This window comes from Streptomyces sp. NPDC020917, from assembly GCF_044333795.1.
Classification (GTDB): Bacteria; Actinomycetota; Actinomycetes; order Streptomycetales; family Streptomycetaceae; genus Actinacidiphila.
Map to the genome: position 1 here is coordinate 286,656 of NZ_JBIRRR010000007.1, position 112,308 is coordinate 398,963.

Annotated in this window: 101 protein-coding genes and 1 pseudogene (2 of these 102 running past the window's edge); 42 read left to right on the forward strand and 60 right to left on the reverse strand. The window is 74.3% G+C overall.

The window, feature by feature from the left end:
- A protein-coding gene (locus ACH4TG_RS18080) for an FtsK/SpoIIIE domain-containing protein (RefSeq protein WP_398243296.1) crosses the window boundary here: on the reverse strand, positions 1-1,142 show its 5' portion. It extends 3,451 nt beyond the left edge of the window; the window shows 1,142 of its 4,593 coding nt (coding positions 1-1,142); the start codon lies at positions 1,140-1,142; its stop codon lies off the left edge, out of view.
- The gene (locus ACH4TG_RS18085) at positions 1,142-1,828 is read right to left on the reverse strand and encodes an SLATT domain-containing protein (RefSeq protein ID WP_398243297.1); all 687 of its coding nucleotides are present in this window, start codon (positions 1,826-1,828) and stop codon (positions 1,142-1,144) included. The genes ACH4TG_RS18080 and ACH4TG_RS18085 overlap by 1 nt, the downstream gene beginning before the upstream one ends.
- Positions 1,829-2,391: 563 nt before the next feature.
- Between ACH4TG_RS18085 and ACH4TG_RS18090 the strand changes: the two genes are divergently transcribed.
- Positions 2,392-3,123 (forward strand): class I SAM-dependent methyltransferase, encoded by a 732-nt coding sequence (locus ACH4TG_RS18090; protein ID WP_398243460.1) that lies wholly within the window; start codon positions 2,392-2,394, stop codon positions 3,121-3,123.
- An 85-nt stretch (positions 3,124-3,208) separates the two neighbouring features.
- Here ACH4TG_RS18090 and ACH4TG_RS18095 read toward each other — a convergent pair whose 3' ends face one another.
- Positions 3,209-3,958, reverse strand: a complete 750-nt coding sequence (locus tag ACH4TG_RS18095; RefSeq protein WP_398243298.1) for a Clp protease N-terminal domain-containing protein — start codon at positions 3,956-3,958, stop codon at positions 3,209-3,211.
- 98 nt (positions 3,959-4,056) lie between these two features.
- On the opposite strand from ACH4TG_RS18095, the gene ACH4TG_RS18100 reads away from it, so the two are divergent.
- Together ACH4TG_RS18100 and ACH4TG_RS18105 are read left to right on the forward strand one after the other, a co-directional pair.
- A complete protein-coding gene (locus ACH4TG_RS18100) occupies positions 4,057-4,662 on the forward strand; it encodes a TetR/AcrR family transcriptional regulator (protein ID WP_398243299.1) in 606 nt (201 codons plus the stop codon).
- Between the two features lie 144 nt (positions 4,663-4,806).
- Complete coding sequence (locus ACH4TG_RS18105) at positions 4,807-5,568, forward strand: SDR family NAD(P)-dependent oxidoreductase (protein ID WP_398243300.1); 762 nt, start codon at positions 4,807-4,809, stop codon at positions 5,566-5,568.
- Positions 5,569-6,017: 449 nt separating this feature from the next.
- On the opposite strand, the gene ACH4TG_RS18110 is transcribed toward ACH4TG_RS18105, so the two are convergent.
- Complete coding sequence (locus ACH4TG_RS18110; protein WP_398243301.1) at positions 6,018-8,120, reverse strand: phage holin family protein; 2,103 nt, start codon at positions 8,118-8,120, stop codon at positions 6,018-6,020.
- A gap of 209 nt (positions 8,121-8,329) precedes the next feature.
- Between ACH4TG_RS18110 and ACH4TG_RS18115 the strand changes: the two genes are divergently transcribed.
- Entirely contained in the window at positions 8,330-9,121 is a 792-nt protein-coding gene (locus ACH4TG_RS18115; RefSeq protein ID WP_398243302.1) for an MBL fold metallo-hydrolase, read from the forward strand.
- Positions 9,118-9,771: a DedA family protein gene (locus ACH4TG_RS18120; RefSeq protein WP_398243303.1), complete on the forward strand. Its 654-nt coding sequence runs from the start codon at positions 9,118-9,120 to the stop codon at positions 9,769-9,771. The genes ACH4TG_RS18115 and ACH4TG_RS18120 overlap by 4 nt, the downstream gene beginning before the upstream one ends.
- Before the next feature lie 107 nt (positions 9,772-9,878).
- On the opposite strand, the gene ACH4TG_RS18125 is transcribed toward ACH4TG_RS18120, so the two are convergent.
- The 3 genes from ACH4TG_RS18125 to ACH4TG_RS18135 form a co-directional block, all read right to left on the reverse strand.
- Positions 9,879-10,880 (reverse strand): MBL fold metallo-hydrolase, encoded by a 1,002-nt coding sequence (locus ACH4TG_RS18125; RefSeq protein WP_398243304.1) that lies wholly within the window; start codon positions 10,878-10,880, stop codon positions 9,879-9,881.
- A gap of 97 nt (positions 10,881-10,977) precedes the next feature.
- Positions 10,978-12,189, reverse strand: coding sequence for an aminotransferase class I/II-fold pyridoxal phosphate-dependent enzyme (locus ACH4TG_RS18130; protein ID WP_398243305.1), 1,212 nt, complete (start codon positions 12,187-12,189; stop codon positions 10,978-10,980).
- 606 nt (positions 12,190-12,795) lie between these two features.
- Positions 12,796-13,461: an HAD family hydrolase gene (locus ACH4TG_RS18135; protein WP_398243306.1), complete on the reverse strand. Its 666-nt coding sequence runs from the start codon at positions 13,459-13,461 to the stop codon at positions 12,796-12,798.
- Positions 13,462-13,515: 54 nt separating this feature from the next.
- Here ACH4TG_RS18135 and ACH4TG_RS18140 point away from each other — a divergent pair, with 54 nt between their 5' ends.
- A complete protein-coding gene (locus tag ACH4TG_RS18140; protein ID WP_398243307.1) occupies positions 13,516-15,111 on the forward strand; it encodes a phosphatase PAP2 family protein in 1,596 nt (531 codons plus the stop codon).
- A gap of 82 nt (positions 15,112-15,193) precedes the next feature.
- Here ACH4TG_RS18140 and ACH4TG_RS18145 read toward each other — a convergent pair whose 3' ends face one another.
- Entirely contained in the window at positions 15,194-15,628 is a 435-nt protein-coding gene (locus ACH4TG_RS18145) for an SseB family protein (RefSeq protein ID WP_398243308.1), read from the reverse strand.
- A gap of 163 nt (positions 15,629-15,791) precedes the next feature.
- On the opposite strand from ACH4TG_RS18145, the gene ACH4TG_RS18150 reads away from it, so the two are divergent.
- The gene (locus tag ACH4TG_RS18150) at positions 15,792-16,424 is read left to right on the forward strand and encodes a GNAT family N-acetyltransferase (protein WP_398243309.1); all 633 of its coding nucleotides are present in this window, start codon (positions 15,792-15,794) and stop codon (positions 16,422-16,424) included.
- A 155-nt stretch (positions 16,425-16,579) separates the two neighbouring features.
- On the opposite strand, the gene ACH4TG_RS18155 is transcribed toward ACH4TG_RS18150, so the two are convergent.
- Positions 16,580-17,647 (reverse strand): RNA ligase (ATP), encoded by a 1,068-nt coding sequence (locus ACH4TG_RS18155; protein WP_398243310.1) that lies wholly within the window; start codon positions 17,645-17,647, stop codon positions 16,580-16,582.
- Between the two features lie 148 nt (positions 17,648-17,795).
- Between ACH4TG_RS18155 and ACH4TG_RS18160 the strand changes: the two genes are divergently transcribed.
- Positions 17,796-18,779: a ketopantoate reductase family protein gene (locus tag ACH4TG_RS18160; protein ID WP_398243311.1), complete on the forward strand. Its 984-nt coding sequence runs from the start codon at positions 17,796-17,798 to the stop codon at positions 18,777-18,779.
- Positions 18,780-18,902: 123 nt separating this feature from the next.
- On the opposite strand, the gene ACH4TG_RS18165 is transcribed toward ACH4TG_RS18160, so the two are convergent.
- A complete protein-coding gene (locus ACH4TG_RS18165; protein WP_398243312.1) occupies positions 18,903-21,011 on the reverse strand; it encodes a DUF5107 domain-containing protein in 2,109 nt (702 codons plus the stop codon).
- A 234-nt stretch (positions 21,012-21,245) separates the two neighbouring features.
- On the opposite strand from ACH4TG_RS18165, the gene ACH4TG_RS18170 reads away from it, so the two are divergent.
- Genes ACH4TG_RS18170 through ACH4TG_RS18185 form a run of 4 tightly spaced genes read left to right on the forward strand, consistent with a single transcriptional unit; the run spans position 21,246 to position 24,435 of the window.
- The gene (locus ACH4TG_RS18170) at positions 21,246-22,025 is read left to right on the forward strand and encodes a maleylpyruvate isomerase N-terminal domain-containing protein (protein ID WP_398243313.1); all 780 of its coding nucleotides are present in this window, start codon (positions 21,246-21,248) and stop codon (positions 22,023-22,025) included.
- A 32-nt stretch (positions 22,026-22,057) separates the two neighbouring features.
- Positions 22,058-22,774 (forward strand): hypothetical protein, encoded by a 717-nt coding sequence (locus ACH4TG_RS18175; RefSeq protein WP_398243314.1) that lies wholly within the window; start codon positions 22,058-22,060, stop codon positions 22,772-22,774.
- Between the two features lie 9 nt (positions 22,775-22,783).
- Positions 22,784-23,221, forward strand: a complete 438-nt coding sequence (locus ACH4TG_RS18180) for an ankyrin repeat domain-containing protein (protein ID WP_398243315.1) — start codon at positions 22,784-22,786, stop codon at positions 23,219-23,221.
- Entirely contained in the window at positions 23,218-24,435 is a 1,218-nt protein-coding gene (locus tag ACH4TG_RS18185; protein WP_398243316.1) for a hypothetical protein, read from the forward strand. The genes ACH4TG_RS18180 and ACH4TG_RS18185 overlap by 4 nt, the downstream gene beginning before the upstream one ends.
- On the opposite strand, the gene alc is transcribed toward ACH4TG_RS18185, so the two are convergent.
- From alc to ACH4TG_RS18200, 3 genes are all read right to left on the reverse strand, one after another.
- Positions 24,428-25,681 (reverse strand): allantoicase, encoded by a 1,254-nt coding sequence (alc, locus tag ACH4TG_RS18190; protein ID WP_398243317.1) that lies wholly within the window; start codon positions 25,679-25,681, stop codon positions 24,428-24,430. The two genes, ACH4TG_RS18185 and alc, sit on opposite strands and share 8 nt — an antisense overlap.
- A 59-nt stretch (positions 25,682-25,740) precedes the next feature.
- Positions 25,741-26,664, reverse strand: coding sequence for a LysR substrate-binding domain-containing protein (locus ACH4TG_RS18195; RefSeq protein WP_398243318.1), 924 nt, complete (start codon positions 26,662-26,664; stop codon positions 25,741-25,743).
- 154 nt (positions 26,665-26,818) lie between these two features.
- Positions 26,819-27,835, reverse strand: a complete 1,017-nt coding sequence (locus ACH4TG_RS18200) for an AraC family transcriptional regulator (protein WP_398243319.1) — start codon at positions 27,833-27,835, stop codon at positions 26,819-26,821.
- A 337-nt stretch (positions 27,836-28,172) separates the two neighbouring features.
- On the opposite strand from ACH4TG_RS18200, the gene ACH4TG_RS18205 reads away from it, so the two are divergent.
- Positions 28,173-28,682 carry a DUF1772 domain-containing protein gene (locus ACH4TG_RS18205; RefSeq protein WP_398243320.1) on the forward strand — a complete coding sequence of 170 codons (510 nt, stop codon included), beginning with the start codon at positions 28,173-28,175 and terminating at the stop codon, positions 28,680-28,682.
- Positions 28,683-28,734: 52 nt separating this feature from the next.
- On the opposite strand, the gene ACH4TG_RS18210 is transcribed toward ACH4TG_RS18205, so the two are convergent.
- The 5 genes from ACH4TG_RS18210 to ACH4TG_RS18230 form a co-directional block, all read right to left on the reverse strand.
- Positions 28,735-29,250 carry an AAA family ATPase gene (locus ACH4TG_RS18210; protein ID WP_398243321.1) on the reverse strand — a complete coding sequence of 172 codons (516 nt, stop codon included), beginning with the start codon at positions 29,248-29,250 and terminating at the stop codon, positions 28,735-28,737.
- 69 nt (positions 29,251-29,319) lie between these two features.
- Entirely contained in the window at positions 29,320-30,162 is an 843-nt protein-coding gene (locus ACH4TG_RS18215; protein ID WP_398243322.1) for a helix-turn-helix transcriptional regulator, read from the reverse strand.
- Positions 30,163-30,344: 182 nt separating this feature from the next.
- On the reverse strand, positions 30,345-31,106 hold the full coding sequence (locus tag ACH4TG_RS18220) for an SDR family NAD(P)-dependent oxidoreductase (RefSeq protein WP_398243323.1): 762 nt from the start codon (positions 31,104-31,106) through the stop codon (positions 30,345-30,347).
- A 299-nt stretch (positions 31,107-31,405) separates the two neighbouring features.
- The gene (locus ACH4TG_RS18225; RefSeq protein ID WP_398243324.1) at positions 31,406-32,206 is read right to left on the reverse strand and encodes a crotonase/enoyl-CoA hydratase family protein; all 801 of its coding nucleotides are present in this window, start codon (positions 32,204-32,206) and stop codon (positions 31,406-31,408) included.
- A gap of 12 nt (positions 32,207-32,218) precedes the next feature.
- Positions 32,219-32,866, reverse strand: a complete 648-nt coding sequence (locus ACH4TG_RS18230) for a helix-turn-helix domain-containing protein (protein WP_398243325.1) — start codon at positions 32,864-32,866, stop codon at positions 32,219-32,221.
- Between the two features lie 81 nt (positions 32,867-32,947).
- Between ACH4TG_RS18230 and ACH4TG_RS18235 the strand changes: the two genes are divergently transcribed.
- From ACH4TG_RS18235 to ACH4TG_RS18245, 3 genes are all read left to right on the forward strand, one after another.
- Positions 32,948-33,610, forward strand: coding sequence for an AzlC family ABC transporter permease (locus ACH4TG_RS18235; RefSeq protein ID WP_398243326.1), 663 nt, complete (start codon positions 32,948-32,950; stop codon positions 33,608-33,610).
- Complete coding sequence (locus ACH4TG_RS18240; RefSeq protein ID WP_398243327.1) at positions 33,607-33,918, forward strand: AzlD domain-containing protein; 312 nt, start codon at positions 33,607-33,609, stop codon at positions 33,916-33,918. Before ACH4TG_RS18235 ends, ACH4TG_RS18240 begins: the two co-directional genes overlap by 4 nt.
- 504 nt (positions 33,919-34,422) lie before the next feature.
- Entirely contained in the window at positions 34,423-35,532 is a 1,110-nt protein-coding gene (locus ACH4TG_RS18245) for a phosphatidylinositol-specific phospholipase C domain-containing protein (RefSeq protein ID WP_398243328.1), read from the forward strand.
- Positions 35,533-35,615: 83 nt separating this feature from the next.
- Here ACH4TG_RS18245 and ACH4TG_RS18250 read toward each other — a convergent pair whose 3' ends face one another.
- The 3 genes from ACH4TG_RS18250 to ACH4TG_RS18260 form a co-directional block, all read right to left on the reverse strand.
- The gene (locus tag ACH4TG_RS18250; protein ID WP_398243329.1) at positions 35,616-35,993 is read right to left on the reverse strand and encodes a nuclear transport factor 2 family protein; all 378 of its coding nucleotides are present in this window, start codon (positions 35,991-35,993) and stop codon (positions 35,616-35,618) included.
- A 179-nt stretch (positions 35,994-36,172) separates the two neighbouring features.
- Positions 36,173-37,051 carry a L,D-transpeptidase family protein gene (locus ACH4TG_RS18255; RefSeq protein ID WP_398243330.1) on the reverse strand — a complete coding sequence of 293 codons (879 nt, stop codon included), beginning with the start codon at positions 37,049-37,051 and terminating at the stop codon, positions 36,173-36,175.
- 388 nt (positions 37,052-37,439) lie between these two features.
- Positions 37,440-38,216 carry a GNAT family N-acetyltransferase gene (locus ACH4TG_RS18260; RefSeq protein WP_398243331.1) on the reverse strand — a complete coding sequence of 259 codons (777 nt, stop codon included), beginning with the start codon at positions 38,214-38,216 and terminating at the stop codon, positions 37,440-37,442.
- A 135-nt stretch (positions 38,217-38,351) separates the two neighbouring features.
- On the opposite strand from ACH4TG_RS18260, the gene ACH4TG_RS18265 reads away from it, so the two are divergent.
- Positions 38,352-39,296, forward strand: coding sequence for a MerR family transcriptional regulator (locus tag ACH4TG_RS18265; protein ID WP_398243332.1), 945 nt, complete (start codon positions 38,352-38,354; stop codon positions 39,294-39,296).
- Between the two features lie 56 nt (positions 39,297-39,352).
- Here ACH4TG_RS18265 and ACH4TG_RS18270 read toward each other — a convergent pair whose 3' ends face one another.
- The 5 genes from ACH4TG_RS18270 to ACH4TG_RS18290 form a co-directional block, all read right to left on the reverse strand.
- Positions 39,353-40,066: an alpha/beta fold hydrolase gene (locus ACH4TG_RS18270; protein WP_398243333.1), complete on the reverse strand. Its 714-nt coding sequence runs from the start codon at positions 40,064-40,066 to the stop codon at positions 39,353-39,355.
- A gap of 155 nt (positions 40,067-40,221) precedes the next feature.
- Positions 40,222-40,995 carry an SRPBCC domain-containing protein gene (locus ACH4TG_RS18275; RefSeq protein WP_398243334.1) on the reverse strand — a complete coding sequence of 258 codons (774 nt, stop codon included), beginning with the start codon at positions 40,993-40,995 and terminating at the stop codon, positions 40,222-40,224.
- 3 nt (positions 40,996-40,998) lie between these two features.
- Positions 40,999-41,547, reverse strand: coding sequence for a dihydrofolate reductase family protein (locus ACH4TG_RS18280; RefSeq protein WP_398243335.1), 549 nt, complete (start codon positions 41,545-41,547; stop codon positions 40,999-41,001).
- Positions 41,544-42,164 (reverse strand): ArsR/SmtB family transcription factor, encoded by a 621-nt coding sequence (locus tag ACH4TG_RS18285; RefSeq protein WP_398243337.1) that lies wholly within the window; start codon positions 42,162-42,164, stop codon positions 41,544-41,546. The genes ACH4TG_RS18280 and ACH4TG_RS18285 overlap by 4 nt, the downstream gene beginning before the upstream one ends.
- 482 nt (positions 42,165-42,646) lie before the next feature.
- The gene (locus ACH4TG_RS18290) at positions 42,647-43,567 is read right to left on the reverse strand and encodes a hypothetical protein (RefSeq protein ID WP_398243338.1); all 921 of its coding nucleotides are present in this window, start codon (positions 43,565-43,567) and stop codon (positions 42,647-42,649) included.
- A 353-nt stretch (positions 43,568-43,920) separates the two neighbouring features.
- Here ACH4TG_RS18290 and ACH4TG_RS18295 point away from each other — a divergent pair, with 353 nt between their 5' ends.
- From ACH4TG_RS18295 to ACH4TG_RS18310, 4 genes are all read left to right on the forward strand, one after another.
- Positions 43,921-44,193 carry a hypothetical protein gene (locus tag ACH4TG_RS18295; protein ID WP_398243339.1) on the forward strand — a complete coding sequence of 91 codons (273 nt, stop codon included), beginning with the start codon at positions 43,921-43,923 and terminating at the stop codon, positions 44,191-44,193.
- 281 nt (positions 44,194-44,474) lie between these two features.
- Entirely contained in the window at positions 44,475-45,542 is a 1,068-nt protein-coding gene (locus tag ACH4TG_RS18300; protein ID WP_398243340.1) for a hypothetical protein, read from the forward strand.
- Positions 45,543-45,617: 75 nt separating this feature from the next.
- Positions 45,618-47,501, forward strand: coding sequence for an HSP90 family protein (locus ACH4TG_RS18305; protein WP_398243341.1), 1,884 nt, complete (start codon positions 45,618-45,620; stop codon positions 47,499-47,501).
- Complete coding sequence (locus ACH4TG_RS18310) at positions 47,498-50,416, forward strand: hypothetical protein (protein ID WP_398243342.1); 2,919 nt, start codon at positions 47,498-47,500, stop codon at positions 50,414-50,416. Before ACH4TG_RS18305 ends, ACH4TG_RS18310 begins: the two co-directional genes overlap by 4 nt.
- Before the next feature lie 355 nt (positions 50,417-50,771).
- Here ACH4TG_RS18310 and ACH4TG_RS18315 read toward each other — a convergent pair whose 3' ends face one another.
- The 3 genes from ACH4TG_RS18315 to ACH4TG_RS18325 form a co-directional block, all read right to left on the reverse strand.
- Complete coding sequence (locus ACH4TG_RS18315) at positions 50,772-51,512, reverse strand: Mut7-C RNAse domain-containing protein (RefSeq protein ID WP_398243343.1); 741 nt, start codon at positions 51,510-51,512, stop codon at positions 50,772-50,774.
- 82 nt (positions 51,513-51,594) lie between these two features.
- Positions 51,595-52,041 (reverse strand): tRNA (N6-threonylcarbamoyladenosine(37)-N6)-methyltransferase TrmO, encoded by a 447-nt coding sequence (gene tsaA / locus ACH4TG_RS18320; protein ID WP_398243344.1) that lies wholly within the window; start codon positions 52,039-52,041, stop codon positions 51,595-51,597.
- 122 nt (positions 52,042-52,163) lie between these two features.
- Positions 52,164-52,976, reverse strand: a complete 813-nt coding sequence (locus ACH4TG_RS18325) for an exodeoxyribonuclease III (RefSeq protein WP_398243345.1) — start codon at positions 52,974-52,976, stop codon at positions 52,164-52,166.
- A 132-nt stretch (positions 52,977-53,108) separates the two neighbouring features.
- Here ACH4TG_RS18325 and ACH4TG_RS18330 point away from each other — a divergent pair, with 132 nt between their 5' ends.
- The gene (locus ACH4TG_RS18330; protein ID WP_398243346.1) at positions 53,109-53,585 is read left to right on the forward strand and encodes a GNAT family N-acetyltransferase; all 477 of its coding nucleotides are present in this window, start codon (positions 53,109-53,111) and stop codon (positions 53,583-53,585) included.
- Between the two features lie 51 nt (positions 53,586-53,636).
- On the opposite strand, the gene ACH4TG_RS18335 is transcribed toward ACH4TG_RS18330, so the two are convergent.
- Positions 53,637-53,903 (reverse strand): lipopolysaccharide assembly protein LapA domain-containing protein, encoded by a 267-nt coding sequence (locus ACH4TG_RS18335; RefSeq protein WP_398243347.1) that lies wholly within the window; start codon positions 53,901-53,903, stop codon positions 53,637-53,639.
- 138 nt (positions 53,904-54,041) lie between these two features.
- Here ACH4TG_RS18335 and ACH4TG_RS18340 point away from each other — a divergent pair, with 138 nt between their 5' ends.
- Complete coding sequence (locus tag ACH4TG_RS18340; RefSeq protein ID WP_398243348.1) at positions 54,042-54,659, forward strand: GNAT family N-acetyltransferase; 618 nt, start codon at positions 54,042-54,044, stop codon at positions 54,657-54,659.
- Here the strand turns inward: ACH4TG_RS18340 and ACH4TG_RS18345 are convergent.
- On the reverse strand, positions 54,628-55,866 hold the full coding sequence (locus tag ACH4TG_RS18345; protein ID WP_398243350.1) for a M14 family zinc carboxypeptidase: 1,239 nt from the start codon (positions 55,864-55,866) through the stop codon (positions 54,628-54,630). The genes ACH4TG_RS18340 and ACH4TG_RS18345 overlap by 32 nt on opposite strands.
- 807 nt (positions 55,867-56,673) lie before the next feature.
- Between ACH4TG_RS18345 and ACH4TG_RS18350 the strand changes: the two genes are divergently transcribed.
- Both ACH4TG_RS18350 and ACH4TG_RS18355 read left to right on the forward strand, forming a co-directional pair.
- Positions 56,674-57,603: a response regulator transcription factor gene (locus tag ACH4TG_RS18350; RefSeq protein WP_398243351.1), complete on the forward strand. Its 930-nt coding sequence runs from the start codon at positions 56,674-56,676 to the stop codon at positions 57,601-57,603.
- Entirely contained in the window at positions 57,596-58,723 is a 1,128-nt protein-coding gene (locus tag ACH4TG_RS18355) for a sensor histidine kinase (RefSeq protein ID WP_398243352.1), read from the forward strand. Before ACH4TG_RS18350 ends, ACH4TG_RS18355 begins: the two co-directional genes overlap by 8 nt.
- 275 nt (positions 58,724-58,998) lie before the next feature.
- Here the strand turns inward: ACH4TG_RS18355 and ACH4TG_RS18360 are convergent, their stop codons facing one another.
- From ACH4TG_RS18360 to ACH4TG_RS18380, 5 genes and pseudogenes are all read right to left on the reverse strand, one after another.
- Positions 58,999-59,964 carry an LD-carboxypeptidase gene (locus ACH4TG_RS18360; protein ID WP_398243353.1) on the reverse strand — a complete coding sequence of 322 codons (966 nt, stop codon included), beginning with the start codon at positions 59,962-59,964 and terminating at the stop codon, positions 58,999-59,001.
- Complete coding sequence (locus ACH4TG_RS18365; protein ID WP_398243354.1) at positions 59,961-61,955, reverse strand: LpqB family beta-propeller domain-containing protein; 1,995 nt, start codon at positions 61,953-61,955, stop codon at positions 59,961-59,963. The genes ACH4TG_RS18360 and ACH4TG_RS18365 overlap by 4 nt, the downstream gene beginning before the upstream one ends.
- The gene (locus ACH4TG_RS18370) at positions 61,952-63,328 is read right to left on the reverse strand and encodes a M20/M25/M40 family metallo-hydrolase (protein WP_398243355.1); all 1,377 of its coding nucleotides are present in this window, start codon (positions 63,326-63,328) and stop codon (positions 61,952-61,954) included. The genes ACH4TG_RS18365 and ACH4TG_RS18370 overlap by 4 nt, the downstream gene beginning before the upstream one ends.
- A complete protein-coding gene (locus ACH4TG_RS18375; protein WP_398243356.1) occupies positions 63,321-64,154 on the reverse strand; it encodes a M55 family metallopeptidase in 834 nt (277 codons plus the stop codon). Before ACH4TG_RS18375 ends, ACH4TG_RS18370 begins: the two co-directional genes overlap by 8 nt.
- 86 nt (positions 64,155-64,240) lie before the next feature.
- Positions 64,241-64,519 (reverse strand): annotated as a pseudogene (locus ACH4TG_RS18380) (SAM-dependent methyltransferase); the annotation flags it as partial.
- Positions 64,520-64,817: 298 nt separating this feature from the next.
- Between ACH4TG_RS18380 and ACH4TG_RS18385 the strand changes: the two are divergent.
- Positions 64,818-66,527 carry an MFS transporter gene (locus ACH4TG_RS18385; RefSeq protein WP_398243357.1) on the forward strand — a complete coding sequence of 570 codons (1,710 nt, stop codon included), beginning with the start codon at positions 64,818-64,820 and terminating at the stop codon, positions 66,525-66,527.
- Between the two features lie 54 nt (positions 66,528-66,581).
- Here ACH4TG_RS18385 and ACH4TG_RS18390 read toward each other — a convergent pair whose 3' ends face one another.
- Both ACH4TG_RS18390 and ACH4TG_RS18395 read right to left on the reverse strand, forming a co-directional pair.
- On the reverse strand, positions 66,582-69,197 hold the full coding sequence (locus ACH4TG_RS18390; RefSeq protein ID WP_398243358.1) for an MFS transporter: 2,616 nt from the start codon (positions 69,195-69,197) through the stop codon (positions 66,582-66,584).
- Between the two features lie 158 nt (positions 69,198-69,355).
- Positions 69,356-69,799 carry an SRPBCC family protein gene (locus tag ACH4TG_RS18395; protein ID WP_398243359.1) on the reverse strand — a complete coding sequence of 148 codons (444 nt, stop codon included), beginning with the start codon at positions 69,797-69,799 and terminating at the stop codon, positions 69,356-69,358.
- A 134-nt stretch (positions 69,800-69,933) separates the two neighbouring features.
- Here ACH4TG_RS18395 and ACH4TG_RS18400 point away from each other — a divergent pair, with 134 nt between their 5' ends.
- The 10 genes from ACH4TG_RS18400 (at position 69,934) to pssA (ending at position 81,806) form a co-directional block, all read left to right on the forward strand.
- Positions 69,934-71,004, forward strand: a complete 1,071-nt coding sequence (locus tag ACH4TG_RS18400) for an Rv2578c family radical SAM protein (protein WP_398243361.1) — start codon at positions 69,934-69,936, stop codon at positions 71,002-71,004.
- 18 nt (positions 71,005-71,022) lie between these two features.
- Positions 71,023-71,550: a GNAT family N-acetyltransferase gene (locus ACH4TG_RS18405; protein WP_398243362.1), complete on the forward strand. Its 528-nt coding sequence runs from the start codon at positions 71,023-71,025 to the stop codon at positions 71,548-71,550.
- Positions 71,551-71,830: 280 nt separating this feature from the next.
- Positions 71,831-73,687: a 3-hydroxyacyl-CoA dehydrogenase family protein gene (locus ACH4TG_RS18410; protein ID WP_398243363.1), complete on the forward strand. Its 1,857-nt coding sequence runs from the start codon at positions 71,831-71,833 to the stop codon at positions 73,685-73,687.
- A gap of 79 nt (positions 73,688-73,766) precedes the next feature.
- Entirely contained in the window at positions 73,767-74,558 is a 792-nt protein-coding gene (locus ACH4TG_RS18415; RefSeq protein ID WP_398243364.1) for a TetR family transcriptional regulator, read from the forward strand.
- 443 nt (positions 74,559-75,001) lie between these two features.
- A complete protein-coding gene (gene ccrA, locus ACH4TG_RS18420; protein ID WP_398243365.1) occupies positions 75,002-76,339 on the forward strand; it encodes a crotonyl-CoA carboxylase/reductase in 1,338 nt (445 codons plus the stop codon).
- 98 nt (positions 76,340-76,437) lie between these two features.
- Positions 76,438-78,411 carry a protein meaA gene (locus tag ACH4TG_RS18425; RefSeq protein WP_398243461.1) on the forward strand — a complete coding sequence of 658 codons (1,974 nt, stop codon included), beginning with the start codon at positions 76,438-76,440 and terminating at the stop codon, positions 78,409-78,411.
- A gap of 2 nt (positions 78,412-78,413) precedes the next feature.
- Complete coding sequence (locus ACH4TG_RS18430; protein WP_398243462.1) at positions 78,414-78,920, forward strand: MaoC family dehydratase; 507 nt, start codon at positions 78,414-78,416, stop codon at positions 78,918-78,920.
- A gap of 1 nt (position 78,921) precedes the next feature.
- On the forward strand, positions 78,922-80,136 hold the full coding sequence (locus ACH4TG_RS18435) for an acyl-CoA dehydrogenase family protein (RefSeq protein ID WP_398243366.1): 1,215 nt from the start codon (positions 78,922-78,924) through the stop codon (positions 80,134-80,136).
- 181 nt (positions 80,137-80,317) lie between these two features.
- Complete coding sequence (locus ACH4TG_RS18440; RefSeq protein ID WP_398243367.1) at positions 80,318-80,974, forward strand: phosphatidylserine decarboxylase; 657 nt, start codon at positions 80,318-80,320, stop codon at positions 80,972-80,974.
- Positions 80,961-81,806: a CDP-diacylglycerol--serine O-phosphatidyltransferase gene (pssA, locus tag ACH4TG_RS18445; RefSeq protein ID WP_398243368.1), complete on the forward strand. Its 846-nt coding sequence runs from the start codon at positions 80,961-80,963 to the stop codon at positions 81,804-81,806. Before ACH4TG_RS18440 ends, pssA begins: the two co-directional genes overlap by 14 nt.
- Positions 81,807-81,900: 94 nt before the next feature.
- Here pssA and ACH4TG_RS18450 read toward each other — a convergent pair whose 3' ends face one another.
- Positions 81,901-83,007, reverse strand: coding sequence for a glycerate kinase (locus tag ACH4TG_RS18450; protein WP_398243463.1), 1,107 nt, complete (start codon positions 83,005-83,007; stop codon positions 81,901-81,903).
- A gap of 142 nt (positions 83,008-83,149) precedes the next feature.
- On the opposite strand from ACH4TG_RS18450, the gene ACH4TG_RS18455 reads away from it, so the two are divergent.
- Entirely contained in the window at positions 83,150-83,668 is a 519-nt protein-coding gene (locus tag ACH4TG_RS18455; protein WP_398243369.1) for an NUDIX domain-containing protein, read from the forward strand.
- Positions 83,669-83,711: 43 nt separating this feature from the next.
- Here the strand turns inward: ACH4TG_RS18455 and ACH4TG_RS18460 are convergent, their stop codons facing one another.
- The 13 genes from ACH4TG_RS18460 to ACH4TG_RS18520 form a co-directional block, all read right to left on the reverse strand.
- The gene (locus ACH4TG_RS18460) at positions 83,712-84,224 is read right to left on the reverse strand and encodes an NUDIX hydrolase (protein WP_398243370.1); all 513 of its coding nucleotides are present in this window, start codon (positions 84,222-84,224) and stop codon (positions 83,712-83,714) included.
- A 264-nt stretch (positions 84,225-84,488) separates the two neighbouring features.
- A complete protein-coding gene (locus ACH4TG_RS18465; RefSeq protein ID WP_398243371.1) occupies positions 84,489-86,006 on the reverse strand; it encodes a (Fe-S)-binding protein in 1,518 nt (505 codons plus the stop codon).
- Positions 86,006-87,289 (reverse strand): FAD-binding oxidoreductase, encoded by a 1,284-nt coding sequence (locus ACH4TG_RS18470; protein WP_398243372.1) that lies wholly within the window; start codon positions 87,287-87,289, stop codon positions 86,006-86,008. Before ACH4TG_RS18470 ends, ACH4TG_RS18465 begins: the two co-directional genes overlap by 1 nt.
- Positions 87,290-87,347: 58 nt before the next feature.
- On the reverse strand, positions 87,348-88,814 hold the full coding sequence (locus ACH4TG_RS18475) for an FAD-linked oxidase C-terminal domain-containing protein (protein WP_398243373.1): 1,467 nt from the start codon (positions 88,812-88,814) through the stop codon (positions 87,348-87,350).
- A 131-nt stretch (positions 88,815-88,945) separates the two neighbouring features.
- A complete protein-coding gene (locus ACH4TG_RS18480; RefSeq protein ID WP_398243465.1) occupies positions 88,946-89,413 on the reverse strand; it encodes an SCP2 sterol-binding domain-containing protein in 468 nt (155 codons plus the stop codon).
- Positions 89,414-89,561: 148 nt separating this feature from the next.
- Positions 89,562-90,980 carry a phytoene desaturase family protein gene (locus ACH4TG_RS18485; RefSeq protein ID WP_398243467.1) on the reverse strand — a complete coding sequence of 473 codons (1,419 nt, stop codon included), beginning with the start codon at positions 90,978-90,980 and terminating at the stop codon, positions 89,562-89,564.
- An 11-nt stretch (positions 90,981-90,991) separates the two neighbouring features.
- Positions 90,992-91,861, reverse strand: a complete 870-nt coding sequence (locus ACH4TG_RS18490) for an inositol monophosphatase family protein (protein ID WP_398243374.1) — start codon at positions 91,859-91,861, stop codon at positions 90,992-90,994.
- A gap of 12 nt (positions 91,862-91,873) precedes the next feature.
- The gene (locus ACH4TG_RS18495; protein WP_398243375.1) at positions 91,874-93,388 is read right to left on the reverse strand and encodes an NCS1 family nucleobase:cation symporter-1; all 1,515 of its coding nucleotides are present in this window, start codon (positions 93,386-93,388) and stop codon (positions 91,874-91,876) included.
- Between the two features lie 18 nt (positions 93,389-93,406).
- A complete protein-coding gene (locus tag ACH4TG_RS18500; RefSeq protein WP_398243376.1) occupies positions 93,407-94,420 on the reverse strand; it encodes a TIGR03842 family LLM class F420-dependent oxidoreductase in 1,014 nt (337 codons plus the stop codon).
- 20 nt (positions 94,421-94,440) lie between these two features.
- The gene (hydA, locus tag ACH4TG_RS18505; protein ID WP_398243377.1) at positions 94,441-95,847 is read right to left on the reverse strand and encodes a dihydropyrimidinase; all 1,407 of its coding nucleotides are present in this window, start codon (positions 95,845-95,847) and stop codon (positions 94,441-94,443) included.
- A complete protein-coding gene (locus ACH4TG_RS18510; RefSeq protein ID WP_398243378.1) occupies positions 95,844-97,178 on the reverse strand; it encodes an aspartate aminotransferase family protein in 1,335 nt (444 codons plus the stop codon). Before ACH4TG_RS18510 ends, hydA begins: the two co-directional genes overlap by 4 nt.
- 4 nt (positions 97,179-97,182) lie before the next feature.
- Positions 97,183-98,025 (reverse strand): nitrilase-related carbon-nitrogen hydrolase, encoded by an 843-nt coding sequence (locus tag ACH4TG_RS18515; protein ID WP_398243379.1) that lies wholly within the window; start codon positions 98,023-98,025, stop codon positions 97,183-97,185.
- Between the two features lie 307 nt (positions 98,026-98,332).
- Complete coding sequence (locus tag ACH4TG_RS18520; protein WP_398243380.1) at positions 98,333-100,027, reverse strand: hypothetical protein; 1,695 nt, start codon at positions 100,025-100,027, stop codon at positions 98,333-98,335.
- A 136-nt stretch (positions 100,028-100,163) separates the two neighbouring features.
- Here ACH4TG_RS18520 and ACH4TG_RS18525 point away from each other — a divergent pair, with 136 nt between their 5' ends.
- From ACH4TG_RS18525 to ACH4TG_RS18535, 3 genes are all read left to right on the forward strand, one after another.
- Positions 100,164-100,595: a MarR family winged helix-turn-helix transcriptional regulator gene (locus ACH4TG_RS18525; protein WP_398243381.1), complete on the forward strand. Its 432-nt coding sequence runs from the start codon at positions 100,164-100,166 to the stop codon at positions 100,593-100,595.
- Positions 100,592-102,055 carry an MFS transporter gene (locus tag ACH4TG_RS18530; protein ID WP_398243382.1) on the forward strand — a complete coding sequence of 488 codons (1,464 nt, stop codon included), beginning with the start codon at positions 100,592-100,594 and terminating at the stop codon, positions 102,053-102,055. The genes ACH4TG_RS18525 and ACH4TG_RS18530 overlap by 4 nt, the downstream gene beginning before the upstream one ends.
- 75 nt (positions 102,056-102,130) lie before the next feature.
- On the forward strand, positions 102,131-102,700 hold the full coding sequence (locus ACH4TG_RS18535; RefSeq protein ID WP_398243383.1) for an isochorismatase family protein: 570 nt from the start codon (positions 102,131-102,133) through the stop codon (positions 102,698-102,700).
- 133 nt (positions 102,701-102,833) lie between these two features.
- On the opposite strand, the gene ggt is transcribed toward ACH4TG_RS18535, so the two are convergent.
- Positions 102,834-104,831 (reverse strand): gamma-glutamyltransferase, encoded by a 1,998-nt coding sequence (gene ggt / locus ACH4TG_RS18540; RefSeq protein WP_398243384.1) that lies wholly within the window; start codon positions 104,829-104,831, stop codon positions 102,834-102,836.
- Positions 104,832-104,950: 119 nt separating this feature from the next.
- On the opposite strand from ggt, the gene ACH4TG_RS18545 reads away from it, so the two are divergent.
- The gene (locus ACH4TG_RS18545; RefSeq protein ID WP_398243385.1) at positions 104,951-105,712 is read left to right on the forward strand and encodes a hypothetical protein; all 762 of its coding nucleotides are present in this window, start codon (positions 104,951-104,953) and stop codon (positions 105,710-105,712) included.
- Here the strand turns inward: ACH4TG_RS18545 and ACH4TG_RS18550 are convergent.
- Both ACH4TG_RS18550 and ACH4TG_RS18555 read right to left on the reverse strand, forming a co-directional pair.
- Positions 105,678-106,433 (reverse strand): ZIP family metal transporter, encoded by a 756-nt coding sequence (locus tag ACH4TG_RS18550; protein ID WP_398243386.1) that lies wholly within the window; start codon positions 106,431-106,433, stop codon positions 105,678-105,680. The two genes, ACH4TG_RS18545 and ACH4TG_RS18550, sit on opposite strands and share 35 nt — an antisense overlap.
- Positions 106,434-106,495: 62 nt before the next feature.
- Positions 106,496-107,482, reverse strand: coding sequence for an SGNH/GDSL hydrolase family protein (locus tag ACH4TG_RS18555; protein WP_398243387.1), 987 nt, complete (start codon positions 107,480-107,482; stop codon positions 106,496-106,498).
- A 220-nt stretch (positions 107,483-107,702) separates the two neighbouring features.
- Between ACH4TG_RS18555 and ACH4TG_RS18560 the strand changes: the two genes are divergently transcribed.
- Positions 107,703-108,110, forward strand: coding sequence for a DUF6479 family protein (locus ACH4TG_RS18560; protein WP_398243388.1), 408 nt, complete (start codon positions 107,703-107,705; stop codon positions 108,108-108,110).
- Between the two features lie 165 nt (positions 108,111-108,275).
- Here the strand turns inward: ACH4TG_RS18560 and ACH4TG_RS18565 are convergent, their stop codons facing one another.
- From ACH4TG_RS18565 to ACH4TG_RS18585, 5 genes are all read right to left on the reverse strand, one after another.
- Entirely contained in the window at positions 108,276-110,165 is a 1,890-nt protein-coding gene (locus ACH4TG_RS18565) for a transketolase (protein WP_398243389.1), read from the reverse strand.
- Positions 110,166-110,324: 159 nt separating this feature from the next.
- Positions 110,325-111,080, reverse strand: coding sequence for an amino acid ABC transporter ATP-binding protein (locus tag ACH4TG_RS18570; RefSeq protein ID WP_398243390.1), 756 nt, complete (start codon positions 111,078-111,080; stop codon positions 110,325-110,327).
- A 14-nt stretch (positions 111,081-111,094) separates the two neighbouring features.
- Positions 111,095-111,346: a TfoX/Sxy family DNA transformation protein gene (locus ACH4TG_RS18575; RefSeq protein WP_398243391.1), complete on the reverse strand. Its 252-nt coding sequence runs from the start codon at positions 111,344-111,346 to the stop codon at positions 111,095-111,097.
- Positions 111,347-111,758: 412 nt separating this feature from the next.
- Entirely contained in the window at positions 111,759-112,202 is a 444-nt protein-coding gene (locus tag ACH4TG_RS18580; RefSeq protein ID WP_398243392.1) for a DUF6278 family protein, read from the reverse strand.
- A gap of 99 nt (positions 112,203-112,301) precedes the next feature.
- Positions 112,302-112,308, reverse strand: the 3' portion of a protein-coding gene (locus ACH4TG_RS18585) for an exodeoxyribonuclease III (protein ID WP_398243393.1). Its footprint extends 773 nt past the window's final position; 7 of the gene's 780 nt are visible here — the last part of the coding sequence; its start codon lies off the right edge, out of view; its stop codon occupies positions 112,302-112,304.

Sequence of the window (112,308 nt, forward strand, 5' to 3'; positions counted from 1 at the left end):
GCGGCGATCCGCCGCGGCAGCGCGCCCGGTCCGACCACGCCGACCGGCCCCGTGTCGCGCAGCGGCAGCTCGGCCACGGGCGTGGCGTCGCCGACCGGGGCGGGGGCCGCGCCGCCGTGCGAGGTCACCAGGCGGGCGGTGGCCTCCCAGCCCGGCGGCTGCACCGCGATGTCCAGCCCGCAGCGCAGCGTCAGGAAGTCGCGGGACCGCGGATCGCGCTCCCAGATGCGGTCGCTGCGGCGGGTGACCAGCGACAGCACCTCCGCCGCGTCCGGCAGTGCCTGCCGCGACTGCGCGGCGGCCTGGACCAGCGGGAAGCGCTCGGCCTTGCGGGCGCTCTCCTCGGCCACCCGCCGCCGGGTGGACGGACGGTTGTACCAGCGGACCGGGATACGGGCGGCGAGCGGGCGCGGCGCGGGCCGCTTCTCGTGCTGCGGCGACAGGTCGAAGACCGTGGTGCCGGCGGCACCGATCCCGGCCGGGCGCGTCCCGGCCTTCGGCACCGGGCAGAACTCCAGGCACACGTTGCCCATCGTCAGCAGCGTGTCCTTCGGCCACTCGCGGGCCCAGGCCGACATCTTGACGGGGCTGCCGTCGATCACCGCGTACCGCTTGCGGTCCGGCTGCAGTTCGGGCCGGGTGCTGGCGGCGAACATCAGCATGTCCCAGCCGGCGGTCTCCGATCGGCCGGGCAGCAGCGGGGCCTTCCGCATTTCCTTGCGCGTGTAGGTGTGGATGGTGCCGGCACCGGGTCCGGCCACGATCCGCAGCTCGTACTCGCCCCCGCCCGGCTCCTCGTCCGCCGGCTTCGTGCCGAACCCGACGCGTACGCCGTCGCGCAGCGGGGACTCCCCGAGCGTCATCGCCGCGGGCAGCTGACTGCCCGGCACGAACAGCCGGGACAGGGGCGGGACTTCCTCGGCAGGGGCCGAGTCGCCTGGCTCTTCCTCCCCGGCGCCGTCCTCCGCCGCCGGCACCGCGTCGGACTGCTCGGCGCCGTCCTCCCCGCCCGTTGCCGGCGGTTCGCCCCACCGCTCCGCGAAGTGCCCGGCCAGCTCCTCCATCGACGTGGACTCGGGCGCGTCGAGGTCGATGTCGTGCTCGGTGCCGTCGTGGAGCAGGACGGTCAGCAGCCTGCCCATCAGGCGCCGGGGGTGCGCTCGGCAGCCGGAAGCGCTCCCTGGTCGTGGAGTTGGCGGGTGGAGGCACTGAACTCCGCCTGCCAGTCCGCGGTCTCGTCCTCGATCTGCCGGCGCACCGCCCCGATCAGACGGGCGATGAGCGCCAACTGGCGTTCCACCTCGGCCGGTTCGAGGGGCACGTCGCGCGGGGCGGCCGCACCGGCCGGACCGGCGCGCAGCACGTCCGTCGCCCATTCCAGCCGCACCGCGTTGAGTTCACCGCGCAGCGCATGGGCGACGGCGATGTCCCGCATCCATGTCGAGGACAGTCCGAAGAAGTGGTCGAAGGCCTTGCAGCCGGCGGCGACCGCCAGCAGGACGTAGCCCCAGCCCTGGCCTGAGCCGCCCGCCGCGGCCGTGCCCAGCGGCACCGCGGTTCCGGCCACCGCGAAGGCGATGGCCAGCCCCTGCAGCAGCCGCGACCCGATGCGCTTGCGCCGCTTGTCGCGCAGATACCAGTCCATGGCGTCCTCGGCGCTCTGCTCGGCCCACTCCCGCAAGCGGGCGAGCGCCTCGCGCTGCGCGGCCGGACTGTCCGCGCTCACCTGGGGAAAAGGCCGCAACTCCAGGTCCCTGCGCGGCCGTCCGCCGCGCGGCCCACCGCCTCTGGTCCCGGTCGCCGCCACCCCGTCGTCCCGGCCTGCCATCGGACCTGCTCCCCTCGTGCCGAAACCGCAGCCGAGGCTATCGGCTCCACCGGACCCGGGCAGGCCGATTCCCAGATCACCCCCCAAGTTGCCGCCCCCGCCTCCAGGGTGCCCCCGCAGCATCCCCCTCGCGTCCCATAGCCCGCTTTCACCGTGACCCCGCTACGTCCCCCTCCCGCCCCACGCCCCGCTTTCAGGGTGACCCTGGACTAGCTGCTGTCCGGGGTGCCCCATGGGCCCGCACCCATGCTCCCGGGTACGCCGGTGTAGGCATCGAGCCAAAGGGCCCGCCGGTGTCTAGAGGGAGAACGCGCGCAGGCCCCGAGGAACGAGGGGCCGAGCACGATCGACCGGCAGACACCGGGTCTAAGGGCCCGGCGGCGAGAGGCCGGCAAAAAAGGGCCAGGACGTTCACTCTGCGGACTCGGGTAACCGATCACGTTCAGCCGATCCGTTCACCCTTCGAGCTACCCGCACCGATCACCTTCAGCCGATCCGTTCACTTAATGAGGCTTAACCCCCGGTGGAACTGCCGTTCACCCGGGAGCCCTAGCATGTCCCACATGCTGGACTACGACATCGAGGCGGCGCGCTATGACGCGACGCGCGGCGGGGTGCCGCGGGCACGGGCTGCCGCACGGGCGGTGCTCGCGCTGGTTCCTGAGAGGGCCGGCACGCTGCTGGATGTCGGGTGCGGCACCGGCCTGGTGACCGAGCGGTTGACCCGGCCGGGGCTGCGGACGTTCGGCGTCGACGCGTCGCTCGGCATGGCGTCGGTCGCGGCAGGGCGGGTCGGGTCGGGCGTGGTCCTCGGCGACAGCCGCCGGCTGCCGTTCGCCGACGCCTGCCTGGACGCGGTGAGCGCGGTGTGGCTGCTCCATCTGCTGCCGGACGCACCCGCGGTGATCGCCGAGTGCGCCCGCGTCCTGCGGCCCGGCGGGGTGTTCGTGACGACGGTCGACAAGGACGCGGGCCATGACGTGGAGAGCGACGTGGCCGCGCTGCTGGCGCCGTACCGGGTGACGCGCGCCCACGACGCCGCGCCGCGGGTGCTTGCGGTCGCCGCCGAGCACGGGCTGCGCCGCGCGGGCGAGGCCCGCTTCACCGGCCACGGGCAGGGTCTCGCGCCGGCGGATGCCGCGCAGCGCGTGGCCGGTGGCTACTTCGCGTCGGCCCTGGAGCTGACGGAGGACCAGTCTTCCGTGCTGGCAAGCGAGTTGAGCCTGCTCCAGGACCCCGAGGTACCGAGGGCCGACCCGGTGTACCGGCTGCTGGCGCTGCGCAAGGAGGCGTGAGGCCGCACGCCGCGTGCCGGCGGCCCGTTGCTGGACGCCGGCACCCGACTGCGGAGGGAACTCCCGGGGAGGGCCCGTGAGTTCGTCACTTCCCCGAGTTCTGCTGGCTGACGTACTCGGCCAGGGCCGCGACGAGCCACTGCTCGACGAGGTCGTGGGTGACGCCGATCCCGGCGAGCGCCTGCGCACTGGGGTCCTGGTCGTCGCTGAGGACGCCGAGCAGGATGTGCTCGGTGCCGATGTAGTTGTGGTCCAGACGCAGCGCCTCGCGCAGGACGAGTTGGAGCGTCTTCTTCGCGGCCGGGCTGACCGGGAGGTTGCCGGCCAGCGGCTCGCTCTCGGTGCCGGGCGTGGCGACCGCGGCGCGGATCGCGTCGGGGGTGACGCCGAGCGCGTCGAACGCCCGGGTCGCGAACGTCTCGGGCTGGTCGAGCAGTCCGAGCAGCAGGTGCTCGGGCTCGATCGCCGAGTGCAGGGACGTGCGGGCCTCCTCCTGGGCGTTGGTCACGGCCGTGCGGGCCCGCGGCGTGAAGCGGTTGAAGTTGGTGGTGTCGGAGAAGTCGACGTCTCCGGGGATCTTCGGGACGAAGCGCTTCTGGGCGGCCTGCTTGCTGACGCCCATGTGCTGCCCGATGTCGGTCCAGGATGCGCCGGCGCGGCGGGCCTGGTCGACGAAGTGGCCGATGAGGTGGTCGGCGACGTCATCGAGGTGGGTGGCGACGTAGACGGCGTGCTCCAGATCCTGGAGCGGGTCGCTTCCGGGGTGCTGCTCCTTCACGTAGTCGATGAGGTCGTCGAGACGGACGGGACGCGGTGACTGCGAGTTCTGGGTCATGTCGTCAACCTTAAGTTGACGATCAACGATCGTCAACCGAGTGTTGACGATTTCCTCTTTATTGACCGATCATTCTGCTTCACCATAAGCTCAGCACCATGGCGAGGACCAAGGAATTCGACCCCGCGGCCGCACTCCAGGCGGCTCTGGAGCTGTTCTGGCAGCGCGGATACGAGGCCACGTCGATGGCCGACCTCGTGGAGCACCTCGGCATCGCCCGCGCGAGCATCTACGCCACCTTCGGCAGCAAGCACGAGCTGTACCTGCGGGCGCTGCGGCACTACAGCGAGACGCGCGACCCGACACTGCTGGAGGAGCTCTCCCAGCCGGGCCCGGCGCTGCCCGCGGTCCGCGCGCTGGTGCGGCGGTTCGCCGCCGAGGCGGCCGGCGACGACGAGCGCCGCGGCTGCTTCGTCACCAACACGGCGGTGGAGCTGGCGCCGCTCGACCCCGACGCCGCCCGGCGGGTCGAGGCCAGCTGGGACCACCTCGAGGCCGGGCTGACCACGGCACTGCTGCGCGCCCGCGCGCAGGGCGAACTCCCGGACGGCCGCGACCCGCGGCAACTGGCCCGCATGCTGCTGGTGCTGCTCCAGGGGATCCGGGTCGTCGGCAAGGCCGGCGGCGACCAGGACCGCGCACGGGACGCCGCCGAGCAGGCGCTCGCCCTGCTGGACCGAGCCCCCGCCGGCCTGACGCCCTGAGCCGGCGCGGCCCGCCTTCCAGGCCGGGAGTGCCGGCGCCCACCCGCCACACCACGCGAACGCCCGGACCATGACCCCTGCACCCGCAATAACAGAACGATCGATCTCATTCACCGAGTTGACGACATACCGGAGGACGACGGCATGACGGACATCTTCGACGGCCAGGTGGCGCTGGTGACCGGCGGCGGCAGCGGCATCGGGCGGGCGACCGCTCGGGCCTTCGCCGCCGCGGGCGCGCGCGTGGCGGTCGCCGGCCGCACCGAGGCGACGCTGAAGGAGACGGTCGCCCTGATCGAGGCGGCCGGCGGCACGGCCGCGGCCTTCACCGCCGACATCACCAGCGGCCCCGAGGTCGAAGGGCTGGTGGCCGCCGTGGTGCAGCGCTGCGGCGGGCTGCACGTCGCCGTCAACAACGTCGGCGTCTTCACCCCGCCCGCCGCGGTCGCCGACATCGGCGAGGACGACTGGCGGTTCATGGTCGACACCAACCTCACCGGCCTGTGGCGGTCGATGAAGCACGAGATCCGGCACATGCGGGTGCACGGCGGCGGCGCGATCGTGAACGTCGCCTCCAACATCGGCGCCCACCGCCGCGCGCCGGGCCTCGGCGCGTACGCGGCCACCAAGGCCGCGGTGAGCGTGCTGACCCGCACCGCGGCCCTGGACCACGTCGCGGACGGCGTGCGGATCAACGCGGTCAGCCCGGGCCCGGTGGACACCCCGATGTCCGGCCGCCCCGGCGAGACGCCCGAGGACAAGGCGAGGCGGCTGCGGACCGCGCTGCCGGCCGGACGCGCCGCCACCACCGGCGAGATCGCCGCGGCGATCCTCCATCTCGCCTCCCCCGCCTCGGCGTTCACGATCGGCACGGACCTCGTCGTGGACGGCGGCGCCACCGCCTGAGCCCTCCGACCCCCGGGGACCTGGGATGGCCAGCGAGGCCGCTGGTGCCGACGGCCACCCCACCCGCGGCCCCCGACGAGCAGCGGCACCACCACCTGAGGACTCCGCCCGACTCCCGGCGCCCCTGGCACGCTCGGATCACCGACGCCCCGATGATGCCCGCGGCCACGCGGCCCCCAACGGACGACCGCGCCGCCCCCCAGGTCCTCCCGGCAACTCCCCCGGGCCTGGGCCGAGGTCAGATCACCGACGCCCCGCTGCTGCCCGCGGCCACGCGGCCCCCAACGGACGACCGCACCGCCCCCAGGTCCTCCCGGCAACTCCCCCGGGCCTGGGCCGAGGTCAGATCACGGTCGCGCCAGTGACGGGCACCGCCACCCCGCCGGGAGCCGGCAACGGACAGCCGCGCCGCCTGAGCCCCCCGCCCGACTCCCCGGATCCGGACGGACTCAGACCACGGTCGCCCCGGTGGTGTGCGAGGCCGCCTGGCCGGGGGTCGGGACGGGACGGCGGACGGCGCGCGGGTCGACGGGGGTCAGCCAGCGGCCGAAGAGGGTGTGCAGCGACTCCGCGCCCGTCAACGGCGCGTCGGGTACCGGGAGTTCGACCGGGTGGAGCAGAAAGGGGTGGGACTGGGGGCCGCCGAGGCCGCCGTGCGAGCCGACCTGTTCCTCGAAGGCGTGCACGGCGCCGGTCTCCGGGTCGCACGCGGAGTTGACCATCAGGTCGGCGGTGTGCGCGAAGGTGTCGGTGCGCAGCACGGCGGCCGCGGCGCCCGGCCCGAACGCGGCCAGCGGGTCCCGGCCCTTGATCCGGCCGGTGGCCAATTCGTGCTCGCCTCCGTCGGGGCCGAGCACCAGCGGCCCGCGCTCGGCGCTGCGCACGAGCACGAAGCCGATCCCGGGGTGGCCGGTGAGCACCGGCAGCAGATCCGGGCAGCGCCGCTCCAGCTCCTCCAGGGTGGCCCGGCCGGGGATGTCGGGGAACGCCACCAGGCCGAGGTTGCCCGAGGCCAGCACGATCGGCTCGGACGGCGGGCCCTCGCACTCCGCCTCCTCGGCACGCCGGCCGCGCTCGGGCCTGCGCAGGGCGCTGCGCGCCGCGGCCCGCGCCTCGGCTCCGCTCCTGCGCCGGGCGCCGCGCCCGCCGCCGTCCGCGAGACCGCAGCCGGTCCGCACCACCTCGCGCAGCGACACGCCGTACGCGCCCTCGAAGGTCTCGCCGCCGCTCTGCCCGTGGTCGGACAGCAGCACGATGCGGTACGGGCGCGGCGCGTAACGCGCGGCGTCGGCGATCAGCCGCACCGAGCGGTCCAGCCGGGCCAGCACCTTGCGCGCGTCGCGGCTGCGCGGCCCGGAGTGGTGGGCCACCTCGTCGTACGCGACGAGGTCGGCGTAGACGGCGCTGCGCCCGGCGAGCATGTCGCCGACGACGGCCGCGACGGCCACGTCCCGCTCCACGACCGTGGCGAACGCCCGCAGCATCGGGTAGAGCCCGCCGCGTTTGATCCGCGGCCGGTCCCGGCGCACCCGGGCCGCCGTGGACTCCATGATCTCCCGGACCACTTCGGCGCAGAACGACCAGGCGGTACGCACCGCGTTGGCGGGGTCGGAGAAGTAGGCGAAGTAGCCGGACCGCGGGCGGCTGAACGTGCCGGCGCGGACCGCGACCGACATGACCAGCGCCGACTGCTCGGCGCCGCCGCTGAACAGGTTGCCGCGGGAGGCGCCGTCGCACGCCAGCAGTCCGGCCGACCCGGTGCGGGCGACCGCCCGGCGTTCCAGCTCGGCGGCGCTCGACGGGCGGTTGCAGACCATCACCTGCCCGGTGTCCTTCTCGTACCAGCGAAAGGCCGGCACGTCGTGGTTGCTGCCGTGCAGGATCGCGATCTGGCTGGCGCCGGTCTGGCTGCTCCAGTCGGTGCGCCACGGGACGAGCCGGTGGGTGCTGCCGAGCCAGCCCGCGACGGTCGGCATCGCCGGCGGGGAGCAGGTGAGGGCCTCGCGCAGCACGTCGTGGCCGACGCCGTCGAGCTGGAGGAAGACCGTGCCGGGGCCGGCGGGCAGCGGCGGGTCGCCGGCCCGCTGCCGGCGGCGGCCGGCGAGCCGGGCCAGCCGGCGGCCGTACGCGGCGTCGTCGCGCACGGCCAGGGCGGTGCTGGTCGCCGAGGACGCCGCGGACATCACCGCGGCGATGACGACGGCGGTCGCCGGGGTCACCTCGCCGCGCCCGTCGGGCGTGAACCGCAGCGCGACGAGCAGCAGCGAGCCGTTGAGGAAGAACACCAGCGCGCCCAGCACGAGGGCGGGCACCAGCAGCAGCGCCCGGACCAGCAAGGGCCAGACCAGCGCGCTGAGCACGCCGAACGCCCCGGCGCCGATCGCCGCGGTGACGGCGATCTGGGTGGGGCTGTCGCCGTGCGGCGACTCGATCCTGAAGTCCGGCAGCACCCACGCGAGGAGGGCCAGCGTGGCGGAGGCGACCATCCACACGGCCAGCACGCGGCCGACGGCCCGCAGCGCACTCCTGCCCGCGGCCCGTCTCCGACTCAACCCCGGCTCGGACACCTCTCCACCCTGCCATACGGGTGACGGGTGCCCTGACCGGCGGAGGGCATACGCTCGACCTGGTGGACCGGGACCGGTCCGGCGCGGGACGTGCGCCGACGCGTTCCCGGACGGCATGGACGGGACGGCATGGGCCGGACGCGGGCCGGCGCGGACCGGGTGCGGCCGGCCCGGCCGGAGAAGGGACGTGCGCGGTGGCGGTGGAGATCACGTGGTGGGGGCATGCCACGGTGACCGTGCGCGACTCCGGGGTGCGGGTGCTCACCGACCCGCTGTTCGCCCGGCGGCTGGCCCACCTGCGGCGGCGCCGCGGCGCGCTGCCGCCGCCGTCCGCCGCGCGCGCGGACGTCGTCCTGGTCTCCCATCTGCACGCCGACCATCTGCACCTGGGGTCGCTGGCGCGGCTGGCCGACGCCACGACCGTGCTGCTCCCGCGGGGCACGCAGGCCGCGGTCCCCGCGCTGCGGCGGGTTGCCCGCCGGCTGCGGCTGGTCGAACTCGCGGCCGGGGAGGAGCGGTCGTTCGGCGAGGTGACGGTCCGGGCGGTGCCCGCCGCCCACGACGGCCGGCGGCTGCCCTACGGCCGGCAGCGCGTCGAGGCCCTGGGCTACGTGGTGGCGGGCGAGGCGCGCACCTACTTCGCCGGGGACACCGGCCTGTTCGACGCGATGGCCGACGAGGTCGGGCCGTGCGACATCGCGCTGCTGCCGGTCGGCGGCTGGGGACCGTTCCTCGGGCACGGCCACCTCGACGCCGGGCGCGCCGCGCAGGCGCTGGCCCGGCTGGCACCGCGCGCGGCGGTGCCGGTGCACTACGGCACGTACTGGCCGATCGGGATGGACGCGGTGCGCCCGCACGAGTTCCACACGCCGGGCGAGGAGTTCGTCCGGTTCGCGGCGCGGCTGGCGCCTGAGGTGGCGGTGCACCGGCTGGAGCACGGGCAGAGCGTGCTGGTCGAGGGTGCGGGACGGGAGAGCGCCGGGTGATCGGCTTCCTCGCGTCGGCCGCCGCGAACCCGCCGCCGTCGGAGGGCGCCCAGCAGGCGATCGGCTATCCGACGCTCTTCCTGCTGGTGGTCCTCGGCTCGCTGGTGCCGGTGGTGCCGACCGGCGCGCTGGTGTCCAGCGCGGCGGTGGTGGCGTTCCACCAGACCGAACCGGTGGCGCTGGCCGTGGTGTTCGGTGTGGCGGCCCTGGCGGCGTTCCTCGGTGACGTGGCGCTCTACTGGCTGGGGCTGCGCGGGGTGCGCTCGCGCGGCGGCTCCCGCGTGCTGCGCCGGCTGCAGGAGCGGGTGGACGCCGGCACGCTGGACCGTTCGCAGCGGCAGCTGGAGGAGCACGGCGCGGCGGTGCTGGTGCTGTCCCGGCTGGTCCCGGCGGGACGGCTGCCGGTGATGGTGGCCTGCCTGCTCGCCGAGATGCCGCTGCGCCGCTTCGTGCGGGGCGACATCGTGGCGTGCCTGGCTTGGGCGGCGTCCTACCAGCTGATCGGGATCCTCGGCGGGTCGCTGTTCCCCGAGCCGTGGCAGGGCGTGGCGCTGGCCGTGGGGCTGACGTTCGCGATCGCGGCGGGGCCGGGGGTGGTGCGGCGGCTGCGGCGTCCGCCCCAGGAGGTGTCGGGGCCGGGCCACTCCTGACGGCGCCCACGAGGGGGCGCGGCCGGATGCGCCCACGGTCCGAGGTCCAAGGCCCGGGGCCCGAACGGCCAAGGCTCAGGACGGCCAAGGCTCAGGACGGTCCGGGCTCAGGACGGTCCGGGGAGCACCCGGGAGCCTCCGACGGGCAGGTCCCACAGCGCCGAGCGCGGCAGCCCCGCCGCGTCCCAGGCGGACCGCAGCCGGGTCAGCGGTTCGAGCGGCGGCTCGCCCGACAGCAGGAACGTCGCCCAGTGCATGGGCGCCATCGCGGCGGCGCCCAGGTCCTGGAACGCCCTGACCGCCTCCTCGGGATCGGTGTGCACCGGCCCCAGCATCCAGCGCGGCGCGTAGGCGCCGATCGGCAGCAGCGCCAGGTCGATGCCCGGGTGGGCGCGGGCGATGTCCTTGAAGAAGCGGCCGTACCCGGTGTCGCCGGCGAAGTAGATGCGGTGGCCGGCGTCGTCCGACAGCACCCAGCCGCCCCACAGCGAGCGGCAGGTGTCGGTGAGGGTGCGCCGGCTCCAGTGGTGCGCGGGCACGAAGTCGAAGCGCACGCCGTCGAGTTCGGCGGCCTCCCACCAGTCCAGCTCGGTCACCCGGCTGAAGCCGCGGCGGCGGAACCACGCGGCGAGCCCGGCCGGCACGAAGCACGGCGTCTCCCGCGGCAGCCGCTTGACGGTGGGCGCGTCCAGATGGTCGTAGTGGTTGTGGCTGACGACGACGGCGTCGATCGTCGGCAGCAGCGACCAGGGGACGCCGACCGGGGTGATGCGGGCCGGAGTGCCGGGGATGCGCCGGGACCACACCGGGTCGGTCAGCACGGTCAGCCCGCCGATCCGCAGCACCCAGCTGGCGTGCCCGGCCCAGGTCACGGCCGCCCCGCCCGGTGCGGCGTGCGGCAGCGGGCCCGGCTCGACGGGCAGTTTCGCGACGTCCTTCATCGAGGAGGCGGGCGGCCGGACCGCGCACTCGCGGGCCAGGCGCACCAGGTCGCGCAGCCCCGGCATCGGCAGCGGGTCGGTGAGCCGGTCGGCGAAGGACCGCGGCCAGGTGCGGTGCTCGCCCTGCGGGCGGGGCGCGCCCACAGTGCGTTCGCTCTGGTCGGTCATCACGGCTCCCTTGCCACGCTCGCCCGGCGTCGTCCGGCCGAACACCCGGCACGATCCGGAGCGCCGGATTCCGGTGCCCTGCTGCTCCGAACCTAAGTCAGGCCCCGCGGCCCCGCGATCCCGAGCCGGCCGGTCCGGTCGCCGCCCCCGGGCCGCGCAGTTCGGCGAAGGCCGAGGTCAGCGCGGCGAGTCCGGCGGCGACATGCGGGACGGCCACCGGGTCGGCGGCGGTCAGCGCGGTACGCCGTTCGGTCTCGGTCGCGCCCAGCAGCACGCCGGTGTCGATCCTGACCCGGGGTTCGGTCGGGTCGTCGCCGAACCGGTGGCCGCCGAGCACGGGGCGGCCGAGCGCCGCGGTCAGCCGCTCCTCGGCCTGCCTGGCGTACAGGCCCGGGACGCCCAGGTCCGGATACAGCTGGAAGCCGGCCTTGGGCGGGCGGCACAGCGCGCCGCCGTCGGTGACGGCGCGGTACGCGGCCGCGCCGACGCGGGCGTGCAGCCGGTTCGCGGCGGCCGTGTGGTCGGTGACCTCGGCGGGTTCGGTCAGCACGTAGGAGGTCGCCGCGGCGACCGGCCCCGGCAGCACCGCGCGCATCGCGGCCAGTGCCGCGGCCGCGCGCTCGCGCCAGGCCGCGCCGTGCGCGGTCGCGGGGAAGCGGGCCAGGGCGGCGGGCACGGTGATCGGCACGAGCGTCGCGCCGAGGTCGGTGAGCACCACGGTGTGGTCCGGCAGCATCTCGGCGGGGCTGAGCAGCACGGTGTCGTGGTGGTGCAGGGTGTCGGAGTACGTCTCGTCCGAGACGATCATCAGCCCGGCCTCGGCGGCGGCCTCGCACGTCTCGTGCAGCAGCTCGGGCGGGCTGACGGTGCCGCTGGGGTCGTCCGCGGCGGACAGCACGAGCAGCCGCGGGGAACCGCCCTCGGCCCGCGCCCGCCGCACCGCCTCCAGCAGCGCGAACGGGTCGGGCACGCCGCCGCCCTCGGCGGGCGCGGGCACGGTGTGCACGGGGCGGCGCAGCAGCCGCACGAGCGGGGCCTGCCAGGCCGCCGCGGGCCTGGCCAGCACGGGATCGCCGTCGGTCGCGGCGAGCAGCGCGAGCAGCAGCGGCTCGGCGCCGGGCGCGGCCAGCGCGTGCGGCCTGTCCACGGGCAGCCCGCGCCGCGCCCAGTACGCGCCCGCCGCGCCGAGCAGCCGCTCCCCGCCACCGGGCGGTTCCGCGGCGGCGGACGGATCCAGATGTGCCTCCCAGTACGGGGGCACGGGCAGCCCGGGCTCTGGCCGCACGTCGAACGGCAGGGTGAGACGCATGGTGGTGCACCTCCGCGGGGCCGATGCCTCTGCGCCCACCTTCCCCCTTTTCCCCCACCCCCGCCTTCCGAGCCCCCTGGCCGCCGCCGGCACCCCCACCGGGACGCACCCCCACCCGACCTGTCAGCCGCCGGCGGCGGGGCACCTCCGGCACGGACCGGCAGCCGCCGACGATGGCGAACCCCCGCAGGGGCCCGCGCCCGGCACCGGAACCCGCACGGGTGGTGCGGGTGGGAACCCCTGCGCGCCGCAGGCGCGCGCACCCCGCACGGCCGGGCAGCCGACAACGACGGCGAACCCCTGCCGGGGGACGCGAACCCCGCACGCACCGCCAGCCGCCGGCGGCGAAGCACCCCCGCAGGGGCCACCCGCACCCACCGACGAAACCCGCACGGGTGGTGCGGGTGGGAACACCAGCGCGCCGCAGGCGCGCGCACCCCGCACGGCCGGGCAGCCGACAACGACGGCGAACCCCCGCCGGGGCACGCGAACCCCGCACGCACCGCCAGCCGCCAACGGCGCAACCCCGCGCGGGGGGACGGGACCCGTGTCCCGGAACGGACCGCCGGCCACCCGACAGCGCACCCCACGCGGAAGCGGGAAGCCCTACCCCCGAATGAGCCCGACAAGCTCGCGCATGTCGTCGAAGACGACCGTGTCCTCCCCGGCCAGCCACTCCCGCCGCGTCAACCCCCCGCAGTACCCGAACGCCCGCATCCCCGCGGCCCGCGCCGCCTCGACCCCGTACCGGCTGTCCTCCACCACCACGCACCGCCGCGGCTCCACGCCGAGCGTCCGCGCCGCGTGCAGGAAGAGGTCGGGCGCCGGCTTGCCCCGCGCCACCTCGGTCGCGCTGAAGATCCGGCCGGCGAACCGCTCGTACAGCCCGGTCAGCCCGAGCGTGTGCCGCAGCCCGCTGTGCGAGGTGCTGGAGGCCACGCACGACGGCAGGGTGAGCGCGTCCAGGGCGTCCACGATCCCGTCCACGGGCGTGAGTTCGCGGTCGAACGCCTCGCGGTACAGGCGCCGGTACGGCTCGTTCCAGTCCTCGGGCAGCGGCCGGCCCAGGTGCTCGGCGATGTCCCGCGCCATGTCGGCGTAGGACCGTCCGACGAAGCGCTCGACGACCTCCTCCTCGGCCATCGGCCAGCCGAGGTCGGCGAGCATCGTCACGTCGATCCGCACCGCGATCTTCTCGCTGTCGACGAGGACGCCGTCGCAGTCGAAGATGACGAGTTCGGGCTCGGGCCACCGGTCCTGGAGTGCGTTCACGCAGGTGAGCGTACCGCCGAGCGTGCGGCGCCCGGCCCGGGGTATCCGAGCCGCATGACGCAACCGATGCGGGCCGCACAGGCCTGGAGGCAGTGGGACCGCGCCCTGTTCGCGGAGGTCGCCGGGCGGCACTGGCCGGGCGCGGAGCCGGTGCTGCCGCGGCTGAGCCGGGCGGCGAACCACGGCCGGCTGTGGCTGGCGGCCGCGGGCACGATGGCGGCGCTCGGCGGCCGTGAGGGGCGGCGCGCCGCGGTGCGCGGCCTCGGCTCGCTGGCCCTGGCCTCGCTGGCGGTCAACACCGTGGGCAAGGGCGCGGTGGGCCGGGCCCGTCCGCTGCTGGACGCGGTCCCGGTGATCCGGCGCCTGCACCGGCAGCCGCTCACCTCGTCGTTCCCCTCGGGCCACTCCGCGTCGGCGGTCGCGTTCGCAACGGGCGCGGCGATGGAGTCACCCGCCTGGGGAACGGTGCTGGCCCCCGTCGCGGCGAGCGTGGCGTTCTCCCGCGTGTACACCGGCGTCCACTACCCCGGCGACGTGCTGGCCGGCTGTGCCTTGGGAGCGGGTGCCGCCCTGGTGGTGCGCGCGCTGCGCCCGCCGGCCCGGCCGCGCCCGCAGTCGGGCCGCGCCGTGCCGGTGCCGGCGCTCGCCGCGGGACGCGGGCTGCACGTCGTCGTCAACACCGCCTCGGGCCCGCCGCCGCTGCTGACGCCGGCCGCGGACCGGGTCCGCGCGGCCCTGCCGGAGGCCGTCGTCATCGAGCACACCGAGGACGACGACCTCGTCGACCTGCTGGAGACCGCGGCCGGTGCCGCGGCGGCCGCGGGCGGCGCCCTCGGCGTGTGCGGGGGCGACGGGACCGTGGCGCAGGCGGCCGGCGTCGCCCTGCGGCACGGCCTGCCGCTCGCGGTCTTCCCCGGCGGCAGCCGCAACCACTTCGCGCTGGACCTGGGCCTGGAGACGGTCGAGGCGACCGCGGCGGCCGTGCTCGCGGGCAGCGGAGCGCGGGTGGACGTGGCGCGGCGGACGGATCCGTCGGGCCGGTCGCCGTTCCTGAACACCTTCAGCATCGGCTCGTACCCGGATCTGGTCCGGGTGCGGGAGCGCTGGTCGCGCCGGGTCGGCAGCTGGCCGGCGAGCGTGCTGGCGGCCGTGCACGTGCTGCGCACCTGCGCACCGGTCGACGTCGAGGTGAACGGCCGGGCCCGCTCGGTGTGGCTGCTGTTCGCCGGCAACTGCCGCTACTCGAGCTGGGGGCCGGCCCCGGTACGGCGCCGCGACCTGACCGACGGCCTGCTGGACGTGCGGATCGTCGACGGCGGCCGGTTCGCCAGGACCCGGCTGGTGGCGGCGGCGCTGACCGGCGTGCTGACGTCGTCGCCGATCTACACCGAGGCGACGGTGCGGCGGCTGCGGATCCGGGTGCCGGACGCGGGCGGCGCCGGCGGTGCGGGCGCCGCCCGCGGCACCGGGGCGACGGGCAACCTGGGCGACGGGGGCGCGGGCGCGGTCACCGCCGCCATGGCCGCCGTCGCCGTCGCCGCGGCCGCCGGCCCGGGCGTGCGTCTCGCCTGCGACGGTGAGGTGGCGCCCGCGCCCGCCGAGCTGCTCCTGGACAAGGTGCCCGGCGGGCTGCGGGTCTACCGGGCCTGAACAGCGTCTTCCGGGCCCGGGAACAGCCGGAACCGGCCGGAGCGGGTGCTCCGGCCGGAGCGGCCGGTCCTCGCCGGGCGGGTCAGTTCCCGCCGACGAGTCCGGCCAGGGCCCGGACGCCCTCGCCGGAGATGCTCAGCGCGTCGTCGCTGCCGGTGTCGATCGACAGGATCAGCTCGTCGGAGGGCCAGGCCCCGCTCAGCGCGGCCAGCTGGATCAGCCGGTAGCGGCGGGTGGCGGGCAGCGCGTCGGCCATCCGCGACTCGGAGGTGAAGACCGGGACGAGCTGCCGGCCGTCGTCCTGCTCGTACACGGGCAGCTGGATCTCACGGGGCAGCTCCGCGCCGCCCGCGCCGTCCGGGTACTCGTCGACGCCCGGGACCGGCAGCAGCACCTCGCTGACCGCGAGGGTGCTGAGGGCCACGACGTTCTCGCTGCCGTGCGCGATCTCGTGCAGGGCGCGCTGGGCGGGCGGCAGGGCGCCGTCGGGGTTGGCGCCGGGGGTGGTGTCGGTCATCGCTGGGACTCCTCTCGCCGGCCGGCTGCTCCGCCGGGCATCGGGTTCGCCTGGTGTACCGGGGTGACTGAACTCCGCGCGTACCCCGCCCTCGGCCGGTCATGCCATCCACGGAGTGAAAAGGCGTTGACCAGGCAGGGTCCGGCCCGCATACGGTGCCCGCATGGTTGCCAAGAGCCCCGTGCCCGCCGTGCTGGACGGCCGCTTCGTCCGCCTCGAACCGCTCGATCCCGCCGCCCACACCGCGGATCTGTTCGCCGCCGGCGGGCGTGACGAGGAGGTGTGGCGCTGGCTGCCCACCGAAACGCCGCACACCGAGGAGGAGCTGCGGGCGATCGCCGGCCGGGTGGTCGCGTCCGCGCGGGACTCGGGCGGTCTGGCCTTCGCGGTGGTGGAGAAGGCCGGCGGCCGGGCGGTCGGCTGGACCACGTACCACGACGTGAGCACCGTCGACGAGCGCCTGGAGATCGGCTGGACCTGGTACGGCCGCGCCCACTGGGGCACCGCCGTCAACGCGGAGTCGAAGCTGCTGCTGATGACCCACGCCTTCGAGGAGCTGGGCATGGGCCGGATCTGCTGGAAGACCGACCATCTCAACACCCGCTCCCAGCAGGCCATCGGCCGGCTGGGAGCGGTCCGCGAGGGTGTGTGGCGCCGCCACCGCCTCCGCTCGGACGGCACCACGTGGCGCGACAGCGTCTTCTTCTCGATGCTGGCCGGCGAGTGGCCGGCGGCGAAGGCCGCACTGGAAGCCCGCGTCACGTCCGCCACCCGCCGCGCCACCCCGCCCGCCTGACCCACGCCCCCGGCCCGGAGGCCCGCCCTCGTCCCGGCTGCCGCTGTTCCGCCCGGAGGCGGGTCCGCGGCGGGACGGGGGCGGGTCGGAGGCGGACGGGGGCGGTCTGCGGCGGGACGGCGGCGGGACGTCGCGACAAGGGCGGGCGGCGCCGCTCACTCGTACTCGGTGCCGCCCTTGCGGGTCAGGTAGGCGTCGCTGACGACCTTGGCGATGGCGCGGCCGCCGAGGACCGGGCTGTAGGCGTCGGCGGCGGTGCGTACGACCACACCCTCGCGGATGTGCTCGCCGCGGCCGGTGACGGTCTCCCGTCCCTTCGCCAGCCCCAGGACGGTCTCCAGGTCGAAGGGCCCTTCGAACAGCCTTGGGACGAGGGGGAGTTCACCGACGGGCAGGCCCGCGGGGTCGAGCCAGCGCAGGCGGCCCCCGATGTCGGCGCACACGTCGAACGCGGCGAACCCGGGCAGTTCGCGGCCGGCGTCGACGCCGTACGCGAGGTCCTGCACGCCGCTGCCGTACACCTCGCCGTAGATGCCGATCCGGTCGGCGCCGAGCTTCCCGGCCAGCAGGGCCGCGATCTCCGGCAGCCCGTGGCCGCGCACCGCACGCCAGTAGAGGTTCCCCGGTGCTTCCTTCAGGGCCAGCCGCTGGCCGCCGAGGCCCTTGGACGTGACGTGCACGGTGCCCGACCCGGCGTAGTACGTCAGGCAGCACGCGGTGCCGTGCAGCTTCTCCGTGACGGTGACGGGGTCGCCGGCGGCGAAGACGTCCGGGTAGCGCTTGAGGTTCTCGATGTCGATCCACGGCAGCAGGTCCGGCGCGGCCTCGACGTCGCCGCTCATCGAGATCGGCACCGGCGGCACCCACTTGACGATGCCGAGCCGCTCGGCGAAGTCCTCGTCGCCGGCGGCCGCCCGCTCCAGGTCGACGCCGGAGAGCGCGCCCGGCCGGCAGACGATGCCCTGGGACAGCTCGCCGCGCAGCCGCACGGCCCTGACCCGGTTGGCCGCGGACCCGGCCAGCCGCCCGGTGAGGCCGAGTTCGGTGATGAGCGGCTCCGGCAGTACCGCCTGCTCGGGTATGTAGACGGCGAACTCACCCGTACGGTAAGCCCCTTTGGCGACGACCGCGCGGTACAGGCCCACCTGCGCCAGTTCCAGTGCGTCGGCGTTCGGGTGGTCCAGGATCGTGAGCCGCTCGGCGGTCACGCGCAGTGTGGACATGGCTGTGCCCTCCCCCATGGTTCCTCGTGGCTGCGCGGCCGCCATCTCCGCTCGGCCGACGCGCAGTTCACTGTGTCGGCCGGCCCGCGCCGCGGGCCAGTGGTTTTCCCGGCGGCGGGCGGCGCGGACGGTGTGACAGGCTGCGGTCATGCGATACCTCATCATCGGCGCCGGGGCGGTCGGCGGGACGATCGGCGGGCGGCTGTTCGAGGCGGGCCACGAGGTCGTCCTCGTGGCCCGCGGGTCGCACGCCGAGGCGCTGCGAGAGCGCGGTCTGCGGCTGGAACTCCCCGGCCGGGAGCTGGAGTTGGAGGTCCCGGTGGCCACCTCGCCGCAGGAGCTGACGCCGCGCCCCGACGACGTGCTGGTGCTGGCGGTGAAGACGCAGGACGCCGCCGCCGCGCTGGACACCTGGGCGGCGTACGGGGAGGACCTGCCGGTGGTGTGCGCGCAGAACGGTGTGGAGAACGAGCGGCTGGCGCTGCGCCGCTTCCGCGACGTCCACGGCATGTGCGTGTGGCTGCCGGCGGAGCATCTGGAGCCGGGCGTGGTGCGGGCGCCGTGCGCGCCGCTGACGGGCATGCTGCACGTGGGCCGGTTCCCCTCGGGCACGGACGAGGTGACCCGGCGGATCGCCGCCGACCTGGAGAAGTCGGGGTTCGCGGCGCCCGTCACCGACGAGGTGATGGCCTGGAAGTACGCCAAGCTGCTGGCCAATCTCGGCAACGCCGTCCAGGCGGTCTGCGGCCCCGCCGAGGACACCGCACCCGCCGCGCAACTCGCCGCCGCGGCGCGGGCGGAGGGCGAGGCGGTGCTGGACGCGGCGGGCATCCGCCACATCGACCAGCTGGAGCAGACCCGGGTGCGCGGGGACCGGATGCGGCCCCAGCCCCTCAAGGGAGCGGAACGCGGCGGCGGTTCGTCCTGGCAGAGCCTGGCGCGCGGCGCCGGGTCGATCGAGTCGGACTACCTCAACGGCGAGATCGTGCTGCTCGGCCGCACCACCGGCGTCCCCACCCCCGTCAACGAGGCCCTCCAGCGCACCGCCAACCGCTTCGCCCGCGCCCACCGCGAACCGGGCACCCTGACACCCCCCGAACTCGCCCACTTGACCGCGCTCCTCCCCGGCTGACGCCCCGCCCTCGTCCCGGCAGCCGGGCGGGCCAGGCGGTGGCCCGGGGCGTGGGGTGGCCGGGGCGCGCCTCAGGGGGTGAGGTGCACCCCGGGGGCGGCGGGGCGGACGGTGCCGGGCGGGTCAGCCGGCGGTGCCGGTCTCGTGGTGCTCCGGGCGCATCCGGAAATCGTAGGCGGCGGGGAGGGGGTGGGTGGTGCGGGCCCGGGCGCGGATCGCGTCGTCGACCGGGCCGTCCCCGGCCAGCAGCCGTTCGGCGATCGCGTACCAGGTGTCGCTGAGCGCCTCGTCGCCCTCGCGGAGGTTCTCCACGGTGAAGCCCTCGTCGAAGATCGCGCGGGCGCCGGCCGCGTCGCCGCCGGCCAGGGCGGCCTGGGCGCGCAGCAGTTGGATCCGCCCGCCGTCCAGGGGGGCGGTGCCGCCCGCGGCGGGCTCGTCGAGGAGGCGTTCGGCGTCGGCGGGGCGGCCGGCGTCGATCAGCGCGGGAACGGCCTCCAGCAGCAGGGCCCGCTGGACCGCGCGGGCCTCGTCCTGGGCCGGGCCCGGCTGCGCGGCGGCGGCCGGCTGCTGCTCGCGCAGGCACGCGTACGCCGCCAGATAGCGTTCCGCGGACTGCTGCGGCTGGCCCGCGGCGGCCTCGGCGACGGCCAGGGCGCGCAGCGCCCACGGCGACGGCCGGGCCCCGGCGGAGCGTTCCCAGCTGCGCACGGCCTGGGCTCGGTCGCCGGCCGCCCACTGGGAGATGCCGAGGTAGTAGTCCAGGAACCACTCGTTGCCGGGGTAGGTGCTCGCGGACTCCAGCAGGTCGCGCCACTGCGGGGCGACCAGCGCGGGGCCGGGCGGGGTGTCGGCGGCGGGCCGCGGGAAGACGCCGGCCAGCAGCAGTTCCAGCCACGGCTTCTGCGCGTCGCCGAGGGTTGCCGCGGGGAAGGGCGTCCCCGGCAGGTCGGCTCGGCTGCGCTCGGTCTCCAGCGCGCCCCAGCCGGATCCGGTGGCGAGCACGTCCTTCGGCTCGGTGTCGGCGTGCTCCAGCCAGGCCGCGTAGGCCGCGTCGACGGTGGCGCGCGGCAGCGCCGCCTCCAGGCGCTCCGCGGCCTCGGCGCGGGCGGCCGTCCAGTCGTCGCCGTGGACCCGCGCGGGGTCGGCGGCGAGCGGCCCGTACGCCTCCAGCCAGGAGAAGGCGGAGTCGGCGGGCATCGGGATGTGCTCCAGCTGGGTGCGGGCCAGGCCCGCCTGGATCTCCAGGTAGCCGCCGCTGCCGGGCTCGGTCAGCCACTCCTGCCAGCGCTGCCCGCCGCGGCCACTGCCCCACAGGAACAGCTTGCGGCCGCGCAGCACGTCGGTGGAGGTCTGCACCAGGCCGTGGCCGCCGGCGTCGAGCGCGGTGATCCAGCGCCGGTCGTCGCCCTCGATGTCGAAGAAGTAGTCGGCGGCGTGCAGCGAGCGCGTGGTGTAGGTGATGTCGGTGCTGCCCTCGCCGTGCGGCGCCGGCACGGGGACCCGGGACAGCGCCCGGGTGTAGTCGAAGTGGTAGGCGGCGTCGGCGGGGGCGAGCACCCGGGTGTGCTCGGTCTCGGGGACGGCCATGTTCGACCACCAGTAGGCGGGCACCGTGCGGTCGTGCGGGTTGCGGACCCGGATGCCGACGTACAGGAACTCCGACTCGGCCGGCAGCCACATGTCGATCTGGAACGGCAGGTCGCGCAGCCGCTCCCACTCCCACAGCCGGAGCATCTCGCCGCCGTCGGGGGCCGGGACGCGGGCGGCGTGCAGCGGCGCGCAGGTGTGGGCGCAGTGGCCGGTCGCGCCGAGGTTCCACTCGACGCCGCCGGAGAACCAGGCGTCGGCCAGCGCGAAGTTCGCCGGCTGGAACACCGGGTTGCGGTAGAGCAGTTCCCGCCCGGTGGGCTTGTGGACCAGGGAGTACAGGCGGCCGCCGAGACCGGGCAGGACGGTGGCGCGGACCAGGTCGTTCTCGATGGCGATCGCGTCGAGCGCGGCCGGGGCGCGGTCGCGCCCGTAGCCGTCCCGCAGCCGGACCGGCAGCATGGAGCGCAGCGGCGCGTACCCGATCTGCCGTGCCATGTCGGCCGGCAGCCGGTCCCGGTCGCCGGCGTCGACCTGGTGCACCTCGTCGAGAGGGCTCAGGGCGGGCAGCGGGTTCTCCGCGCCGAGGGGGACGGCGGGAAGCGTCACCGCGATGCGCCGCACGGTCGTTGCTGTCGTAGCCAAGGCCACCTCTTCTTGCCCGCGGCCGCTTCGGGTCGGTCGGCCGTCCGATGACCATGGAACATGGTCCGGCGCGTACTGACCAGGGCCCCCAGGGGTCAGGGTTGGGCAAAGGCCGGGAATCGGTCGTCTTTTGGGGGCGGCCGGCCGCCCCGGCGCCGCGGGTGGCGCGGTTTGCGGCGGCAGGCCGGCCCGGGCCGGCGGCCGTTGACAGCGGTCGCTGCTACAACGGACGCCATGACGACTTCGCGCTTCCCCGAGCCGTCCTTCGGGGACCGGCTGGAGCTGATCGAGGAACGGTCCGCGGCGCTGCGGGCGGCAGCCGGGAAGGCCGATCCGTCGGTGCGCGTCCCCGGTTGCCCCGACTGGTCCGTTCCGGATCTGGTCGCGCATGTGGCCCAGGTGCAGCGGTTCTGGGCGGCGACGGTCGCGGCCGGTCCGGCGCTCCGGCCACCCGCCGACGCCGAGGTGCCCGGCCGGGAGCCGTCCGGCGACCTGATGGAGTGGTCGGCGCAGTCCACCCGCGTGCTGCTGGACGCGCTCGACGCGGCCGGCCCCGACGCCGGTTGCTGGACCTGGTGGGCCGAGTCGGGCAACCCGGCGACGTCGGGGGCCGTGGCCCGCCACCAGGTGCAGGAGGCCGCCGTGCACGCGCGCGACGCCCAGGACGCGGCGGGCACGCCCGAACCCGTACCGGCCGTGGTGGCCGTGGACGCGGTCGACGAGTTCCTGCACGTCGGGTTCGGCTCCATGGACGGCTGGCCGCACGCGCCCGCCCGGGTGCGGCTGGTCAGCGACGAGGGCCCGGCCTGGATGCTGATCCTCGACGAGACCGGGGCGTCCGTGGTGCGCGGCGGGGCGGGCGGCGCCCCTCAGGTCGGCGCCACGCTGTCCGGCTCGGCGAGCGACCTGCTCCTCGGCCTGTACCGCCGCGCCCCGTGGGACGGCGATCCGCTTCGGCTGACCGGCGACGCCGAGCTCGTGCGGCAGTTGGCGGTCTGGCCCCCGCTCGGCTGAGGACGTACCGTCCTGACGAAGGGGTGATGCCCATGTCAGGTCGGGTACTGCTCACGACAGGCGCGGTGTGCGGAGCGCTGGCGTTGCTCGGCGCCTGCTCCTTCGGCACCGCATCGGACGATTCCGCTCCGCCGCCCGACGCGTCCGTGTCCCAGCCACCACCCGTGGGCAGCATCGAGCACCCCCGCCCGGTGGAGTGCCTCGACGGCAGGACGGCCGGCATCGGCAGCCCGCTGGCCACCGGCACCGCCCCGGACGGCGGGAAGCCGGCCGCCGGATCCACGCCCATCTCGGGCCGACCGCCCTCCTCGGGCTCCTCGCCGTCCTCGGGCACGCGCAACGCCCCGGGAACTCCCGCGCACCGCCCGGCGGACGACGTCAGGATCGGCCCGCTGCTGTGGCAGGGGCTGCGCACGCTGGAGACCGGCGACCAGCACGCCCATGGGGCGCAGAACTCCGGCGGCTGGCACTACCGCCTCAGCGCCCGCCTCGAAGCCGGCACCGTCGTCACCGTCACCATAGGGGCCGAGCAACGCGCCCGCGCCGGCCTGGAGTACGGCGGCGGCTACGGCAACACCCCGGCGCCCGCGGTCACCTTCCACAGCTGCACGGCTGCGGCCACCTCCTTCTCGGGCGGGTTCTTCGTCGCCGGGGACGGGCGGGCCTGCGTCCCCGTGGACGTGAAGGTCGGCGACGCACCGGTGCAGCACGTCGTGATCTCCTTCTTCCAGGGGCGCTGCCCTGCGTAGTGTGGAGCCATGACCGAGCACACGCCCGACCCCGGCTCCAGCGGCGGGCCGACCGAGGAGCCGGCGCACGACCCGGAGGTCCTGCAGCTCGCCGCCCAGGCGTTCGAACTGGCCCGGCACGGGGACACCGACCGGCTCGCGGCCTACGTCGACGCCGGGGTCCCGGCGAACCTGACCAACGACCGCGGTGACACCCTGCTGATGCTCGCCGCCTACCACGGCCACGCGGACACGGTGCTGGCGCTGCTGCACCGCGGCGCGGAGCCCGATCGGGCGAACGATCAGGGCCAGACGCCGCTGGCCGGTGCGGTGTTCAAGGAGGCCCGTGACGTGATCGACGCCCTGGTCGAGGCGGGCGCCGACCCGTCCGCCGGCAACCCGTCCGCGCTCGAGACCGCCCAGATGTTCGGCCGGGATGAGCTGCTCAAGCTCTTCGGCTCCCCGTGACGGCGTTCTCCCCGCCCACCGGCCCGTCGCCGGACGCTTCCCGCGAGCCGGTTCCGGTCCCCGCCGCGGTCGCCGCGGTCCTGGGCGCCGACGAGCCGGCCGGGCGCCGCTTCACCAAGCTGACGCACAGCCAGCTCACCCAGGCCACCGGCGGCGTCTGGCGGGTCTCGGGGCCGGCGGGCAGCGTAGTCCTCAAGGTGTGCGGGGCCGGTGCGCCCGCCGGCCCGGGTGGAGCGCCGGGTACGGCCGGCCGGTCCAAGGACGGCGCCGATCCCCGCGGCTGGGACCACGGGCGGCGCGAGCCCCTCGCCTACCGTGAGGGTCTGACCGCCACGGCCTTCGCGTCGGCCGGCATCGTCGGGCCGGAGCTGCTGGCGAGCGAAGAACGTGCCGACGGCTCCTTCGCCCTGTGGCTGGAGGACGTGAGCGGGGTCCCCGGGCCGTCCTGGACGGTGGACCGCCTGGATGCCTTCGCGCAGTCGCTCGGTGCCGCCCAGGCACAGTGGGTCGACCGGGTGCCGGACCAGCCATGGCTCTCCCGGGGCTGGCTGCGCCAGTACGTGGCGAGCAAGGACCTTCCCGCGCACATCTCCTGGGACCACCCGACCGCCGTCGCGGTGTGGCCCGCGCCGCTGCGCGCCGGTCTGCGCCGGATGTGGGACCGGCGTGAACTCCTCCTCTCCGCGGCCGAATCGGGGCCGCGCACGCTGTGCCATCTCGATGTGTGGCCGCTCAACCTGCTGGCGACCGGGGAGCCGGTCGGCATCCGCGCGGGCGCGGAGGGCGGCACGAAGGCCGGGGCGGCCCCGGGCCCGGCGGGTGGGGGCCCGCACACCGTCCTGCTGGACTGGGCCTTCGTCGGTGAGGGCGGCGTCGGCGAGGACATCGCCAACCTCATCCCCGACTGCGTGACCGATGGTCTGATGCCCGCCTCCCTGCTCCCCGAGATCGCGGAAGCGGTCCTCGCCGGGTACCTGGAGGGCCTGCGCCAGGGCGGTCACCGCAGCGACGAGGGCGCCCTGCGTCGTGCGGTGGCCGCGGCCGGCGCGGCGAAGTACTGCTGGCTGACCCCGGTCATGCTCACCCGCCTCGCCGCGGGGCAACCCGCCGGCTCCCCCACCTACGACGTGGGCGGTGACGACGAGAGCGTGCTGCGCCGCTTCCAGGGCCTGTTGGAGCACCTGGTGCGCTGGTCGGAGCAGACCCTCAGCTGAGGGCCTCGGCGCGCTCGGTGAGCCGCTCCGCCCCGTCCTTGGTCAACGAGCCGTACAGCCGCAGCCGGGAGATGCCGCCGTCGGGGAAGATGTCGATCCGCACATGGGTCGAGGGGATCGGGTTGACCAGGAAGCGGTGGATGGTGTCCGGCTGCAGCGGCACCCGGGGTATGAGGGTGATCCACTCCCCGTCGGCGCCGTCGCGTATGGACAGCGACGCCCATCCGGCCGCGTTCCCCTTCAGATAGGCCGTGTCGATCTCGACGGCGCGGATCACGCCCTGCTCCACCAACCGGTAGCGGATCCAGTCGTTGCCGTCGTCACGCCGCCTGCGGGTCTCCCAGCCGTCGTCCATCTTCTGGGAGCGGCCAGGCATGATGGTGTGCTCCGGCGGCGAGTAGAACCGGTCCGAGGCGTCCTCGACGGCGCCCCCGTGTTCCAGCGCGACCAGGTCGAAGGTGTCGAGTTCGGTGAGCCAGCCCGGGTCGGGCACCACTTCGCCGTGCACCCGCAGCCGGGCCACGCCGCCGTCGGGGTGCTGGCGCAGCCGCAGATGGGTGAAGCGCCGGTCGACATGGATCGCGAAGGCGTTCTCGGCGTGGCCCCCGACCGGGGTGCGCGGGACCAGTTCGGTCCACTCCACCTCGGGATCGAGCAGGTGCTCCGGCGCCGCCGAGACCGAATGCGCGGTCGCCTCGATCGACACGGCCTGCGGGTAGTTGCCGCGGAAGTGGGCGGTGTCGACCACGATGCCGCGGATCACGCCCGGCGCCCCGAGCCGTATCAGCGCCCAGTCGTGGGCGGCCGCGTCGGGATGCGGCGCGTCGGCGGAGGCGCCGCGCCTGCGCCGGGTCTCCCAGCCGTCCATGATCTTGCCCTTGTGCCCGAAGTGCTCGGGGTCGAAGACCGCCGGACCGGGCAGGAGCATGTTCTCGCGCTCGGCGAAGAACTCGTCGTTGGCCGCGATGATCCCCGCTCCCAGCCGGCGGTCGGCCAGGTCCGCCAGCCCGGAGAAGGGCAGCAGCGTCTTGCGGTAGTCCGCGTACGGATTGCCTCCCGCATAGGGCAGCGCATCGCCGGTGAAGTCGGTCAGGGCCGTGAAGGTCGCGGTGCCGCTCCCGTTCGCGGTGACCGCACCCTCGGACGTGACGTCCCCCGCCTTGCCGGCGCTCACCACATTCCCGGAGTTCTCAGCGTCCCCGGAGCCGGTGGCGTTCTCAGCGTTCTCAGCGTCATCTCGTCTCATGGCTCCACTTTCGACGACGCCCACCCTTCACGTCCATCGAAACTTACTGAACCGACTCTTCAGTTGAACTTGACGGTCGGATCCAGCTCGGCCGCCTGCCGCAGTGCCGCCATCGTCCGGCGCAGCAGCGGCGCGTCCTCGGCGCCGCCGCGCACCGCGCCGACGATCCGCCGCCGCGGGCGGTCGGCGTCCAGCGGCCGCACCGCCACCGACCTGCGCAGACCGCCGGTGAACGCCATCCGCGGCACCAGCGCGATCCCCATCCCGGCCGCGACCAGCGAGAAGATCGCCGGCCAGTCGGCGGCGGCGTGTGCCTGCTCGGGCACGAACCCGGCGTCCGCGCAGGCCGCCAGGGTGATCTCGCGCCACGGCCCGCGGCTGCCGAAGATCCACGGCTCCTCGGCGAGCAAGGCCAGCCGCAGTCCCGGCGCGGCGGCCAGCGGGTGCCCTAGGGGCAGGGCGATGTCCAGCGGGTCGTTGAGCAGCGGAAACACCACGAACCGCGGATCGCGGGCGGTGGGCGCGTCGACCGCCAGGGACACGGCGAGGTCCACCTGGCCGGCGGCCAGATCCTCGTAGACCTCGGCGGCCTCGGCCTCCCGCACCGACAGCGTGATGCCCGGCGCGGCGGTGCGCAGCACTTCGGCCGCGGGCACGACGAGACGGCTGATGGCGGTGGCGATGGTGCCGATGCGGACCAGCCCGGCGTCGCCCCGGGCGTAGCCGTCGAGTTCGGCGCCGGCCCGTTCGAGCTGCGCGAAGACCACCTCGGCGTGGCGGAGCAGCACCTGGGCGGCGCCGGTGAGCCGCACGCCGCGCCCGCGCGCCTCGACGACCGGGGCCCCTATCTGCTTGGACAGCACGGCCAGTTGCTGCGAGACGGCGGAGGGCGTCATGCGCAGGGCGGCCGCCGCGGCGGTCACCGTCCCGGTGTCGTGCAGCGCGCGGAGGATCTGCAGCTTCCTCAGGTCCCACTCTTTCATGCAGCCAGACTAAACATTCATGGGCGGAACGTGAACCATGAAGGGCGGCCCCTGGACGTGCCTCGTCGAGGGCCGGCGATGGCGGCGGCCTGGTGGACCGGCCGAGGACGCGGCCGGTGTCGGAGGGCGCCGGAGGACCGCCGCCCGACCGGGGTCAGGAGGCGGCGACCGCGTCCCGGTGCTGCTGCGGGCTGACGCCGCGGACCCGTTTGAACGCGGCGCTGAGGGCGAACGGGCTGCCGTAGCCGACCTTGCGGGCGACCGCGGCGATCGTCGCGTCGGGTTCGCGCAGCAGGTCGGCGGCGAGTGCGAGGCGCCAGTTCGTCAGGTAGGCCATGGGCGGTTCGCCGACGATGTCGGTGAACCTGCGGCCCAGGGCCGCCCGGGACACCCCGATCCTGGTCGCGAGGGCCGCGACCGTCCAGGGGTGTGCGGGCTCGTCGTGCAGCAGCCGCAGCGCGGGGCCGACCACCGGGTCGCTCTGCGCGGCGAACCAGGACTGCGCCCCCGCCTCGGGCCGCGAGAACCACTCGCGCAGCACCGCGATCAGCAGCAGGTCGAGCAGCCGGTCGAGCACCACGTCCTGGCCAGGGGCCTCCCGGACGATCTCGTCGGCCAGCAGTCCGGGCAGCGGGCTGTCCCAGGAGTCGCGGGGCAGGACGAGGACGTGCGGCAGCGCGGTCAGCAGCCGGCGGCTGACCTCGCCGTCCATCTGGTACGTCCCGCTGATCATCACCGCCGCGCCCTCGGGGTCGTCCGCAGCGCCCGGCGACCCGGCCGGGTCGCCGCCCTCGCCCGGGTCGGCCCCGCCGCCGGTCCGCTCGGGCGCGTCGCCCCAGGTTCGCACCCCGAGGTCCATCTCCTCGCAGAGTTCCTCGCCCTGCGGGGTGGTGGACACCTGGCCCGGCCGGATCACGATCCGCGGCGGGGTGCCGGGGGCGTCGGCGACCGTGTACGGTGCGGGGCCGCGGACGACGGCGATGTCGCCGGGCCGCAGCGGGACCGGCGGTTCGCCGCCGGGCACGATCCAGCCGTCGTTGCGGAGCATGTACAGCAGCGTGACGGGGGCGCCGTCCTCGATCCGCAGCGACCAGGGCGGGGTCAGGACCGACCGCAGGAGGAAGGCGCCGCGGGCGCGCGGGCCGTCGAGGAGGGTCGCGAGGGCGTCCATGGCGCCCAGCCTAGGTCTGGACGGACGCGCATGGCCACGAGCTTTTCGCGCATGGCCGCGGGCCCACCTGCGCGGCTGTACTGAGGACATGACACCGAATGCGCCGCTCGCCCCGCACACGCCCGGATCGCGCACCCCGCAGACGCCGCCTCACGCCCCCGCTGCGACCGGCGCCCACTCGCCCGTGCGGGCGCACGTACCGGCCACGGCGCCGGTGCCCCCCGCGGCCATGGCCCCGGCCTGGAACCCGCCCCCGTCCCAGCACCGGCCCCAGCCCTGGGGCGCCGCCGCCCGGCCGACGCACACCCCGCACCACGTTCCACGGAAGGGAGTTGCCGTGAACGGCGACATCCGCAGCCTCGTCCTGCTCGCCGCCACGCTCACCACCGGCCTGATGGCCGGGCTGTACTTCGCCTTCTCCGTCGCGGTGATGCCGGGGCTGGCCAAGGCGAGCGACCGCACCTTCGTCGAGACCATGCAGCGCATCAACTCGGCGATCCTGAACGGCTGGTTCAGCATCGCGTTCGGCGGTGCGCTGGTCCTCGGCGCGGTCTCCGTCGTGCTGCACTGGCGGGGCGAGGCACGGCCCGCACTGCCCTGGGTCATCGCCGGCGTCGTCCTCTACACGGCGTCGCTGTTCATCACGATGGGCCTCAACGTGCCGCTCAACGACCAGTTGGCGAACGCCGGGGACCCGGCCCGGATCCGCGATCTGGCGGCGGTGCGGGAGAAGTTCGAGACGACGTGGGTGCACTGGACGGTCGCCCGCACCTTGACGAGCACCGCCGCGCTGGGCTGCCTGGCCTGGGCCATGCGCGCGGCCGCACGCGCCTCGGGACGGGGCTGATCCCGGTGACGCACCGCCGCGGCCCCGCCCGGGGCCCCAAGGCCCCGCGCGGTCACGCCACCGATGCGGCGATGCGCCGGGCCACCTCGTCCGGCGCGACGCCCTCGGTCGGCACGACCTCGCCCTCCTCGCGCAGCCACGGCAGGGCCGCCTCGTAGTCGGCGAGGTGGTCGAGCCGCCACTTGCGGGCGCCCGTCTCGACGTCGTCCTGCTCGATGCGGCGGGCGAGTTGCTCGGACTCGGCGTGGAGTACGAAGTGCCGTACGGGGATGCCTGCTCGGGCGAAGCCGCCCGCCAACTCCTGCCAGTACGGCCGGACCAGGACGGTCTGCGGGACGACGAGCGTGCCGCCGACGTAGCCGAGGACCTGCGCGGCGGTCTCGACGACCAGGGCGCGCCACGGCGGATGGTCCTGGAAGTCGCGGACGGTGACGTCGGCGAGGACCGGCCGGAGCATGTAGCCGACGTGCTCGGAGTCGAAGATCCGGGCGCCGGGGAGCATCTCGGCCAGGTGGCGGGACGTGGTGGTCTTGCCCGCGCCGAAGGTTCCGTTGAGCCACACGATCATGGCCGCGAGCCTACCGGGGCGCCGCGGGCGCCAGGGGCGGGCGCGCCCGGGGCCCCCGGCGGGCCCGGTTCACCGGTCGGCCGCGCGGGCGCCGAGCACGGGCAGCAGCCGGAGCTTGTCGTGGCTCTCGGTGCCCGGGGTCGCGGTGTAGACGAGCAGGACCTGCGACCGGTCGCCGTCGTAGAGGGTCTGGCACTGCAGGTCGAGGATTCCGAGGTCGGGGTGCTGGATGCGTTTGGCGTCGCCCTCCCGGTGCAGGCCCACCTCGTGGGCGTTCCACAACTCGGCGAACTCCTCGCTGCGTTCGAGCAGCGCGTCGACGACGAGGCCGGCGCGGGAGCCGGCGCCCGTCCGTGAGTACGCGGCGCGCAGGTCCGAGGTGAAGTACCGGCCCTGCAGGGCGCGGTCGGCCTCGGGGTAGATGCGGCGGGTCCGCGGAAGCGTGAACCACCGGTAGGCGAAGCTCCGTTCGAGGCCCGTGAAGCCCGTCTCGTTGCCGACCAGCGCGACGGCGAGCGGGGTCTGCACCAGGGTCTCGCCGAGGGAGTTCATGACCTGGGCCGGAGTGTCCTGCAGGCGGTCCAGGATCCGCATCATCCCGGGCGAGACGTGGTCGGCGCGCATGTCGCGGCTGGGGGTGTTGTGCCCGGCCATCCGGAAGATGTGGTCGCGTTCCTCGAGGGACAGGTGCAGGCCGCGGGCGAGGGCGGCGAGCATGGGCTCCGACGGCATCGGGCCGCGCTGCTGCTCGATGCGCGTGTAGTAGTCGGTGGACATGCCGCACAGCGCGGCGACCTCCTCCCGGCGCAGGCCCTGGGTACGCCGCCGCGGGCCGCGCGCCAGTCCGACGTCCTCGGGCTGGAGGACCTCCCTGCGGGTGCGGAGGAAGTGCGCCAGTTGTGCTCGGTCCATGGCAGAGATTCTCCTTCGCAAGGGCGGGCGCGGGCGAACCGGGGCGGCTTCCCTGCCGAGGCGGGATACAGCGGGGCGGGGGGCGTGGGTATGCGGGGGCGGACGGACGGGCCCGGACCCGGGCCGGCCGCGCCGGGGCCGTCGCCCGGGCGTCGGAGCGGTCCGGGGCCGTCGCCCGGGCGTCACAGCCGGGTGCCGCCCGACGCCTCGATGCACTGGCCGGTGATCCAGCCGGTGCCGGGCGCGAGGAGGGCGGCGATGACGCCGCCGATGTCCTCCGGGAGGCCGACGCGGCCCATCGCGGCCTGCCCGGCCAGCACCTCCCGCACCTGCTCGTCGTCGCGCAGCACGCCGCCGGCGAAGTCGGTGCCGATCGGCCCGGGCGCGACCACGTTGACGGCGATGCCGCGCCCGCCCAGTTCCTTGGCGAGGTACCTGCTGTAGGTCTCGACCGCGCCCTTCACCGACGCGTACACCGACCAGCCCTCGTCGACGAACCGCGCGAGCCCGGTGGACAGGTTGACGATCCGGCCGCCGTCCGCGAGCTGCGGCAGCAGCGCCTGGGTCAGGAGGACCACGCCCTTGAAGTGCACGTCGACCAGCAGGTCGAACGCCTCCGCGGTGACCTGGCCGAGGGGCGTGAGGACCGCCACCCCGGCGTTGTTGACCAGGAAGTCGAAGGTGTCGCGGTCCCAGGTGGTGCGCAGGGCGTCCGCGACGGCGTCGGCGAACGCCGGGAAGGCGCCGAACGCGGTGGTGTCGAGTTCGAGGGCGACGGCCTTGCGTCCCCGTGCGGTGACGGCGTCGACGACCTCGGCGGCCTCCTCCTTGTTGGAGCGGTAGGTCAGGATCACGTCGGTGCCCGCCTCGGCGAGCGCGAGGGCGGTGGCCCGGCCGAGCCCCCGGTTGCCGCCGGTGATGAGGGCGATGGCGTGCCGGCTCATGGGATCTCCTCGGTGTGCGGAACGGTCGTGGTCGCGGCGGGCCCGGTGCGGCCGGTGCGATGTCCACCGGTACGGCCCCGCCACTGACCACGATCCGCCGCGGCGCCGGGCGGATGAAGGCACAGCTCATCCAGGGACGACCTGTCCCCCCTTCGGCACGGCGGGCCCGGGTGGCATGCCTGGCGCGGCGGGCACGGCTGGCGCGGCGCCGTCCGCACGAGGGCTGCGGCACGGCCGGCACGGGGGGGCACGGCGGGCACGGCCAGCACGACGCGGTCCGCACGACGCCTGTGCGCCTCCTACCTGCCCGGGGGGCCGAAGCCGCCGTGCCGCCCCTCCCCCGCGGCGAACCGCGCCGCCCCCGCGGCGGCCTCGGTGAGCGAGATCCGGCCGTGCGCCAACTCGACGGCGAGGGCGTCCTGTTCGGACCGTCCCTCCTGCTCCAGCAGGGCGAGCCGGTCGTGGCGCAGGCAGGTCTGCGGGAACGCGGCGATCTCCGCCGCGAGGTGCTCGGCGGCCTCGCGGGCCTGCCCGGTGGGCACGACGCGGTCGACGAGGCCCATCGCGAGGGCCTCGTGCGCGCCGACCGCCCGTCCGGTCAGCACGAGGTCCATGGCCCGGCCGGCACCGACGAGGCGGGGCAGCCGTACGGTCCCGCCGTCGATCAACGGCACGCCCCAGCGGCGGCAGAACACCCCGAGGACCGCGTCCTCCTCGGCGACCCGAAGGTCGCACCAGAGCGCCAACTCGAGCCCGCCGGCGACCGCGTGGCCGGCGATCGCGGCGATCACCGGCTTGCCGAGCCGCATCCGCGTCGGACCCATCGGCCCGTCGCCGTCGGCCTCGACCCGGTTGCCGCGGCCGGTGCCGATGGCCTTGAGGTCCGCGCCCGCGCAGAACGTACCGCCGTCGCCCCAGAGCACCGCGACGGACGCCTCCTCATCGGCGTCGAAGTCGCGGAAGGCGTCGGCGAGTCGGGCGGCGGTCGGACCGTCGACGGCGTTGCGCGCGGCGGGCCGCGACAGCACCACCGTGGTCACGGCGCCGGTGCGCTCGACGCGGACGGCGGACCGGGGCCCGGGGGTGTCGTCGTGGGTCATCTTCCGGGCCCTTCAGTGGTGTTCGGACAGCAGCACGGCCACGGTGCCGGGTTCCAGGGCACGGAAGACGTGTGCCTCGTCGCCCGGGTAGGACACGTAGTCGCCGGGACGCAGCTCCACCGGGTCCTCGGTGAGGCCGACTTCGGCGCGGCCGGTGCTGAGCACCACGTGCTCGATCACGCCGGGCATGTGCGGCTCGGACTCGCGGGCCGTCCCCGGCTGCGCGGACACCACGTAGATGTCGCGGCGGACGTGCGGCGGGCAGGACGCGAGGAGCGTGGCGACGTAGCTGGAGCGCTCGGCGGTGAACGTCGGCCCCTCACCGGCCCTGATGACCTGCACGCGCGGGCGCGGCGGGTCGACGAGCTGCGCGAACGGCACGTCGAGGGTCACGCTGAGCGCCCACAGCGTCTCGACGCTGGGGTTGCCGGTGGCGGACTCCAGCTGGGACAGCGTGGACTTGGCGATGCCGGCGCGGCGGGCGGTCTCGGCGAGGGAGAGGCCGGCGCGGCGGCGCTCCCGTTGCAGGGAGGCGGCGATCGCCGCCAGCGGCGGGCCGCCGGCCGGCCCGCTCGGGGCGCGCCGGCCCGTGTCGCTGCCCGTGTCGCTGCGAGCGGCGCGTCCGGCGTCGCCGCCGCCTGCCTGATCTGCTGGTGCCATGCCGCCCTCCGGCGCGTTCGCTGAATCAGTCCACTCGTACGGTTTGACGAACGACCGACTGTGTGTTCATTCTAAAGTGTGATGCGTTCGATATGGCGAACCCCGCTGAAACCGGGCCTGGCGCGGGACATCGCACTGGTGTGCGTGGCCGACGCGCTGGTCGGCGTGTCGTTCGGCGCGATCGCCGTCGGGCTCGGATTGCCCCTGTGGCTGCCCGTGCTCCTGTCGGTGGTGGTCTTCGCGGGCGCCGCGCAGTTCCTGTTCATCGGGATCGTGGGCGCGGGCGGCAACCCGGTCGCCGCGGTCGCGGCGGGTCTGCTGGTCAACGCGCGGCACCTGCCGTTCGGCTTCGCGGTCGGCGACGTCCTGACGACGGGATGGGTGCGGCGACTGGCCGGCAGCCACCTGATGGTCGACGAGACCGTGGCGTTCACGCTGGCGCAGGACGACCCGCGGAGACGACGCCTCGCGTACTGGGGGTGCGGCGCCGGCCTGTTCGCGGCCTGGAACCTGGGGGTGCTGGCGGGGACGTTCGGCGGGCGGGCCGTGGGGAACACGGACGCGCTCGGGCTGGACGCCGCGTTCCCCGCCGTCCTGGTGGCGCTGCTGCTGCCGTCACTCGGCGACCGCCCGGCCCGCAAGGCCGCGGCTGCCGGGGCGGTGGTGGCGCTGGCGGCGACTCCCGTCCTTCCGGCGGGCGTTCCCGTACTGCTGGCACTGGCAGGGCTGGCGGTGGCCCGATGAGGTTGGCGCTGGCGACCGTGGTCCTGGGTGCGGGCACGTTCGGATTCCGCTTCGCAGGGCCGGTGTTGCGGGCGCGCATGCGGATGTCGCCACGGGTGGAACGGTTCGTGGGCGTGGCCGTGGTCGTCCTGCTCGCCGCCCTGGTGGCGACCTCCACCCTGACCGAGGGCCACCACTTCACCGGCCCCGCCCGCCCCGCCGGTGTCGCCGTCGGCGCTCTCCTCGCCTGGCGCCGCGCCCCCTTCGCCCTCGTCGTCATCGCCGCCGCCGCAACCACCGCCCTCCTCCGCCTCCTTGCCCTCCCCTGACCCCCCACCCCTCAGCGGCAACCACGCCCGGCACCCAGCCGCGACCCCGTCCAGTGCCGCCGACGCGGCCCAGCGGGCAGGCCCGCCGCCGACCAGACGTGGTCCTCGCTGACCGCGGCAACGGCCGCGACACGTACCGCAGCCCCGCCCCGGGACCTCGGTGCGAAGCCCCCGATCGTCCGCCGGCGGCACCGCGCGCGGCTCCGACGCCGGGTGGAGCGTCACCTCGACTCGGCGGCCAGGCAGGCCGATTCGGCGCCAGCCGGCCCCCGCCCAGCGGGCGGTCCGCTTCCCGCGCGCTCAATGCCCGGCCGTCACGGTGCCGTCGGGTGCAGTCGGGTGCCGTCCCGGGCCGGGGTACGTCCAACGTGCGCCCCCGGGAGGGGATCCGGCTCGAATCGGAGGTGACAGGAGGATTCCAGATCGTGTTACGTGTCATGTCTCCGTCGATTCACGAGTGGACGGCACCGTCCTGACGGAGATCCGCCCCCCACAGGAGGACAAGTGACCGGTCCGCTGAACCGTCGGACGCGGCGCGGCGCGCTGCGACCGCGCACCGCCGTGCGCACCGCACTGCTCGGGACGCTCACCGCGTGCCTGGCGTTCACCGTCGCAGGACCCGGAGGCGTAAACGCTTCCGCGGCCGACGGGGACGGCCTGCCGTTGTCCGGCGCCACCACTTCCGGCCTGCACAACACCTACGACCCGTCGGCGTTCACCTATCTCGCGCAGGGGCTCGACACGGGCACCTCGATGATCGAACTCGACGTCTGGGACGACTTCTTCACCCAGGAGTGGAAGGTCAGCCACTCCAACCCGACGGGCAACAGCAACAACTGCGTCAACGCGTCGACGCCGTCGCAGCTGTACACCGGCGGCGCCAACAAGGACCTGGAGAGCTGCCTGGACGACGTGCGCGTCTGGCTCGGCGCCCACCCGGGGCACGGGCCGCTGTTCATCAAGCTGGAGATGAAGGCGGGCTTCCAGGCCACGTTCGGGATGAGCCCGGCCAAGCTCGACCAGTCGATCAGCGCGCACCTGGGCAACCTGGTGTTCAAGCCGGACGACCTGCTCAACAAGCCGGGCGGCGGCCAGTACGCGACGCTGGACGAGGCGGCCACGGCCGGCAACTGGCCCACCCGGGCGCAGTTGGCGGGGAAGGTGGTCCTGGAGGTCATCCCGGGCACGGTCGAGGAGTCCAACCCGACCGACTCGCTGTGGACCGACCAGGAGTACGCCGGCTACCTCAAGGACCTGCACGGCCAGGGCAAGACCGCCCAGGCGAACATCTTCCCCTCGGTGCACAACGCCCAGGCGGGCGACCCGCGTTCGCGCTACTCCGACGCCTCGCTCCGGCCGTGGTTCGTGGCCTTCGACGGTGACGCGTCGACGTACCTCAACGGCAGCATCGACACCAGCTGGTACGACACCCACCACTACCTGCTGTTCATGACGGACTCGCAGAACGTCGCCCCGGCCCTCGACGACACCAACCCCGCGCCGGCCGACGCGCAGGCCCGGGTCGCCCAACTGGCCAAGGCCCACGCGACGGTGGCGTCCAACGACTGGCGGGGACTGCCCCAGGTCCAGTCCATGGTGGTGCCGCGCGGCTGAACGCGCCCCGCTGAGCCGCCCGGTCGAGCCGGGCACCACCGCCGACGCGACCGCGGGCACCCAGGCGTTCCGGGTGCCCGCGGTCAGTGCGCGCCGGTCGGGCTGAACTGGACGGCGGCGAGCTTCCAGCAGCCGTCCTCCTCCACGATGGTCTGGGTGATGCGGAAGTGCCCGTCGAGGTCCCGGCCCTCGTAGATGCTCTGCTGGCCCTGCACCCCGACGGCGACGGCGGCCCGGCCGTACCGGCGGACCGTCACCTCGCTCCACGCGAAGTCGTCGTGGACGAGCGCGCCGGAGGCGTAGCGGTCGAGCCAGCGCTTCTTGTCCAGGACGAAGCCGAGCGGGCCGACGGCGGTGAAGTCGTCGGTGAGCAGGTGCTCCAGCTCCGCCACGTCGCCCCGGCGCTCGGCGTCGGCCCAGCGCTTCGGGAAGTCGGCGAGCTCCTGCGGGTGGGTCGTCATGCCGGGGTGCCTCCGTCGCGGGTTCCGGGTACGCCGTCCCCGCAAGGGTCCCGCCGCGCCGCGCGCGGGGCATCGCCCGGCGGTATGCCTCCGCGGTACTCCCGCGGGAGTAAGGACCGTCGCGGCCAGAAGGTGGCGCGCCGCCCGGACCGCGCGTGGGGCGCGGCCCGGGCGGGCACTCAGCCGGCCAGCGAGGTGCTGTCACCCATGACGATCACCGGGTGATCGGCGGGCGACAGGGTGCGCAGCAACTCCACCATGTGCGCGGCGGAGACGCTGATGCAGCCGTGCGTGGGACCGCCGTGGTCGACGTGCACCCAGATGCCGCCACCGCGGGACGACCCCATCGGCTGGGTCCCGTCGAGCGGGGAGGTGCCGGCCACCCGGTTGTAGTCGATGGCGATGACGTAGTCGAAGGCGTCGTCGAGCGGCTCGCCGTCGAACCCCACGCCGCCGGCCTGGAATCCCGACGACTGGTGGTACGGCAGCTTGGACCCGGGGTCGGCGTCGAAGCCGCCCGCGTCGTGCAGCGTGAACACGCCGATCGGGCTGCGCAGATCACCGGCGTGGTGCGTGACGGTCCAGCCGTGCAGGGCGTTGTGAGCCGGCCAGGAGACACCCGCGTGCCAGTGGCCGTCCTTGGTCCGCGTCCACAGCGTGACGACGGTGTCCGAGGAGTTCTTGCCCTTGCCGGACGCGACGAGCACCTGGGTGCTGTCGGCGGGGATGGCCGCTCGCGTCTTCGGGCCGATCCCTGGTATCGCCAGCGGTCCCTCGTTCCTGACGCCGAGGGCGTCAGGGCCCGCGGGAGCGCCGGCACGGTGCGGTGTCGACACTGGTGCGGCGGCCTTGCGCCCGCCGTCGTCGGCGGCGGCCGCCAGGCCGCCCTGCCGCCCGAGGACCACGTATCCGGCGCCGAGCGCCGCCAGACCGACCGCACCCACGGCCGCGACGATCACGCCCTTGCGGGCGGCACGGCGAGGCCGCCGGTGCCGTCGTCGGCCCGGGCTGGATTCGGTGGCGCTCTCGTCGAGCGCTTCGGTCGGCGGGGAAGTCATCGCCACCGATCCTCGCAAACCGGTCCGCCAGACTCGGCATCCGACCCCCACAGTCGCCCGATTCGCCCCACACGTCGCATTCGCGGCGGGGCCGTTCGGGTGAGTGACCGTGGACTCGGGCTGACGCCGCGCCACGATCCGTGGGCACGGCGGGTCCTGGGCGGCGGGAACCGGACCCACCGGACGGGACACGGGGGACGGAGGCGGCCGGTCGGCGGGTCGGCGGGTCGGCGGGTCGGCGGGTCGGCGGCCGGACGGGACGCGGGCGAGGCGGACCGGGACGGACCGGCCCCCGCACCGGGCAACCGGCGGACGCGGGGCGGAGGGTCCGGGCGGAACGGCCGGGCGGGGGCCGGAGGGGCCGGGCCGGAGCCGGAGGGGCGGGCGGTCACTCCGCCGGCCGCTCCGGGAAGTCGATCCGCATCACGACACGCCGCTTGGTCGGGCGGCTGACCTCGGTGAGGCCCGCGGCGGCGAACGCGTTGACCGTGCCGACGTGCAGTTCTCCCCAGGGGACGTCCTGGCCGGGCGCGGTGAGCATGGGGTAGCCCTCGACGGCGCGGGCGCCGCGACGGCGGGCGTGGTCGACGGCGGCGCGCGCGAGGACGTGGGTGATCCTGGTGCGGCGGGCGGCCGCGCGGACGACGAAGCAGGTGACGGCCCACACCCCGGCATCGCCGCGGTCCTCGTCGCGCCCGGCCCACGGAATGCGGGTGGTGAGCAGCTTGGGGTAGGCGGTGCGGGGTTCGACCGCGCACCAGCCGACGGGCTCGTCTCCGGCGTAGGCCACGAGCCCGCTGGTCGCCGGTGCCTCCGGCTGCCCGCACTCGCTCTGCGCGCGCAGCCGGTGGGCGCGTTCGCCGTCGTCGGTCACCCGCCACTCGGGGTTCGTGATCTTGAAGCGCTGGCAGTAGCACAGCCCGCCGTGGCAGCGTGCGGTGCCGAGCACCTGCTCCAGGTCCTCCCACGACGCCCGGTTCGCGGGCACGACGGTGATCCCGTCGTCGGTCCAGGCGTCCGTCGGCGCGTTCGCCCGGGGATCCCCGCCGGCGCCCGTTCCGCGGTCCGCCGCCTTCGCCCCGCCGTCCGGGCCCGCCGTGTCCGGCACCGTGCCGTCCGGACCCGTCACGACCGCCCGCACCTCGTCCATCCCCGTCTCCTCCATCCCCGTCTCCTCCCTGCCGGGCGCCACGCCACGCCGTGCGCGCCTCGCGTCCCGCCCCCGTCCGGCGATTATGGCGGTGCATTCCCGGCCGGCCGGGGTTGCGTCTCCCCCGAGGGGAGACTGCACAGTGGCCCCATGGACGACAGCGAGCCGCTCTACTCGATCGGCGACCTCGCCCGGCGTACGGGCCTGACGGTGAAGACCGTCCGCTTCTACTCCGATCGCGGCATCGTGACGCCGGTCGGGAGGACCGCGGCGGGCTACCGGCGGTACGACGCGGGCGCCGCGGCCCGTCTGGACCTCGTGCGGACGCTGCGCGACCTGGGCGTGGACCTGGCGACGGTGCGCAAGGTCGTCGAGCGGGAGCTGTCGCTGGCGCAGGTCGCGGCGGAACACGCCGCCGCGATCGACGTGCAGATCCGCGCGCTGCGGCTGCGGCAGGCGGTCCTGGCGGCGGCCGCGGAACGCGGTTCGGGAACAGAGGAGTTGACGCTCGTGCACCAGCTGGCCAGGCTCTCCGAGGACGAACGCAGGCGCCTGGTGGAGGCGTTCCTCGACGAGGTCTTCCACGGCTTCACCGCCGACCCGCAGTTCGCCGGGGCCATGCGCTCGCTGTCCGCGCAGCTGCCGGACGACGCCGCGCCGGAACGGCTCCAGGCGTGGGTGGATCTCGCGGAGCTGGCGGGGGATCCCGGATTCCGCGCGTACATGCGGCAGTTGGTCGCGGACGAGGCGGCGGAACGGGAGCGCTCCGGAGGGGCGGCGGGCGTGCGCCGCGACCTGGCGGCGACCGTGGGCGCGCTGGTGGCGCCCGCGGTGGCGGCCGGTGTCGAGCCGGGCTCGCCGCAGGCCGTGCCGTACGTGACCGCACTCGACGCCGGCTGCGCGGCCTTCCTCGGCCCCGGTGGAACGTCCGCGCGCCGCACTCGGCTGACGGGCAGGGCCGCGCAGCTCAACGACCCGCGCAGGGAGCGGTACACGCGGCTGCTCGCCGTGGTCAACGGATGGCCGCAGCCGCCGAGCCTGGCACCGGTGCTGGACTGGACGGTCCGGGCGCTCGCCGCCGCGCCGGCCGCGTGACGGTACGGGACTCCGGCCTCTCGCCACCCGGCGTGACCGTACGGGCCGCGGGGCCTTCACGCCTCCCGCATGAGGGCCGCGGCGAGTTCGCGCGGGCGGCTCAGGGCCAGCAGGTGGCCGCCGGGCAGTTCCTCGACGTCCAGGCCGAGCCGTTCGCGGACCACGCGCCGCTGGAACTCCAGCGGGAAGAAGCGGTCCTCGGTGCCCTGGACGAACCGGGTCGGCACGTCGGGCCACTTCTCCAGGGGCCAGGGCTGTGCGAAGACCGCGGAGGGCGGCCCGCCGGGTGCCGCCGCGAACGCCTCCTCGGTGACCGCGGGCGGAACGTCGTGGAAGAAGTCGGTCCGCAGGTCGAACTCCGCGTCCGGGCCGCGCCGTCCGTCGGCCTCGGCACGGGCCAGCCGGGCGGCGGGCTGCCCGGTCGCCTCCCACCACTCCCCCGCGGTCTCGCCGGGCCGCGGCACCATGGCGTTGACCAGCACCATCCGGTCGACGTGCATCCGGGCGCAGACCAGGGGCGCGGAGAAGCCCGCGAGGGACTGGGCGACGAGGATCAGCGGCCCGCTCTCCCGGCCTTCCCGCCCGGCCTCGGCCACTGCCTCGGAGGCGGCACCGGCGATCGCGTCGGCGAGGGTGTCGAGGTCGGCGGAGTCCTGCGCCGGCAGGTCCAGGCTGACCACGTCGTGGCCGCCGGCCCGCAGTTCGGGCACGACCAGGTGCCAGTACCAGGCGCTGCCGTCGGCACCGGGAACGAGTACGAAGGTGGCCATTGCAGCCGTCCTGACCTGTAGGGGAGCGTCGGAGTGCCATCGTGCCACCCCCCTCTGACACTTCAGGGGCACACACACCGCGCGCGGCGCCCCGCCCACGCCCGCAGGGCAGCCGGGCAGCCGGCGTCAACCTCGGCCCGGGTGCTCAGCGCCCGCTAGGCGTACACCCCGTCCAGCCAGTGCTGCCACCGCTCGCCGGTGCCCTCCGCGTCCGCGCCGGGCCCGAAGTCGTGGACCGTCACGCCGACCGTGGCACCGAAGTTGTTGCGGCCGAAGACCCGGTACATCGCGTCGGGCGTGCGCAGCCCGAGGAAGTAGCCGTTGCGGTAGTCCAGTACGGCGTCGACGGGTGCGTCCGCGCCCGGCAGCCGGACCTGGACGGCGTCGCCCTCGACGGCATCGCCGGGCAGGCCGAGCGCACGTGCGGCGACTTCGAGGGCGTCGGGAGCCCCGGCCGCCGTGCCGGTGGCGTCGGCGCCCGAGAACACCGCGCGGCGGCCCGGGTAGTGGAGCAGGTACTGGCGGAGGGTGTGCAGGTAGAAGTCGGTGTGCTTGCTGGCGCCGTCGTACTGGTTGTCCCAGTCGTCGACGAGGATGCCGCTGTGCACGTACCGCACCCATGAACCGCCGCCCTGGCGCGGCTCGATGAGATGGTCGAGCTGGTTGAGGGTCTGCCGTGGGCCACCGCCCTCCCGGCCTTCCGCGTCCTCGCCGCCCTCGGCGGCTTCCGGGAACTCGGCGCGGCTGGTGAAGTGGTGCGGCGGGTCCCAGGCGGTGACGGTGCTGCCGTAGGGCCCGGCGCCGCCCTCCTTCGGCTCGTACTCCATCGGCCACAGCCAGCCGGCGGTACCGGAGGTGACGGCGTCCCACACCTCCTGCGGGCTCACCTCGACCTCGAACTCGCGGACGATCTCGAAGGGTTTGGCCATGGTTCAGCCCTGCTTCCGGGGTGCGTAGACGACGTGGTGGACGCCGGAGCCGAACATCTCGGACTTCACGACGGTGAGCGGGATCGCCGGCAGGCCGTCCTGGAACAGCCGCTTGCCGCGGCCGACGACGACCGGGTCGATGAGCAACTCGATCTCGTCGACGAGGCCCTTGGCCAGCAGCCACTGCACGAGCGTGGCGCTGCCCATCACGGTGATGTCGGCGCCCTCCTGCTCCTTCAGCCGGCGGACGGCGCCCTCGAAGTCCTCCGCGATCACGGTGGAGTTGTTCCAGTCGGCTTTCTCCAGGGTGGTGGAGACGACGTACTTGGCGACGCCGTTCATGTGCGCGCCGCCGGGCTGGTCGGCCATCGCGGGCCATGCCTCGGCGAAGCCCTCGTAGGTGATGCGGCCCAGGAGCAGCGCGTCGGAGGCGGCCATCTGGTCGGAGACGGTGCGGGCCATGTCCTCGTCGAAGTAGTCCCCGTGCCACTCGAAGGGGGACTCCATCACTCCGTCGGCGGTCAGGAACTCGCTGACGACCAGCTTCCTCATGGTGCTGCCTCGATTTCGTTCGGTGCCGCGTCCTGCGGCTTCACGGTGGGGTGCAGGGCGACGACGATGCGGTGCGGCCGCCCGCCCTCGGCGTCGGCGTCGTGGTATTTGGCGACGAGCGCGCTCACGCCGCGGGTCAGCTCCTCGACGAACGCCGCCCGGTCGGCGGCGGAGGCGAACCGCACCTCGCCGTCCAGGGCGAAGGTCGCGACCCGCTTGCGGGCCCGTTCGGCGCCGGTGATCAGCGCCCCGACGTCCCGTACGAGCCGGGCCGCGACGGCCAGCAGCCAGCGGGCCGAGAGCTGGTCGCGGAAGCGGTCGGGGTCGGGCTGGACGGCGGCCAGGGCGAGGGGCGAGATGACGTAGGAGCCGGCGGTGGCGCGCATGAGCCGCTCGGTCACGTTGCCCTTGCGGCGCTCTCCGGCCAGCTCGACGAGGCCGTGCTTCTCCAGTGCCCGCAGGTGGTAGTTGACCTTCTGCCGGGGCAGGCCGACGCGCCCCGCCAGCATCGTCGCCGACGCCGGCCCCGCGGCCAGCTCGGCCAGCAGCCGGGCCCGCGTCGGGTCCAGCGAGACGGCTGCCGCCTCCGCGTCCTCGATCACGCTCACATCCAACATGGCTCCACCGTCGCACCGAAAACTTTTTTTGTCCAGCGCGAATCTCTTGTCGGTGGCGGACCGGGCTCGCCGGACGCCGCGCGCGGAATCGACCTGGCGATCGGGGCCTGGACTCAGTGGCGGACGGGCCAGCGGTGAGAATCGGTGACGGAGGGTGGCGATCGGAGAGCGTTCGCCCTCGCGCCGCGCCCGCCGCGGGACGGATTCCCGGCGGCTGCGAGGTGGCCACCCAGGAGGCTCACCGAATGGCCCGGAGAAGTCGTGCCGCCAGCTTTGTCACCGCCTTTTCGGAGCCGCGATCGGGCTTTCCCCTTTCCAAGAGGCGTACGGCAGAAGGTAGGTATTCCACGCTACCGAGCCGCGGCACTCCGCCGGAATCGCCGACCGCCCCGCAGTTTCGACAGTGGATTCACTCGACGGTGCGACGGCGGCGGGCGGCGCCCGGCGCCCGTCATCGGCGCGTGCCGGGCGCCGCCCCGGGTTCAGGACACGGACAGGCCGATCGTGGCGGTCTGCTCGCCGGTGCCGGCGGTCACCGGGTAGTCCCCGTCAGGCGCGGTGCCCGTGACTGAGATGCCGGCGGAGCCCGGCCGGAAGCCGACGGCGGCCGGATAGTCGGTGAGTGCGATCGCCCACGGGACCGGCGCTCCGGGGGTGCAGGCGACGACAACGTCCTCGAACGAGTTGACGGCCGGCTGCGGCTTCTGGTCCTGGTTGATCGAGCCGTTGAGGGAGAACTGGGCGGGCTTGTTGCAGGTGACCGTTCCCCGGACGGTCGGCTGCTTGTCGTGCGCGTCGATCGTGCCCGTCGGGTCGACGGTCAGGCCGATCTCCAGGGCGGGCGGCGGCGGGGGTGTGGTCAGGTGGACCTCGCCGCGCAGGGCCAGCGGCGACCCGTTGCAGTACTGCTCGAACGAGGCGTCCAGCGCACTCACGTAGCCGTAGGGCCCGAACACCACCGAGGAGATGGTGAAGGACCCGGTGCTGGAGTCGCACTGCCGGTTCGCCGTGTCGAACTCCAACTGCGGGTCCTGGGCCGTGGCGTAGGGCCAGCGCAGAGCACCGGTGTAAGTGGTGCCCGAGGTCAGCGTCTGCCCTTTGGGGGCGAACATGAACAGGCTGGAGCGCGTGCCGTCAGCCGCGATGACGGTGACGTCGACGCCGTTGTGGTCGTTGGCGCCGGACACGTCGAACAGCTGCGCCGAGCCGGCGTCGTAGGTGGTCGCCTGCCCCCCGGATATGTACTCGCCCGGGTCGCCGCTGAAGCTGAGAGATCCGGTCTGCGCCGTGACGGCGTTCGCCCGACCGGTCAGCGGACCGAACGTCAGCAAGAGGAGCAGGGCCGCACCGAGGACGGTCGCGAAGCGCGACAGTCCGGGCCTGAGGTCAAGAGGTCTCGTCATGTCTCATTCCTCCGTGGAATGCGAGGCGTATCCGGGCGCCGGAAAGTCGGCGCCCGCGAGTGCGCGGAAAAAGGGCACAACCGGCCTATGCGCAGGGGTGGTTGGCGGCCCGATTGATCGCGCCTGAAGAGGGTTGCAGCCGCCACTGACAATTCCCGCCGAGCGATGCGGCGAGCACTTTTGACAACGGCCCTTTTCCCGACTTGGCCCCCATGACCCACCGTGTACGGGTACTTCACCCGGTGCCCCGGCGACCCCGGCCCCTCGGACCTGAGTGGCTCGATTGCGGGTCGCTACCCTGGTGGCCTTCCACCACAGCGGCAACCGGGGCGGCGTCAGTGCACAGGCTTCCCGTGCAGAACGGCGGCGAGGACTACCTCTGCCTCTTCGTCGAACCGTGCTGTGACGTCTTCTGGTTGAGACCTGGTGACGAGTTCACGGTCGTGCCCGCCGCCAGCGTGCCGGATCCCCAGTTCACGCTGGTTGTGATCAAGCACCGTCTGGTCGTCTGGATCTACGAAGAGGGCGATCCGACGAGGGTGATCACCGATTACACGGTCATCGACAGCAACGGAACCGCGCTGCCGGAGGGTTACCAGTCGCCCGCAGGCAGGAGCCCGTACTGACTCCCGGCCAAGAGATCTCGGATGTGGTCCGAGGTTCACCGACGGCGGCCGCACGCTTCACCTCTGCAGAGCTACGGCACATGTCGGCGTCCGGGCCCACGGTGCCGAGGTAGCGGACCGTCGGACCGTGGGGAGGACAGGGGGAACCGCAAGGGTCCGCGAAGTGGCGGGAGTTGGACTGGGGCCGTGAGGTCGGCGGGGTGTGGGGGTGGCGTGATATGTAGTGCGGCGGGGGGCAGTGTTGGCACGGCCCTGGGGAGTGGACGCGAGGGGGCCGCCGTATGCCGTTGATCCGCCGTACCGCCGCGGGGGACGGGCGCTCCGTGGTGGCGAGGTGGGGGCGGGGCGCGCCCGTCCGGATCGACCGCGACCACGGGGATCCGCGGCTGGCCCCGCTGCGGGACGCGGCGGCGCGCGGCAGCTGGCCCGAGGTGCGTGCGGCGCTGACGGACGAGGCCGCGTCGGCGGACGGCGAGGAACTGACCTGGCTGCTCGAGGCGTTGATGACGGTTCCTGGCGTCGAGACCTGGATCTCCGCGGTGGTGGCCGCGCAACCCGGCGCCGCCCGGCCTGACTCCGCACAGCATGGCCCCGTCGAACCGGACTTCGCGGAGCTGGACGCCGTGCTCCCGCTGCTCGTCTCGGGGGCCCGGCACGTCGAGTGGGCGTGGCAGGCCCGCACCCGGAAGATGGCCAAGTACGTGTCCAAGGAGCAGTTCGAGGTCTTCCACGCCCGCCTGCGGATCGCCGAGGAGCAGCTGTACGAGGCGGCCGAGCGGGCGCCCCGGTGGGCCGCGCCGTGGCACTTCCTGCAGATCAGCGGGCGCGGGCTGCAGGTGGGGCAGGAGGTGGCGGACCGGCGCTTCGAGGCCGTGGTGCGCCGCGCGCCCGGTCATCTGGCCGCGCACCGGCAGCACTTGCAGCAGGTGTGCGGCAAGTGGGGCGGCTCCCCCGCACGGATGCACGCTTTCGCGCGGGAGGCGATGCTGGGCGCCGAGCCGGGCAGCCCGCTGGGCGAACTCGTCGCGATCGCGCACCTGGAGCAGTGGCTCGACGAGGACGGCGATGCGGGCAAAGACGGTGGCCACATGCGCCGTCCCTTCGTGGTGCGGGAGTTGCACGAGGCCGCGGACCGCTCCGTGCGCCATCCCGCCTTCCTGCGACGCCGCGACTGGATCCGCGGCGTCAACACGTTCGCGCTGGCCTTCGCGGTGGCGGGCGAACGGGACGCCGCCGCCGCGCTGTTCCTGGTGCTGGACGGCCGCGTCACGGAGTTCCCGTGGATGTACCTCGACGGGCAGGACCCGGCCGAGCCGTTCCGCGCCTGGCGCTCACGCGTCGGGGCCTGACCCCGCGTCCGCGTCTCTCGCTTCCCGACCCCCCACGCCGCCCCTGACCGCCCCACCCAGCAGAAAGCCTCAGTGGTGTCCGACGTATCGCCAACGCACACCTTCCAGGTCGACCTGCGCGGCCTGGTCGACCTCCTCTCGCACCATCTCTACTCCAGCCCCCGGGTGTACCTGCGCGAGCTGCTGCAGAACGCGGTGGACGCGATCACCGCCCGCCAGGCGCTGGACGCCGGCGCGCCCGCGCGGATCACCGTGCTCGCCGGACAGGACCGGCTGACGGTCACCGACACCGGGATCGGCCTGACCGAGGCCGACGTGCACCGCTTCCTCGCCACGATCGGCCGCAGTTCCAAGCGCGCGCTGGACGACGGCACCGGCTCGGCGGCGGCAGCGGACCCGGGGCCCGACGGCACGTTCGCCGACCAACTCGGCGCTTCGCGCGACGACTTCATCGGGCAGTTCGGGATCGGGCTGCTCGCCTGCTTCGTGGTGGCCGACGAGATCACCGTGACGACCAGGTCCGCGGCCGACCCGGCGGCCCCGGCCGTGGAGTGGCGCGGCGGCTCCGACGGCCGCTACGCGATCCGCACCCTGCCCGCGGGCGCGGTGGCCGAGCCGGGCACCACGGTCACGCTGGTCCCGCGGCCCGACGCGGCCGAATGGACGCGCCCGGACCGGGTGGTGGCGCTCGCCCGGCACTACGGCAGCCTGCTGCGGCACGAGGTCGTGGTCGGCGACGGGCACGGTGCGCCGGCCCGGATCAACGACGCCCTGCCGCCGTGGCAGACGCGGCACGCCTCGCCGCAGGCGCGGCGCGAGGCGCTGGCCGCGCACTGCCGCTCGGTGTTCGGCTTCGCACCGCTGGACAGCATCGAACTCGACCTGCCGCTGGTCGGGTTGAAGGGCGTGGCGTACGTCCTGCCGACGTCGGTGCACCCGTCGCGGCAGGCGGGCCACCGCGTCCACCTCAAGGGGATGCTGCTCTCCGACCAGGCGCACGAACTCCTGCCGGACTGGGCGTTCTTCGTGCGCTGCGTGGTCGACGCGGACAGCCTGCGCCCGACCGCGTCGCGCGAGGCGCTGTACGAGGACGAGACGCTGGCGGCGATCCGCGAGGCGCTCGGCGCGCGGATCCGCGACTGGCTGACCGGCCTGTCGGCCAGCGACCCCGCGCTGCTGCACCAGTTCATCGCGACGCACCACCTCGCGGTCAAGGCGCTGGCCCGCTACGACGACGAGCTGCTGCGGCTGCTGCTGCCGTGGCTGCCGTTCGAGACGACCGACGGGCAGGTGACGCTCGACGAGTTCGCGCGCACGCACCCGGTGGTGCTGGTGACGCAGACCGTCGAGGAGTTCCGGCAGGTCGCGCCGATCGCGGGTGCCGCCGGGCTCGGCGTGGTCAACGGCGGCTACGCGTACGACCGGGACCTGGTGCACCGGCTGCCGGAGGTCCGGCCCGGATGCTCGGTGGTGGACCTCGATCCGGCGACGGTCACCGCGCATCTGGACGCGGCAGAGCCGGCCGCCGAACTCGCCGCGACGGCGTTCCTGCACATCGCGCGCGAGGTGGTCGCGCAGTTCGACTGCGACGTGGTGCTGCGCAGCTTCCACCCGGTCAGCGCGCCGTCGCTGCTGCTGGACAACCGCGAGGCGCGGCACGAGCGGACCCGGAGCGAACTGGCGGACAGCGCGGGCGGGTTGTGGGCGGACATCCTCGGCTCGCTGCGTTCCGAGGCGCCGCGCGCCCAGTTGGTGCTCAACCACCTCAACCCGCTGGTGCGGCGCGCCGCGTCGATCACCGACCGGGACCTGGCGGTGACGGCGGTCGAGGCGCTGTACGGGCAGGCACTGCTGCTGACCCGGCGGCCGTTGCGGGCCTCGGAGAGCGCCCTGCTGAACCGGGCCTTCATCGGCCTGCTGGACCACGCCATGCACGAACCGCGGGAGGAGTCGCAGTGACCGACACGCCGGAGGCGGTCTTCGAGGCTCTGCGGGAGAACACCGAGCGCCCCTACGGCCGGCAGCGCACCGTCCGCGCCGAGGAACTCGTCGAGGCCGCCCAGCAGTTCGACGACAAGGGCGCGCTGGTGACCGCGCTGTTCGAGCTGATGTCGGCCTACACGTACGCCGGTGAGGAGCAGAAGTCGCCGGTCGTCTTCGCGCGCATCGTACGGATGTGGGACGAGCGGCCGGAGGACTTCAGCGACTGGGAGGAGCACCAGCTCTACTGGCGCTTCAAGTGGGTGACGAACGCGCTGATCCAGGTCCCCGAGGTGCCGTTGCCGGCGATCGAGCGGTGGAACACCGAGATGCGCGACCGCTACACCAGGGCCGGGCACGGCCTGCAGCCGGTGTACGCGATGCGGCACCTGCTGGCCCGCCACGTGGGCGCAAGCGACGCGGACACCGATGCCGCGTACGACCTGTGGGTGACCCGGCCGCGGACCGAACTCAGCGACTGCGAGGCGTGCGAGACCCGCGGGCGGGCGCTGCACCACGTGGCGGCCGGGGACGACGAGCGGGCGCTGCGGGAGTGGGAGCCGGTGCTCGGCGGCCGGCAGACCTGCCTGGAGGAGCCGTACGTCAGCAAGGCCCGGGCGCTGCTGCCGCTGCTGCGGTGCGGACGGACGGACGAGGCGCGCTCGCACCATCTCGCCGGTTACCGCTTCGCCCGCGGCAACCCGGACATGGCCGACGCACTGGGCCTGCACGTGGAGTTCTGCGCGCTCTCGCGCAACGAGGGCCGGGGGCTGGAGATCCTGGCGGAGAACCGGGGCGCGTTCGCGACGCCCGGCGCGCCGCTGGACCGGCTCGGGTTCCTGACCGGGGTGGAGGTGCTGCTGGCACGGCTGGCCGCCGAGGGCCACGGCGCCCTCGCGGTGGCCGGACCGCCCGGACGCGAATGGGCCGTCGACGGGCTGCTGGCGCACGTGCGCGGTGAGGCGTCGGCGCTGGCCGCCGCGTTCGACGCCCGCAACGGCACGGCTGCGGTGGGCCGGCGCCGGCTGGCCCGGCTCGCCGCGCGGCCGCTGGTGGACGAGCCGCTGGCACTCGGTCTGCGGTCAGCCGCCCCGGTCGCCGCCGCCCGTCCGGTGGCGCAAGCCGAGGACGTACCCGGGTCGTTCGTCGAACTGCTGGCGCGGGCACGGGAGTTGACGGCGGTCGGGCGGCCCGACGCGGCCGCGCTGTGGGACCGGATCCGCGGTCTCGCCTCCGCCGAGGGCTTCGTGCTCGACGACGGCGCCGGACCGCAGGCCCTGCTGCGGGCCGAACTCGCCGAGCGCAGCGCCTTCCACGCCTTCGACGGTGAACAGTGGCCGCAGGCGCGGACGGCCATGCTCCAGGCCGCCGCGCTCTACGAGGAGGCGGGGCTGCCCGGCCGGGCGGTCGCCGCACGGGCGCGGGCCGCGACCGCGCTGATCGCCGCAGGCGAGGACGACGCGGACGTCGACGTGACCGCCGCGCACGCCGAACTCGACGCCGAACTGCGGCTCGCCGCCGAGCTGTCGGCCGCAGGCGACGGCGCGATCGAGCCGGACCGCTACCTCGCCGTCCTGCAGTGCGAGGCCATGCGGACCCGGCACGCGCTGATCGCCGAGTTCCCCGACCCGTCCCCCGCGACGCGCGACGCGTTCGACGCGTCGGTGGCCGCGCTGCTGCGCGAGGCCGAACGTCTGGAGTTCCCCGCGCGGGCCTCGGCGGCCCGGCAGTACGCCGCGGACGCCGCCGCCCGCAGCGGGCGGTTCGCCGACGCCACCCGCGAACTCACCGCCGCCCTCGCCCTCGTGGAGGGTGCGGGCCAGCCGTGGCGCACCCCGCGTCCGCTCGCGCTCCTCGCGCAGATCAAGGTGCAGGGCGGGCAGGCCGAGGAGGCGGTGCCGCTGATCCACCAGGCCCTGTCGGCCGCGGCCCGCTGGCCGGACCGCTCGCTGTCGCTGGGCCCCTTCCACGCGCTGCTCGGCCACTCCTGTGCGCACAGCGGCGACACCGCGGGCGCCGTGCGGCACCTCTCGGAGGCGGCGGACCGGCTGGACCGGGAGGGCAGCGAGCAGCACGCCGCCCAGGTGCGGCTCGAACTGGCCGACGTGCTCGCCGAGGACGGGCGGCGCGCCGACTCCGTGGCCGTGCTCGAGTCGCTGGTCCTCGGCGACACCGAGGCGCTGGACCGGCGTCTGGTGGCCCAGGTCCGGCTGAACCTGGCGCGCGGGCTGGCCGCGCTCGGCGAACAGCGGGACGCGGCCGAGGAGTTCCTGCGGCTCGCGGAGTCCGTCGCCACCTGGGAGGACGAGCAGTACACGCACACGATGGTGGCCTGCGAGGCCGCGGTGGCGCTGGCCAAGGCCGGCCACTGGGACGCCGCGGCCACCGCGTACGCCCGGGCCGTCGACGCGCACGGCACCGCGCCGATGCCGAACCAACTGGTCAGCATGATGAGGGAGTTCGCCCGGATCACCATGGCCGAGCGGGAGGCCGAGGGGCTGGCCGCGGCACTCGGCCACCTGGCGCAGGCGGACGCGGTCATCGCGCAGGTGCCGGAAGCCGCGGACGCCGCCGCCGCGGACTTCGCGCACTGGTACCACCGTGGTGCCACGCACTACCAGCGCGGCCGCTGCCACGCCGCGGCCGCGGGCTATGCGGAAGCGCTCGCGGAGCTGGAACGGGCCATCGCGGCGTACGAGGCCGGGGGGCGGGACGGGGAGGAGCCACGGGCGGAGGCCGTCCGCATGGCGGCGCTGGTCGAGGCCCGGGGCTTGGGTGCCGTCCCGGAGGCGACGGCGCGGCTCACCGCGGCGGTGGAGCGGTGCGGGGCCGCGGGCTTCCCTGAGGCAGCCGCGGCGCTTGCCGCCGTCCGGGACGGGCTCCACGAGGCGTAGCGCCTCAGCGCTTTGTCGTCTTGTCGCCCTGGCCGGGCCGGGCTCTTCCCGCTGCGCTCCAGCGCGCCCGGCCAACGGCCCGGCCCAGCTCGTCCCTGCGGGACCTGTCCTGCCCCTTGCGGTGCGTTGCCGGAACACGGTCCGCCGTGGCTGATCGCGCAGTTCCCCGCGCCCCTGCGGCACCTGTTCCGCCCCATGCGGTGCGTTGCCGGAACACGGTTCGGCGTGCTTGATCGCGCAGTTCCCCGCGCCCCTGCGGGGGCTGTCCTGCCCCCATGCGGTGCATTGCCGGGAAAAGGTCCGCCGTGGCCCGCCCCTGCGGGGGCTGTTCTGCGCCTTGCGGTGCGAGGGGGTCTCAGTTGGGCGGGGGTGGGGTGGTGGTGCGGAGGGCCTGGTCCACCACGGCTTGGAGGGTCGCGTGGTGGGCGCCCTTCCAGTAGATGCGGTCGCAGGCGGTGCACTGGGCGAAGACGTCGTAGGAGCGCTGGGTGCCGCCTTCGAGGCGGTCGGCGACGTCGTCCTTGTCGGCGCGGACGAGGGGGCCGTTGCAGGCGACGCAGCGCGTCCACGGGGCGAGGTCGGGGGCGAACCGCTCAAGCACGTCGCGGAGTTGCTCCTCCGGGCGGTCGCTGTACACGTACGCCCCGGCCCACAGCTCGCGGCGCCGCAGCAGCCCGCGGTCGCGGGAGAGCATCACCCGTTTCTCCGCGGCGGACCGGGTGGCCAGCGCGGGGTCGCCGATGTCCTCGTTGAGGTAGGCGGCGTCGACGCCGAGCAGCCTCAACCGCCGCGCCAGGGTGCCCAGATGCACGTCGAGCAGGAACCGCAGCGGCGCCCCGGGCACCTGCTGGGGCCGGACGATCGCGCCGATGTCGACGTGCTCGCCGTCCGCGGGAACGTGTGCCACCGCGGCCTCGCGGCCGTCCACGGTGAGCCGCCCCACCTCGGTGAGCGGGATGCCCAGCGACTCCACGACGTGCCCGAGCGACGAGGACCCGTCGGTGACGACGTCGCTCGACTGGGTACGCCGCCGTTCCGCGGAGAGGAACACCTGCAGGTCGGCGGGGATGCTGACGGTGATACGCGGTCGGCTCACGGTTTCAGCATGCCATCGGCGCGCCCCCGCGGACCACGTGATTAGCCGGCGGCCGAAGGGCGGCCGGGGCTGGGGACCGCTCCTAGCGGTCCGCGATGTCGCCGAGGACCGGCTTGACGTCGAGGACGGGGGTGCCGTCGAGGGCCTCGAGGCCGCTCACGTGGAGGCGGCTGCCATCGGCGTCGATCGCGAGGATCCGCACGCGGTGCAGGCCGATGGGGTTCGGCCGGTCCGGGGAGCGGGTGCTGAACACGCCCTGCTCCGCCCGGGACGCGTCGCCGCGCGGATGCACGGTCAGCCGTGTGCGGTCGGCCCGGTCGAGCCAGGTGAACAGCAGGACGTCGTCGCCCGGGGCGAGGTCGCGCAGCGCGGGCCCGTACGCGGCCCCGAAGGCGAGCCAGGCTTCGGGCGCGTCCTCGTCCCCCTGGCGGGGTGCCGCGTCCCGGTCGTGGAGCGGGGACTCGACCCGGCCGACCGGCACGACGGGGTACGACGTGCCCGGTCCGCCGTCGGGATGCTCACGCGTCATGCCGGCCTCCTGCGGTGTCCAGTGCACCGAGCCTACGGGGCCGCGCCCCGGCACGTCGTACGTCACGGCAAGTCGCCCGCCCCACCAAGTCGCCTGCCCCGCAGGGCCGGCGCGCCCGCGGTCTAGAGGTCGTAGGTGACCGTGACCGGCGCGTGGTCGGACCAGCGCAGGTCGTAGGAGGCGGCCCGCTCGACCACGGCCGTGGTCGCGGTCTTGCCGAGCCGCGGGGTCGCGACCTGGTAGTCGATGCGCCAGCCGGTGTCGTTGTCGAAGGCCTTGCCGCGGTAGGACCACCACGAGTAGGGGCCGGTGGTGTCGGGGTGGAGGTCGCGGACGACGTCCCGCCAGGCGTCGGGGGCCAGGACCCGGGACATCCAGGCGCGCTCCTCGGGCAGGAACCCGGCGGACTTCTGGTTGGCCCGCCAGTTCTTCAGGTCCACCTCCTGGTGGGCGATGTTCCAGTCGCCGCAGACCAGGGCGTGCCCGTCGCCGTCCCCCGCGGTCCGCTCCAGCGTCGCGGACAGGTGGGCGTGGAAGGCGTCCATGAAGCGGTACTTCTCCTCCTGGCGCTCGGTGCCGACCTCGCCGGAGGGCAGGTAGAGGCTGCCCACGGTGACGGCGGTGCCGGCGTGCGGGACGTCCACCTCCAGGTAGCGGCCCGAGGCGTCGAACTCCGCCGAGCCGAACCCGATGCGGACCGCTGTCGGCTCGCGACGGCTGAACACGGAGACGCCCGCGCGGCCCTTGGCGGCCGCCGGGGCGTGGTAGGCGTGCCAGCCGGCGGGGGCGCGCAGCTCGTCGGAGAGCTGGTCGGGCTCGGCCCTGACCTCCTGAAGGCAGACGACGTCCGCGGAGGTGGCGTCGAGCCAGGGCAGGAAGCCCTTCTTCGCGGCGGCCCGCAGACCGTTGACGTTGGCGGTGGTGACGGTGAGCAAAACGGACTCCGGCTGGTGGCGCGGTCAAGGCTCCTGGTGCACGACACCGTGTGCGTGGTGACGGTGAGCGTCCCTGGACCCTACCGGGGCCGCGCGCCGGGGCCAGGACCGTACACCCGTACGATGGTGACCGTGGAGATCAGAAGGACGCGCTACGACCACCCCGACGCGGTGAAGCTCAACGACCAGGTGCAGCTGGAGTACGTGGTCCGCTACGGGGACGGCGACCTGACGGAGATGGACGCCGCGCACTTCGACCCGCCGCTGGGCCTGTACCTGCTGGTCTACGACGTGGACGGCACGCCGGTGGCGAGCGGCGGCTGGCGGGCGCAGGACGCCTCGCCCGAGGGCTTCGCGGACGGCGACGCCGAGGTCAAGCGGATGTTCGTGGTGCCGGAGGCGCGCGGTCGCGGCCTGGCGCGGCGGCTGCTGGCGGAGCTGGAGGCGACCGCGGCGGCGGCGGGGCGGTCCCGGATGGTGCTGGAGACCGGCACCAAGCAGCCGGAGGCCATCGCCCTGTACCAGTCCTCGGGATACCTGCCGGTGGCGAAGTTCGGGTACTACCGGGACCACGAGCTGTCGGTGTGCATGGGCAAGCCGCTGGGCTGAGCCCGGCACGGCGCCGGACCGGGCCGGGCCCGGGCACGGCCGAGGGGCGAGCTAGCGGCGGCGCCGGCGGGTGCGGCCGACATAGAGCCCGGCCAGCAGCCCGATGGCGAAGGTGATCAGCAGCGCGCCCCACAGCGGCATGGTGACCTGCGGGACGAGCAGCCTGATCTTGACCTTCCGGGTGTTCTCGAAGATGAAGATCAGCGCGAGCACGGTGAGGACGAGCACGACGGTCCTGCCCGGCGTCAGCCAGTCGCGCACCTTCCCGCGTGCGCTCTTGTCCGCCGTCCGTCCCGCGGTTCCGCCCGTCCCGCTCATCCGGCTCACCCGCTCTCGCTCGCCCCTGCCCCATGATCGCCGGGACCGGCGGGGCGCGGGTCCCGGGAGGGTCCGTCCGGGTGAATCGCACCGGGAAACCCTTCGCCGCCCTCGGGGGCGGGCTGCGACGATGCAGCCATGGACACGCTGCACCGGCTGCCGGTACTCGCCGCGGGGGACTACGTCCTCCGCCGCTGGGAGCTGACCGACCTGCCGGTGGTCGAGGAGGCCGCCGGCGACCCGTACATCCCGCTGGTGAACACCGTCCCGGCCGCGTACACGTACGAGGCAGGGGTGGCGTTCGTCGAGCGGCAGTGGGGCAGACCCGCCACCGGCCTCTACCCGTTCGCGATCGGCCGGCCCCGGGGCGAGGGCCAGGAGCCGCGCCGCGACGGGAGCGACGACCGGCCCGGGCAGGGGACCGGCTCCCAGGGGGAAGGCGAGGGCGGCAGCGCGGTGGGGCACGCCGGGCTGCGGCTCGTCACCCGGGACCGGGCGTCGGTGGGCTACTGGGTCGCACCGTCGGCGCGCCGCTCCGGTGCCGCCCGTTCCGCGCTGCGCGCGATCACCGAATGGGGGCTGCACGACCTGGGCATCGCCCGCCTGGAGCTGCACATCGAGCCGTGGAACGCCGGGTCGCTGCGCACCGCCGAGAGCTGCGGCTACCAGCGCGAGGGGCTGATGCGCGACTGGATGCGGGTGGGCGGCGAACTGCGGGACGCGTTCATGTACACAGCTCTTCGTACACCGCGATGACGCTGCGGGTCTGCTGCTCGACCTGGTCCTCGACCGGTATCCAGCGCGGGCGGTAGGCCCGCTCGTACTCCGCGCACCACCGGTCGACCAGGCGCGTGACGTCCGGCACGTCCGCGATGCGCCGCAGCATCGCGGCCGCGCGCAGCGGGATGCGCTGCGCGTACACCTGGATGCTGGTGACCCGGGCGGTGGTCATCGGGGGGAGCGGGGCCGCGTCCGCCGGGCGAACCGCGGGATCCCACTCGGCGCTCAACTGCGGCCCTATGCCGACGAGTTCCCGCACGGTGCGGAGCATGGGGCTGTCCGCGCCGATGAGTTGCGGGTCGATGCGGTCCAGCACCCGGGCCACCGTGGGCAGGTCGCGGCGCAGGGCGGCGCCGGCGGTCCGCAGGGCGTGGTCGGGGTCGGGGTGCGGGGTGGTGTCCGCGCTGCGGTCGCAGGCCCACATCGGCACCTCGACGATCGCGGTGACCCCGTCGTAGCGCTGGGCGTGCACCCATGTGGAGTGGGCGCCGTCGCCGGCCGCCGGGTCGCTGGCCGGCGGCATGACGTAGACGCCGGGTCCGGGGCTCGGCCACTGGAACGCGTCGGACGAGCCGCTCTCCAGGGGGATGTCCAGCTCGGCCGCGGACTTGCCGATCCGCTCGGGCACGCCCGGTACGTCGCTGGTGAGCTGGACGAAGCTGCCGCCTATGTCGATGCCGTGCAGCGAGCACTGGAGCACCGGGCGCAGCTTGTCGATCACGCCCACCAGGGCGCGGGTCTCCGGCAGCCCGGGGAGTTCCCGGGAGCCGTCGTGCGGCAGCCACTCGGGCTGCTCGGCGGCGCACGGCCGGAAGAAGTGCTCGTAGTGGCCGCGCAGGGTGTAAGGGCCCGGCAGCCAGGGCTCGTTGAGGGCCGCGCCGTCCGGGTCGATGCACAGCAGGAAGTGCCAGGCACTGCCGTCGTCCTCGCCGCGTTCGCGGAGTTCCGCCATCCGGCCGGCCAGGCGCAGCACCGTCGCGCCGCCGACCGCGGCCTCGTTGGCGTGCGGGCCCGCCACCACCAGGACGTTCCGCGGCCCCTGACCGACCGTCAGCAGCAGCAGCGGCCGCCCCGCCCGCGATCGGCCGACCTCACGCAGGCGGCACACGTCAGGGTGTCTCATTGTCAACGCTCGTGCACCGTCGGTAACTTCGGCGGTCGTCGGATAGCGCTGTCTCGTCACCGCAATCCCCCTGAAGCCGAGGTCCTGTGACGCCCCGGCCGCATTACGACATCGAGTGGATCCCGTTAGTAGGTCACGGCCCCTGCGGAGGTGTCAACGGTGCTACCCGCACCATTCGCGGGCCCGATTGCGCCTGGCAGCGGGCGGGAACCGGGACGGCGCCCCGGCCGTCAGGGAGGGCGGTGGCCCGCTACGTCTGCCCCGCCGCGGTGGTTCCGGACGAGTCCCGCAGGCAGTCGCGGTGGGCGCCGCCGGCGGCCCCGTCCGCCGGCCCGCGCCCGCATCGGTGAGGCGTACCCGCCGTACGACGGGCGCGTGAGAAGCGGGCGCGCGGCCTCCCTCGGGCCCGCGGCACGACGAAGCGGAGACTGCTGCCGTCCGGCGCCGGTGCGTGCCCGCCGTCGCCGGACCTGCACCGGCGCCCGGCACGGCAACCTGACGCGCCGTGAAACACCCCGTGGCGCAGGGCCGTCGGCAGGGAGACGCACGTGGCCAGGCGGACGGCCGCGCACTCCTGTGCCTGGCCGCAGAGCGTACGTCGACTCAGCCAGGACGATGACGGCGTCGACCGCAGAGGCCGTACGCAGCAACCCCGCTCACCGGCAGCCCGCGGGGCGGCCGGCACCCCGCGCCCGGCGAAACCGCCGCGGCCGGTCGCTTTGCGGACGGTGCGGCCGTCGAGCACCCAGGAGACAGAAACGGACAAGACGGGTGCACGTTCTGGCGTTCCTTACGAAACGCGGACGGTCGGCGTCCGCGGGGCGAGGGCCGTGGTCACTGTCAGTGGTCGGTGACAGACTCGGATCCATGAGCAGCGCAACCGTGCCCGAGCCGCCGGCGCCCGCCCCGGCGCGCCGGCGGATCCTGGTGGTGGATGACGATCCGACCGTCGCCGAGGTCGTCGCGGGCTATCTGGACCGGGCGGGATTCGCCGTGGACCGGGCCGCGGACGGCCCGTCGGCGGTGACCCGGGCCGCGCTGGCGCGTCCCGACCTGGTGGTGCTCGACCTCATGCTGCCCGGCATGGACGGGCTGGAGGTGTGCCGGCGGATACGGCAGGACGGCCCGGTGCCGGTGGTGATGCTCACCGCGCGTGGCGACGAGGACGACCGGATCCTCGGCCTGGAGGTCGGCGCGGACGACTACGTCACCAAGCCGTTCAGCCCGCGTGAGCTCGTGCTGCGCGTGGAGTCGGTGCTGCGCCGGGCCGGTGGCAGCACGGCACCCGGCCCCTGGCTGCGCTCGGGCGGCCTGGCCCTCGACCCCGCGGCCCGCCGCGCGCTGCGGGACGGCCGCGAGCTGCCGCTGACGATCAGGGAGTTCGACCTGCTGGCGTTCTTCCTCCAGCATCCGGGACGCGTCATGGGCCGCGAGGAGCTGATGCGCCGGGTGTGGGGCTGGGAGTTCGGCGACCTGTCCACAGTGACGGTCCATGTGCGGCGGCTGCGGGAGAAGATCGAGGAGGACCCGGCCCGGCCCCGGCTCATCAGCACGGTGTGGGGCGTCGGCTACCGCTTCGACCCGCTCGACGCGCCGGCGACCGAGCCCGCGGAGGCGGCCGGCTCCTCGCCGGGAGCCGGGCAGCCCCCGGGGCCGGGGCACGCTCCCGGTGCGGGGCAGCCCCCGGTCTCCGGACGCCGGCCCGCTCCCCCGCCGCTGCCCGGCGCCGGGACGCAGGCCGCCGGGCGGCGGTCGGACGGCGGACGGCCGGTGGAGGGGGGCGGGGACCGTGCATGATCTGCTGGTCATCGCCGCCTATGCCGCGCTCGGCGCGGCCGCCGCCGGGCTGCTGGGCGCGGTGGTCCTGCGCCTGCTGCGGCACCGCTCGCTCGCGCTCTCGCTGGCCGTCGTCGCGGCGGTCACGGTGGCGGCGATGCTCGCGGGCACCCTGTCGGTGGCGTGGGCGATGTTCCTGTCCGAGCACGACCTGGGCGTGGTCACCACGGTGTGCGCGATAGCGGCGGTGGTCTCGCTGGGCGTGACCTTCGTGCTGGGCCGGCGGGTCGTGGCGGGCAGCCGGGCGCTGACCGCGGCCACGCGGGCGTTCGGCGACGGCGACGCCTTCGCCGCACCGGACGGCGCGCCGACCGCGGAACTCGCCGAGCTGGGACGGGAGCTGGAGGCCACGAGCGCCAGGCTCGCCGCGTCGCGGGAACGGGAGCGGGCGCTGGAGGCGTCCCGGCGGGAGCTGGTGGCCTGGATCTCGCACGACCTGCGGACCCCGCTGGCCGGGCTGCGGGCGATGACCGAGGCGCTGGAGGACGGCATAGCCGACGACCCGGCGCGCTACCACCGGCAGATCCGTGCCGAGGTGGACCGGCTGAGCGCCATGGTCGGGGACCTGTTCGAACTGTCCAGGATCCAGGCGGGTGTACTCGCGCTGTCGCCGACCCGGATGTCGGTCTACGACCTGGTGGGCGACGCGATGGCCGGGGCGAACCCGCTCGCCGCCGAGCACGGCGTGCGCCTGGTCGGCGACGGGGTGGACCAGGTGCCGGTGGAGGTGGACGGCCGGGAGATGACGCGGGTGCTGGCGAACCTGCTCGCCAACGCGATCCACCGCACCCCGGCGGACGGGACGGTCGCGGTCTCGGCGCGGCGGGACGACGCGTCGGGTTCGGTGGTGCTGTCGGTCTCGGACGGCTGCGGCGGCATCCCGCCGGACGACCTGCCGCGGGTCTTCGACACGGGCTGGCGCGGTACGGGTGCCCGCACCCCTCCTGCGGGCGCCGGCCTCGGCCTGGCCATCGTCCGCGGCATCGTGGAGGCCCACCACGGCCGGGCCGCGGTGCAGAACATCCCCGGCGGCTGCCGTTTCGACGTGGTCCTGCCGGTGGCGGCGCTCCCGCAGGCATAGCGGCGGCGCTACGCGGCGGGAAGGGGTGGCGCCGCTCGAAGCGGCGGTGCGGCGGGTGCGTCCGGTGCCTGCCGAAAGGGGCGTCGGCGGGGGCGGCGGGGCGGCGGGCTGAGGTGATCCGGCCGGTCGCAGCCGCGCTCGGGCACCCGGGACGCCGACTCCGCCCCGATGCGCCGCGTGCACCCGGGCCGCCCACGTCCGAACGGATGCCCCGGCCAGGGAACGCCCGGGCGAGGCGGTCGTCCCGGGCCGGCCGCTGGGCCGGCCCGGGTCGGTCAGACCAGCGCCGGCACGTCCAGCGTGAGCGTCCGCGCGTCCGCGTCGAGCACGGCCGGCACGCCCAGCGGGACGGTGAGCGTGGACGGGCAGTGGCCGAAGCCGAACTCCTCGACGATCGGCACGCCGAGCCCGCCCAGGAGGTCCGCGAACAGCGCACGCACGTCCTCGTACGGATCGCAGTCCTGCCACGAGCCGAGGACGACGCCGGCGACGCCGTCCAGCCAGCCGGCGCGCAGGAGCTGGGTGACGATCCGGTCGAGCCGGTACGTCTCCTCCCCCACGTCCTCGAGGATCAGGATGCCGCCGGCCGCCGAGGGGCGGGCGTGCGGCGTGCCCAGGTCCGAGGCGAGCAGGCTGACGCACCCGCCGAGGGTCACCCCCGACGCCGTGCCGGGCACCAGGGTGGCGGCGGACGCGGAGGTGAGCTGCCGGGTGTCCTCGGGCGTGAACAGGGTGCGCCTGAGGTGCTCCTGGGTCGGGCCGTCCTGGAGGAAGGTCTCCGCCGCGGCCATCGGGCCGTGCACGGTGGCCATCCGCAGCCGGGTGGCGAACGCCTCGTGCAGCGCGGTGATGTCGCTGTACCCGATGAACGCCTTCGGCCCCGCCGCGCGCATGGCCTCCCAGTCGACCAGGTCGACCATGCGCTGCACCCCGTAGCCGCCGCGTGCGCACAGCACCGCGGCTATGGAGGGGTCGCACCACAGGTCCCGCAGGTCCTGCGCGCGGTCGTGGTCGGCGCCCGCGAGGTACCCCGAGGGGTGCTTGTCGAGCACGTGCGGGGCCACGACCGGCTCCAGGCCCCAGCCGCGGACGATGTCCAGGCCCGCCTCCAGCCGTTCGCCGGGCACGGGACCGCTGGGTGCGACGATCCCGATCCGGTCGCCGGCCCGCAGGCGGCGCGGGCGGGTCAGCGCGGGTACCGGCGGCCGGGCCGCGCGGCCCGCAGCGGTGGACTCGCTCACGTGGTCAGCTCCAGCTTCGGCACACCGGCCGGGGTGAACCCGAACACCTGCCCGTACAGGGACAGTTCGGCCTCCAGGCTGGTGACCATGGTGTCCAGCCGGCGGAAGCCGTGGCTCTCGCCCTCGAACGTCAGGTAGGCGTGCGGGATGCCGCGCCCGGCGACCGCCTCCAGGAACCGGTCGCACTGCACGGGCGGGCAGATCACGTCGTCCAGCCCCTGGAGCAGCAGGAACGGCACGGTGATGCGGTCGCCGTGGTGGACCGGCGAGCGGTCGTGGTAGCGCTCGGGCACCTTGTCCAGCGGCCCGACGAGCGTCTCCAGGTAGCGGGACTCGAAGTCGTGCGTCTCGCCGCCGGCCGGAGACCAGCCGTAGAGGTCCAGGATCGGGTAGATGACGGTGCCGCAGGCGTAGGTGCTGGTGGAGGTGAGCGCCGCGGCGCTGGTCCAGCCGCCGGCGCTGCCGCCGCGGATGGCGAGCCGCTCGGGGTCGGCGGCTCCCTCGGCGACCAGGCCCTCGGCGACCGCCGCGCAGTCCTCGACGTCCACCACGCCCCACTGCTCGCGCAGCCGGTTGCGGTACGCGCGGCCGTAGCCGGTGGAGCCGCCGTAGTTGACCTCGGCGACGCCGATGCCGCGCGAGGTGAAGTAGGCGATCTCCAGGTCGAGCACCATCCCGGCGCGGCTGGTGGGCCCGCCGTGCACCCACACCACGTAGGGGGCGGGGCCCTCGCCGGTCACCGCGGGGTTCGCGGGCGGGTAGACGTGGGCGTGCACGTCGCGTCCGCCCGGGCCGGTGAACACCCGGTGCGTGGCGTCGGGCAGGTAGGCGGGGTCGACGGTGTCGTGGTGGGCGTTGCCCAGCACCCGGGCGCGGCCGGTGAGCGCGTCGAGTTCGACGATCTCGGAGGAGGTGCGGGCGCTGGCCGCGACCCCGATGACCCGGCTGCCGGCGGCGGCCAGGGTGGGGTTCCACTCGGTCCACGGCCCGGCCGCGTCGGCGACCTCGCCCGTGGCGGGGTCGAGCAGCCCCAGCCGGAGCGCGCCGACGCCGTGCAGGACGGCGATCAGGCCGTTGTCCAGCGGCCGGAACCAGCAGTGGCCCAGCTTCCAGAGCGCGTTGCCGAACTCCTCGTCGCGCGGGCACAGGTTGACGGCCTCGCCGCCGGCGGGGTCGACGCGGTGCAGGTTCCACCAGCCGGTGCGGTCGGTGAGGGCGAGCAGAGTGCCGTCGGGCGCCCAGTCGGCCTGGGTGACGGACTCGTCGGGGCCACCGATCACGGTGCGCGCGGGGCCGAAGCCGCCGGCCGGTGAGACGTCGGCGACCCGCAGCTCGGTGCCGTCCCACGGCATCTGCGGGTGGTCCCAGGCGATCCAGGCGGCACGGGTGCCGTCGGGCGAGAGCCTGGGGCCGGTGACGAACCGGTGGGTCTCGGCGGCCAGTTCGCGGACCGCGGCCCGGTCGTCGGCGGCGGAGCCGTCGAGCGGTACGGCGGCGGGCACGCGGCGGCAGTCGCTCGGACCCTCGCCGGTGAACTCCTCCAGCACGGCCCAGACCTCGCCGCGTCCGGGCTGCACCTCCAGGTCGGCCCAGCGCAGCCCGCCGCCGACCGGCGAGACGGGGGTCAGCGGGCGCGGCGGCTCCGCGGGGGCGTCCGGGCGGAAGGTGTACAGCCGCTGGTCCGGGTGGTGGACGAAGACGATCAGCGGGCTGCCGTCGACGATCGCGCCGGCCCACGGGGTGCCGCCGTACTCGATGACACGGCTGCGCACGTTCCACGGCGCGGGCAGCGGGCACTCCTCGGTGCCGTCGGGCAGGCGCCGGATCAGGGCGCGGCGCCCGGCCTCGGCGGGCCGCGGGGCGGTCCACCACACCTCGTCGCCGACCACGCCGACGTACTCCGGGCTGCCGTCGTGGGCGGCCGCGGTGGCAGCGTCGATCGGGGAGGGCCAGGTGCCGTACGGGGCGGGCGGCAGCCCGGTGGCGGTCATCGGCTCTCCTCGCCGGCCGGGGCGGACGCGCCGCTCAGGAAGCGGTCCAGCACGCGGACGCCGAAGTGCAGCGCGTCGACGGGCACCCGCTCGTCCACGCCGTGGAACAGCGCCAGGTAGTCGTAGCCGGGCGGCAGCTTCAGCGGGGAGAAGCCGTAGCCGGTGATGCCCAGCCGGGAGAACTGCTTGGCGTCGGTGCCGCCGGACATGCAGTAGGGCACCACGTGCCCCTCCGGGTCGAAGTGCTCCAGCGCCTCGCGCATCGCGGCGTAGGTGGGCGAGTCCACCGGTGCCTGCAGCGGGACCTCGCGGTGGTGGTACTCCCACGTCACATGCGGGCCGGTCAGCTCGTCGAGGGTGGTGGTGAACTCCTCCTGGCCGCCGGGCAGGATCCGCCCGTCGACGAAGGCGGTGGCGGCGCCCGGGACGACGTTCACCTTGTAGCCGGCGTCCAGCATGGTGGGGTTGGCGCTGTTGCGGACGGTCGACTTCACCAGCGTCGCGGACGGGCCGAGCTTGGCGAGCAGGGCGTCCACGTCGTCCAGGTCGGGCTCCACGCCGTGCAGTTCGGCGAGCGCGAGCAGCTGGGCGCGCACCGTGTCCGTGATCCGCACCGGCCACTGGTGCTCGCCGATGCGCGCGATCGCCGCGGCGAGGTGGGTGACGGCGTTGTCGCGGTTGACCTTGGAGCCGTGGCCCGCGGTGCCCTTGGCGCTGAGCTTGAGCCAGGCGGTGCCGCGCTCGCCCGCGGCGACCGGGTAGATCCGCATCGAGTCGCTCGCGTGGAACGTGAACGCGCCGGACTCGCTGATGCCCTCGGTGCAGCCCTCGAACAGGTCGGCGTGCTCGGCGACGAGGTAGCCGGAGCCGTAGGAGGCGCTGTCCTCCTCGTCGGCGGTGAAGGCCAGCACGATGTCGCGCGGCGGGCGCTGCCCGCTGCGGGCCCAGGCGCGGACGGTGGCGAGCACCATCGCGTCCATGTTCTTCATGTCGACGGCGCCGCGGCCCCAGACCACGCCGTCCCGGATCTCGCCGGCGAACGGGTGCACGCTCCAGTCGGCGGGCTCGGCGGGCACCACGTCCAGGTGGCCGTGGACCAGCAGGGCGGGGGCGGTCGGGTCGGTGCCGGGGATGCGGGCGACGACGTTCGCGCGGCCGGGCGCGGACTCCAGGATGCGCGGGGTGATCCCGGCGTCGGAGAGCTGCTCGGCGACGTACTCGGCGGCGGGCCGCTCGTTGCCGTCGCCGCCGCCACGGTTGGTGGTGTCAATCCGGATCAGCTCGGAGGTGAAGCGCACCACCTCGTCGAGCGCCTGCTGGTCGACGGCGTCGGGGCGGCCGTGGGCCGCGGCGACGGTCTGCTGCTCAGCCATACTGCTCCTCCACGGCCTGCGAGACGAGGGTGGTGACGGCCTTGAAGGCACGGATGGCCTCGTACATGGTGGGCAGCGTGTAGGACACGCGCCGCTCGCCGGTGTGCTGCACGCCCGGCACGACGGTCGCCGCACCGGCCAGGTGCACGGCGTCGAACTCCAGCTCCACGGTGAACGGTCCGGCCTGCGCGGGCTCCTGGCGGACCGCGAGGGACGCGGCCTCCTTGGCGGCGGCGCGGATGTCCGCGGCGGTGCGCGCCGGCGGGCGGCACACGGCGGCGTACCGGGACACGTAGTCCTTGACGGCGACGGTGCGCGCCCGCGGGGCGTAGCCGTGGGCGTCGAGGCCGGTGCGGTCGTCACCGGTGACCAGGACCACGGGCACGCCGTACTCGGCGACCACCAGGGCGTTGAGCCGGCCTTCGCTGGCCTGCTCGCCGTTCACCCACACGCCAGTGATGGAGTTGGCGAGGTAGGTGTGGGCGAGGACGCCCTCGGTGCCGGCGCCGGTGTGGTAGCCGACGAAGGCGATGCCGTCGACGTCGCCGTGCTGGACGCCCTCGACCATGGAGAGGTCCTTGTGGCGGCCGGTGAGCATCTCGGCGCGCTCGTCGAGCTTCTCGAGGAGCAGGTTGCGCATGGTCCAGTGCGCCTCGTTGATCAGCACCTCGTCGGCGCCGCCGTCGAAGAAGCCGGCCACGGCGGCGTTGACATCGGAGGTGAACAGGTGGCGGCAGCGCTGCCACTGCTCGCTGCCGGGCAGCACGTCGGCCGGCCAGGTCACACCGGTCGCGCCTTCCATGTCCGCGGAGATGAGGATCTTCATGCGCGTCACGTTACGCGGCCGCGGCGGGCCCCGGCCAGAGCCCTCCGCGACCTGTGGACAACTTCACTGGTCTACACCTCTAGCGGTCAGCCCTCACGCCCCGCGACCAGCCATTTCGACGGAACCTCGATCCTCTCGCCCTCGGCTGTGAACTCGGTCGTCAGCAGCGGCTGTTCACCCTCGGCGAGCACCGCGAGACCCGCCTCGTGGACGTAGCCGGGCACCGCCGCGTCGGCCACCTCACCGGGTGCGATGCCGTGCGCGAAGATCGCGCGGACTTTCAGCGGCGGCCCCTGCGGCCCGCCGGCGAGGCCCATCAGCACCCCCTTGGCGGCCTCGGCCAGCTCGACCGCGAAGACCGGTCCGTGGGTGTCGGGCTCCTTCCCGTGGCGTCCGCCTGCCGCGGCCGCCGGACGCCACGGGAAGGAGCCCGACCGGCACAAGATCTGCGGTGCCGCCACCACGGTACGACCGCCCGGGGTGCCGGGTCAGGCGTTGGGCAAAACCGGGCGCACGCCCGCGCACGAGCAACCAAGCCGGTCGTGCTAGCGTCCAAACACCTGTGTTCGTAGTGCGTCCCGGCCGCTCCGCGGAAGCGCTCCGACTCCCCGCCCGCCGGGCCCCGGCCGGGACGACTCCGCACCCGCTACCGGAAGAGGCCACGTGACCACCTGGCAGCCTGCGCGCACGGGCGCCGTCCGCGGACCCCGATCGGTGCTGCGGTGGGTGGACCCGAGACACCCGCTGATCCTGGCGACCGCGGCGGCCGCGGTGCTCCACCTGCTGTGGGCGCTGTTCCTCGCCAAGGACTCCGGTGACATGGCGGCGCAGTACGCCTGGACGAACTTCATACGGGCGCACCCCTCGGCCTCGTACAACTTCTCCTGGTACGGCGGGATGCACCCGGCGTCGTACAGCATCCTGTCGCCGTACATCATGGCGTGGGCGGGGGTGCGGACGACCGCGGTGATCGCCGGCACGCTGTCGGCGACGCTGGCCACGGCCCTGCTGCTGCGCTCCCGGATCGACCGCCCGGCCCTGCCCATCGCCTGGACGGTGTTCGCTCTTTGGTGTGATGTCGTCTCCGGCCGGGTGACGTTCGCGCTGGGGATGATGTTCGCCCTGGTGTCCACGGTGCTGCTGTTCCCCGCGGAGCGGGCGATCAAGGGCCGGACCAAGCGGATGCTGGTCGCCACGGCGATGGGGGCGCTGGCGACCATGTGCAGCCCGGTCGCGGGGCTGTTCCTGCTCGTGGTCGCGGCCTCGATGTTCCTCACCGGCCGCCGCACCGAGGCGTACGTGCTGGCCGCGGCACCGCCGCTGGTGGTCGGGGCGACCTCGCTGCTGTTCCCCTTCTACGGGGTGCAGCCGTTCAACTGGTACTTCGCGATCATCCCGTTCGCCATCTCGGTGGTGACCGCGCTGGTGGTCCCGCGCAAGTGGCGCTCGCTGTACCTGGGTGCGTGGGTGTACGCGCTGGGCGTGGCCCTGACCTATGTGATCCCGTCACCCATCGGGAGCAACGTCGAGCGGCTGGCCCTGCTCTTCGGCGGGACGGTCGTGCTGATCATAGCGATGGCGAGCACCTGGGGGCCGCGCCGGACGGTGCTGCTGTGGCTGGCGTTCGCCGGGGTGGCCACCTGGCAGATCACCAAGCCGATCGTGGACCAGGTCGAGACGTCCGCGGTGTCGTCCACCATCAAGAACGCCGGCCCGCTGATCACCGAGCTGCGGCACGTCAAGGCCGACCGCGGCCGGGTGGAGGTCGTCCCGCTGCGCTCCCACTGGGAGGCGTCCGGGCTGTCCCCGTACGTGAACCTGGCCCGCGGCTGGAACCGGCAGGCCGACGTGGAGCGCAACCCGCTGTTCTACGACGGCACGCTCACCCCGGACAGCTACCGCGACTGGCTGCGCCGCTGGAGCGTGAACTACGTGGTGCTGCCGTCGGACGAGCCGGACGGCGCGGCCGTCGCCGAGGCGAAGATCGTCGCGGCGGGCAACCCGTGGCTGCACCCGGTGTGGAGCGACGCGCACTGGAAGCTGTACGAGGTCAGCGGCGCCGAGCCGCTCGCCGACCCGCCCGCGGTGGTGAACGAGGCCGGGCCCGCGGAGCTGACGGTGACGATGCCGCACGCCGGCTCGGTGGTGCTGCGCATCCCGTGGTCCCCGGTGCTGGGCATCGAGGGCGCCAAGGACAACCGGCACGGCTGCCTGACGCCCGACGGCGACTGGACCCGGCTGTACGCGCCGGCCGCCGGCACCTACCGGATCGGCGGCTCGTACGCGCTGATCCGCGGCACCCAGTGCGCCAAGGACACGACGCAGGGCGCGGGAGCCCCCGCCCCCGCGGCGCCGATCGGCGCCGGCGGCTGATCCGGACGGCGCCCGCCGGGCTCCGGAGCTCCGGGTCCCGGCGGGCGCCGCGCGTCAGTCCGCGTGGCCGAGCTGCAGATCGCGCTCGGTGCGGCCGCCGCCGGCGACCTGGAGGACGGTGGCCACCGGCGGGTAGCCCGCGGCGATGACGGTGTACTCGCCGGCCGCCAGGTCCACGAAGCGGAAGTGGCCGTCGGCGCCGGTGGTCACGGAGTCCACGACGTTGCCCGCCGCGTCCAGCAGCGTGACGCGGGCGTCCTCCACCAGGCGTCCGCCGGGCGCCCGCACAGTGCCGCGCAGCACCGCGCCGCCGGCGAGTTCGACGTCCTGGCGGGTCTCGCGGGACGCCTGCACGCTGACCGGCAGGGCGGCCGGCCGGAAGGCCGGTGCGCTCGCCGCCAGGGTGTACTCGCCCGCGACGAGTTCGGTCAGCACGTACAGGCCCTCGCGGCCGCTGCGGGCGCTGGCCACCACGTCGCCGCGCACGTCGGTGAGGGTGACCACGGCGTCCCTGACCGGGGTGCCGTCGGCGGTGTGCACCGCTCCGGCGAGGCGGCCCGCGCCGCCGAGCACCACGTCGAGTTCCACCGGGTGTTCGGCGACCGTGACGCTGACCGCCTGCGGCTGGTGGCCGCCCGCGGCGGCGATCAGCACGTAGCTGCCGTGGCCCGGGGTGCTGAGCGCGTACCTGCCGTCCTCGCCGGTGGCGCCGCGGCCCACCTGGAGCCCGGCGCCGTCGATCAGGGTGAGGGCGGCGCGCCCGACGCTCGTGCCGTCGGAGTGCAGGACGCTGCCGCACACCGGGACGCCCCCGCCGAGGTTGCGGCGGGCGCCGGGCAGGCCCGGATCGGACCTGCCGTGCGGGTCGGCGACGGGGGTGCCGTTGGCGGGCGTGTGCGCCGGGTCGTACACGCCGTCGTAGGCGGGTTCGTGGGCCGCGGGGGCGGCCGTGCCGTGCTGGGTCACCAGAGGTTTCTCCTTGAGCAGGAAGGCGAAGAGGAAGCCGAGGACGAGGACCGGCACCAGGTACAGGAAGATCCGCGGCATGGCCTGGGCGTAGGCGTGGATGTAGCCGTCGCGTACCGCCGCGGGCAGGGTGCGGACCAGCTGCGGGGTGACCGACTGGGGGTCGGGCAGGTGCGCGCCGTGCGGGAGTTCGACGGCCAGGCTCTTGGTGAGCCGGTCGGCGAACAGGGTGCCGAAGATGGCGGCTCCGACCGAGCCGCCGATCTGCCGGAAGTAGTTGTTGGCACTGGTCGCGGAGCCGATGTCGGCGGGCCGGACCGAGTTCTGGACGGCGAGGACCAGCACCGGAAGGATCATGCCGATGCCCAGGCCCAGCACGGCCATGTAGCAGCTGTACTCCACCTGCGGGGTGTTCTCGTCCATCAGCGACAGCAGGTACATGCCGACCGAGGACAGGGCGCCGCCGAGCACCGGGAAGACCTTGTAGCGGCCGGTGCGGCTGATCAGCTGGCCGCTGGCGATCGAGGCCACGACCACGCCGAGCATCATCGGCAGCATCAGCAGCCCGGAGCCGGTGGCGCTGGCGCCGTCGACCATCTGCAGGAACGTCGGCAGGTAGCTGGCCGCGCCGAACAGGGCGACGCCCACGACCCCGCCGACGACGGCCGTGACGTTGAAGACGCCGTCGCGGAACAGCCGCAGGGGGATGACCGGTTCGGGGGCGAACCGCTCGACGACGACGAAGAGCACCCCGCAGACCAGGGCGCCGGCCCCGAGCCCCAGGATCTCCTTGGAGCGCCAGCCGTAGGTGGAGCCGCCCCAGGTGGTGAGCAGGACCAGGCAGGTGGAGCCGACCGCCAGCAGCAGGGCGCCGAGCACGTCGAGCCGGGGCCTGGCCCGCGGCTTGGGCAGCTTGAGGACGAGCGTGATCACGACGAGGGTGACCAGGCCGAAGGGGATGTTGATGGAGAAGCACCAGCGCCAGGAGGCGTGGTCGGTGAAGAAGCCGCCGAGCAGCGGCCCGGCGACCGAGGCCAGGCCGAAGGCGGCGCCGATCAGGCCCATGTAGCGGCCGCGCTGGCGGGGCGGCACGATGTCGGCCATGATCGCCTGCACGCCGATCATCAGCCCGCCGCCGCCGATGCCCTGGATGGCGCGGAAGGCGATCAGCTCGTCCATGGTGCGCGACCACGCCGCCAGGGCCGAGCCGACCACGAAGGTCAGGATCGCGAACTGGAAGACGCCCTTGCGGCCGAAGAGGTCGCCGAGCTTGCCGTAGATCGGCAGTCCGATCGTGGAGGCCAGCAGGTAGGCGGTGACCACCCAGGACATCTTGTCCAGGCCGTGCAGCTCGCCGACGATCTTCGGCAGCGCGGTCGCCACGATCATCTGGTCCAGGGCGGCCAGCAGCAGGGCGAGCATCAGGCCGACGAACACCAGCCGCACGCGCCGCGGGTCCAGCACGGTCGCGCCCGGCCCGGCGGCCGCGGGGACCGCCGCGTGCGGGCCGTCCGGATCCTGGCTCCCGGCTCCCGCGCCGGGAGCCCCCGGGTCGGCCGCGCCCGGTCCCGCGCCGCCCGGGGCCGCGGTCCCGGGACCCGCGGCGCCCGGCGCCCCCGGTCCCGGTCCCGGTCCCGGTCCGCCGGGTCGATCCCCCTCCCCTGGGCCCGCTTCCGCGCGCTCGATCAGCGTCCCGCCACTCACTGCCGCTCCCCTCGCCACTCCTGCTCCGCCACCGTTACCCGCATGAGGCGACAACGACGGACGAGCGCGGCGATTCTCAGGAAGTAGGCGGAACCACCCTTATCAGTGAAGGATCACGAAACCAATCGGGTGACCGGGCGTGCGCGGGCCCGACGGGGTCACTTCTCGACGTCGGCCGCGAGCGCGGCCAGCACCTCGTCGTAGATGCGGCCCAGGCCCTTGGGGGCGAAGGTGCGCTCGAAGAAGCCGCCGACGCCGGTGGCGCCCTGCCAGGCGGTGGTGACGACGACCTTGCTGCGGCCGGTGCCGGCCGGGGTGACGGTCCAGGTCGTGATCATCGAGGAGTTGCGGTCCGTCTCCACGAGCCGGCCCGGCGTCGGCGCGGTGACGTCGAAGAGGCAGTCCCTGACCCGCTTGCTGGTCGCCTGGAGCTTCCAGTGCACGACGGTGCCCGCCCCCTGGCCGCCCTCCCTGACCTCGTACTCGCTGAACTGCTCGGGAAGCACCCGGCCGCGGGTGCCGGTGTAGTCGGCGAGCGCGTCGTACACCCGCTCCGGCTCCGCCGCGACGATCCGCTCCGTGGTGGCCTCGACCAGCGCCATGACTTCTCCTCGGTTGTGTTCCGAACGCGTTCTTCACGCGACGCCCAAGCCAACCACACCCGCTTTTCGAATCTGTGTTCTATTGTGGACGGCGGGCAGGGAGCCCGGGGGCGGGACGACCGGAGGAGGGTGCCATGCGCTGGGACGGACTCAACCGCGATGACGCGGCGGGAGCGCTGTTCGGCACGGACGCCGTGACCAGCCGCACCTTCGACACGCCGGGCTTCCGCGGCATCACGTTCCACGAGATACGCGCCAGGACCATCCTCAACCGGGTGCCGGGCGCCTCGCGGATGCCCTTCGAGTGGACGGTGAACCCCTACCGCGGGTGCAGCCACGCGTGCGTCTACTGCTTCGCGCGCAGGACGCACAGCTATCTGGACCTGGACACCGGCCACGACTTCGACACGCAGATCGTGGTCAAGACCAACGCGGCCGAGCTGCTGCGCCGCGAGCTGGCCGCGCCGCGCTGGAAGGGCGAGCACGTCGCCATGGGCACCAATGTCGACTGCTACCAGCGGGCGGAGGGCCGCTACCGGTTGATGCCGGGCATCCTCCAGGCGCTGCGCGACCACGCCAACCCGTTCTCGATCCTCACCAAGGGCTCGCTGATCCTGCGCGACCTCGAACTGGTGCGGCAGGCCGCAAGCGTCACCGAAGTGTCCATCGCGCTGTCCGTCGGATTCACCGACGGCGAGCTGTGGCGCAGCGTCGAACCGGGCACGCCTTCCCCCGAGACGCGACTGGCGGTCTGCCGCACCCTCAGCGAGAACGGCATCACCCCCACGGTGCTGATGGCCCCCGTGCTGCCCTTCCTGAGCGACTCCCCGGAGCAGCTGCGGGCCACCGTCCGGGCGATCGCCGCGGCCGGCGCGGTCTCCATCACCCCGCTGGTGCTGCACCTGCGGCCCGGCGCGCGGGAGTGGTACATGGCCTGGCTGGGGCGCAACCACCCGCATCTGGTGCGGCGTTACGAGGCGCTGTACGCGGGCGGCGCCTATGCGCCGACCTGGTACCAGCGCCGGGTGACCCGCCAGGTGCACGAGTTCGCGGCCGAGTTCGGCTGCGGCCCCGGGCGGCGCGGGACCGCACGCCGGCTCGACCTGCCCCGGCAGGATGCGGGCCGGGCCGGGGAGCCGGGCAGCGCGCCCGAGCCGCCGGCGGCACCGCCGGAGGCGGAAAACACCCAGCTCACCTTGCTGTGACCTCTCTAGAGTCGGCACATGACACAGAGCGGGGTGCAGATCCGGGAGATCACCGAGGCCGACGTGCGGACGGTGGCGGACATCAGGGTGCGCGGCTGGCGCTGGGCGTACGCGGGGATCGTGCCGCAGCCGTACCTGGACGCGATGGATCCCGAGGAGGACGCGGAGCAGCGGCGGGAGTTCCTCGCCCGGTCGCGGGGCCGGGTGCAGAACCTGCTGGCGGTGGTGGACGGCGAACCGGTCGGCTGGGCGGCCTTCGGCCCGTACCGCGGTGAGCCGGACGACGCGGGCGACGGCGAGCTGTACGCGCTGTACGTGCTGCCCGAGCACGTCGGCACCGGCGTCGGCCGGGCGCTGACCTCCGCGGCGGTCCTGCGGACCGCCGAACTGGGCCGCGGCCGGCTGCTGCTGTGGGTGCTGGCCGACAACGCGCGGGCCCGCCGCTTCTACGCGGCCGCCGGCTTCGCCCCGGACGGCGCGGAGACATCGGACGACTACGACGGCGTCCCGCTGCGGGAGGTCCGGTACGTCCGCCGGGTGCCCTGACGTCGGCCGACGAGGGGACGGGGCGGGGGGACAGGATCGCGCTCATCTGGCGGTGGAGCACATCACATGCGCGAAGGGGTGGCGCTCAAGTTACCCGCGAGTTACTCTCAAGCCAGGTGACCGCAGCCTGGTGACGCAGCTACGGCCACCGCTTCACACCACGTCGGTTCGGCACATCGCGGCGAGGCCCCGGGACAGGGCCCGCCTTGGTATCCGCGGGCGCACCCACCTGTGCGAGAGGCCCGCGTCTCCCACCCCGCCTGTCTTCAGGAGGCATGCGATGGACCGTCCGTCTGCTTCTTCTGCGTCCCCCTCCCCCACTTCCTCGGCCTCCTCGTCCTCCTCGGCCTCCCGCGCCTCGTCGGCGCTCCCCGTCGTCGCCGTCGTGGGCCTGGGCACCATGGGCACCGGCATCACCGAGGTGCTCACCCTGGCCGGCCACGAGGTCATCGGCATCGACGTCAGCGACGAGGCGGCCCGCCGGGCCGTCAGCTCCCTGGAGCGCTCCACCACCCGTGCCGTCGAGCGCGGCCGGGTCGGCGCGGCCGAACGGGCCGGTGCGCTCGCCCGGTTCCGCACCTTCCCCGACCTGCAGGCCGCGGCGGAAGCCGACCTGGTCATCGAGGTCGTGGACGAGGCTTACGAGACCAAGCGCGAGGTCTTCACCGCGCTGGACCGGATCGTGCGCCCCGACGCGGTGCTGGCGACCGGCACGAACGCCCTGTCGGTGACCCGGCTCGCCGCCGACACCGCCCATCCCGACCGGGTGCTCGGCCTGCACTTCTTCGCGCCCGCCCCGGCCATGAAGCTGGTCGAGGTGGTCTCCACCGTGCTGACCTCGCCGCAGGCCACGCGGACCGTCACCGACCTGGTCGTCCGGCTCGGCAAGGAGCCGGTGCCGGTGGGCGACCGGCCCGGTTTCATCGCCGACGGGCTGCTCTTCGGCTACCTCAACCAGGCGGCCGCGATGTACGAGGCCCGGTACGCCACCCGCGAGGACATCGACGCGGCGATGAAGCTGGGCTGCGGGCTTCCGATGGGCCCGCTGGCGCTGCTCGACCTGATCGGCGTCGACACCGCCACGACCGTGCTGCAGGCGATGTACGAGGCCACGAGGGACCGCCTGCACGCGCCGGCCCCGGTGCTCAAGCAGCTCACGGCCGCCGGGCTGCTCGGACGCAAGTCCGGCCGCGGCTTCTACAGCTACGAGGCGCCGGGCAGCTCCGTGGTGGTGCCCGACGCGGAGACGCCGGGCGACCGGGACGACCGCGGCGCGGGCCGCGCCGTCCGGGCGGTCGGGGTCGCCGGGTCCGGGACCATGGCCACCGGGATCGCCGAGGTCTTCGCCAAGGCCGGGTTCGACGTCGTGCTCGCCGCCCGCACGTCCGAGAAGGCCGATGCCGCGGTCGCGCGGCTGGCCGCGTCCCTGGACCGGTCGGTGAAGAAGGGCCGCCTCACCCAGGAGCAGCGCGACGCGGCGGTGGGCCGGGTGTCCCCGGCCGGGTCGTACGACGCGTTCGCGGACGCCGACCTGGTCGTGGAGGCCGTGGCGGAGGACCTGTTCGTCAAGCAGCAGCTGTTCCGGATGCTGGACAAGGTCTGCAAGCCGGGTGCGGTGCTGGCGACCACCACGTCCTCGCTGCCGGTGGTGGCCATCGCCCGCTCGACCGGCCGCCCGCAGGACGTGGTCGGCATGCACTTCTTCAACCCCGCGCCGGCCATGAAGCTGGTCGAGGTGGTGCACACGGTGCTGACCGGCGAGGACGTCGTGGCCACCGCGCACGAGGTGTGCGCCGCGGTGCGCAAGCACCCGGTGGACTGCGGCGACCGGGCCGGCTTCATCGTCAACGCGCTGCTGTTCCCGTACCTGAACAACGCGGTGAAGATGGTCCAGGACCATTACGCGAGCGTGGAGGCGATCGACGCGGCGATGAAGCTCGGCGGCGGGTATCCGATGGGCCCGTTCGAGCTGCTCGACGTGGTGGGCCTGGACGTGTCGCTGGCGATCGAGCAGGTGCTGCACGAGGAGTTCCGCGACCCCGGTCTGGCGCCCGCGCCCCTCCTGGAGCACCTGGTGTCCGCGGGGTGCCTGGGCCGCAAGACCGGCCGCGGATTCCGCGAGTATGCCCGGCGCTGAGCGCGCTGCCCGTCCGGTGGGCTGGGGCGGATTCCCGCCCGCCACCGGACGGGAGGCTCCGGCGTGTTACGTTCCCCACATGCCCCAAGCTGTGAACTCCGACGCCCCCGAGACCGCGAGCGGCCGCCGTGCCGCCGCCCAGCGCCACCGGGTACGCCAGGACCTCGCCGCCGCGGCGATGCAGTTGTTCGCCACGCAGGGGTACGAGGCGACCACGGTCGACGAGATCGCCGCGAAGGCCGGGGTGGCCCGCAGGACGTTCTTCCGGCACTTCCGCTCCAAGGAAGAGGCGATCTTCCCGGACCACGACGACACCCTGGTGCGGGTGCAGGCGGTGCTGGACTCCGCCGACCCGCGCGAGCACCCGCTGGACACCGTGTGCCGCGGCATCACCGAGGTGCTGCGGATGTACGCGCAGGTGCCGGAGATGTCCGTCGAGCGCTACCGGCTGACCCGCGAGGTGCCCACCCTGCGGGAGCGGGAGATCGCCTCGGTGGCCCGTTACGAGCGGCTGTTCACCCGCTATCTGCTGGGCCACTTCGACGAGGGCGCCCAGCGCGACGGGGACGACGACCCGCTGCTGGCCGAGGTCGCCGCGTCCGCGGTGGTCGCGGCGCACAACCACGTGCTGCGGCGCTGGCTGCGGGCCGGCGGCAAGGGTGACGTCGAGCAGCAGCTCGACCACGCCTTCGACGTGATCAAGTCCACCTTCGGCACCGGCATCGGGGCCGGGCGGATACCGTCCCGCGCCACCTCGCCGACCCCGGCGACGCTCTCCCGGCAGGGCGAGGTGGTGGTCGCCGTGGCGCGCACCGACGCCTCCCCCGCGGAGATCCTGCGCAGCATCGAGGAGGCCCTGCGCCAGGCCTGAGCCGGGCGCCCGGCCCAGCGGCCGGAGAACCGCCCCCAGCCCGCGTCCAGCGGCCGTCCGGAGCGTTCCGGGCGGCCGCTGATGCGTGTAACGGCCCTGCTGTTGCCCGGCCGTTGGCACGGGGTGACACTTGAGGGAAATTGTTGGCACGCAGTGTCTTGTCGAGTGGCACAGAGTGCCATACGGTAAGCACACCTCCCGGCGGCAGCCGGGAGCAGTCCGGGCGGGCGGTGTGCAGCGATCCCAGGCACCCCGTCTGTCCCCGAGGGCCACTGGCCCCGCGCCCGGACGCCTGCGTCACAGGCACCGTTTCCGCGCCACCGCGCGGCTCCTTCACCCCGCACCGTCAGCCATTCGCCGGACCGACGACGGCAGCCCCATCCACCCGACCCCTGCGTTCCCTCAAGCGTTACCGCGAGAACGCTTCGCCGGAGGCGAGTCATATGAAGGAAATCCTGGACGCGATCCTTGCGCCGGACAGCGCGGCCGCCGACTTCGCGGCCCTCCCGCTGCCGGAGTCGTACCGTGCCGTGACCGTGCACAAGGACGAGGCCGACATGTTCGCCGGGCTCACCACCCGGGAGAAGGACCCCCGCAAGTCGCTGCACCTGGAAGAGGTGCCGCTGCCCGAACTCGGCCCCGGCGAGGCGCTGGTCGCCGTCATGGCCAGCTCGGTGAACTACAACTCGGTGTGGACCTCGATCTTCGAGCCGGTGTCCACCTTCGCGTTCCTGGAGCGGTACGGCCGGCTGTCGCCGCTGGCGAAGCGGCACGACCTGCCGTACCACGTCATCGGCTCCGATCTGGCGGGCGTGGTGCTGCGCACCGGCCCCGGGGTCAACAAGTGGCACGCCGGCGACCGGGTGGTGGCGCACTGCCTGAGCGTGGAGCTGGAGTCGGCCGACGGCCACGACGACACCATGCTCGACCCCGAGCAGCGGATCTGGGGCTTCGAGACCAACTTCGGCGGCCTGGCGGAGATCGCCCTGGTCAAGTCCAACCAGCTGATGCCCAAGCCCGAGCACCTGACGTGGGAGGAGGCCGCCGCCCCCGGCCTGGTCAACTCCACCGCCTACCGCCAGCTCGTCTCGCACAACGGCGCCGCGATGAAGCAGGGCGACAACGTCCTGATCTGGGGCGCCAGCGGCGGACTCGGCTCCTACGCCACGCAGTTCGCGCTGGCCGGCGGCGCCACGCCGATCTGCGTGGTCTCCTCCCCGGAGAAGGCGGAGATCTGCCGGAAGATGGGCGCCGAGGCGATCATCGACCGCACCGCCGAGGACTACCGGTTCTGGAAGGACGAGCACACCCAGGACCCGCGGGAGTGGAAGCGGTTCGGCGCGCGGATCCGCGAGCTGACCGGCGGCGAGGACGTGGACATCGTCTTCGAGCACCCCGGCCGGGAGACCTTCGGCGCCTCGGTCTACGTGACCCGCAAGGGCGGCACCATCGTCACCTGCGCCTCCACCTCCGGCTACACCCACGAGTACGACAACCGCTACCTGTGGATGAGCCTCAAGCGCATCGTCGGCTCGCACTTCGCCAACTACCGCGAGGCGTGGGAGGCCAACCGCCTGGTCGCCAAGGGCAAGATCCACCCGACGCTCTCCCGCACCTACACCCTCGCCGAGACCGGCCAGGCCGCGTACGACGTGCACCGCAACCTCCACCAGGGCAAGGTCGGCGTCCTCGCGCTGGCCCCCGAGCAGGGCCTGGGCGTGACGAACCCCGAACTGCGCGAGCGCCACCTGCCCGCCATCAACCGCTTCCGGGACGCCTGATGGTCGCCGCGAGCCGCGCGAGCGAGCCGAGGGCCACCGGGCCGGAGCGGCCCGAGGCGGGCGGGCGCAGTGCAGGGCGGCGCGATCGGCCGTGGCTGATGCGGACGTACGCCGGGCACTCGACGGCCGAGGCGTCCAACGAGCTGTACCGCCGGAACCTGGCCAAGGGGCAGACCGGCCTGTCGGTCGCGTTCGACCTGCCGACCCAGACCGGCTACGACCCGGACCACGTGCTGGCCCGCGGCGAGGTGGGCCGGGTCGGCGTGCCGGTGGCCCATCTCGGCGACATGCGGCGGCTGTTCCAGGACATCCCGCTGGAGCGCATGAACACCTCGATGACCATCAACGCCACCGCCATGTGGCTGCTGGCGCTCTACCAGGTGGTCGCCGAGGAGCAGGGGCTCGACGCCGAGGCGGTCGCCGGTCTGCAGGGCACCACGCAGAACGACATCGTCAAGGAGTACCTGTCGCGGGGCACGCACGTCTTCCCGCCGGGACCCTCGCTGCGGCTGACCACGGACATGATCACGTACACCGTGAACCACATGCCCAAGTGGAACCCGATCAACATCTGCAGCTACCACCTGCAGGAGGCCGGGGCCACGCCCGTGCAGGAGATCGCCTACGCGATGTCCACCGCGATCGCCGTGCTGGACGCGGTGTTCGCCTCGGGCCATGTGCCCGAGGAGCGCAGGGGCGAGGTGGTGGCCCGGATCTCCTTCTTCGTCAACGCCGGGGTCCGGTTCATCGAGGAGATGTGCAAGATGCGCGCCTTCGGCCGCATCTGGGACACCGTCACCCGCGACCGGTACGGCATCCAGGACCCGAAGCACCGCAGGTTCCGGTACGGCGTGCAGGTCAACTCGCTGGGCCTGACCGAGGCGCAGCCGGAGAACAACGTCCAGCGCATCGTGCTGGAGATGCTGGCCGTGACGCTCTCCAAGGACGCCAGGGCCCGCGCGGTCCAGCTCCCGGCGTGGAACGAGGCGCTGGGCCTGCCGCGCCCCTGGGACCAGCAGTGGAGCCTGCGCATCCAGCAGGTGCTGGCGCACGAGAGCGACCTGCTGGAGTACGACGACATCTTCGCCGGCTCGACCGTGATCGAGGAGAAGGTGGCCGGCCTGGTGGAGGCGGCCACCGCGGAGATCGCCCACATCGAGGAACTGGGCGGCGCGATGGCGGCGGTGGAGTCCGGCTACCTCAAGGCGGAGCTGGTGGCCTCGCACGCCGCCCGCCGGGCCAGGATCGAGTCCGGCGAGGAGAAGATCGTCGGGGTCAACGTCTACGAGACCACCGAGCCCAACCCGCTCACGGCGAACCTGGACGCCGCGATCATGACCGTCGACCCGGCCAACGAGGCCCGGGTGGTGGCGGCGGTGCACGACTGGCGGCTGGCGCGGGACGAGCCGCGGGCGCAGGCGGCGCTGTCGGGGCTGCGGGCGGCCGCCGCCGGGAGCGAGAACCTGATGGGTGCGACGCTGGAGTGCGCGCGGGCCGGGGTGACCACCGGCGAGTGGTCCTGGGCGCTGCGCGACGTGTTCGGCGAATTCCGCGCGCCGACCGGGGTGAGCAGCGCCCCGGTGGCGGTGGCGGCCGAGCCGGGCAGCGAGCTGGCGGAGGTGCGGCGCAGGGTGGAGGACACCGCGCGGGAGCTGGGCGGCGGGCGGCTGCGGCTGCTGGTCGGCAAGCCGGGCCTGGACGGGCACTCCAACGGCGCCGAGCAGATCGCGGTGCGCGCCCGCGACGCCGGCTTCGAGGTGGTCTACCAGGGGATCCGGCTCACGCCCGAGCAGATCGTGTCGGCGGCGGTCGCCGAGGACGTGCACTGCGTGGGCCTGTCCATCCTGTCCGGTTCGCACGCCGCGCTGGTCCCGGACGTGCTGGAGCGGCTGCGCAGGGCCGGCGCGGACGACGTCCCGGTGGTCGTCGGGGGCATCATCCCGGCAGCCGACGCGAAGGAGCTGCGCGCCGCTGGCGTGGCGGCCGTCTTCACACCCAAGGACTTCGGTATCACCGGGATCATCGGCCGGATCGTGGACGAGATCCGGATCGCGAACAAGCTGGAGGTATGACTGTGCAGTTCGGGCGGACCTACGAGGAGTTCGAGGTCGGTGCGGTCTACAAGCACTGGCCGGGGAAGACGGTCACGGAGTACGACGACCACCTCTTCTGCCTCCTCACCATGAACCACCACCCGCTCCACATGGACGCCAACTACGCCGAGAAGACGACCGACTTCGGGCGCAACGTGGTGGTCGGCAACTACGTGTACTCGCTGCTGCTCGGCATGTCGGTGCCCGACGTGTCCGGCAAGGCGATCGCCAACCTGGAGATCGAGTCGCTGCGCCACGTGGCGCCGACGTTCCACGGCGACACGATCTACGGCGAGACCACGGTGCTCGACAAGCGCCCGTCGAAGTCGAAGGACGACCGCGGCATCGTCCACGTGGAGACCCGGGGGTACAACCAGGACGGCACCCTGGTGTGCGTCTTCCGCCGCAAGGTGATGGTGCCCACGGCCACGTACATCAAGGAGCGGGGCGGGGAGCAGCCCGGCCGCCCGGAGCTGGGAGGGAACTGAGATGGCCAACCGCCTCGCGCAGACCGACGGGCTGACCGACGTCCAGCAGGAGATCCTGTCGACCGTCCGAAGCTTTGTCGACAAGGAGATCCTGCCGGTCGCCACCGGGCTGGAGCACCGCGACGAGTACCCGGCGCAGATCGTCGAGGGCCTGAAGGACCTCGGCATCTTCGGCCTGATGATCCCCGAGGAGTACGGCGGCCTCGGCGAGTCGCTGCTGACGTACGCGCTCACCGTGGAGGAGATCGCCCGCGGCTGGATGAGCGTGTCCGGCATCATCAACACGCACTTCATCGTCGCCTACATGATCAAGCAGCACGGCACGCAGGAGCAGAAGGACTACTTCCTGCCGAAGATGGCCGCCGGCGACGTGCGCGGCGCGTTCTCGATGTCCGAGCCGGAGCTGGGCTCCGACGTGTCGGCGATCCGCACGAAGGGCGTGCGCGAGGGCGACTCCTATGTGATCAACGGCCAGAAGATGTGGCTGACCAACGGCGGCACCTCCCACCTGGTCGCGGTGTTGTGCCGGACCGACGAGGGGCAGCCGGAGGACGCGCCCGCGCACCGCTCGATGACGACCTTCCTGATCGAGAAGGAGCCCGGCTTCGGCCCCAACCCCAAGGTCTCGGGGCTGACCGTGCCCGGCAAGATCGAGAAGATGGGGTACAAGGGCGTCGACACCACGGAGCTGGTGCTGGAGGACGTGCGGGTACCCGCGGACCGGGTGCTCGGCGGTTCCACCGGCCGCGGTTTCTACCAGATGATGGACGGCGTCGAGGTCGGCCGGGTCAACGTGGCCGCGCGCGGCTGCGGTGTCGCGCAGCGCGCCTTCGAGCTCGGCATCGCCTACGCGCAGCAGCGGCACACCTTCGGCAAGCCGATCGCCCAGCACCAGGCCGTCCAGTTCAAGCTGGCCGAAATGGCCACCAAGGTCGAGGCCGCGCACCAGATGATGGTGAACGCGGCGCGCAAGAAGGACTCCGGGCGGCGCAACGACCTGGAGGCCGGCATGGCCAAGTACCTGGCCGCGGAGTACTGCAAGGAGGTCGTCGAGGACGCCTTCCGCATCCACGGCGGCTACGGCTTCTCCAAGGAGTACGAGATCGAGCGGCTCTACCGGGAGGCCCCGATGCTGCTGATCGGCGAGGGGACCGCCGAGATCCAGAAAATGATCATCGGCCGGCGGCTGTTGGAGGAGTATCGCATCCAGGGGTGAATGTCCGTAAATGGACCGATAATTTCGAGGCAAACGTCACAGCGCGTCATCGGCGGTGGCACCGGAACCGGCCATCGACTCGCCCCCGAGCTTGCCGTGTTGCCGGTGTCAGCCGATACCATCGACGAAAGCCGCCGTCCCCAGAAGCAATTCGCGGCATCCTCCGCTACGAAGGTCTTCCATGCCCCACAGCCCATCCTCTGCACCACGCGACAGCCTCGTCGGCGTTCGTCTCGCGCGCGGAGCGTCGCCGTGGCTCCTCCCGACCGTGGCCACGGCGGCGGTCAGCCTCGCCAAGGCCCGCCGCTCCGGACGCTGGGCGGCGGTGGCCGTTCCCGCCACCGCCCTCGCGGCCGGCATGCTGTGGTTCTTCCGCGACCCCGAGCGGGAGATCACGGACGGCCGGGTGGTCTCCCCGGCCGACGGGGTGGTGCAGAGCATCATGCCGTGGAAGGACGGGCGCACCCGCGTCGCGATCTTCATGAGCCCACTGAACGTCCACGTCAACCGCGCCCCGCTGGCGGGCACGGTCGCCTCCGTCGAACACATCCCCGGCGGATACGTGCCGGCGTTCAACAAGGAGAGCGAGAACAACGAGCGGGTCGTCTGGCACTTCGACACCGAGATCGGTGACGTCGAGGTGATCCAGATCGCCGGCGCGGTGGCGCGGCGCATCGTCCCCTACGTCCCGCGCGGCTGCAAGGTCGAGCAGGGCGACCGGATCGGCCTGATCCGTTTCGGCTCCCGGGTCGACGTGTACCTGCCGGAGGGCGTGGAGCCCGCGGTCGAGGTCGGCCAGACCACCACGGCTGGGGTGACGCGCCTTGACCGTGACTGAGCCCGACACCGCCGATTCCTGGGTGAGCGAGCTGGAGGAGGAAGGTCCCGACATTCCGCTGTCGACCCGCCTCTCCATCGCCGACACCCTCACGCTGGGCAACGCGATCTGCGGCTTCATGGCCGTCTACTTCACGACCACCGGCGTCCTGGTCCCGCACCTGATGGGCACCGCCGACGGCGCCATGTCCAAGAGCAGCGCGGCCAACGCGGTCACGCTGATGCTGATGGCGTCGGTCTTCGACCTCTTCGACGGGCTGGTGGCGCGCAAGCTGCGCAGCTCCGCGATGGGCGCCGAGCTGGACAACCTGTCGGACCTGATCAGCTTCGGCCTGGCGCCGGCGTACTTCGTCGTCGTATGGGGCCTGGTCAGCGACAACGGGCACGGCAAGGTCGCCGCGGTCGCCGCCGTACTGGTGGTGCTGGCCGTGGTGCTGCGGCTGGCCCGTTTCTCCTGCACGACGCTGCGCGACGGCGTCTTCCAGGGCATGCCGAGCCCCTTCGGGGCGATGACGGTGGTGTCCCTGGTGCTGCTGGAGCTGCCGTTCGTGCCGACGGTCATCGGCATCGTGGGGGTGGCCTGGCTCATGGTGAGCCGGGTCGAGTACCCCAAGCCGCGCGGCCGGCTGGCCCTGATCACCTTCTGCTGGACGATCGTCAGCATGGGGTGCCTGGCCGCCTGGACCCTGGGCGTGCCCGGCGGTCACCAGCTGCTCCAGGCCGGCTGCGCCCTGCAGTGCACCGCGGCGGCGCTGATCCCCTGCTTCGCGACCACCCGCCGGGTGAGCACGATGCGGGCCGCCCGCCGCGAGGCGCGCGCCGACGCCCGCTGAGGCCGCCGGCAGCCGCACCCGCGACGAACACGACGAAGCCGCGCCCCGCGAAGGGGCGCGGCTTCGTCGTTCGCGCTGCGGCCGGTGCGCCGTCTCAGAGCGGGAAGGTGTCCCGCGCCAAGGTGGCGGCGAGCCGCTCCAGCAGCGGGCCGGCATCGGCGATGCAGGCCGCGAGGTCCGGCTCCAGGTCGGACAGGGCGTAGGCGCGGGAGATCCCGGCGGAGCGCAGGGCCTCCTCGGACAGGGCCAGCCGGCCGCAGACCGCGAGGACGCTGATGCCGCTCGCCCGGGCCGCCTGCGCGACGCCGACCGGCGCCTTGCCGTGCAGCGTCTGCTCGTCCAGCGAGCCCTCGCCGGTGATCACCAGGTCCGCACGGGCCAGGGCGGGCGCGAACCCGAGCACGTCGAGCAGCACCTCGATCCCGGGCCGGAACGTCGCCCGGAGGCCGACCAGCGCCCCGTAGCCGATCCCGCCGGCCGCTCCGGCTCCCGGCGCGTCCGCCGCGCGCGGGTCGCCGAGCGCCTCCGCGAACCGGCCCAGCGCGGCGTCGAGCGCCTCGACGTCGACCGGCGACGCGCCCTTCTGCGGCCCGTACACGGCCGCGGCGCCCTTCGGCCCGAGCAGCGGGTTGTCCACGTCGCTGGCGAGCACCACCTCGGTCTGCGCCAGCCGCGGGTCCAGCCCGCTCAGGTCGGCGGTCGCCAGGCCCGCCAGCGGCCCGCCGCCGGGGCTGACCGGCTGCCCAGCGGAGTCCAGCAGCCGGGCGCCGAGCGCGGTGAGCATGCCGGCGCCGCCGTCGGTGGTGGCGCTCCCGCCGACGCCCAGCACGATGGTGCGGGCCCCGGCGTCCAGCGCGGCGCGCAGCAGCTCGCCGGTGCCGTAGGTGGTGGCGGTCAGCGGCGCGAAGACCCCGGGCGGCAGGTGGCGCAGCCCGGACGCCTCGGCCATCTCGACCACCGCGGTGTCGCCGCGGACGGCGTACACCGCCTCGACGGGGGTGCCCAGCGGTCCGGTGACGGTGCGGGTGCGGCGCTCGAAGCCGGCGGCGACGGCCGCGTCGACGGTGCCGTCACCGCCATCGGCGACCGGCAGCGCCTCGACGGTCAGCCCGGGGGCGACGGACCGCAGCCCGGCCTCGACGTGCTCCGCCACCTGGACCGCGGTCAGCGAGCCCTTGAACTTGTCGGCGGCGATCAGCACGCGCGCGGTCGATTCTGTTGCAGCCTCGGACACTGGTTGTTCTCCATCCGGAACGGTAGGTCGCGCCGTCGCGACCCTATCCCGGGCACGGCCCGGCTGCCCATGGGCGCCCCGCGCGGGGGCGCCCGCGTAGCTTGGTGCCATGACCACCACCGACTACGCGACGTACATCGCGGGCCTGCCCCGGATCCTCGCGGGCGCCAACACGCTGTTCCGCTCGGCCGACGGTCGGGTCCTGCTGGTCGAGCCGAACTACCGGGACGACGGGACGTGGACGCTGCCCGGCGGCACGATCGAGTCCGACGACGGGGAGACGCCCCGGCAGGCGGCCCGCCGCGAGTCGCTGGAGGAGATCGGGCTGGACGTGCCGCCCGGTGCGCTGCTGGCCGTGGACTGGATCACCGGGGCGGGCCGCCCGCCGCTGACCAGCTTCCTGTTCGACGGCGGCATCCTCACCGAGCAGCAGCTCGCCGCGGTGCGGCTCCAGGAGGAGGAGCTGGACTCCTGGCGGCTGACCCCGGTCGACGAGATCGACCACTACCTCACCCCGGGCGCGACCCGCCGGGTGCGGGCCGCCCTGGCCGCCCTGCTGGCCGGCACGGGTCCCGCCGAACTGGTCAACGGCCGCCCCGCGGACGGCGTCGCGGCGGCCGGGTCCTGACCGGTCCTGAGCTCCGCGGCGCTGCGGTGGCCGCGCGCGGCCGTCAGTCCGAAGGGGCCGCTTCCGGGACCGGGTTGGGCACGTAGCCAAGGTCCGGTGCCGGGTCCTGGGGGCCGTGCGCGCGCAGTCCCGCGAGCAGCTCGGCGAGGTTCGGCGGCCACAACGCCTCGTCGGCGGCGGCGAGTTCGGCCGGCGTCCACCAGCGGGCGTGCAGGATGCCGTCGGCGCTGTGCGCGGCGGCCAGGTCCCCGGTGAGCGGGCGGTGCGGCGCGTACGCGACGTAGACGTGCTCGTGCTGGCGCACCGGCACGGTGCCGCGGGTGAAGTCGTGCTCCCAGGTGCACAGCAGCGGTCCCGGCTCGACGTCGGTCCAGCCGGTCTCCTCGCGGACCTCGCGGCGGGCGCCGTCGCGCGGGCTCTCGCCCGGGTCCAGGCCGCCGCCGGGCATCGCCCAGTGGATGCCGACCTCGGGGTTGTCGTAGCGCAGCAGCAGCACGGACCCGTCAGGGGCGAGGACGGCGACGCGCGCCGCCGCCCTCGGCGTACGGGCCGTCACAGCGTCACCGGGGCGGGCGTGCCCGCCACGGTCGGCGCCGGGGTGCTCGGCAGGTGGTCCAGCACATACGTGGAGGCCAAGAAGATCACACTCCAGAGTCTGCGGAGAGATCATCCTACCGAGCACGCCCGGGGAGGAGCCGGCCCGCGGCCCCCGGCGCCGGTGACGGGCCGGCCCGGTGAGCAGGGCCGAACTGCGGTCCCCGGCCGGGGAGTCGGACGGGGTGCCGGAGCCGGAGACCGCGGGGTCGGGCCGGCCGCGGCCTCACGCTCCCACGGTGGTGCCAGGGCCGTCGAGGGCGTCGGCCAGCAGTTGCTCGGCGGGCACGCCGCGGATCGAGGCGTCGAGCACCTGCACGGTGTGGGCGACCGGCATGCGGCGGCCCATGCGGGCCAGCGCGGTGCCGACCTGCATCCAGCAGCCGGGGTTGGCGGTGACCATCGCCTGGGCGCCGGTGGCGAGCACGGCCCGTGCCTTGCGGGCGCCGAGTTCGGCCGCGGGTTCGGGGTGCAGCAGGTTGTAGGTGCCGGCGCTGCCGCAGCACAGCTCGGGCTCGGCCGGCTGGCGCAGGGTCAGTCCGGGGATCGCGGCGAGCAGCCCGCGCGGCTGGGCGCGGACCCCCTGGGCGTGGGCCAGGTGGCACGCGTCCTGGTAGGCGACGGTGATCGGGAGCGGGTGCCGGGGCGCCACCGGGCCGATCTCGTCGAGGAGTTCGGTGACGTCCCGCACGCGCGCGGCCAGTGCCGCGGCCCGCTCGCCCCAGTCGCCGGGCTCGTCGCGCAGCAGGTGGCTGTACTCCTTCAGGTGCGAGCCGCAGCCGGCGGCGTTGACCACGATGGCGTCGGCCTGCACGGCCTCGAACGCCTCGATCATCCGCCGTGCGAAGTCCAGGGCCTCGCCCTCCCGCCCGGCGTGCGCGGACAGCGCGCCGCAGCAGCCCTGCCCGCGGGGCACGACGACGTCGCAGCCCTCGGCGGCCAGCACCCGCACGGTCGCGGCGTTGACGTCGGGGAAGAAGGCGCCCTGGACGCAGCCGGTGAGCAGCGCGACGGTCCGGCGCCGGGCGCCGGCCGCGGGGGTGCGGGCGGGCAGCCGCGGCGCCGGGCCGAGCTTGGGGGCCAGCGCCTCCATGGCCTGCAGGGAGGCGGGCAGCCGGCGCAGGACCCCGGCGCGGGCCAGCAGGCGGCCGAGTCGCCCGGCCTGGTAGGCGCGCAGCAGGGCGCGCACCACCTTCAGCCGGCGCGGGTAGGGGAACAGGCCGTGGACGGCGGCCCGTTGCAGCCGCGCGGCGCGGGGCCGGGTGACGCGCCGTTCCAGCTGGGCGCGGGTGGCGCCGATGAGCTTGTCGTACTGCACTCCTGACGGGCAGGCGGTCACGCACGCCATGCAGCCCAGGCACTGGTCGAGGTGGCGGACGCTGCCCTCGTCGAAGGTCTCGCCCTGGAGTCCGGCCTTGATCAGGTCGATCCGCCCGCGGGGGCTGTCCATCTCCTCGCCCCACAGCACGTAGGTGGGGCAGGTGGGCAGGCAGAAGCCGCAGTGGACGCAGTCGCCGGCCAGCGCGGCGTCCGGCGGCCGCTGCCCGTCGAACACCGGCCCGTCCGGCATCCCGAAGCCGGGCATCCCGAGGCCCACGGTGGCCCGGTCGGCACCGGGTGCCACCGGACCGCCGTACGGGGTGACGGCTGGGCTGCCGGGCGGGACGGGTGCGTCCGGAGCGGGCGCGGGGTCGCCGGACCCGTGCACGGGCACGGGGTCGGGGTCGGGGGTGGCGGCGGGCATCACAGACCTCCCAGCAGCCTGCCGGGCGACAGCCGCCGCCCGGGGTCGAACCGGTCCTTGACACGGGTCATCAGGGCGAACGCGTCGCCGGGTGGCCCCCAGTGCTCGGCGGCGGTGCGGCCGGCGCCGGCCGCCTGCGCGGTGCCGTCCGGGGAGCCGCCGACGATCACCGCCGACCCGTCGTACGGGGCGAGGGCGGCCCGCAGCACGGCGAGGTCGGCGCCGGGCGGCACGGCCGCGTAGGCGACGCCGGTGCACGCGGAGGCGGTGACGTGCGCGCCGGCGGGTGCGCCACCGGCGCCCTGGGTGGGCGCGCCGAGGGCGTCGAGTGCGTCGAGCACCTGCGGAAGCGCGGCCGGTGCGTAGGCCAGGCGCAGCACGAGTCCGCCCCGAGGGCGGCGGCCGAACCAGGCGGGGACGTCGTCACCGGTCGTCCCGCCGCCGAGCAGCGCGACCGCCTCGCGTGCCTGGGCGCGCACGGACGCGGCCGTGCTCTCGAAGAGCACCACGAGTGCGCCGCCCGATCCGGCGCCGTCCCAGCGCAGTTCGGCCGCGGTGGGCGTGAGCGGGGAGCGGGCGAGCCGGACGGCGCAGCGGCCGGCCTGCGTGCTGTCGGGGACGGGCACGGTGACGGTGGCGCGGGCCGGCGGCAGCGGGTGCAGCCGCCAGGTGGTGGACACCACGACGCCCAGCGCGCCGTGCGCCCCCGTGTACAGCTTGCCGAGGTCGTAGCCGGCGACGTTCTTGACGACCTTGCCGCCGGCGCGGGCGACGGTCCCGTCGGCGAGCACGACGGTGACGCCGATGAGCAGGTCGCGGACGGTGCCGTAGCGCAGCCTGCGCGGTCCCGAGGCGTTGGCGCTGACGATCCCGCCGAGGGTGGCGCCCGCCTCCGGCGGGTCGAGGGCGAGCATCTGCCCGTGCTCGGCGAGGGTCTGCTGCAGCGCGGAAAGCGGGACTCCGGCTTCGGCGACCACCACGAGGTCGCCCGGCAGGTACTCGGTGATCCCCGCCAGGCCACCGGTGTGCAGCACCAGGTCGCAGGAGGTGGGCGGGGCGGCCCAGCCGGTCTTGGTGCCCGCGCCGACGGGCACCACCGTGCCGCGGGTGCCGCGCAGGATGCCGGCGGTCTCGGCGGCGTTCGCCGGATGCGCCTGCTCGGCGTCCGGCCAGTGCGGGCCGGACGCGGGCGCACCCGGATTCGCAGGACCGGTGGCGGGCCGGACCGCGGAGGACGCGGGCACGGGTCGTGCGGACGGATCGGGCACGGAGGCTCTGGGCAAGGAGGCATCGGGCGCGGACGGATCGGGTGCGAAGGGATCGGGCACGGGCGGAGCCATCTCAGAACACCTCGCCTAGCGCGGGGTCGCGGGCGGGGTCGGCGGCGGTGCGCACGCCGGGGCGCTCGCCGCACAACCGCGGGGTGGGGAACAGCTTTCCGGGGTTGGCCAGGCCCGCGGGGTCGAAGGCGCAGCGCAGCCGGTGCATGGTGTCGAGGTCGTCCGCGGTGAACTGCCGGGCCATCTTGGTCTTCTTCTCCACGCCCACGCCGTGCTCGCCGGTGATGGAGCCGCCCGCGTCCACGCAGAGGTCGAGGATGGCGAAGCCCAGGTCCTCGGCGGCCTCCGCGGCGCCGGGGAGGGTGTCGTCGAAGAGGATCAGGGGATGCAGGTTGCCGTCGCCGGCGTGGAAGACGTTGGCGACGCGGATGCCGGCGTCGTCGGCGAGGCGGCCGATCTCGGCGAGGATCTCCGGGAGCCGGGTGCGCGGGATCACGCCGTCCTGGACGTAGTAGGCGGGGCTGATCCGGCCGACGGCGGCGAACGCGGACTTGCGGCCCTTCCAGATCAGGTCGCGCTCGGCCGCGTCCTGCGCGACGCGGGTCTCGAACGCGCCCCGGGCGTCGGCCAGTTCCCGCACCCGCGCGAACTGCTCCTCGACCTCCGCGCCGGGGCCGTCGAGTTCGACGACCAGGACGGCGGCGGCGCCCTCGGGGTAGCCGCAGCGCACGGCGGCCTCGGCCGCCTCGATGGCCAGGGCGTCCATCATCTCCACGGCGGCGGGCACGATGCCGGCGGCGATGATGTCGCTGACGGTGCCGGCGGCGTCCTCGACGGAGCGGTAGCCGAGCAGCAGGGTGCGTACGGTCTCGGGGGCGGGCACGGTGCGCAGGGTGAGGCGGGTGGCGACGCCGAGCGTGCCCTCGCTGCCGACGAAGGCGCCGAGCAGGTCGAACCCGGGGTGCTCGGGCGCGGTCCCGCCCAGGTGCACCACCTCGCCGTCGGGCAGGACGACTTCGGCGCCGGTGACGTGGTTGACGGTGAACCCGTACTTCAGGCAGTGCGCGCCGCCGGCGTTCTCGGCCACGTTGCCGCCGATCGAGCAGACCTGCTGGGACGACGGGTCGGGCGCGTACGCCTGCCCGTGCGGCGCGGCCTCGCGGGTGACCCAGAGGTTGACGACGCCGGGTTCCACCTCGACCCGCGCGTTGTCCGGGTCGACCTCCAGGATCTGCCGCAGACGGGAGAGCACGATCAGCACGCCGTCGGCGACCGGCACCGCCCCGCCGGACAGCCCGGTGCCGGAGCCGCGGGCGACGAACGGCACCCCGGCCTCGGCGCACAGCCGGACCGCGGTGGCCACGTCGTCCCGCGTCCCGGCGAGGACGGCGACGGCCGGCTGCACGCGGACCGTGGCCAGGCCGTCGCAGGCGTAAGTGCGCAGTTGCGCGGGGTCGGTGAGGACGCGGTCGGCGCCGATGCGGTCGCGCAGCCGGCCCGCGAGCAGGTCGATCGGCGCGTCACTCATGGTCTCGCACGGCGGCTCTCCAGGCGTGGGCGACAGAGTCGTTTTCCACCAGTCGGTAGTGGCTTACCGAATGATGGAAGGATGCAACCCGACCGTGATCGCGTCAACCCCTGCGCGCCGCCGCGCGCGTGTCAGGCCCGCGGGATGTCGAAGTAGTGGGTGAGGAAGCCGGCCAGCTTGATGTCGCCCTTGAGCTTGAGCTTGCGGGTGAAGAACAGCGTGGGGCCGGAGGCGTTGCCGGACGCCAGCTTGAGGAACTCCGGCGCCGCCATGGTCAGGCTGAGCTGGGGGGTGCGCTCGGTGCGCTCGGTCGTCACCGTGCAGGCGCCCTTGGCGATGTGCGTCTCGTAGACGTCCCCGTCGCCGGCCGCGCCGGTGATCTTCCAGCGGATCAGCGCGTCCCGGTCGCCGGCCGCCGAGGGGCGGAAGCGGGTGTGCATCCGGCCGAAGACCTCGTCGAGCACCCGGCGCCGCTGCGGGCCGTCCATCAGCGCGGCGAGCCGCGCCGCGGTCAGCCCCTTCACCAGCCGGGCGAACTCCTGCGGCTCCACCGAGCCGAAGTCCAGCGCGTCCAGGTCGAGATCGTCGAGCGCGGCCATCGCGGCACCCACTTCCTTACTCCAGAGTAAGTTTACTGGGGAGTAAGGATAGGTTCGGCGGACCTCCGTGACAAGGACGCCCCGCCCGACGCACGGGCGCGGGAGCCCGCGGGCACCCGTCCGGACGCAGGCCGCGCCCGGCCGGCCCTCAGCGGGCGGCCGCCGTGCGCCGCAGGTGGCGCAGCACCGCCAGCGCCGCGTTGTGCCCGCTCATGCCGTGCACGCCGGGCCCGGGCGGGGTCGCGGAGGAGCACAGGAAGACCCCGGGGCGCCGGGTGGCGTACGGGATCGCGGCCAGCCGCGGCCGCAGCACGCTCTGCAGCCCGGAGAACGCCCCGCACGCGATGTCCCCGCCCACGTAGTTGGCGTTGCGGGCGGCGAGGCCCGCCGGCCCGGTGACCGCACGGGCCAGCACCAGGTCGCGGAACCCGGGGGCGAACCGCTCGATCTGCCGCTCCATCGCGTCGGTGGCGTCGCCGTGCCAGCCGTGCGGGACGTGCGCGTAGGCCCAGAACACGTGCTTGCCCTCGGGCGCCCGCGAGGGGTCGACGACGGTCGGCTGCGAGGTGATCAGGAACGGGGTCTGCGGCGGGCGCCCGGTGACCGCCCTGGTCAGCGCGTCGCCGATCTCCGTGTACGTCGGCCCGACGTGGATCGTCCCGGCCCGGCGGGCGTCCGGCGAGGTCCACGGCACCGGGCCGTCGAGCGCGTAGTCCACCTTGAACACCGAGGGCCCGTACCGGTAGCGGCGGAAGCTGTCGCCGAGCGAGGCGATCCTGGCCAGCGCGGTCGGCGAGGTGTCGAAGAGGTAGGCGCGGGCCGGCGGCAGCTCGTCCAGCTTGCGGACCGTCACCCCGGTGTGGATCACCCCGCCCAGCTCGGTCAGATAGCCGGCCAGGGCGTCGGAGATCGACTGGGAGCCGCCGCGGGCCACCGGCCAGCCGCGCTCGTGCGCGGCCAGCGCGAACATCATCGCCATGGCGCCGGTGAACGGCTCCCGCAGCCGGCAGATCGCGTGCCCGGAGAGCCCGGCGAGCAGGGCGCGGGCCTTCGGCTCGCGGAACCGCTGGGCGAGCACCGCCACCGGCGGCGTCCCGGTGAGCCCGAACCGCACGAAGCGGTACGGGTCGCGCGGCAGCCCGGCCCACGGCGGGCGGAAGAAGTCGGCGGCCACCGCGTTCCAGTGGCCGGTGAAGGGCTCCATCAGCCGCCGGTACGTCCCGGCGTCGCGCGGGCCGAGTGAGGCGGCCGTCTCCCCGACCGTGCGGCCCAGCACCGCGGCCGTGCCGTCCGGAAACGGGTGCGCCATGGGCAGTTCGGGCTGCAGCCACTCCAGGCCGTGCCGGGCCAGCGGCAGCGCCTGGAAGGCCGGCGAGCCGATGCCGAACGGGTGGACCGCCGAGCACGGGTCGTGCCGGAAGCCGGGCAGCGTCAGCTCCTCGGTGCGGGCCCCGCCGCCGACGGTGTCCGCCGCCTCGTAGACCTGCACCGACAGCCCGGCGCGGGCGAGTTCGGCGGCCGCGGTCAGGCCGTTGGGGCCGGCGCCCACCACGACCGCGTCGGCCACCACCGCCCGACTCACCGCGCACCGCCCAGCAGGCCGATCACCCGGCGGGCGGTCGCCGCGTCGCGGGCCACCGTGAACGGCAGGGTGTTGCCGCCGGCGATGCCGAACGGCTGCCCACCCGCGGTCAGGCTGGCCCCGCCCGCCTCCGCGGCCAGCAGCAGCCCCGCCGCGTGGTCCCAGGGTGCCTCCCAGAAGAAGGCGACGCCGTCGGTCAGCCCGCGCGCCACGTCGAGATAGGCCAGGCCCGCGCAGCCGCAGGGCGTGCAGACGGCGCCGGCGGCCGCCAGCCGGTCCAGCGCGGTCCGCTCGGCGCCGGTGCGGTAGACGGGGTTGGACGTCCACAGCCGCAGCGGCCCGTCGTCGCGGCCGCCGCGGCGGGTGTGCAGCCGGGCGCCGCCCAGGTGGGCGCCGCGGCCGCGCCGGGCGGTGGCGAACAGGCCGCGCATCGGCGCGTAGGTCCACGAGGCGAGCGGCTCGCCGCGGTGCACCAGGGCGACCAGGGTGGCGAACCCCTCCTCGCCGCGGACGAACGCGGCGGTGCCGTCGACCGGGTCGACGACCCACACCGGATCGTCGCCGCGCAGCAGGTCCAGCACCCCGGGGTCGGCACTCACCGCCTCCTCCCCGACGACGACGGAGCCGGGGAGGAGCGCGGTGAGCTGCTCGGTGAGGCGCTGCTCGGCACGCCGGTCGGCGGTGGTGACCAGGTCGTGCGGGCCGGTCTTGACGGCTATGTCGCCGTCGGCCAGCGTCCGCCAGCGGGGGACGACCTCGGCCGCGACCACCTGCCGGACCGCGGCCTCGACCGCGGCGAGCAGTTCGTCCGCGACGCCCTCCGTGTCCGTGGCCGCCCCCCTGACCGCACCGACCTCGTTGCCCATACACCCATCCAATCAGACCCGCGCATCATGCGGCCGCGTGAGCCGCATCAGCACCACGTACAGCACCAGCGACGAGCCCAGCCCGACCGCCCAGCCGTAGTCGGCCAGGGGTTTGAGGAACGGGACGAGCCCGTGCCGGGGGAAGGGCCCCGACCCCGGTGCGGAGTACGACCCGCCGACCGCCAGCAGGCCGCCGACCAGGAACGCGGCCACCGCACGCCAGTTCCAGCCGCGGTGGTACCAGTAGCGGCCGGCCGGGTCGTACAGCTCCCCCAGCACCAGTTCGGTGCGGCGGATGATCCAGTAGTCGGCGATCAGCACCCCGGCGACCGTGCCGAGTACGCCGCCGACCACCCCGAGCCAGGTGTAGATGTAGAACTCGGGTGTGGAGATCAGCTTCCAGGGGAACAGCAGCACGCCGACCGCGCCGGTGATCAGCGCCCCGGTGCGGAAGTTGACGACCTTCGGCGCGAGGTGCGAGAGGTCGTAGGCCGGGGAGACCACGTTGGCCGCGATGTTGACCGAGATCGTGGCGATCAGCACGGTCAGCAGCGCGTACAGCAGCCCGATGGTGCTGCCGCTCTTGGCGGTCAGCGCGACCGGGTCCCACAAGGTGGCGTCCTTCGCGCCGTACACCGCCTGCGCGCCGGAGGTGACCAGCACCGAGAGCAGTGCGAAGGCGGTCATGGTGGTCGGCAGCCCCAGCGACTGCCCCCAGACCTGGGCGCGTTGGCCGGCGCCGAAACGGGTGAAGTCGGGGATGTTCAGGGACAGCGTGGACCAGAAGCCGATCATGCCCATCAGGGCGGGGAAGAACACCTTCCAGAAGTGGCTGCCCCAGCCGAGCTGCGAGGGCTGGTCGAGCAGCGGCCCCAGGCCGCCGGCCTTCACCGATATCCAGATCAGCAGCACCACGGCGCCGACCAGGACGAAGGGCGCGGCCCAGTTCTCGAACCGGCGCAGCGTCTCCATCCCGCGGGCGATGATGGCGAGTTCGAGGGCCCAGAACAGCACGAAGCACAGCCACAGCGGCCACGGGTAGCCGCCGATGTGCCCGGCGCCGGCCCAGTTCCCGGGGAACACCCGGTCGAGCAGGACGAAGATGCCCTGGCCGCCGATCCAGGTCTGGATGCCGAACCAGCAGCAGGCGACGGCCGCGCGCACCAGCGCGGGCAGGTTCGCTCCGCGCAGCCCGAACGAGGCCCGGGCCAGGATCGGGAAGGGGATGCCGTACTTGGGCCCGGCGTGCCCGGTGAGCAGCATCGGGACGAGCACGATCAGGTTGGCCAGCGCGATGGTCAGGACCGCCTGCTTCCAGTCCATGCCGAGCGCGACCAGGCCGGAGGCGAGCGTCCAGGAGGGGATGTTGTGGGCCATGCCGACCCACAGGGCGGTGAAGTTGTACGTGGTCCAGGTGCGGTGGGCGAGGGGGACGGGCAGCAGGTCGGGGTTGGCGTAGGGCCCGGACGGCGGGCCCGCGTCGGCGGGGAGGTCGACGCGGTCGCCCGCCCCTGCGGCTATGGCCATGGACTCACCTCGAATCGGTCATCTCAGAGCGGGGATGATGTGTTCTCCGTAGGCGTCGACGGTGGACTCCCGGGCGTCGTGCATGTCGTAGACCGCGAACTGGTCGACGCCCAGGTCGCGCAGCTCCGACAGCTTGGCGAGATGCGCCTCGGGGGGTCCGATCAGGCAGAAGCGGTCGACGATCTCGTCCGGCACGAAGGCGGTGTCGGGGTTCCCGGCCCGTCCGTGGTGGGAGTAGTCGTAGCCCTGCCGCTGCGCGATGTAGGCGGTGAGCTCCTCGGGGACCAGGGAGGAGTGCGTGCCGTAGCGGCCGACCAGGTCGGCGACGTGGTTGCCGACCATGCCGCCGAACCAGCGGCACTGCTCCCGCGCGTGGGCCAGGGCCTCGGGGGAGTCGTCGGCGGTGACGTAGGCGGGCGCGGCGACGCACACCGTCACCGCGTCCGGGTCGCGCCCGGCCTTCTCGGCGGCCTCGCGGACCGCCTTGACCATCCACTCGGTGAGGTAGACGTCGGCGAGCTGGAGGATGAAGCCGTCGGCCTTCTCCCCCGCCAGGGCCAGCGCCTTGGGCCCGTAGGCGGCCATCCACACCGGCAGCCGGCCGTCCTCCACCCACGGCAGCCGCAGCGGCGTCCCGTCCACGACGGCCTCCCGCCCCTCGGCGAGGTCGCGGATCACCTCGATCGCCTCGCCCAGCCGGGCCAGGGAGTTGGGCTTGCGGCCGGCCACCCGCATCGCCGAGTCGCCGCGTCCGATGCCGCACACCGTGCGGTTGCCGTACATCGAGTTGAGGGTGGCGAAGGTGGAGGCGGTCACCTCCCAGGTGCGGGTGCCGGGGTTGGTCACCATCGTGCCCACGGTGAGCCGTTCGGTGCTGTCGAGGATCCTGCTGTAGATCACGAAGGGTTCCTGCCACAGCACGGCGGAGTCGAAGGTCCAGCCGTGGGTGAAGCCGTTGCGCTCGGCGCGCTGCATCAGGGCGACGACGTCCGAGGCGGGCGGATCGGTCTGCAGCACGAGGCCGAAATCCATGGCACCGCTCCTTCAGGTCCTTAGGCGAGGTAGCTGGTCAGTCCGCGCGGGATGTACTGGCCGTGCCCGGCGTGGCCGGTGTAGGTCCCCCGGTCGATCACGGTGACGCCGCGCGAGAGCACCGTCTCGACCCGGCCGGTGAGCCGCTTGCCCTCGTAGGCGCTGTAGTCGACGTTCATGTGGTGGGTCTGCGCGGAGACCACCTGCTCGGCGTGCGGGTCGTAGATCACCACGTCGGCGTCCGCGCCGGGCGCCAGGGTGCCCTTGCGCGGGTACAGGCCGAACATCCGGGCGGGGGCGGCGCAGGCGATCTCGATCCAGCGCCGGCGGCTGATGTGCCCCTCGACCACGGCCTGGTGGAGCAGGTCCATCCGGTTCTCCACCCCGGGCATGCCGTTGGGGATCTTGGAGAAGTCGCCGCGGCCCATGTCCTTCTGCCCGGCGAAGCAGAACGGGCAGTGGTCGGTGGACACCACCTGGAGGTCGTTGGTGCGCAGCGCCTTCCACAGCGCGGCCTGGTGCTCGCGCGGCCGCAGCGGCGTGCTGCACACGTACTTGGCGCCCTCGAAGTCCGGTTCCGCGAGGTTGTCGGTGGACAGGAACAGGTACTGCGGGCAGGTCTCGCCGAACACCGGCAGGTCCATGTCGCGGGCCTGGGCGATCTCGGCGACCGCCTGCTCGGCGGAGACGTGCACCACGTACAGCGGCGCGCCGGCGACCCGGGCGAGCTGGATGGCGCGGTGCGTCGCCTCGGCCTCCAGCAGGGCGTGCCGCACCTCGCCGTGGTAGCGCGGGTCGGTCTTCCCCGCCGCCAGCGCCTGCTGGACCAGCACGTCGATGGCGATGCCGTTCTCGGCGTGCATCATGATCAGCCCGCCGTTGCCGGCGGCGCGCTGCATGGCCCGCAGGATCCGGCCGTCGTCGCTGTAGAAGACGCCCGGGTAGGCCATGAACTGCTTGAAGCTGGTCACGCCCTCCTCGACCAGCACGTCCATCTCCTTGAGCACCGGCTCGGTGACGTCGGAGACGATCATGTGGAAGCCGTAGTCGATGGCGCACTGCCCGTCGGCCTTGGCGTGCCAGGCGTCGAGCCCGGCGCGCAGCGACTGGCCGACGGTCTGCACCGAGAAGTCCACGATGGTGGTGGTGCCGCCCCAGGCCGCGGCGCGGGTGCCGGTCTCGAAGGTGTCGGAGGCGAACGTGCCGCCGAACGGCATCTCCATGTGGGTGTGGCCGTCGACGCCGCCCGGGATGACGTACTTGCCGGTGGCGTCCAGCCCCTGGGCGTCGGTCCAGCTCCTGGCGGCCGACGACTCGGACGCGGCGACCGCGGCGATCCGGCCGTCCTCGATCAGGACGTCGGCGTGCACCTCGTCGGAGGCCGTGACGACCAGGCCGCCCCGGATGACGGTGCGGGGGCTGCTCATACGGCGGTCCCTCCTTCCATCGTGGACTGGGCGTGTTTCAGGGCGGCTTCGAGCGCCTCGGCGCCCTCCTCCGCCTCGGCGACGGTCAGCGACAGCGGCGGCGCGATACGCAGCGCGTTGCCGGGCCGGCCGCCCTTGCCGATCAGCAGGCCGTGCTCGCGGGCGGCCTCCAGCACCAGGCTCGCGGCGGTCGCCGAGGGGGTGTCGGTGCCGGGTTCGACCAGTTCGACGCCGAGCATCAGGCCGCGGCCGCGCACCTCGCGCACGATATCCAGGCCGGCGGCGATCGACTCCAGCCGGGACCGCAGCATCCCGCCGACCCGCCGGGCGTTGCCCTGCAGGTCGTGGTCGACCAGGTAGGCGAGGTTGGCCAGCGCCCCCGCGGTGGTGATCGGGCTGCCGCCGAAGGTGGAGATGGAGTTGGCGGTCAGGCAGTTCATCACCTCGGCGCGGGCCACCACGCCGCCCATCGACAGGCCGTTCCCGATGCCCTTGGCGAAGGTCAGGATGTCCGGCGGCCCGGCCTGGGCGTGCGCCTGCCAGCCCCAGAAGTGCTCGCCGGTGCGGCCCCAGCCGGTCTGCACCTCGTCGGTGATCCACAGGATGCCGTGCCGGTCGAGCACCTCCTTGAACGCGGCAAGCAGCCCGTCCGGGCCGGAGGTGAAGCCGCCCACGCCCTGGATCGGCTCGGCGATGAGCGCGGCGACCGTGCCGCCCGCCTGGCCGAGCACGTCCTGCAGGTCCTCGACGCACGCGGCGGTGAACTCGGCGTCCGTCAGGTGCGCGTAGGGCCCGCGGGTGCGCACCCCGCCGTGCACGTACAGCGTCTGCAGCGGCGACAGGCTGGTCGGCGACCAGGACGCGTTGCCGGTGATGCCGATCGCCGAGAACGACCGGCCGTGGTAGCTGTTGCGCAGCGCCAGCACCTGGTTGGAGCGGCGGTAGGTGGTGGCCAGCAGCAGCGCGGTGTCGTTGGCCTCGGTGCCGGAGGTGGTGAAGAACACCCGCGCGTCGGGGATCCCGGACAACCGGGCGATGCGCTCGGCCAGGTCCACCGCCTGCCGGCTGAGATAGAGCGTCGAGGTGTGCAGGATCCGCCCGGCCTGCGCGGTGATCGCGGCGGTCACCTCGGGCAGCGCGTGCGCCGTCATCGTGGTGAGGATGCCGCCGAAGAAGTCCAGGTAGCGGGTGCCCTCCGCGTCCCAGACGTAGCGGCCCTCGCCGTGCGTCAGCTCGATCGGGCGGGCGTAGTAGGTGGCCAGCCAGTCCGGCAGCACCGCGCGGTGGCGGGCGTGCAGGGTGGCGTGGGCGCTCTCGGTCTCGGTGGCCATCGGCTCAGGCCTCCGTCAGGTCGCCGTACGCGTCCGGCCTGCGGTCCCGGTAGAACGCCCAGGTCTGCCGGACCTCCTCGATGAGGCCGAAGTCCAGGTCGCGCACCAGGAGTTCCTCCTTGGTGTCGGAGGCGGTGCCGTCGACGAACTGGCCGCGCGGGTCGACGAAGTAGCTGGTGCCGTAGAAGTCGTTGTCGCCGTACGGCTCCTGGCCGACGCGGTTGATCGCGGCGATGAAGTACTCGTTGGCGACGGCCGCGGCGGGCTGCTCCAGCTGCCACAGGTACGCGGACAGGCCGCGGCTGGTGGCCGACGGGTTGTAGACGAGCTGGGCGCCGGCCAGGCCCAGCGCGCGCCAGCCCTCCGGGAAGTGGCGGTCGTAGCAGATGTACACGCCGATCCGGCCGACGGCGGTGTCGAACACCGGCCAGCCCAGGTTGCCGGGCTTGAAGTAGTACTTCTCCCAGAAGCCCTTGACCTGCGGGATGTGGTGCTTGCGGTACTTGCCGAGGTAGGAGCCGTCGGCGTCGATCACCGCGGCGGTGTTGTAGTAGAAGCCGGACTGCTCGATCTCGAAGACCGGCACGACGATCACCATGCCCGTCTCCCGGGCCAGGTCCTGCATCCGCCGCACGGTCGGCCCGTCGGGCACCGGCTCGGCCCACTTGTAGTGCTCGGCCTCCTGCACCTGGCAGAAGTAGGGGGCGTTGAACACCTCCTGGAAGCCGATCACCTTGGCGCCCTGCGCGGCCGCCGCGCGGGCGTGTTCCTCGTGCTTGGCGATCATCGACTCGGTGTCGCCGGTCCAGGTGGCCTGAACGAGTGCGGCACGCACGACATTGCTCATGAGCAGCTCCTCTGACGCGGCAGCACGTCGGGTCCGGTTCTACGCACGTAGACCCCTGTCGTGGGGACGAACGTAGAAGCGCCGGTCCCACTCTGACAAGAGTGCGGCCGTTACCACCCGAAGACGTTTCGGTTTCCCACCCGCCCGACCCATTCGGCGGCCTCCCACCCGGACTCCACGTCAACCCGCCCTGACCTGCGGGCCCGTTCCGGGGAGCCGGCCCGGCCGGCGGCCGAACGGGCGGGGGCGCCGCTGCCCGGACGCGTTCCGGTGTGCCGGCCGGTCGCGGACCGGGTATCCCCGCGGGTCAGGTGGTGGGGAGGCCGGCGCGGTGGAAGGCGGCGGTGAGGTCGTGGCGGCGGGAGGGGGAGATGTGGCCGGCGGCGGTGAGGAGGAGGGTGGTGAGGGCGGGCCGAAGGCGGGCCACGCCCGCGGCGGCCTCCGGGGGGCGGGTGCGGACGAGGGCGGCGAGGAGTTCGGTGCGGGCGGGGTCGGGGAGTGCGGCGGCCACGGCCGCGACGTCCTCGGCCGGACGGGAGACCACCTGCTGCAGCAGCGTGCGGCACTCGGCGTGGCGGCCGTGGACGGCCAGGGCGCGGGCGGCGTCCGCGAGCGCGCCCGCGGGCAGCACCGCCACTTCCCAGAGCAGGGTGGCCACGTCGGCCCCGTAGCCGGCCCGCTCCAACTCCCGTACGAGGTACGGCAGCCGCTCGGCCGGACCGGCCGCGGCCCGGCACAGCAGGACGTACGCCCCGCCGCCCTCCCCCGCGGCCCGCGCCTGCGCCAGCCGCGCGACGACGGCCCTGGCCTCCGCGCTCCACCGCGGGTCCTCCGCGGGCTGCGCCGGCCGCGGCGCCTGCGCGGCCGCCCCGGCGAACCGTGCGCCCCGCGGCGCGGGCGCGGCCGGCACCACCGGCACCTCCGCCCTCCCGCCGTCCCGCGCCTCTTGCGGCGCCCCGGCGAACCGCGCTCCTCGCGGCGCCCGCACCCCGCGCCCGTCGGGAGCCGTCCCGCCCTCCCCCGGCGCCTGCGGCGCCCCCGCGAACCGCGCACCTGCGGGCGCCGCCCCCTCCGTCGCGGCCGGAGGCGGCGGCCCACCCGCCTCCTCGTACGCCCCCGCGAACCGCGCTCCCCGTGGCCGCCCCTCCCCGCCCGCGCCGCCACCCTGACCGGGCCGCCCGACGTCCCGCCGGCTCCCGTCGCCGCCTGCGGCCCCACGCTCCTCTCCATCCCGACGCCCGCCCGCAGGCAGCACCCCTTCGTCAGCGGACCCGCCACCCAGCGCCGATGCGCGCGCCGACCCCGCCCAACTCCCGCCCGCAGGCGGCGCACCGTCACCGCTCCCTGGCCTGGGGGCCTCCGCGGACCACGGACCCCGACCCGAACCGGACCCGGGTTCCACCCGGGAACGGGCCCCGCCGGGCTCAGCACCTGACCGCGCCCAACTGCCGCTCGCAGGGCCGCCCGTGGCGGCGCCGGCCGCCTGATGGCCGGGGCGGGGCGAGGCTTCGCGGGGCCGGGACTGGAGGGAGAGGAGGCGGGTGTGGAGTTCGGCGCGGCGGGAGGCCGCCCTGCGGTGGTCGTCGCGGGTCCACGCGTGGAGAGCGGCGAGGCTCGCGGCGGACTCGGAGGAGGGGGCGGCGGACAGGACGCGTGCGGCGGCCTGGTGTTCGCGGCGCGCGGCGGCGTCCTCCTCCCGGAGGGCGGCGTCGAGGCGGGCGCGCAGGGAGGGTTCGGCGCCGGGGGCCGCGTCCCAGGTGGCCACCGCGGCCTGGTGCAAGGAGCGGGCGCGGGCGATCTCCGCGGGGCCGGGCACGCTGCCGTGCGCGGCGGCGGCGTCGTGCAGGACGGTGTGGACGACGTCCCACGGCGGCAGTTCCGCCCCGGCCTCGTAGGCCCGCGCGACGCCCGGCCGGCGGGCGGCGAACGCCCCGTACCAGCCCGGCTGCCCGCCGAGTGCCGCGACCAGGGACCTGAAGTAGCCGGTGAAGTCCGTCGTCACCCACGCATTGCACACCCGGCGCGTTACGAGGCTGCTACGGGGAGTTTTCGGCGGGCGCCCCGTCGACCGCCACCTCGGCAGGCAGACTTGCAAGGCTGACTTGCAAGTTTTCCTGTCGAAGTCCTACGGTGGCGGTATGCCCGACGAGACCCAGGCCCGCATCGCGGACGAGCTGACGACCGTGATCGCCCAGCTCACCCGCCGGTTGCGCGCGGCCTCCGCGCAGGAGGAGCTGACCCCGTCGCAGACCTCGGTGCTGAGCCGGCTCAGCCGCGAGGGGCCGGCGACGACCGCCGGCCTGGCCCGCAGCGAGCTGGTGCGCCCGCAGTCGATGCGGATGACGCTCGCCGCGCTGGAGGAGCGCGGCCTGGTCGCCCGCACCCCGGACCCGTCCGACGGCCGCCAGGTCGTCTTCACGCTGACCGAGACCGGCGTGCGCCTGCACGGCACCGGCCGCCGCAACCGCCGCAGCTGGCTGGCGGACGCCATCGAGGACGAACTCAGCCCGGCCGAGCAGCGCCTGCTGACCGAGGCGGTGCCGCTGCTGCAGCGACTGGTGTCCTGGTGACGCAGCAGACCGCGGCGAGCACCTGGACCACCGGCGGGACCGACCACTCCGCCGCGCGGGGCGGTTTCGGCCCGAAGCTGGTCGTCCCGCTGATGCTGGGCTCGGTCCTCAACCCCATCAACTCGACGATGATCGCCACCGCCCTGGTCGCGATCGGCGGCACCTTCCACACGGGCGCGGCCGGCACCGCGTGGCTGGTGTCCTGCCTGTACCTGGCGAGCGCCGTGGGCCAGCCCACGATGGGCCGCCTCGCGGACCGGCTCGGGCCGCGCCGGGTGTTCCTGGCCGGGCTGGTGATCGTCGGCGCCGCGGGCGTGGTCGGCGCGGTGGCGCCGGCCCTGGGCTGGCTGATCGTCTCCCGCGTGCTGCTCGGCATCGGCACCTCGGCCGCGTATCCGGCGGCGATGGCGCTGCTGCGGGCGCACTCGCAGCGCATCGGGGTGCCGACGCCCCGGACGGTGCTCGGGCTGCTCTCCCTCGCGGGCCTGTCCAGTGCCGCGGTCGGCCCGGTGCTGGGCGGCGTGCTCGCCGCGACGCTCGGCTGGCGCGCGGTCTTCGCGGTGAACGTCCCGCTGGCCGCGATCGGCTTCGTCCTGGCCGCGCTCTGGCTGCCCGGCGGCCGCGCGACCACGGCCCCGCTGCCCGCGCCGCGGGACGCGGGCGCACCGCGGCCAGCGACGGCGTCCCGGAGGGTCACGGCCGGCCTCGACCCGGTGGGCATCGTGCTGTTCGCCGCGGTGCTGACCGCCCTGATGCTGTTCCTGATGCGGCTGGACGCGCCGCCGTGGCCGCTGCTGGCGCTGGCCGCGGTGCTGGGCGCCGCCCTCACCCGGTGGGAGCTGCGCCGCACCGCGCCCTTCCTGGACCTGCGGATGCTCGCCCGCAACCGCGCGCTGTCCCTGACGTATCTGCGGCACGGCCTGACGTACCTGGTCATCTACTGCGTGATGTACGGCTACGCGCAGTGGCTGGAGGAGGCGCACGGCATGTCGTCCGCGGACGCCGGGCTGATCATGCTGCCGATGTCGGTGGCGGCGATGGCGACGTCGCTGCTCGGCGCGCGGACCCGGGGCATCAGGGCCCCGCTGACCGTGTCCGCGGTGCTGCTGGCCGGCGGCGGCGTGGTGCTGCTGGCGGCCGGCCACACCACGCCGGCGTTCGCGCTCGCCGCGGCCGGCGCGCTGTTCGGGCTGCCCCAGGGGCTTTCCTCGACCGGCAACCAGGCCGCCGTCTACGCGCAGGCGCCGGCCGGCGAGACCGGCAGCGCGGCCGGCCTGCAGCGCACCGCCCAGTACCTGGGCGCGATCACCGCAGCCGCGCTGATCGGCCTGTTCTACGGGCAGCGCGCCACCGACTCCGGTCTGCACGCCATGGCCCTGACGTCCGGCCTGCTGGCCGTCGCGGTCCTGCTGCTGACCGTCCTCGACCGGTCGCTGCGCACCTCGCGCTACCGGCCCTGATCCCCCCGACCCCCGAGTTCCCCCACACCCCCCACGGTTCCTTCCCCTCCCAACCCCCTTCGGAGTGTTCCGCACATGAGCGTCACCACCCTCGACCCCCGTACCGCGCTGGTCGTCATCGACCTTCAGCAGGGCATCGTCGGCCTGGACACCGTCCACCCCGCCGGCGAGGTCGTCGCCCGCAGCGCCGAGCTGGCCGCGGCCTTCCGCGAGCGCGGCCTGCCCGTCGTGCTGGTCAACGTGGCCGGGGTCGCGCCCGGCCGCACCGACGGCGGCCCCGGCGGCGCCGTCAGCTTCCCCGAGGGCTGGACCGAGCTGGTCAAGGAGCTGGACCGGCAGCCCGGCGACCTCACCGTCACCAAGCACCAGTGGGGCGCCTTCTCCGGCACCTCGCTGGACCAGGACCTGCGCCGCCGCGGCGTGACCCAGATCGTGCTGACCGGCATCTCGACGAGCATCGGCGTGGAGTCGACGGCCCGTTTCGCCCACGAGCTCGGCTACCACGTCACCGTCGCCACCGACGCGGTGACCGACACCGACCCCGCGGCGCACGACCACGCCGTGGGCACGATCTTCCCGCGGCTCGGCGAGACCGGCAGCACGGCGGACGTCCTCGCCCTGCTGCCCGCGCCCGCCGCGGCCTGAACGACCCCGCCGGGTGCGGCGGTTCCGCCCGCTCCGGGCAGAGCCGCCGCACCCTGACGTCCGGGTGCGGCCGGCCGGTCCCGCCGGAACCCGCTCGGTCCCGGACGCCGGGTCCCGCCCGGCCGGACACGGCCTACGGCGCGGGGCTGACCACCGCCGCCGCGCCGCCGCCCCGGCGTACCGGTTCCGCGGCGGCCAGCCACCGGCCGTCCGGCAGCCGCTGGACGCCGGTGGCCGCGCCGATCTCCGGGTTCAGCGTGAAGTGGTGGCCGATCGCCTCCAGGGAGCCCTTGAGCGGGCTGTCCCACAGGCCCGGTTCGAGTTCGGTGGATGCGGCGTTGCGCTGGCTGGCGCGCGGCGCGGCGATGGCGTCCACCAGCGGCAGCCCGCGGTCGACGTGCTCGGTGAGCACCTGCAGCACCGTGGTGATGATCGTCGCGCCGCCCGGGGAGCCGATCGCGAAGTCCGGCTGCCCGTCCTTGAGCACGATCGTCGGTGAGATCGAGGACCGCGGCCGCTTGCCGGGCCCGGGCAGGTTCGGGTCGTGCACGGCCGGGCTGGCGGGCACGAACGAGAAGTCGGTCAGCTCGTTGTTGAGCAGGAACCCGCGGCCGGGCACGGTGATCGCGCTGCCGCCGGTCTGCTCGATGGTCAGGGTGTAGGCGACGACGTTGCCCCACTTGTCGGCGACGGTCAGGTGCGTGGTGTTCTCGCCCTCGTAGGTGGTCGGCGCGGCGGCACCCGTGGTCCCGCAGGATGTGGGGTGCGCCGGGTCGCCCGGGGCGAGCGGGCTGGTCAGCACCGCGTCGTCCTTGATCAGGCAGGCGCGCGCGTCGCCGAACCGCTTCGACGTCAGCGCGGCCGTCGGCACCTGCTCGAACGCCGGGTCGCCGACCCAGCGGCCGCGGTCGGCGAACGCGATCCGGCTCGCCTCGATGTAGTGGTGCAGGTACTGCGCCTGCGAGGCGCCGGCGAGGTCGGTGTGCTCCAGGATGTTCAGCGCCTCGGCGACGGTGGTGCCGCCGGACGAGGACGGCGCCGGCCCGTAGACGTCCAGGCCCCGGTAGGTGGTGTGGGTGGGGTCCTGCACCTTGGTGCCGTAGGACGCCAGGTCGGCGGCGGTCATGTCGCCGGTGCGCACCACGCGGGTGGCGGCCGGGTCGACGGGGGGATTGCGGACGGTGCGCACGATGTCGGCGCCGATGTCGCCGTGGTAGATCGCGCCGATGCCCTTGGCGCCCAGCTCCTGGTAGGTGCGGGCGAGGGCGGGGTTGCGCAGCACCGACCCGACGGCCGGCGGCTGCCCGCCCGGCAGGAACAGCGCGGCGGTGGCCGGGAAGTCCTTGAAGCGGTCCTGGTTGGCCGCGGTCTGGGAGTTGAACGTGGCGTCCACGGTGAAGCCGTCGCGGGCGATGCGCTCCGCGGGCTTGAGCACCTCGCCCAGCGACCGGCTGCCCCAGTGGTCCAGGGCGGTCTGCCAGGTGGCCGCGGTGCCGGGCACGCCCACGCTGCGGCCGCTGGTGACCGCGTCGGCGAAGGCCAGCGGCTGCCCGTTCTCGACGAACAGCTGGTCGGTGGCGCTGTGCGGCGCGGTCTCCCGGCCGTCGACGGTGAACACCTGGTGGCGGTGGGCGTCGTAGTACACGAAGTAGCCGCCCCCGCCGATGCCGGAGGAGTACGGCTCGGTGACGCCGAGCGCGGCGGCGGTGGCCACGGCCGCGTCGACCGCGTTGCCGCCGCGGCGCAGCACCTCGATGCCGGCCGCGGTCGCGTCGGCGTCGACGCTGGTCACGGCTCCGCCGTAGCCGACCGCCAGCGGGCTCTTGGCGGGCGACGCGGGCGCGGGGTGCGCGGGGGCGGCCGGGGACGCGGCGTTGACGGCGTTGACGGCGTTGACGGCGTTGGCGGCGTTGGCGGCGTTGGCGGAGCTCGCGCCGATCAGCGCCGCGGCCGTCGCGAGGACGGCGACCGCGGCGGCCGTGCGCCGGGGCCTGCGGGGTGTCCGCGACGCCTGCGACGCGGGGCGTCCGGCGGCCGCAGGGACTGTCCGTAAGGCCGGGGATCCGGCAAGGGTGCGGAAGGAGTTGCGCGGTGCCGATGGTGTCCGTGGATCGGGTTTCTGGGACGTCATGGTCTCAGCCTCCACTCGACGAGCGTCCGGGCAGCGTAACCTCACCGCACCCGTCTCGTCAGGCACACGTCAACCGCCGGAGAGGACGCCGCGGTCGAACACCGCTACGATGCCCCGCCATGAGCGACGATGTACGCAACCTCGTACTTGCCCTCGCGGCCCTGGTCATCGGCGCGGTCATCGGCTGGTTCGCCCGCAGCTACGTGTGGCGGCGCCGGCTGGACCGCAAACAGCGGTTCTTCGGCCTGCCGAAGGACTCGGAGTGCCTGCTGGTGGTCCCGCGCGACCCCGGCGCCCGCGGCTGGAGTCTGGCCCGGCACGACGCCTTCGCACTGCTGGAGCTGTCCGCGGTGATCCAGGAGTGCGGCGCGCACGCCGAGGTGCTGGCGCACGACACGTCCTGGCAGGGTTTCGGCGCCCGCACCGAGTTCTGCATCGGCGGCCCGGCGGCCAACCTGCGGCTGGCCGCCCACGTGCGGTCGATGCTGCCCGGCGTCGACATCAACACCGAGGCGACCTCGGGTCCCGAGCAGGGTGCGATCACCGTCGGCAACGACACCTACCGGCTGGACAAGGGCGCGGTGGAGTACGTGCTGCTGGCCCGCCTCGCGGCGGCCGGTGACACGGGCAACGACCGCCCGGTCTTCCTCTCCTCCGGCCAGCGCGGCATCGCCAACCAGGCCGCGGTCCGCTACCTGGCCCGGCACCACGCGCGGCTGGCCCGCAAGCACGGCGTGGACGGCACCTTCTGCCTGCTGCTGCGGGTGGTCAACTCCCAGGCCTACGGCTCCGACGTCGTCGAGCTGGTCGCCGACGTGACGAAGGCGGCCACCACCCCGCCGAAGATCAAGAGTCAGCGAGACCGATCACCAGCCACATGACGGCGGCCCCTGCCACGGTGCACATCAACGTGGTCCGCGACGGATGCGGGCTGTGCGCCTCGGGCAGGATGTCGGACGTGGCCAGATAGAGCAGGAAGCCGGCGAAGAAGCCGAGGTAGAGGCCGAGCAGGCCGGCCGGAATGGTGAAGGCGAGCGTGATCGCGGCGCCCGCCACCGGGGCCAGGGCGTCGGCGCCCAGCAGCAGCTGGGCCCGGCGCCTGTCGTTCCCGTAGAGCCGCATGATCGTGTAGGTGTTGAAGCCGTCGGCGAAGTCGTGCGCGACGACCGCGATGGCCACCGCGGTCCCGACGGTGTCGCCGGCCTGGAAGGCGGCGCCGATCGCGAAGCCGTCCATGACGCTGTGCCCGACGAGCGCGGCGGCCGCGGCCAGGCCGATGCCCTTGACCGGGTCGTGGGCGTGCCCGTGGACGTGCGTGTGGGAGGCGTACTCGCCCTCGTGGGCGCGGTGGACGGCGACCGACCGCTCGACCACGTGCAGTGCCAGGAAGCCCAGGACGAACATCAGCAGGGCGGCGGGCACCCCGAACACCTCGTGCGGCTGGTTGTGGAGCGCCTCCGGAAGCAGGTCGAAGCCGACGACACCGAGCATGAGGCCGGCGGCCAGACCGAGCACGAGATGGCGGCGGTCACCGATGTGCTGTGCGACTACGCCGCCGACGAGGGTCATCGCGAAGGCGCACGCGGCTATCAGGACCGGCATGGGGACATGATCCATGACGCCGCGTGCGCTCGCTACTCAGGGTCGCCTTACCCCCTGTGACTTCACACGCGGTGACCGCGCCCGTGCCCTGCGACCCGGGCCAGCACGGCCTCGGCCATGGCCTGCTCGCCGAGCGCGTTGGGGTGCGCGGGCCCGGCGGGGGCGGCCGGCACCAGCGGCTCGATCCAGCGGGTACCGGGCGCCGTGCACATGTCGTGGCCGACGGTGGGCGTGTAGGTGTCGACGTACTCGTCGCCGTGCACCAGCGCCTCGACCCGCAGCATCGCGTTCAGCTTCTTCTCGGTGTCCCGCAGGTAGGGGAAGTCGCCGGCGGCGAACGGCACGACCGGCGACGTGCAGGGCACGCCGTCGTCGGGCAGCAGGTCGGGGTAGCCGACCACGACGACCCGGGCGCGCGGCGAGCGCTGGTGGATGGCCCGCAGCACGTCGGAGACCTTGGGCGCGGCCTTCAGGACGTTGAGGGTGAGCTGGTCGATCCCGCCGGCGCCGAAGTGGTCCTTGCAGGGGCTGCCCAGCGGGTTGGTCGCGGTGAGCCCGGCGCAGGCGGCGATGATCGAGCCGAAGCCGATGTCGTTGCCGCCGATCTGCAGGGTGACCAGGGTGGTGCCGTGGTCCAGCGCGTCCAGCTGCGGCCCGTTGGTGCCCTGCGGCTTCCACATCTCCGCGGTGGTGGCGCCGCCGCAGCTGACGTCGGTGAAGTCCGCGACGTGGTCGGCCGCGGCCACCAGCGACGGGTAGTTGTGGTTCGAGCGCTCGCAGTTCGCGTCGACCTGGGTGGGTATGGCCGGGCCCGAGGTGTAGGAGTCGCCGAGGGCGACGTAGCGGGTCTGGGCGCCCTGGCCCTGGGAAGCCGCCGCGGGGCCGGCCATCGCGGCGGTCAGCGCGAGGGCGCCGCCGAGCGCCACGGCGCCCAGGCACGCGGCGCGTCCGGCGGACGGCTGCTTCGCCTCCCCGCGCGCCGCCGCGGCCCCCGCGCCGTCCCCGCCACCCTGTCCCCGGCGCGCGCCGGTGCTGCTCCCTGAGGCCATCGGGCCCTCCCCTGTTCCCCACGTGTGTGCTGTTGTGCGGCGCCGGATACCGGCGCCGATGAGGATCAAGGCTCGGGGTGCGGTGTGACGCGTGTCAATGGGTAGGACGGCCGGATGTTACCGGGCAGTCGCCCGGCGTGCATCCCGGCGTTTTTTGCCGGTGCGAGTTCCGTGTCGGCGGTCGAATCCCGGGCATCCGCACAGATGAGGAGGTGCCGAAATGACCGGATATGACCACCATGCCGTGCAGCTCGCCGTCACGAACGACTACCTTGTCGGGATCGGCCCGCTGGTCCTCGGCATTTGCATCGTGGGCCTGCTGATCGCGGCCGTCTGGTTCGGCCGCAGGCGCAGTGCCGGTGAGCCCCCGGTTCCGCGCGGGACCAGGGCGCGGTCGGGCGCCTGGCAGGCTCCGAACGAAGCTCCGCCGCGCGAGGGCGAGGTCTCGGACCACGGCCCGGGACACCAGGAGGAAGGCCCGCGCAGCCACGAGTCGCGGCGCCCTGTGCCGAACGAGGTTCCGCGGGACGGGCGCCGGCGCTTCCCGCACGAGATCAACTACTCCGGGGTCAGTGAGGGCCGCACCCGCACCACGCGGCGCCGTCACAGCGGCCCGAACTGGGACTGAGAGGCAGGAACGGACCGTCAGGCAGAGCACGGCAGCAGGACCTGATCCCCCCACGGAGGCGCTCCCTCCCGCGACACGCGGGAGGGAGCGCTCACGTCCTGGCTCCGGCTCATGTCCTGGCTCCGGGGGATCCGGTCACGCGGCGGCCATGCGGCGGCCGTCAGGTCACCGGGGACTGACCGTGGTCAGCGGCGTGTTGACCAGCTTGCGGGCCGCGGCCGCGATCGCGTCGGCGTTGATGCCTGCGGCGTGCATCTGCTGGTCGGGGGTGGCGGAGCCGGGCATGGTGTGGACGGCGAGCCGGGTCAGCAGCGGCATGGGGTGGCCGTTGCCGAACGACTCCAGCACCGCGTCGGACAGCCCGCCCTCGGGGTGGTGGTCCTCGGCGACGACGAAGCGCCCGGTGATCTCGGCCGCCTCGCGCAGCGTCTGCATGTCGACCGGCTTCACCGAGTACAGGTCGATCACCCGCGCCCGGGTGCCGTCGGCGATCAGCTGGTCGGCGGCGGCCAGCGCCTCGTGCAGGGTGACGCCCGCGCCGATCAGGGTCACCTGGTCGTCCGGGGCGGACCGCAGCACCTTGCTGCCGCCGAGCGGGAACTCCTCGTCGGGCGGGTAGATCACCGGGGTGCTGCCGCGGGTGGTGCGCAGGTAGCCGATGCCGTGGTGGCCGGCGAGCCCGGCGACCAGCCTGGCGGTCTGGTTGGCGTCGCACGGGTACAGCACCGTGCTGCCGTGCAGCGTCCGCATCATGGCCAGGTCCTCCAGGGCCATCTGCGACGGGCCGTCCTCGCCGATCGAGACCCCGGCGTGCGAGCCGACGACCTTCAGGTCGCTGCGGCTGATCGCCGCCATCCGCAGGAAGTCGTGCGCGCGGGTCAGGAACGCGGCGAACGTCGAGGCGTACGGCAGCCGGCCGCAGACCCCGACGCCGACCGCGGTGGCGACGAGCTGCTGCTCGGCGATGTAGCACTCGATGTACCGCTCGGGGTGCGCCTTGCCGAACACCCCGGCGCGGGTCGAGTCGCCGACCTCCCCGTCGAGCACCACCACGTCCTCGCGGCGGGTGCCCAGCACGGCCAGCGCCTCGCCGAAGGCGTCACGGGTGGCGACCTGGTCGCCGAGGCGGTAGCGGGGCAGCGGCGCGGCGGGGTCGCCGCCGAGCGTCGGGCGACGGGCCGGCTCCGGCGGCTGCACGTGCACCCGCAGGTGGCGGACGCCGCCCAGCTCGCGGATGGCCTCCTCGGGGTGCGGCAGCGGCTTGCCGTGGAAGCCCTCCTTGTTCTCCACCTCGGCCACCCCGCGGCCCTTGCGGGTGCGGGCGATGATCGCGGTGGGCGCGCCGCGGGTGGCGGCGGCCTCGGTCATGGCCTGGTCGACGGCGGCGACGTCGTGCCCGTCGACCTCCACGGTGTGCCAGCCGAACGCGCGGATCCGGCGGGCGTAGGAGTCCAGGTCCCAGCCGTGCCGGGTCGGGCCGCGCTGGCCGAGCCGGTTGATGTCGAGGAGCGCGGTGAGGTTGTCCAGGCCCTCCGTGCCGGCCATCTCCAGCGCCTCCCACACCGAGCCCTCGGTCAGCTCGCTGTCGCCGCACAGCACCCAGGTGCGGTACGGCAGGTCGTCCAGCCGCTTGCCGGTCAGCGCCACGCCGACGCCGATGGGCAGGCCCTGGCCCAGCGACCCGGTGGCCACGTCCACCCACGGCAGCTTCGGCGTGGGGTGCCCCTCCAGCCGGCTGCCGAACCTGCGGTACGTGGTGAGCAGCTCCTCCTCGCTGACGGCGCCGACCGCCACGTACGCGGCGTACAGCAGCGGCGAGGCGTGCCCCTTGGAGAAGATCAGGTGGTCGTTGCCGGGCGCGGCGGGATCGTCGAAGTCGTAGTGCAGGTGGCGGGCGAGCAGCACGGCGGTCAGCTCCGCCGCGGACATCGAGGAGGTCGGGTGCCCGGAGCCGGCCGCCGCCGCGGCGCGTACCGCGTCGACCCGCAGCTGCTGCGCGAGTTCGGCGATCTGGGCGTCGTTCAGGACGCGGTCCTGGGTGGCCGTGCTGTTCATGAGGGGTGCTCTCCGTTCGCTCGGCAGGCGTCGGGCCCGAGGTCCGGCACGTCTCCCTGAGCGGCTGCCCGGGCAGCGGAGGGACAAACGGGACACCCTCGGTGCCCGAGGACTCGGGGCGGGAGGGCTCAGCGCCCGGAGGGCTCAGTGCCGGAGGGCTCAGTGCCGGAGGACCTTCGCCAGGAACGCGCGGGCCCGCTCGGTGCGCGGCTCCGCGAAGAACTCCTCCGGCGGCCCCTCCTCGACGATCCGGCCGTCGGCCATGAAGACCACCCGGTCCGCGGCGGAGCGGGCGAAGCCCATCTCGTGGGTGACCACGACCATGGTCATGCCCTCCGCCGCCAGCTGCCGTATGACCTCCAGCACCTCGTTGATCATCTCCGGGTCGAGCGCGGAGGTCGGCTCGTCGAAGAGCATCACCTTGGGGCTCATCGCCAGCGCCCGGGCGATCGCGACGCGCTGCTGCTGGCCGCCGGACAGCTGCCGCGGGTACTTGCCGTCGTGCCCGACCACGCCGACCCGGTTCAGCAGGTCGCGGGCGTCGCGCTCGGCGTCGGCCTGGTGGTGCCCGCGGATCCGGCGCGGGGCGAGGGTGACGTTCTCCAGGACCGTGTGGTGCGCGAAGAGGTTGAAGGACTGGAAGACCATGCCGATCTGGGCGCGCAGGCGGGCCAGTTCGTGGCCGCCGGCGGGCAGCGGCTCGCCGTCGATGGTGATGGTGCCGGAGTCGACGGTTTCCAGCCGGTTGACGGCGCGGCACAGCGTGGACTTCCCGGCGCCGGACGGCCCGATGACCGCCACGACCTCGCCGCGGTGCACCGTCAGGTCGATGTCGCGCAGCACGTGCTGGCCGCCGAAGGTCTTGTTGACCCCGGCGAGCCGGATCAGCGGCTCGGTGCGGCCGGATATGGGCATCGCCTCGGCCGGGTTCAGCCGAGGATGCGGTTGACCAGGGTGTCCCGCTCGGTCTGCGGGATGGCGGTCCAGCGCATGCCGCGCAGGGCGCCTTCGAGGGCCAGCAGGGTATGGGTGCAGGCGTCCTCGGGAAGGTCGGGCCGGATCTTCTCGAAGGCCCGGCCGGAGCCGAGGCGGCGCAGTTCGACCGCGTCGCCCACGCCTGCGCGGCGCAGCCGGTCGGCCAGCACCGCCCCGATGTTAGGAAGCTGCTGAAGGGAGTCCACGTCGAGCCTCCGGGTTCAAGCCGTTGCAAGAGGGTGCGCTTCGCGCCATGATGCACGGTCCCGCCGGTGCCCCGGGGCGAACGGGCCTGACACGCCCGTGGCCATCCCCCACCGTGATGACGCGGCGTCACCACCGACTGACGCCAGTGCACTAATCCGCCACGCCCGCCCCCGACTTCCGCAGCCCCCCGCGCCCTCCACGGGGGGCGCGCACCGGCCCGCCTCACGCCCCCGTCAGTCCGCAGTGCCCCATGTCGGACCTCCTGCTCACTCCCTCCGCGGACGACCTCGTCCCTCGGCCGGCCACTCCGGGAGCTCGTGCGTCAGTCCTCTGTGCCCAAAATCGGACCTCCTGCTCACTCCCTCCGCGGACGACCTCGTCCCTCGGCCGGCCACTCCGGGAGCTCGTGCGTCAGTCCTCTGATGCCTCCGCGTGGGCCTGGGAGAGTTCGGGGCTGCCGGACTCGGCCCAGGCGTGGCCGAGGGCGACGGTGTCGATCTCGCGGCCGGAGGAGAGGCGGATCACCGGGTGGCCGTCGGGCCAGACCTGCCAGGCGGCGCCGGGGACGGAGTGCAGGATCACCGTGCCCAGGTAGAGGCCCGCGTCGTTGCCGAGCCAGCTCATCACGTCGGGGTCGTCGCGCCAGCTCGGCACGAGCTGGTCGAGCGCGCTCAACGACGCAGCGGAGTTGTCGAGTTCGACACCGTAGTGGCCGGCGCGCTCGCGCAGCAGTTCGCACTCGCCCAGGAGTTCGGCCACCGACGCCGGATCGCGGTGACCACCCGTGCCCGCCACGGCGAACCAGGTCGGCATCGCGTGCCGCTCGCGCCACTTGCCGAGGAAGGGGATGTCCATACCGCCCAGCGTGGCACCCGGGGTGCGCCGCGACCACAGGGCGCGCGGGACGGGTCGCGCGCGCCCCGTCCCGTCCCTTCCCGTTCCGGCCGGGGCCGCTCAGACG

Bases quoted from the DNA above. Each gene is read 5' to 3' on its own strand.
- ACH4TG_RS18580 (WP_398243392.1), bottom strand. From the start codon at position 112,202: ATGGACATCCCCTTCCTCGGCAAGTGGCGCGAGCGGCACGCGATGCCG.
- ACH4TG_RS18280 (WP_398243335.1), bottom strand. From the start codon at position 41,547: ATGAGGAAGCTGGTCGTCAGCGAGTTCCTGACCGCCGACGGAGTGATG.
- ACH4TG_RS18475 (WP_398243373.1), bottom strand. From the start codon at position 88,814: ATGAGTGACGCGCCGATCGACCTGCTCGCGGGCCGGCTGCGCGACCGC.
- ACH4TG_RS18225 (WP_398243324.1), bottom strand. From the start codon at position 32,206: ATGACCCACGACGACACCCCCGGGCCCCGGTCCGCCGTCCGCGTCGAG.
- ccrA (WP_398243365.1), top strand. From the start codon at position 75,002: ATGAAGGAAATCCTGGACGCGATCCTTGCGCCGGACAGCGCGGCCGCC.
- ACH4TG_RS18425 (WP_398243461.1), top strand. From the start codon at position 76,438: ATGCGGACGTACGCCGGGCACTCGACGGCCGAGGCGTCCAACGAGCTG.
- ACH4TG_RS18395 (WP_398243359.1), bottom strand. From the start codon at position 69,799: ATGGCGCTGGTCGAGGCCACCACGGAGCGGATCGTCGCGGCGGAGCCG.
- ACH4TG_RS18255 (WP_398243330.1), bottom strand. From the start codon at position 37,051: ATGACTTCCCCGCCGACCGAAGCGCTCGACGAGAGCGCCACCGAATCC.
- ACH4TG_RS18275 (WP_398243334.1), bottom strand. From the start codon at position 40,995: ATGGCCAAACCCTTCGAGATCGTCCGCGAGTTCGAGGTCGAGGTGAGC.
- ACH4TG_RS18405 (WP_398243362.1), top strand. From the start codon at position 71,023: ATGACACAGAGCGGGGTGCAGATCCGGGAGATCACCGAGGCCGACGTG.
- ACH4TG_RS18490 (WP_398243374.1), bottom strand. From the start codon at position 91,861: ATGGGCAACGAGGTCGGTGCGGTCAGGGGGGCGGCCACGGACACGGAG.
- ACH4TG_RS18085 (WP_398243297.1), bottom strand. From the start codon at position 1,828: ATGGCAGGCCGGGACGACGGGGTGGCGGCGACCGGGACCAGAGGCGGT.
- ACH4TG_RS18235 (WP_398243326.1), top strand. From the start codon at position 32,948: ATGCGTTCGATATGGCGAACCCCGCTGAAACCGGGCCTGGCGCGGGAC.
- ACH4TG_RS18515 (WP_398243379.1), bottom strand. From the start codon at position 98,025: ATGAGCAATGTCGTGCGTGCCGCACTCGTTCAGGCCACCTGGACCGGC.
- ACH4TG_RS18210 (WP_398243321.1), bottom strand. From the start codon at position 29,250: ATGATCGTGTGGCTCAACGGAACCTTCGGCGCGGGCAAGACCACCACG.
- ACH4TG_RS18510 (WP_398243378.1), bottom strand. From the start codon at position 97,178: ATGGCCACCGAGACCGAGAGCGCCCACGCCACCCTGCACGCCCGCCAC.
- ACH4TG_RS18260 (WP_398243331.1), bottom strand. From the start codon at position 38,216: ATGGAGGAGACGGGGATGGACGAGGTGCGGGCGGTCGTGACGGGTCCG.
- ACH4TG_RS18290 (WP_398243338.1), bottom strand. From the start codon at position 43,567: ATGACGAGACCTCTTGACCTCAGGCCCGGACTGTCGCGCTTCGCGACC.
- ACH4TG_RS18415 (WP_398243364.1), top strand. From the start codon at position 73,767: ATGCCCCAAGCTGTGAACTCCGACGCCCCCGAGACCGCGAGCGGCCGC.
- alc (WP_398243317.1), bottom strand. From the start codon at position 25,681: ATGAGACGAGATGACGCTGAGAACGCTGAGAACGCCACCGGCTCCGGG.
- ACH4TG_RS18220 (WP_398243323.1), bottom strand. From the start codon at position 31,106: ATGAGCCGGCACGCCATCGCCCTCATCACCGGCGGCAACCGGGGGCTC.
- ACH4TG_RS18145 (WP_398243308.1), bottom strand. From the start codon at position 15,628: ATGACCGACACCACCCCCGGCGCCAACCCCGACGGCGCCCTGCCGCCC.
- ACH4TG_RS18350 (WP_398243351.1), top strand. From the start codon at position 56,674: ATGAGCAGCGCAACCGTGCCCGAGCCGCCGGCGCCCGCCCCGGCGCGC.
- ACH4TG_RS18195 (WP_398243318.1), bottom strand. From the start codon at position 26,664: ATGAAAGAGTGGGACCTGAGGAAGCTGCAGATCCTCCGCGCGCTGCAC.
- ACH4TG_RS18480 (WP_398243465.1), bottom strand. From the start codon at position 89,413: ATGGCCGCGCTCGACGATCTCGACCTGGACGCGCTGGACTTCGGCTCG.
- ACH4TG_RS18455 (WP_398243369.1), top strand. From the start codon at position 83,150: ATGACCACCACCGACTACGCGACGTACATCGCGGGCCTGCCCCGGATC.
- ACH4TG_RS18570 (WP_398243390.1), bottom strand. From the start codon at position 111,080: ATGCCCATATCCGGCCGCACCGAGCCGCTGATCCGGCTCGCCGGGGTC.
- ACH4TG_RS18130 (WP_398243305.1), bottom strand. From the start codon at position 12,189: ATGCGTCTCACCCTGCCGTTCGACGTGCGGCCAGAGCCCGGGCTGCCC.
- ACH4TG_RS18180 (WP_398243315.1), top strand. From the start codon at position 22,784: ATGACCGAGCACACGCCCGACCCCGGCTCCAGCGGCGGGCCGACCGAG.
- ggt (WP_398243384.1), bottom strand. From the start codon at position 104,831: ATGACGTCCCAGAAACCCGATCCACGGACACCATCGGCACCGCGCAAC.
- ACH4TG_RS18285 (WP_398243337.1), bottom strand. From the start codon at position 42,164: ATGTTGGATGTGAGCGTGATCGAGGACGCGGAGGCGGCAGCCGTCTCG.
- ACH4TG_RS18265 (WP_398243332.1), top strand. From the start codon at position 38,352: ATGGACGACAGCGAGCCGCTCTACTCGATCGGCGACCTCGCCCGGCGT.
- ACH4TG_RS18375 (WP_398243356.1), bottom strand. From the start codon at position 64,154: ATGAAGATCCTCATCTCCGCGGACATGGAAGGCGCGACCGGTGTGACC.
- ACH4TG_RS18105 (WP_398243300.1), top strand. From the start codon at position 4,807: ATGACGGACATCTTCGACGGCCAGGTGGCGCTGGTGACCGGCGGCGGC.
- ACH4TG_RS18545 (WP_398243385.1), top strand. From the start codon at position 104,951: ATGAGCGACGATGTACGCAACCTCGTACTTGCCCTCGCGGCCCTGGTC.
- ACH4TG_RS18465 (WP_398243371.1), bottom strand. From the start codon at position 86,006: ATGCCCGCCGCCACCCCCGACCCCGACCCCGTGCCCGTGCACGGGTCC.
- ACH4TG_RS18240 (WP_398243327.1), top strand. From the start codon at position 33,607: ATGAGGTTGGCGCTGGCGACCGTGGTCCTGGGTGCGGGCACGTTCGGA.
- ACH4TG_RS18175 (WP_398243314.1), top strand. From the start codon at position 22,058: ATGTCAGGTCGGGTACTGCTCACGACAGGCGCGGTGTGCGGAGCGCTG.
- ACH4TG_RS18365 (WP_398243354.1), bottom strand. From the start codon at position 61,955: ATGACCGCCACCGGGCTGCCGCCCGCCCCGTACGGCACCTGGCCCTCC.
- ACH4TG_RS18150 (WP_398243309.1), top strand. From the start codon at position 15,792: ATGGTTGCCAAGAGCCCCGTGCCCGCCGTGCTGGACGGCCGCTTCGTC.
- ACH4TG_RS18100 (WP_398243299.1), top strand. From the start codon at position 4,057: ATGGCGAGGACCAAGGAATTCGACCCCGCGGCCGCACTCCAGGCGGCT.
- ACH4TG_RS18565 (WP_398243389.1), bottom strand. From the start codon at position 110,165: ATGAACAGCACGGCCACCCAGGACCGCGTCCTGAACGACGCCCAGATC.
- ACH4TG_RS18155 (WP_398243310.1), bottom strand. From the start codon at position 17,647: ATGTCCACACTGCGCGTGACCGCCGAGCGGCTCACGATCCTGGACCAC.
- ACH4TG_RS18090 (WP_398243460.1), top strand. From the start codon at position 2,392: ATGCTGGACTACGACATCGAGGCGGCGCGCTATGACGCGACGCGCGGC.
- ACH4TG_RS18500 (WP_398243376.1), bottom strand. From the start codon at position 94,420: ATGGATTTCGGCCTCGTGCTGCAGACCGATCCGCCCGCCTCGGACGTC.
- ACH4TG_RS18555 (WP_398243387.1), bottom strand. From the start codon at position 107,482: ATGGCCTCAGGGAGCAGCACCGGCGCGCGCCGGGGACAGGGTGGCGGG.
- ACH4TG_RS18440 (WP_398243367.1), top strand. From the start codon at position 80,318: ATGCCCCACAGCCCATCCTCTGCACCACGCGACAGCCTCGTCGGCGTT.
- ACH4TG_RS18230 (WP_398243325.1), bottom strand. From the start codon at position 32,866: ATGGCACCAGCAGATCAGGCAGGCGGCGGCGACGCCGGACGCGCCGCT.
- ACH4TG_RS18550 (WP_398243386.1), bottom strand. From the start codon at position 106,433: ATGCCGGTCCTGATAGCCGCGTGCGCCTTCGCGATGACCCTCGTCGGC.
- hydA (WP_398243377.1), bottom strand. From the start codon at position 95,847: ATGAGCAGCCCCCGCACCGTCATCCGGGGCGGCCTGGTCGTCACGGCC.
- ACH4TG_RS18140 (WP_398243307.1), top strand. From the start codon at position 13,516: ATGACGCAACCGATGCGGGCCGCACAGGCCTGGAGGCAGTGGGACCGC.
- ACH4TG_RS18125 (WP_398243304.1), bottom strand. From the start codon at position 10,880: ATGACCGACCAGAGCGAACGCACTGTGGGCGCGCCCCGCCCGCAGGGC.
- ACH4TG_RS18300 (WP_398243340.1), top strand. From the start codon at position 44,475: ATGCCGTTGATCCGCCGTACCGCCGCGGGGGACGGGCGCTCCGTGGTG.
- ACH4TG_RS18525 (WP_398243381.1), top strand. From the start codon at position 100,164: ATGCCCGACGAGACCCAGGCCCGCATCGCGGACGAGCTGACGACCGTG.
- ACH4TG_RS18215 (WP_398243322.1), bottom strand. From the start codon at position 30,162: ATGGACCGAGCACAACTGGCGCACTTCCTCCGCACCCGCAGGGAGGTC.
- ACH4TG_RS18400 (WP_398243361.1), top strand. From the start codon at position 69,934: ATGCGCTGGGACGGACTCAACCGCGATGACGCGGCGGGAGCGCTGTTC.
- ACH4TG_RS18560 (WP_398243388.1), top strand. From the start codon at position 107,703: ATGACCGGATATGACCACCATGCCGTGCAGCTCGCCGTCACGAACGAC.
- ACH4TG_RS18335 (WP_398243347.1), bottom strand. From the start codon at position 53,903: ATGAGCGGGACGGGCGGAACCGCGGGACGGACGGCGGACAAGAGCGCA.
- ACH4TG_RS18495 (WP_398243375.1), bottom strand. From the start codon at position 93,388: ATGGCCATAGCCGCAGGGGCGGGCGACCGCGTCGACCTCCCCGCCGAC.
- ACH4TG_RS18370 (WP_398243355.1), bottom strand. From the start codon at position 63,328: ATGGCTGAGCAGCAGACCGTCGCCGCGGCCCACGGCCGCCCCGACGCC.
- ACH4TG_RS18170 (WP_398243313.1), top strand. From the start codon at position 21,246: ATGACGACTTCGCGCTTCCCCGAGCCGTCCTTCGGGGACCGGCTGGAG.
- ACH4TG_RS18535 (WP_398243383.1), top strand. From the start codon at position 102,131: ATGAGCGTCACCACCCTCGACCCCCGTACCGCGCTGGTCGTCATCGAC.
- ACH4TG_RS18435 (WP_398243366.1), top strand. From the start codon at position 78,922: ATGGCCAACCGCCTCGCGCAGACCGACGGGCTGACCGACGTCCAGCAG.
- ACH4TG_RS18250 (WP_398243329.1), bottom strand. From the start codon at position 35,993: ATGACGACCCACCCGCAGGAGCTCGCCGACTTCCCGAAGCGCTGGGCC.
- ACH4TG_RS18095 (WP_398243298.1), bottom strand. From the start codon at position 3,958: ATGACCCAGAACTCGCAGTCACCGCGTCCCGTCCGTCTCGACGACCTC.
- tsaA (WP_398243344.1), bottom strand. From the start codon at position 52,041: ATGACGCGTGAGCATCCCGACGGCGGACCGGGCACGTCGTACCCCGTC.
- ACH4TG_RS18160 (WP_398243311.1), top strand. From the start codon at position 17,796: ATGCGATACCTCATCATCGGCGCCGGGGCGGTCGGCGGGACGATCGGC.
- ACH4TG_RS18270 (WP_398243333.1), bottom strand. From the start codon at position 40,066: ATGGCCACCTTCGTACTCGTTCCCGGTGCCGACGGCAGCGCCTGGTAC.
- ACH4TG_RS18410 (WP_398243363.1), top strand. From the start codon at position 71,831: ATGGACCGTCCGTCTGCTTCTTCTGCGTCCCCCTCCCCCACTTCCTCG.
- ACH4TG_RS18200 (WP_398243319.1), bottom strand. From the start codon at position 27,835: ATGGACGCCCTCGCGACCCTCCTCGACGGCCCGCGCGCCCGCGGCGCC.
- ACH4TG_RS18340 (WP_398243348.1), top strand. From the start codon at position 54,042: ATGGACACGCTGCACCGGCTGCCGGTACTCGCCGCGGGGGACTACGTC.